At 74.2% G+C, this 113,818-nt stretch carries 103 protein-coding genes and 4 pseudogenes (2 of these 107 running past the window's edge); 73 read left to right on the top strand and 34 right to left on the bottom strand.

Going from position 1 to position 113,818, the window contains the following annotated elements; all coding sequences use genetic code 11:
- On the top strand, positions 1-1,054 hold the 3' portion of the coding sequence (locus ACPXCB_RS02785; RefSeq protein WP_425871867.1) for an amidohydrolase family protein. 26 nt of this gene lie to the left of the window's left edge; the window shows 1,054 of its 1,080 coding nt (coding positions 27-1,080); the start codon falls outside the window, past its left edge; it ends in the stop codon at positions 1,052-1,054.
- Between the two features lie 93 nt (positions 1,055-1,147).
- Here the strand turns inward: ACPXCB_RS02785 and ACPXCB_RS02780 are convergent, their stop codons facing one another.
- Positions 1,148-1,750, bottom strand: coding sequence for a TetR family transcriptional regulator (locus ACPXCB_RS02780; RefSeq protein WP_425871865.1), 603 nt, complete (start codon positions 1,748-1,750; stop codon positions 1,148-1,150).
- A 103-nt stretch (positions 1,751-1,853) separates the two neighbouring features.
- Between ACPXCB_RS02780 and proS the strand changes: the two genes are divergently transcribed.
- From proS to ACPXCB_RS02720, 12 genes and pseudogenes are all read left to right on the top strand, one after another.
- On the top strand, positions 1,854-3,269 hold the full coding sequence (proS, locus tag ACPXCB_RS02775; RefSeq protein WP_425871863.1) for a proline--tRNA ligase: 1,416 nt from the start codon (positions 1,854-1,856) through the stop codon (positions 3,267-3,269).
- Positions 3,270-3,427: 158 nt separating this feature from the next.
- Positions 3,428-4,075 (top strand): DUF402 domain-containing protein, encoded by a 648-nt coding sequence (locus tag ACPXCB_RS02770; RefSeq protein ID WP_425871861.1) that lies wholly within the window; start codon positions 3,428-3,430, stop codon positions 4,073-4,075.
- Between the two features lie 310 nt (positions 4,076-4,385).
- The gene (gene rpsP, locus ACPXCB_RS02765; protein ID WP_425871859.1) at positions 4,386-4,883 is read left to right on the top strand and encodes a 30S ribosomal protein S16; all 498 of its coding nucleotides are present in this window, start codon (positions 4,386-4,388) and stop codon (positions 4,881-4,883) included.
- Positions 4,858-5,118, top strand: a complete 261-nt coding sequence (locus tag ACPXCB_RS02760; RefSeq protein ID WP_172862164.1) for an RNA-binding protein — start codon at positions 4,858-4,860, stop codon at positions 5,116-5,118. The genes rpsP and ACPXCB_RS02760 overlap by 26 nt, the downstream gene beginning before the upstream one ends.
- Positions 5,119-5,120: 2 nt before the next feature.
- Positions 5,121-5,777, top strand: coding sequence for a ribosome maturation factor RimM (gene rimM, locus ACPXCB_RS02755; protein ID WP_425872141.1), 657 nt, complete (start codon positions 5,121-5,123; stop codon positions 5,775-5,777).
- A 20-nt stretch (positions 5,778-5,797) separates the two neighbouring features.
- Positions 5,798-6,571, top strand: a complete 774-nt coding sequence (gene trmD, locus ACPXCB_RS02750) for a tRNA (guanosine(37)-N1)-methyltransferase TrmD (protein WP_425871857.1) — start codon at positions 5,798-5,800, stop codon at positions 6,569-6,571.
- Between the two features lie 142 nt (positions 6,572-6,713).
- Positions 6,714-7,070: a 50S ribosomal protein L19 gene (gene rplS, locus ACPXCB_RS02745; RefSeq protein ID WP_101414582.1), complete on the top strand. Its 357-nt coding sequence runs from the start codon at positions 6,714-6,716 to the stop codon at positions 7,068-7,070.
- A 184-nt stretch (positions 7,071-7,254) separates the two neighbouring features.
- Positions 7,255-8,129, top strand: a pseudogene (gene lepB, locus ACPXCB_RS02740) (signal peptidase I).
- A gap of 9 nt (positions 8,130-8,138) precedes the next feature.
- Entirely contained in the window at positions 8,139-8,759 is a 621-nt protein-coding gene (lepB, locus tag ACPXCB_RS02735; RefSeq protein WP_425871855.1) for a signal peptidase I, read from the top strand.
- A 48-nt stretch (positions 8,760-8,807) separates the two neighbouring features.
- Positions 8,808-9,296, top strand: coding sequence for an NUDIX hydrolase (locus ACPXCB_RS02730; protein ID WP_425871854.1), 489 nt, complete (start codon positions 8,808-8,810; stop codon positions 9,294-9,296).
- On the top strand, positions 9,290-10,102 hold the full coding sequence (locus ACPXCB_RS02725) for a ribonuclease HII (RefSeq protein ID WP_425871853.1): 813 nt from the start codon (positions 9,290-9,292) through the stop codon (positions 10,100-10,102). Before ACPXCB_RS02730 ends, ACPXCB_RS02725 begins: the two co-directional genes overlap by 7 nt.
- Positions 10,099-10,422: a DUF2469 domain-containing protein gene (locus ACPXCB_RS02720; protein WP_007075222.1), complete on the top strand. Its 324-nt coding sequence runs from the start codon at positions 10,099-10,101 to the stop codon at positions 10,420-10,422. The genes ACPXCB_RS02725 and ACPXCB_RS02720 overlap by 4 nt, the downstream gene beginning before the upstream one ends.
- Positions 10,423-10,546: 124 nt before the next feature.
- Here ACPXCB_RS02720 and ACPXCB_RS02715 read toward each other — a convergent pair whose 3' ends face one another.
- On the bottom strand, positions 10,547-11,653 hold the full coding sequence (locus tag ACPXCB_RS02715; RefSeq protein WP_425871852.1) for a sulfite oxidase: 1,107 nt from the start codon (positions 11,651-11,653) through the stop codon (positions 10,547-10,549).
- A gap of 206 nt (positions 11,654-11,859) precedes the next feature.
- Between ACPXCB_RS02715 and ACPXCB_RS02710 the strand changes: the two genes are divergently transcribed.
- The gene (locus ACPXCB_RS02710) at positions 11,860-12,579 is read left to right on the top strand and encodes a murein hydrolase activator EnvC family protein (RefSeq protein WP_425871850.1); all 720 of its coding nucleotides are present in this window, start codon (positions 11,860-11,862) and stop codon (positions 12,577-12,579) included.
- On the opposite strand, the gene ACPXCB_RS02705 is transcribed toward ACPXCB_RS02710, so the two are convergent.
- Positions 12,467-13,648, bottom strand: coding sequence for an aminotransferase class V-fold PLP-dependent enzyme (locus ACPXCB_RS02705; protein WP_425871848.1), 1,182 nt, complete (start codon positions 13,646-13,648; stop codon positions 12,467-12,469). The genes ACPXCB_RS02710 and ACPXCB_RS02705 overlap by 113 nt on opposite strands.
- 132 nt (positions 13,649-13,780) lie before the next feature.
- On the opposite strand from ACPXCB_RS02705, the gene ACPXCB_RS02700 reads away from it, so the two are divergent.
- Entirely contained in the window at positions 13,781-14,365 is a 585-nt protein-coding gene (locus tag ACPXCB_RS02700; RefSeq protein WP_425871846.1) for a GNAT family N-acetyltransferase, read from the top strand.
- 158 nt (positions 14,366-14,523) lie between these two features.
- On the opposite strand, the gene ACPXCB_RS02695 is transcribed toward ACPXCB_RS02700, so the two are convergent.
- Positions 14,524-15,465 (bottom strand): tyrosine-type recombinase/integrase, encoded by a 942-nt coding sequence (locus ACPXCB_RS02695; protein WP_425872139.1) that lies wholly within the window; start codon positions 15,463-15,465, stop codon positions 14,524-14,526.
- Positions 15,454-15,651 (bottom strand): annotated as a pseudogene (locus tag ACPXCB_RS02690) (site-specific integrase); the annotation flags it as partial. The pseudogene ACPXCB_RS02690 and the gene ACPXCB_RS02695, both read right to left, overlap by 12 nt.
- Positions 15,652-16,268: 617 nt before the next feature.
- Between ACPXCB_RS02690 and ACPXCB_RS02685 the strand changes: the two are divergent.
- The gene (locus ACPXCB_RS02685) at positions 16,269-16,604 is read left to right on the top strand and encodes a hypothetical protein (protein ID WP_358117196.1); all 336 of its coding nucleotides are present in this window, start codon (positions 16,269-16,271) and stop codon (positions 16,602-16,604) included.
- 27 nt (positions 16,605-16,631) lie between these two features.
- Here ACPXCB_RS02685 and ACPXCB_RS02680 read toward each other — a convergent pair whose 3' ends face one another.
- The 3 genes from ACPXCB_RS02680 to ACPXCB_RS02670 are packed head-to-tail and all read right to left on the bottom strand — an operon-like array spanning position 16,632 to position 19,769.
- Complete coding sequence (locus ACPXCB_RS02680; protein ID WP_425872137.1) at positions 16,632-17,927, bottom strand: DNA-processing protein DprA; 1,296 nt, start codon at positions 17,925-17,927, stop codon at positions 16,632-16,634.
- Positions 17,837-19,357 carry a YifB family Mg chelatase-like AAA ATPase gene (locus ACPXCB_RS02675; RefSeq protein WP_425871844.1) on the bottom strand — a complete coding sequence of 507 codons (1,521 nt, stop codon included), beginning with the start codon at positions 19,355-19,357 and terminating at the stop codon, positions 17,837-17,839. The genes ACPXCB_RS02680 and ACPXCB_RS02675 overlap by 91 nt, the downstream gene beginning before the upstream one ends.
- Before the next feature lie 52 nt (positions 19,358-19,409).
- On the bottom strand, positions 19,410-19,769 hold the full coding sequence (locus ACPXCB_RS02670; RefSeq protein WP_121396090.1) for a YraN family protein: 360 nt from the start codon (positions 19,767-19,769) through the stop codon (positions 19,410-19,412).
- 295 nt (positions 19,770-20,064) lie between these two features.
- Here ACPXCB_RS02670 and ACPXCB_RS02665 point away from each other — a divergent pair, with 295 nt between their 5' ends.
- From ACPXCB_RS02665 to ACPXCB_RS02630, 8 genes are all read left to right on the top strand, one after another.
- A complete protein-coding gene (locus tag ACPXCB_RS02665; RefSeq protein ID WP_425871842.1) occupies positions 20,065-21,357 on the top strand; it encodes a hypothetical protein in 1,293 nt (430 codons plus the stop codon).
- 306 nt (positions 21,358-21,663) lie between these two features.
- Positions 21,664-22,596: a 30S ribosomal protein S2 gene (rpsB, locus tag ACPXCB_RS02660; protein ID WP_425871840.1), complete on the top strand. Its 933-nt coding sequence runs from the start codon at positions 21,664-21,666 to the stop codon at positions 22,594-22,596.
- A gap of 135 nt (positions 22,597-22,731) precedes the next feature.
- Positions 22,732-23,562 (top strand): translation elongation factor Ts, encoded by an 831-nt coding sequence (tsf, locus tag ACPXCB_RS02655; protein WP_132232732.1) that lies wholly within the window; start codon positions 22,732-22,734, stop codon positions 23,560-23,562.
- A 160-nt stretch (positions 23,563-23,722) separates the two neighbouring features.
- Entirely contained in the window at positions 23,723-24,490 is a 768-nt protein-coding gene (pyrH, locus tag ACPXCB_RS02650) for a UMP kinase (protein WP_089001535.1), read from the top strand.
- A 75-nt stretch (positions 24,491-24,565) separates the two neighbouring features.
- A complete protein-coding gene (frr, locus tag ACPXCB_RS02645; protein WP_151456851.1) occupies positions 24,566-25,123 on the top strand; it encodes a ribosome recycling factor in 558 nt (185 codons plus the stop codon).
- A 294-nt stretch (positions 25,124-25,417) separates the two neighbouring features.
- Complete coding sequence (locus ACPXCB_RS02640) at positions 25,418-26,611, top strand: phosphatidate cytidylyltransferase (RefSeq protein WP_425871837.1); 1,194 nt, start codon at positions 25,418-25,420, stop codon at positions 26,609-26,611.
- Between the two features lie 104 nt (positions 26,612-26,715).
- Positions 26,716-27,867: a 23S rRNA (adenine(2503)-C(2))-methyltransferase RlmN gene (gene rlmN, locus ACPXCB_RS02635; RefSeq protein ID WP_132232738.1), complete on the top strand. Its 1,152-nt coding sequence runs from the start codon at positions 26,716-26,718 to the stop codon at positions 27,865-27,867.
- Positions 27,868-27,898: 31 nt separating this feature from the next.
- A complete protein-coding gene (locus tag ACPXCB_RS02630; protein ID WP_425871835.1) occupies positions 27,899-29,332 on the top strand; it encodes a DivIVA domain-containing protein in 1,434 nt (477 codons plus the stop codon).
- Between the two features lie 99 nt (positions 29,333-29,431).
- On the opposite strand, the gene ACPXCB_RS02625 is transcribed toward ACPXCB_RS02630, so the two are convergent.
- Positions 29,432-29,653, bottom strand: coding sequence for a DUF2631 domain-containing protein (locus ACPXCB_RS02625; protein ID WP_121396083.1), 222 nt, complete (start codon positions 29,651-29,653; stop codon positions 29,432-29,434).
- 318 nt (positions 29,654-29,971) lie between these two features.
- Here ACPXCB_RS02625 and ACPXCB_RS02620 point away from each other — a divergent pair, with 318 nt between their 5' ends.
- Together ACPXCB_RS02620 and ACPXCB_RS02615 are read left to right on the top strand one after the other, a co-directional pair.
- The gene (locus tag ACPXCB_RS02620) at positions 29,972-31,555 is read left to right on the top strand and encodes a Rieske 2Fe-2S domain-containing protein (protein ID WP_425871833.1); all 1,584 of its coding nucleotides are present in this window, start codon (positions 29,972-29,974) and stop codon (positions 31,553-31,555) included.
- 112 nt (positions 31,556-31,667) lie between these two features.
- Entirely contained in the window at positions 31,668-32,315 is a 648-nt protein-coding gene (locus ACPXCB_RS02615) for a TMEM175 family protein (RefSeq protein WP_425872135.1), read from the top strand.
- On the opposite strand, the gene ACPXCB_RS02610 is transcribed toward ACPXCB_RS02615, so the two are convergent.
- Positions 32,296-33,888, bottom strand: coding sequence for a phytoene desaturase family protein (locus ACPXCB_RS02610; protein WP_425871831.1), 1,593 nt, complete (start codon positions 33,886-33,888; stop codon positions 32,296-32,298). The genes ACPXCB_RS02615 and ACPXCB_RS02610 overlap by 20 nt on opposite strands.
- 73 nt (positions 33,889-33,961) lie before the next feature.
- Here ACPXCB_RS02610 and ACPXCB_RS02605 point away from each other — a divergent pair, with 73 nt between their 5' ends.
- Entirely contained in the window at positions 33,962-34,609 is a 648-nt protein-coding gene (locus tag ACPXCB_RS02605) for a hypothetical protein (RefSeq protein WP_425871830.1), read from the top strand.
- Between the two features lie 16 nt (positions 34,610-34,625).
- On the opposite strand, the gene ACPXCB_RS02600 is transcribed toward ACPXCB_RS02605, so the two are convergent.
- A complete protein-coding gene (locus ACPXCB_RS02600; RefSeq protein ID WP_425871828.1) occupies positions 34,626-35,351 on the bottom strand; it encodes a TetR/AcrR family transcriptional regulator in 726 nt (241 codons plus the stop codon).
- 101 nt (positions 35,352-35,452) lie between these two features.
- Here ACPXCB_RS02600 and ACPXCB_RS02595 point away from each other — a divergent pair, with 101 nt between their 5' ends.
- The gene (locus tag ACPXCB_RS02595) at positions 35,453-37,651 is read left to right on the top strand and encodes an MMPL family transporter (protein ID WP_425871826.1); all 2,199 of its coding nucleotides are present in this window, start codon (positions 35,453-35,455) and stop codon (positions 37,649-37,651) included.
- Here the strand turns inward: ACPXCB_RS02595 and ACPXCB_RS02590 are convergent.
- On the bottom strand, positions 37,555-38,430 hold the full coding sequence (locus tag ACPXCB_RS02590) for a YhjD/YihY/BrkB family envelope integrity protein (RefSeq protein WP_425871824.1): 876 nt from the start codon (positions 38,428-38,430) through the stop codon (positions 37,555-37,557). The two genes, ACPXCB_RS02595 and ACPXCB_RS02590, sit on opposite strands and share 97 nt — an antisense overlap.
- Before the next feature lie 51 nt (positions 38,431-38,481).
- Here ACPXCB_RS02590 and ACPXCB_RS02585 point away from each other — a divergent pair, with 51 nt between their 5' ends.
- On the top strand, positions 38,482-39,048 hold the full coding sequence (locus ACPXCB_RS02585) for a GNAT family N-acetyltransferase (RefSeq protein ID WP_425871822.1): 567 nt from the start codon (positions 38,482-38,484) through the stop codon (positions 39,046-39,048).
- A 71-nt stretch (positions 39,049-39,119) separates the two neighbouring features.
- Here the strand turns inward: ACPXCB_RS02585 and ACPXCB_RS02580 are convergent, their stop codons facing one another.
- Positions 39,120-40,436 (bottom strand): family 43 glycosylhydrolase, encoded by a 1,317-nt coding sequence (locus tag ACPXCB_RS02580; protein WP_425871820.1) that lies wholly within the window; start codon positions 40,434-40,436, stop codon positions 39,120-39,122.
- Positions 40,437-40,573: 137 nt separating this feature from the next.
- Between ACPXCB_RS02580 and ACPXCB_RS02575 the strand changes: the two genes are divergently transcribed.
- From ACPXCB_RS02575 to ACPXCB_RS02555, 5 genes are all read left to right on the top strand, one after another.
- Positions 40,574-41,260 carry a Uma2 family endonuclease gene (locus ACPXCB_RS02575; RefSeq protein WP_425871818.1) on the top strand — a complete coding sequence of 229 codons (687 nt, stop codon included), beginning with the start codon at positions 40,574-40,576 and terminating at the stop codon, positions 41,258-41,260.
- A gap of 43 nt (positions 41,261-41,303) precedes the next feature.
- Positions 41,304-42,518 carry a 1-deoxy-D-xylulose-5-phosphate reductoisomerase gene (dxr, locus tag ACPXCB_RS02570; protein ID WP_425871816.1) on the top strand — a complete coding sequence of 405 codons (1,215 nt, stop codon included), beginning with the start codon at positions 41,304-41,306 and terminating at the stop codon, positions 42,516-42,518.
- A complete protein-coding gene (locus ACPXCB_RS02565; protein WP_425871813.1) occupies positions 42,518-43,768 on the top strand; it encodes a M50 family metallopeptidase in 1,251 nt (416 codons plus the stop codon). Before dxr ends, ACPXCB_RS02565 begins: the two co-directional genes overlap by 1 nt.
- A 9-nt stretch (positions 43,769-43,777) precedes the next feature.
- Positions 43,778-44,950 carry a flavodoxin-dependent (E)-4-hydroxy-3-methylbut-2-enyl-diphosphate synthase gene (ispG, locus tag ACPXCB_RS02560; RefSeq protein WP_425871810.1) on the top strand — a complete coding sequence of 391 codons (1,173 nt, stop codon included), beginning with the start codon at positions 43,778-43,780 and terminating at the stop codon, positions 44,948-44,950.
- Positions 44,951-45,029: 79 nt separating this feature from the next.
- Positions 45,030-45,869 (top strand): GNAT family N-acetyltransferase, encoded by an 840-nt coding sequence (locus ACPXCB_RS02555; protein ID WP_311410917.1) that lies wholly within the window; start codon positions 45,030-45,032, stop codon positions 45,867-45,869.
- Positions 45,870-46,102: 233 nt separating this feature from the next.
- On the opposite strand, the gene ACPXCB_RS02550 is transcribed toward ACPXCB_RS02555, so the two are convergent.
- The gene (locus tag ACPXCB_RS02550) at positions 46,103-46,837 is read right to left on the bottom strand and encodes an alpha/beta hydrolase (protein WP_425871806.1); all 735 of its coding nucleotides are present in this window, start codon (positions 46,835-46,837) and stop codon (positions 46,103-46,105) included.
- Between the two features lie 315 nt (positions 46,838-47,152).
- Between ACPXCB_RS02550 and ACPXCB_RS02545 the strand changes: the two genes are divergently transcribed.
- Positions 47,153-50,794 carry an ATP-binding cassette domain-containing protein gene (locus ACPXCB_RS02545; protein WP_425871799.1) on the top strand — a complete coding sequence of 1,214 codons (3,642 nt, stop codon included), beginning with the start codon at positions 47,153-47,155 and terminating at the stop codon, positions 50,792-50,794.
- A 60-nt stretch (positions 50,795-50,854) separates the two neighbouring features.
- Here the strand turns inward: ACPXCB_RS02545 and ACPXCB_RS02540 are convergent, their stop codons facing one another.
- From ACPXCB_RS02540 to ACPXCB_RS02525, 4 genes are all read right to left on the bottom strand, one after another.
- Positions 50,855-51,919, bottom strand: a complete 1,065-nt coding sequence (locus ACPXCB_RS02540; protein WP_425871796.1) for an NADH:flavin oxidoreductase/NADH oxidase — start codon at positions 51,917-51,919, stop codon at positions 50,855-50,857.
- 74 nt (positions 51,920-51,993) lie between these two features.
- A complete protein-coding gene (locus tag ACPXCB_RS02535) occupies positions 51,994-53,298 on the bottom strand; it encodes a dicarboxylate/amino acid:cation symporter (RefSeq protein ID WP_425872133.1) in 1,305 nt (434 codons plus the stop codon).
- A 263-nt stretch (positions 53,299-53,561) separates the two neighbouring features.
- Entirely contained in the window at positions 53,562-54,197 is a 636-nt protein-coding gene (locus ACPXCB_RS02530; protein WP_425871793.1) for a DUF998 domain-containing protein, read from the bottom strand.
- Entirely contained in the window at positions 54,190-55,155 is a 966-nt protein-coding gene (locus ACPXCB_RS02525) for a glutathione S-transferase family protein (RefSeq protein WP_425871790.1), read from the bottom strand. Before ACPXCB_RS02525 ends, ACPXCB_RS02530 begins: the two co-directional genes overlap by 8 nt.
- A gap of 106 nt (positions 55,156-55,261) precedes the next feature.
- Here ACPXCB_RS02525 and pcaF point away from each other — a divergent pair, with 106 nt between their 5' ends.
- The 9 genes from pcaF (at position 55,262) to ACPXCB_RS02480 (ending at position 68,868) form a co-directional block, all read left to right on the top strand.
- The gene (pcaF, locus tag ACPXCB_RS02520; RefSeq protein ID WP_421457793.1) at positions 55,262-56,467 is read left to right on the top strand and encodes a 3-oxoadipyl-CoA thiolase; all 1,206 of its coding nucleotides are present in this window, start codon (positions 55,262-55,264) and stop codon (positions 56,465-56,467) included.
- A gap of 289 nt (positions 56,468-56,756) precedes the next feature.
- Positions 56,757-57,575 carry an SAM-dependent methyltransferase gene (locus tag ACPXCB_RS02515; RefSeq protein ID WP_425871786.1) on the top strand — a complete coding sequence of 273 codons (819 nt, stop codon included), beginning with the start codon at positions 56,757-56,759 and terminating at the stop codon, positions 57,573-57,575.
- A 4-nt stretch (positions 57,576-57,579) separates the two neighbouring features.
- The gene (locus ACPXCB_RS02510) at positions 57,580-59,754 is read left to right on the top strand and encodes a putative bifunctional diguanylate cyclase/phosphodiesterase (protein WP_425871782.1); all 2,175 of its coding nucleotides are present in this window, start codon (positions 57,580-57,582) and stop codon (positions 59,752-59,754) included.
- Positions 59,751-60,251: a DUF456 domain-containing protein gene (locus tag ACPXCB_RS02505; RefSeq protein WP_425871780.1), complete on the top strand. Its 501-nt coding sequence runs from the start codon at positions 59,751-59,753 to the stop codon at positions 60,249-60,251. The genes ACPXCB_RS02510 and ACPXCB_RS02505 overlap by 4 nt, the downstream gene beginning before the upstream one ends.
- Before the next feature lie 411 nt (positions 60,252-60,662).
- Positions 60,663-62,024: a glutamine synthetase family protein gene (locus ACPXCB_RS02500; RefSeq protein WP_425871777.1), complete on the top strand. Its 1,362-nt coding sequence runs from the start codon at positions 60,663-60,665 to the stop codon at positions 62,022-62,024.
- A 19-nt stretch (positions 62,025-62,043) separates the two neighbouring features.
- Entirely contained in the window at positions 62,044-63,399 is a 1,356-nt protein-coding gene (locus ACPXCB_RS02495; protein WP_425871775.1) for an aldehyde dehydrogenase family protein, read from the top strand.
- A 4-nt stretch (positions 63,400-63,403) separates the two neighbouring features.
- Positions 63,404-64,171, top strand: a complete 768-nt coding sequence (locus ACPXCB_RS02490) for a 3-oxoacyl-ACP reductase (RefSeq protein WP_425871772.1) — start codon at positions 63,404-63,406, stop codon at positions 64,169-64,171.
- On the top strand, positions 64,168-64,881 hold the full coding sequence (locus tag ACPXCB_RS02485; protein WP_425871769.1) for a gamma-glutamyl-gamma-aminobutyrate hydrolase family protein: 714 nt from the start codon (positions 64,168-64,170) through the stop codon (positions 64,879-64,881). The genes ACPXCB_RS02490 and ACPXCB_RS02485 overlap by 4 nt, the downstream gene beginning before the upstream one ends.
- A 318-nt stretch (positions 64,882-65,199) precedes the next feature.
- Positions 65,200-68,868, top strand: a complete 3,669-nt coding sequence (locus ACPXCB_RS02480) for a SpoIIE family protein phosphatase (protein ID WP_425871766.1) — start codon at positions 65,200-65,202, stop codon at positions 68,866-68,868.
- A 66-nt stretch (positions 68,869-68,934) separates the two neighbouring features.
- On the opposite strand, the gene ACPXCB_RS02475 is transcribed toward ACPXCB_RS02480, so the two are convergent.
- Positions 68,935-69,252: an STAS domain-containing protein gene (locus ACPXCB_RS02475; RefSeq protein WP_425871763.1), complete on the bottom strand. Its 318-nt coding sequence runs from the start codon at positions 69,250-69,252 to the stop codon at positions 68,935-68,937.
- 95 nt (positions 69,253-69,347) lie between these two features.
- On the opposite strand from ACPXCB_RS02475, the gene map reads away from it, so the two are divergent.
- Positions 69,348-70,205: a type I methionyl aminopeptidase gene (map, locus tag ACPXCB_RS02470; protein ID WP_132232796.1), complete on the top strand. Its 858-nt coding sequence runs from the start codon at positions 69,348-69,350 to the stop codon at positions 70,203-70,205.
- Entirely contained in the window at positions 70,202-70,918 is a 717-nt protein-coding gene (locus ACPXCB_RS02465; protein WP_425871760.1) for a VIT1/CCC1 transporter family protein, read from the top strand. Before map ends, ACPXCB_RS02465 begins: the two co-directional genes overlap by 4 nt.
- 51 nt (positions 70,919-70,969) lie before the next feature.
- Here the strand turns inward: ACPXCB_RS02465 and ACPXCB_RS02460 are convergent, their stop codons facing one another.
- The 7 genes from ACPXCB_RS02460 to ACPXCB_RS02430 all read right to left on the bottom strand — a co-directional run bounded on the left by ACPXCB_RS02460 (position 70,970) and on the right by ACPXCB_RS02430 (position 77,232).
- The gene (locus tag ACPXCB_RS02460) at positions 70,970-71,695 is read right to left on the bottom strand and encodes a nucleotidyltransferase domain-containing protein (RefSeq protein WP_425871758.1); all 726 of its coding nucleotides are present in this window, start codon (positions 71,693-71,695) and stop codon (positions 70,970-70,972) included.
- Positions 71,696-71,704: 9 nt separating this feature from the next.
- Positions 71,705-72,205 (bottom strand): nitroreductase/quinone reductase family protein, encoded by a 501-nt coding sequence (locus tag ACPXCB_RS02455; RefSeq protein ID WP_425871755.1) that lies wholly within the window; start codon positions 72,203-72,205, stop codon positions 71,705-71,707.
- 28 nt (positions 72,206-72,233) lie between these two features.
- Positions 72,234-74,936 (bottom strand): FtsX-like permease family protein, encoded by a 2,703-nt coding sequence (locus tag ACPXCB_RS02450; protein ID WP_425871752.1) that lies wholly within the window; start codon positions 74,934-74,936, stop codon positions 72,234-72,236.
- A complete protein-coding gene (locus ACPXCB_RS02445; protein ID WP_425871749.1) occupies positions 74,933-75,691 on the bottom strand; it encodes an ABC transporter ATP-binding protein in 759 nt (252 codons plus the stop codon). The genes ACPXCB_RS02450 and ACPXCB_RS02445 overlap by 4 nt, the downstream gene beginning before the upstream one ends.
- Positions 75,688-76,275, bottom strand: a complete 588-nt coding sequence (locus ACPXCB_RS02440; RefSeq protein ID WP_425871746.1) for a PadR family transcriptional regulator — start codon at positions 76,273-76,275, stop codon at positions 75,688-75,690. Before ACPXCB_RS02440 ends, ACPXCB_RS02445 begins: the two co-directional genes overlap by 4 nt.
- Positions 76,276-76,339: 64 nt before the next feature.
- Entirely contained in the window at positions 76,340-76,786 is a 447-nt protein-coding gene (locus ACPXCB_RS02435; RefSeq protein WP_425871743.1) for a ferritin-like domain-containing protein, read from the bottom strand.
- Positions 76,783-77,232 carry a hypothetical protein gene (locus tag ACPXCB_RS02430; protein ID WP_425871740.1) on the bottom strand — a complete coding sequence of 150 codons (450 nt, stop codon included), beginning with the start codon at positions 77,230-77,232 and terminating at the stop codon, positions 76,783-76,785. The genes ACPXCB_RS02435 and ACPXCB_RS02430 overlap by 4 nt, the downstream gene beginning before the upstream one ends.
- 229 nt (positions 77,233-77,461) lie before the next feature.
- On the opposite strand from ACPXCB_RS02430, the gene rimP reads away from it, so the two are divergent.
- From rimP to ACPXCB_RS02365, 13 genes and pseudogenes are all read left to right on the top strand, one after another.
- Positions 77,462-78,163 (top strand): ribosome maturation factor RimP, encoded by a 702-nt coding sequence (rimP, locus tag ACPXCB_RS02425; protein WP_425871737.1) that lies wholly within the window; start codon positions 77,462-77,464, stop codon positions 78,161-78,163.
- Positions 78,160-79,203 carry a transcription termination factor NusA gene (nusA, locus tag ACPXCB_RS02420; RefSeq protein ID WP_425871734.1) on the top strand — a complete coding sequence of 348 codons (1,044 nt, stop codon included), beginning with the start codon at positions 78,160-78,162 and terminating at the stop codon, positions 79,201-79,203. The genes rimP and nusA overlap by 4 nt, the downstream gene beginning before the upstream one ends.
- Before the next feature lie 16 nt (positions 79,204-79,219).
- Positions 79,220-79,552, top strand: a complete 333-nt coding sequence (locus tag ACPXCB_RS02415; protein ID WP_132232814.1) for a YlxR family protein — start codon at positions 79,220-79,222, stop codon at positions 79,550-79,552.
- 93 nt (positions 79,553-79,645) lie between these two features.
- Positions 79,646-82,660 carry a translation initiation factor IF-2 gene (gene infB / locus ACPXCB_RS02410; protein ID WP_425871731.1) on the top strand — a complete coding sequence of 1,005 codons (3,015 nt, stop codon included), beginning with the start codon at positions 79,646-79,648 and terminating at the stop codon, positions 82,658-82,660.
- Between the two features lie 87 nt (positions 82,661-82,747).
- Positions 82,748-83,041, top strand: coding sequence for a DUF503 domain-containing protein (locus ACPXCB_RS02405; RefSeq protein WP_425871729.1), 294 nt, complete (start codon positions 82,748-82,750; stop codon positions 83,039-83,041).
- Between the two features lie 158 nt (positions 83,042-83,199).
- Entirely contained in the window at positions 83,200-83,694 is a 495-nt protein-coding gene (rbfA, locus tag ACPXCB_RS02400) for a 30S ribosome-binding factor RbfA (RefSeq protein WP_425871726.1), read from the top strand.
- A gap of 17 nt (positions 83,695-83,711) precedes the next feature.
- Positions 83,712-84,773: a DHH family phosphoesterase gene (locus tag ACPXCB_RS02395; RefSeq protein ID WP_425872130.1), complete on the top strand. Its 1,062-nt coding sequence runs from the start codon at positions 83,712-83,714 to the stop codon at positions 84,771-84,773.
- Between the two features lie 88 nt (positions 84,774-84,861).
- Positions 84,862-85,269: a hypothetical protein gene (locus ACPXCB_RS02390; RefSeq protein WP_132232822.1), complete on the top strand. Its 408-nt coding sequence runs from the start codon at positions 84,862-84,864 to the stop codon at positions 85,267-85,269.
- Entirely contained in the window at positions 85,269-85,478 is a 210-nt protein-coding gene (locus ACPXCB_RS02385; protein WP_425872128.1) for a DUF6186 family protein, read from the top strand. Before ACPXCB_RS02390 ends, ACPXCB_RS02385 begins: the two co-directional genes overlap by 1 nt.
- Before the next feature lie 843 nt (positions 85,479-86,321).
- Positions 86,322-86,375: pseudogene (locus ACPXCB_RS02380) on the top strand (hypothetical protein); the annotation flags it as partial.
- A 51-nt stretch (positions 86,376-86,426) separates the two neighbouring features.
- The gene (locus ACPXCB_RS02375) at positions 86,427-86,561 is read left to right on the top strand and encodes a hypothetical protein (RefSeq protein ID WP_425871723.1); all 135 of its coding nucleotides are present in this window, start codon (positions 86,427-86,429) and stop codon (positions 86,559-86,561) included.
- 233 nt (positions 86,562-86,794) lie between these two features.
- The gene (locus tag ACPXCB_RS02370; protein WP_425871720.1) at positions 86,795-87,745 is read left to right on the top strand and encodes a DMT family transporter; all 951 of its coding nucleotides are present in this window, start codon (positions 86,795-86,797) and stop codon (positions 87,743-87,745) included.
- Positions 87,746-87,791: 46 nt separating this feature from the next.
- Positions 87,792-89,117, top strand: coding sequence for an MATE family efflux transporter (locus ACPXCB_RS02365; RefSeq protein WP_425871717.1), 1,326 nt, complete (start codon positions 87,792-87,794; stop codon positions 89,115-89,117).
- Between the two features lie 3 nt (positions 89,118-89,120).
- Here ACPXCB_RS02365 and ACPXCB_RS02360 read toward each other — a convergent pair whose 3' ends face one another.
- Together ACPXCB_RS02360 and ACPXCB_RS02355 are read right to left on the bottom strand one after the other, a co-directional pair.
- Positions 89,121-90,050 carry a hypothetical protein gene (locus tag ACPXCB_RS02360; protein WP_425871714.1) on the bottom strand — a complete coding sequence of 310 codons (930 nt, stop codon included), beginning with the start codon at positions 90,048-90,050 and terminating at the stop codon, positions 89,121-89,123.
- A 66-nt stretch (positions 90,051-90,116) separates the two neighbouring features.
- Complete coding sequence (locus ACPXCB_RS02355) at positions 90,117-91,121, bottom strand: hypothetical protein (protein ID WP_425871711.1); 1,005 nt, start codon at positions 91,119-91,121, stop codon at positions 90,117-90,119.
- A 228-nt stretch (positions 91,122-91,349) separates the two neighbouring features.
- Here ACPXCB_RS02355 and truB point away from each other — a divergent pair, with 228 nt between their 5' ends.
- The 7 genes from truB (at position 91,350) to ACPXCB_RS02320 (ending at position 99,182) form a co-directional block, all read left to right on the top strand.
- Positions 91,350-92,234: a tRNA pseudouridine(55) synthase TruB gene (truB, locus tag ACPXCB_RS02350; protein WP_425871708.1), complete on the top strand. Its 885-nt coding sequence runs from the start codon at positions 91,350-91,352 to the stop codon at positions 92,232-92,234.
- Positions 92,235-92,290: 56 nt separating this feature from the next.
- Positions 92,291-93,220 (top strand): bifunctional riboflavin kinase/FAD synthetase, encoded by a 930-nt coding sequence (locus ACPXCB_RS02345; protein ID WP_132232840.1) that lies wholly within the window; start codon positions 92,291-92,293, stop codon positions 93,218-93,220.
- 181 nt (positions 93,221-93,401) lie between these two features.
- Positions 93,402-93,671: a 30S ribosomal protein S15 gene (gene rpsO / locus ACPXCB_RS02340; RefSeq protein ID WP_121396038.1), complete on the top strand. Its 270-nt coding sequence runs from the start codon at positions 93,402-93,404 to the stop codon at positions 93,669-93,671.
- Positions 93,672-93,898: 227 nt separating this feature from the next.
- A complete protein-coding gene (locus tag ACPXCB_RS02335; protein WP_425871705.1) occupies positions 93,899-96,286 on the top strand; it encodes a polyribonucleotide nucleotidyltransferase in 2,388 nt (795 codons plus the stop codon).
- A gap of 49 nt (positions 96,287-96,335) precedes the next feature.
- Positions 96,336-97,760 (top strand): M16 family metallopeptidase, encoded by a 1,425-nt coding sequence (locus ACPXCB_RS02330; RefSeq protein WP_425871702.1) that lies wholly within the window; start codon positions 96,336-96,338, stop codon positions 97,758-97,760.
- Between the two features lie 106 nt (positions 97,761-97,866).
- Positions 97,867-98,640, top strand: a complete 774-nt coding sequence (dapB, locus tag ACPXCB_RS02325) for a 4-hydroxy-tetrahydrodipicolinate reductase (protein WP_425871699.1) — start codon at positions 97,867-97,869, stop codon at positions 98,638-98,640.
- Positions 98,641-98,687: 47 nt separating this feature from the next.
- Positions 98,688-99,182, top strand: a complete 495-nt coding sequence (locus ACPXCB_RS02320) for a GNAT family N-acetyltransferase (RefSeq protein WP_425871696.1) — start codon at positions 98,688-98,690, stop codon at positions 99,180-99,182.
- A gap of 6 nt (positions 99,183-99,188) precedes the next feature.
- Here the strand turns inward: ACPXCB_RS02320 and ACPXCB_RS02315 are convergent, their stop codons facing one another.
- Positions 99,189-99,569, bottom strand: a complete 381-nt coding sequence (locus ACPXCB_RS02315) for a VOC family protein (RefSeq protein WP_425871693.1) — start codon at positions 99,567-99,569, stop codon at positions 99,189-99,191.
- A 289-nt stretch (positions 99,570-99,858) separates the two neighbouring features.
- Positions 99,859-100,431, bottom strand: a pseudogene (locus ACPXCB_RS02310) (GNAT family N-acetyltransferase); the annotation flags it as partial.
- A gap of 35 nt (positions 100,432-100,466) precedes the next feature.
- Here ACPXCB_RS02310 and ACPXCB_RS02305 point away from each other — a divergent pair.
- The gene (locus ACPXCB_RS02305; protein ID WP_425872126.1) at positions 100,467-101,774 is read left to right on the top strand and encodes a glycosyltransferase 87 family protein; all 1,308 of its coding nucleotides are present in this window, start codon (positions 100,467-100,469) and stop codon (positions 101,772-101,774) included.
- Here the strand turns inward: ACPXCB_RS02305 and ACPXCB_RS02300 are convergent.
- A complete protein-coding gene (locus ACPXCB_RS02300; protein WP_425871690.1) occupies positions 101,673-102,224 on the bottom strand; it encodes a GNAT family N-acetyltransferase in 552 nt (183 codons plus the stop codon). The genes ACPXCB_RS02305 and ACPXCB_RS02300 overlap by 102 nt on opposite strands.
- Positions 102,225-102,302: 78 nt before the next feature.
- Here ACPXCB_RS02300 and ACPXCB_RS02295 point away from each other — a divergent pair, with 78 nt between their 5' ends.
- The 5 genes from ACPXCB_RS02295 to ACPXCB_RS02275 all read left to right on the top strand — a co-directional run bounded on the left by ACPXCB_RS02295 (position 102,303) and on the right by ACPXCB_RS02275 (position 108,226).
- Positions 102,303-103,532, top strand: a complete 1,230-nt coding sequence (locus ACPXCB_RS02295) for a winged helix-turn-helix domain-containing protein (RefSeq protein ID WP_425871687.1) — start codon at positions 102,303-102,305, stop codon at positions 103,530-103,532.
- On the top strand, positions 103,529-104,170 hold the full coding sequence (locus tag ACPXCB_RS02290; protein WP_425871685.1) for a DUF2752 domain-containing protein: 642 nt from the start codon (positions 103,529-103,531) through the stop codon (positions 104,168-104,170). Before ACPXCB_RS02295 ends, ACPXCB_RS02290 begins: the two co-directional genes overlap by 4 nt.
- Positions 104,171-104,768: 598 nt before the next feature.
- Complete coding sequence (thyX, locus tag ACPXCB_RS02285) at positions 104,769-105,512, top strand: FAD-dependent thymidylate synthase (protein ID WP_151457408.1); 744 nt, start codon at positions 104,769-104,771, stop codon at positions 105,510-105,512.
- 46 nt (positions 105,513-105,558) lie between these two features.
- Positions 105,559-106,485, top strand: coding sequence for a 4-hydroxy-tetrahydrodipicolinate synthase (dapA, locus tag ACPXCB_RS02280; RefSeq protein ID WP_425871682.1), 927 nt, complete (start codon positions 105,559-105,561; stop codon positions 106,483-106,485).
- A gap of 52 nt (positions 106,486-106,537) precedes the next feature.
- Positions 106,538-108,226 (top strand): ribonuclease J, encoded by a 1,689-nt coding sequence (locus ACPXCB_RS02275; RefSeq protein WP_425871679.1) that lies wholly within the window; start codon positions 106,538-106,540, stop codon positions 108,224-108,226.
- A gap of 144 nt (positions 108,227-108,370) precedes the next feature.
- On the opposite strand, the gene ACPXCB_RS02270 is transcribed toward ACPXCB_RS02275, so the two are convergent.
- The 3 genes from ACPXCB_RS02270 to ACPXCB_RS02260 all read right to left on the bottom strand — a co-directional run bounded on the left by ACPXCB_RS02270 (position 108,371) and on the right by ACPXCB_RS02260 (position 111,410).
- Complete coding sequence (locus tag ACPXCB_RS02270; RefSeq protein WP_425871676.1) at positions 108,371-109,204, bottom strand: isocitrate lyase/PEP mutase family protein; 834 nt, start codon at positions 109,202-109,204, stop codon at positions 108,371-108,373.
- An 80-nt stretch (positions 109,205-109,284) separates the two neighbouring features.
- Entirely contained in the window at positions 109,285-110,934 is a 1,650-nt protein-coding gene (locus tag ACPXCB_RS02265) for a YbjN domain-containing protein (protein WP_425871673.1), read from the bottom strand.
- Positions 110,931-111,410, bottom strand: a complete 480-nt coding sequence (locus ACPXCB_RS02260; RefSeq protein ID WP_425871670.1) for a YbjN domain-containing protein — start codon at positions 111,408-111,410, stop codon at positions 110,931-110,933. The genes ACPXCB_RS02265 and ACPXCB_RS02260 overlap by 4 nt, the downstream gene beginning before the upstream one ends.
- A gap of 114 nt (positions 111,411-111,524) precedes the next feature.
- Between ACPXCB_RS02260 and ACPXCB_RS02255 the strand changes: the two genes are divergently transcribed.
- Positions 111,525-113,818 carry the 5' portion of a DNA translocase FtsK 4TM domain-containing protein gene (locus ACPXCB_RS02255; protein ID WP_425871667.1) on the top strand. Its footprint extends 157 nt past the window's final position, so 2,294 of the gene's 2,451 nt are visible here — the first part of the coding sequence; it begins with the start codon at positions 111,525-111,527; its stop codon lies beyond the right edge, outside the window.

Raw genomic sequence — 113,818 nt, 5'->3', positions numbered from 1 at the left:
GCTGCCCGACGACGAGGTCCGTGACCTGTGGCTGGTCGGCGACCGGGTCACCTTCACCCCGGTTGCCGGTGCGGAGACGATCGCCGACGGCGGGTTCGTGCTGCCCGGTCTGATCGACGCGCACTGCCACATCGGCATCGCCCGCGGCGGCGCCCCGATCACCTCGCTCGACCAGGCCCGCGAACTGGCCCGCGTCGACCGGGACGCCGGGGTCCTCGCCATCCGCGACGCCGGGTCGCCCTACCCGTACCCCGAACTCGACGACGAGCCCGACCTGCCGCGGCTGGCCCGCGCCGGTCGGCACGTCGCGCCGCCCAAGCGCTACCTGCGCGACATCGGCGTCGAGGTCGGCGCGGCCGAGGTGGCCGCGACGGTGGCCGCGCAGGCGCGGGCCGGCAACGGCTGGGTGAAGCTGGTCGGCGACTGGATCGACCGGGGGGTCGGCGACCTCGCCCCGGCGTGGGACGCCGACACCATGACGGCCGCCGTCCGGGCCGCGCACGCCGCCGGGGTGCGCGCCGCCGTGCACACCTTCTCCGAGTCGGCCGTCGAGATCATGGTGCGCGCCGGGGTGGACTCGGTGGAGCACGGCACGGGCCTGAGCCTGGACCTGATCGACGAGATGGCCCGCCGGGGCACCGCGCTCATTCCCACGATGATCAACATTCGGACCTTCGGCGGGATCGCCGAGCAGGCCCGGGAGAAGTTCCCCGGCTACGCCGAGCACATGCTCGCGCTGCGCGACCGCTTCCCCGAGGTGGTCCGCTCGGCGCACGAGGCCGGGGTCCCGATCTACGTGGGCACGGACGCGGGCGGCGGCATCGACCACGGCCTCGCCGCGGAGGAGATGCTGCTGCTGCACGAGCAGGCCGGCATGTCCACCACCGACGTGCTCGCCGCCGCGTCCTGGCGGGCCCGCGAGTGGCTCGGCTTCCCCGGACTGGTCGAGGGCGGCCTGGCGGACCTCGTCGTCTACGCCGAGGACCCGCGCGCCGACTTGCGTGCCGTACGCACCCCTGCCCGCATCGTGCTGCGCGGTCGCGTCGTCCGCTGACCCGCCGCGCCCGGGCGGTCGGCGGCGGAGGCGCCCGGTCGGGCCGGTGGCGCTCCCGGCCGGCGGTGCGGCGCTGCCCGGGGCGGCGCCCGGTCAGCCCGTGTGGGCCTGGGTGACCGCGTGCAGGAGCAGGTACACGGCGAGGTCGGCGAGGGCGGCGGCGGTCTGCGTGACGGGGGCGCCGGGCAGGACGATGTGGCTGATCACCAACCGGACGACCGAGTCCGTGGCGAACGCGACGGCGTTGCGGTCGGCACCCGGCAGCACGCCGTCGGCCCACTCCAGCAGCACCTCGGTGGCCTCGGTCAGGACCAGCTCCGACCGGGTGGTGAGGTAGGGCAGCAGGTCGTCCGAGCCGCCCCGGGAGCTGGTCAGGACGGCCTTGATCAGCGGGTCGTTGGCTGCCTGCGTGAGGGTGTGCGAGATGGTGGCGTGCGCGGCGGCCCGTACGTCGTCGCCGTGGGCGCGCAGCAGGGCGCGTACGTCGCCGACGAACCGGTCGACCTCCCACCGGGCGAGCGCCTCGGCCAGCCCCGCCTTGGTGCCGAACTCGTTGTAGACCGTCTGCCGGCTGACCCCCGCCGCCCGCGCGACGGCACCCATCCGGACGCCGTCCCAGCCGGTCGCGATGGTCAACGCCCGGGCGGCCTCGACGATCGCGTCCCGGGAACGGGTGCCGTCCCTCACCTCACCCATGGTCGTCGAATCCTAGCCCGGCCGCACCGACCGGCACGGCGGAGACCGGCGACGTCGCGCCCGATGACGTCGTCCCTTCGGTCGACGCATAGGATGTGCGGTCATGGCACGCGTGCTCACTCCCCGTGCGGAGGACTTTCCCCGCTGGTACCAGGATCTGATCGCCAAGGCGAAGCTGGCCGACAACGGCCCGGTCCGGGGGACCATGGTCATCCGCCCGGCCGGCTACGCCATCTGGGAGCGGATGCAGGCCGAGATGGACGCCCGGATCAAGGCGGCGGGCGCGGAGAACGCGTACTTCCCGCTCTTCATCCCGGAGAGCTACCTCAAGCGTGAGGCCGAGCACGTCGAGGGCTTCTCGCCGGAACTCGCGGTGGTCACCCACGGCGGCGGCAAGCAGCTCGCCGAGCCGGTGGTGGTGCGCCCCACCAGCGAGACCGTCATCGGCGAGTTCATGGCCAAGTGGATCGACTCCTACCGGGACCTGCCGCTGCTGCTCAACCAGTGGGCCAACGTGGTCCGTTGGGAGCTGCGCCCCCGGATCTTCCTGCGCACCAGCGAGTTCCTCTGGCAGGAGGGGCACACCGCGCACGCGACCCGCGACGACGCCCGCGCCTACGCCCGCCGGATCCTGCACGAGGCGTACGAGGACCTGATGGTCAACGTGCTCGGCATCCCGGTGGTCGTCGGCCTGAAGACGGCCCGCGAGCGCTTCGCCGGCGCGACGGCCACCTACACCTGCGAAGGCATGATGGGCGACGGCAAGGCCCTCCAGCTCGGCACCAGCCACGAGCTGGGGCAGAACTTCGCCAAGGCCTTCGACATCAGCTACTCGTCGGCCGAGGGCGGCCGGGAGCACGCCTGGACGACCTCCTGGGGCACCTCCACCCGGATGCTCGGCGGCCTGATCATGTGCCACGGCGACGACAACGGGCTGCGCGTGCCGCCGAAGCTGGCGCCCGTGCAGGCGTACGTCATGGTCGTCAAGGACGGCGAGGGCCCTGGCGGCCCTGCCGAGGTGGCGAAAGAGCTTTGCGACGCGTTGCGCGACGCGGGCGTCCGGGTCGCGCTCGACGACCGCGTCGACACCCCGTTCGGCCGCCGGGCCGTCGACGCCGAGCTGCGCGGCTATCCCGTACGCGTCGAGGTCGGCCCCCGCGATCTGGCCGCCGGCAACGCGGTCGTGGTCCGGCGCACGGACGGCTCGAAGTCCCCGACGCCGGTGGCCGACGTGGTGACCGCCGTGCTGGCCGCCCTCGACGCCGACCAGCGCACCCTGCACGACCAGGCGCTGGCCCACCGGAAGTCCCGCACGGTCGAGGTGTCGACCCTCGCCGAGGCGATCGAGGCGGCGGCCACCGGCTGGGCCACGGTGCCGTGGTCGGCGGTCGGCGTGCAGGGCGAGACGGAGGCGAACGGACAGGGCGTCACCGTGCGCTGCCTGCTGCGCGCCGACGGCTCGGTGCCCGACTCCGAGGACGAGCCCGACCTGGTCGCCATCCTGGCCCGCGCCTACTGAGTCCGTCCATCCCCTCACGCGTCGCGGCGGCTCCCTCGGCGGCTCCCTCAGGCGTCAGGAAGGGCACCTTCCTGACGCCTGAGGCAGCGGAAGGGTCCCTTCCTTGCACCTCGGAGCGGTGGGCGGGAGTGGGCGGCGGGGGCCGGTAGGGTCGGTGCGTGAGATTCGAACCTGGGCGGCTGATCGTGCACCGCAACGTGCGCCGGGGCCGGATCGGCTGGGTACGCACCGCGCGGGTGGTCAGCGACGACGACCGGGGCCTGCTGCTCTGGGTGCCCCGCGACTCCCCGGTCGCGAGCGAGGTCACCGAGGCCGGGCTGGGCATGCGGGCGGTGCCGTTCAGCGAGTGGATCTCCTCGTCGTACCGCCTGGCCACCGGCCGGTGGGACGGCCCCTCCGTGCTCAAGTTCCTGCCCGCCGGGGCGGCCCACTCCGTGTGGTGGTTCCGCGACGCGCACGACCGCTTCGCCACCTGGTACGTCAACCTGGAGGAGCCCGGGGTGCGCTGGGACGACGGCACGCTCGCCGGCGTCGACATGGTGGACCAGGACCTCGACGTGGTCGTCCGCCCCGACCTGGGCTGGGAGTGGAAGGACGAGGGGGAGTTCGCCGAGCGGCTGGCCTTCCCCGACCACTACTGGGTGACCGACGCCGACGCGGTCCGCGCCGAGGGGAAGCGGGTGATCGCGCTGGCCGAGGCGGGGGAGTTCCCGTTCGACGGCACCTGGTGCGACTTCACCCCGCCGCCCGACTGGACCGTCCCCGCCGGGTTACCGCCCGGCTGGGACCGTCCCCCGGTGCGCTGACCCGGCCCGACCCGCCCGCGCGTCCCGGTGGCGCACCGCCCCCGATCGTCGGGGCGGGCCGCCAGCCGGCGACTGTGCTTTCGGTCACTTCTGCCGCCCGGCGGGTGACCGGGGGCGGTCCGGTGCGAGCGATCGGCGTCCGATCTGGCAGAATGGCTGGCTGGTATCCGGCGCGCGTCCGGCGCCCTCTAACCCGGGCACGTCGCCAGTCCACCGAGCAGTCTCCGGCCCAACCCCACTGTGCCGGTCGACACTCACCCGTGCACCGCCCGTACCGGGCAGGTGAGATCGCAACAGGAGCGAAACAACTGTGGCCGTAAAGATCCGGCTCCTGCGGATGGGCAAGATCCGCAACCCGCAGTACCGCATCGTCATCGCCGACTCGCGCACCAAGCGCGACGGCCGGGCGATCGAGTTCGTCGGGATCTACCAGCCGAAGGAAGACCCTTCGGTCATCGAGGTCAAGTCGGAGCGGGTCCAGTACTGGCTGTCCGTCGGCGCCCAGCCGAGCGAGGCGGTGCAGCGGCTGCTGGAGCTCACCGGTGACTGGCAGAAGTTCAAGGGCCTGCCGGCCCCGCCGCCGCTGAAGGTCGCCCCGGAGCGGGTCGACCGCACCGCGGCGTACGAGGCCGAGGCGAAGGCCGCCGCCGGGCTGGCCGAGGCGCCGGCGAAGCCGGCCAAGAAGGCCGCCAAGGCCGAGACGCCGAAGACCGAGGCGCCGAAGACCGAGGCTCCGGCCGAGACGCCGAAGACCGAGGCTCCGGCCGAGGCCCCGGCTGCCGCTGCCGACGCCGGTGAGCAGGCCTGACATGCCTCTGCGTCCGGCGTTGGAGCACCTGGTCAAGGGCATCGTCGACCACCCCGATGACGTACGCGTCCGGATGGTCGACTCCCGTCGGGGCAAGCGGCTGGAAGTCCGCGTGCACCCGGAGGACCTCGGCACGGTGATCGGGCGGTCCGGCCGGACCGCCAAGGCGCTGCGCCAGGTGATCGGCTCCATCGGCGGGCGCGGCGTGCGCGTCGACATCGTCGACTCGTACTGATGTTGCTCGTCGTCGGCAGGGTCGGCAAGCCGCACGGCATCCGCGGTGAGGTCACCGTGGAGGTGCGGACCGACGAGCCCGAAGCGCGGTTCGCCCCCGGCATGGTGCTGCGCACCATGCCGGGGGCGACGCCCCCGGCTGTGCCCAGCGATCGGGTGCTGCGCACCATGCCGGGGGCGACGCCCCCGGCTGTGCCCAGCGATCGGGCGCGCCGCACCGAGCCCGTGGCACCTCAGCCGTCGCCGGCCGCGCCCGAGCAGGGAGTGGCCTTCCGGGTGCCCGCCGAACTGGTCGTGGAGTCCGCCCGCTGGCACCAGGGACGGATGCTGGTCGCGTTCGAGGGCAGCCTGGACCGGGACGTCGCCGAGGCGCTGCGCGGCACCCTGCTCGCGGTCGACAGCGCCGACGTCGCCGCGCCGGAGGACCCGGAGGAGTTCCACGACCACCAGCTCGTCGGGCTGGCCGTGGTCACCCCCGACGGCGACCGGCTGGGCGAGGTGGCCCGGATCGACCACGCCCCCTCCTCAGACCTGCTGGTGCTGCGCCGTCCCGAGGGCGGCACCGCGCTCATCCCGTTCGTCAAGGCGATCGTCCCCGAGGTTGACCTCGCCGGCGGTCGCGTCGTCGTCGACCCGCCGGCCGGTCTGCTCGATCTGTAGAACCGCTGGAGCATCCCCGCATGCGCGTCGACATCGTGTCGATCTTCCCCGAGTACTTCGCCCCGCTGGACCTGTCGTTGATCGGCAGGGCGCGGGCGAACGGCACGCTGCGGCTGGCCGTACACGATCTGCGGATCTGGACCCACGACGTGCACCGCACGGTCGACGACACGCCCTACGGCGGCGGGCCCGGCATGGTGATGCGGCCGGAGCCGTGGGGCGAGGCGCTCGACGCCCTCGCCCCGGCGGAGGTGACCCCGCCCCGGCTGGTGGTGCCGGCCCCGACCGGCGCCCCCTTCACCCAGGCGATGGCGCACGAACTGGCCGCCGAGTCGCATCTGCTCTTCGCCTGCGGCCGGTACGAGGGCATCGACCAGCGGGTGCTCGACCACGCCGCGACCCGGATGCCGGTGACCGAGGTCTCCCTCGGCGACTACGTTCTCTTCGGCGGTGAGGTGGCGGTGCTGGTGATCCTGGAGGCGGTCACCCGGCTGCTGCCCGGCGTGCTCGGCAACGCGGGCTCGCTGGCCGAGGAGTCGCACGCCCACGGGCTGCTGGAGGCCCCCATGTACACGAAGCCGGCGACCTGGCGGGGGCTGGAGGTGCCGGAGGTGCTCCGCTCCGGCGACCACGGCAGGATCGCCCGCTGGCGGCGGGACGAGGCGCTGACCCGCACGGCGACGCGTCGTCCCGACATGCTCGCCGCGCTGGAACCGCAGCGCCTGGACAAACGGGACGTCGCCGCGCTGGACCGGGCCGGATTTCAGGTGCCGCCGGGGGATGTGGCAAAGTAGGGGGGTTGCCGCAACCGGCCGCGCCGCGGCTGGCTGCGAGGATCCTCGACCGGGGTCGGGTCACCGACCGCCACCCGGGGATCAGAATCACCCACCCGCGCACCGATTGACGGTGCGCCGTGAGCCTCACGAGGACGCAGCGATGAACATCCTGGACGCCCTTGACGCCCAGTCGAAGCGTACCGACCTCCCCGACTTCCGTGCCGGTGACACCGTCAAGGTGCACGCCCGCGTCGTCGAGGGCGCCCGGTCCCGTGTCCAGATCTTCCAGGGCGTCGTCATCCGCCGCCAGGGTGACGGTCTGCGCGAGACCTTCTCGGTCCGCAAGATCAGCTTCGGCGTCGGTGTCGAGCGCACCTACCCGATCAACAGCCCGGGTATCGACCGGATCGAGGTCGTGACCCGCGGTGACGTCCGCCGCGCCAAGCTCTACTACCTGCGCGAGCTGCGGGGCAAGAAGGCCAAGATCAAGGAGAAGCGCGAGAAGCAGCCGAGCTGACCTCGCGCTCGCCACGCCGCCCGAGCTGCGCGTATGTCGTACCGACCGGACCGCACTACCCTGGTCGCTACGGGCGCAGCCGGGCGACGTCCCGCCACGACGGCGGAGCGACGACCACTACCGCCCGGGGAGCCCCGACAGGGTTCCCGGGCGGTAGTGTCATTTCTGCTGACCGGAGAGTGGCGTGGTGCAGACGCTTGACGAGGACGGCGCCGTCGACCCCTGGCGACGGCGCGCCCGCCGGCCCCGCCGACAGATGCCCCTCTGGCAGGAGCTGCCGCTGCTGCTGGTCGTCGCGTTCTGCCTCGCGGTGCTGATCCGCACCTTCCTGCTCCAGGCGTTCTTCATCCCCTCCGGCTCGATGGAGGACACCCTCCTCGTCGGGGACCGGGTCCTGGTCAACAAGGTCGTCTACGACGTGCGCGACCCGGTGCGGGGCGAGGTCGTCGTCTTCCGGGGCACCGACCGCTGGGCCCCGCAGGTCGCCGAGGGGCCGGAGCCCGGGTTCGCGGGCAAGCTCAGCCGGACCGTCGGCGACCTGGTCGGCGTCAGCCGCCCCGGCGAGAAGGACTTCATCAAGCGGGTCATCGGCCTGCCTGGCGACCGGGTGAAGTGCTGCGACGCCGAGGGGCGGGTGCTGGTCAACGGCACGCCGCTCGACGAGTCGTCGTACGTCCTGCGCGACTCGCCGCTCGACATCCCGCCCAACCCCCGCGAGTGCCGGTCCCGGCGCTTCGACGAGGTCGTGGTCCCGCCCGGTCAGATCTTCGTCATGGGCGACCACCGGATGGTCTCCCAGGACGCCCGCTGCCAGGGCCCGGTGCCGATCGAGAACGTGGTGGGCCGGGCGTTCACCGTGGTCTGGCCGTCGTCGCGCTGGAGCGCCCTGTCGGTGCCCGCGACCTTCGACGACGTCGCCGACCCGCCAGCGGCCTCCACCGGCGCCCCGCCCCCGGTCCGCCCCACGCCGGACGGCGATCTGGTGCCGTTCGCCCCGACCGCTGTCGCGCTCGCCGTTCTCGCGCGTTCCGGACGGTGGCGCTGGGCCGGGCAACGTAGGCTCGTGCCGTGATTGACGAGCAGACCGACAAGCCGCGCAGTTCCTTCTGGAAGGAGCTGCCCATCCTCCTGGGTGTGGCGATCCTGGTCGCGGTGCTGGTGCGCGCCTTCGTGCTGCAGACCTTCTTCATCCCCTCCCCGTCGATGGAGAACACCCTCCAGATCGACGATCGGGTGCTGGTCAACAAGCTGGTCTACGACTTCCGGTCCCCGCACCGGGGCGAGGTGATCGTCTTCAAGGCCCCCATGGAGTGGAGCGCCAACCCCGACGGCGAGGACTTCATCAAGCGCGTCATCGGCGTCGGCGGCGACCACGTGATCTGCTGCGACGCGCAGGACCGGCTGGTGATCAACGGCAAGTCGCTGGACGAGCCCTACATCTACCCCGGCGACAAGACCGCCGAGGAGTTCGACATCACCGTCCCGAAGGGCCGGCTCTGGGTGATGGGCGACCACCGCGAGGCGTCGGGCGACTCGCTGGAGCACTGGCAGCAGTCCGGTCAGGACATCACCGTCGCCACGATTCCCGAGGGCGAGGTCGTGGGGCGGGCCTTCACCGTCTTCTGGCCGTTCGGCCGGGCCACCTGGCTGAGCGTCCCGAAGCCGTACGAGGCCATCCCCGAACCGTAGGGGCCGCCGGGCGTGTGCGTTGTCGGCGGCGTCTGGCAGGCTGGTGCGGTGACCGTCTACACCCCCCGGCGTGCGGCGCGCGTCCTGCTCGTCGACGCGGCGGGTCGAGTGCTGCTCTTCTGCGGCTCCGACCCGGCCCGCCCCGAGCACGGGCGCTGGTGGTTCACCCCCGGCGGCGGCCTGGACGAGGGGGAGAGCTACCCCGAGTGCGCGGCACGGGAACTGGCCGAGGAGACCGGGCTGCGGCTGCCGGCCCCCGCGTTCGGGGCGCCCGTGCACCGCGACGTGACGGAGTTCCCCTTCGACGGCGTGTGGTACCGGCAGGAGCAGGAGTTCTTCCTGGTGCGGGTGGCGGGCCACGAGGTCGACACCGCCGGCTTCAGCGAGATCGAGCGGGCCACCGTCGCCGCCCACCGGTGGTGGCCGCCGGACGAGCTGACCGCCAGCGGCGAGCGGTACTACCCGCCGGACCTGACGACGGTGCTGGCCCGGGCGCTGGCCGCCGCGCCCACGGCCGGGCAGGACGCGCCGTGCTGACGCCCCCGCGCACGGTGGTGCGCCGCGAGGGTGGGCTCTACGCGCTGGAGCGCGCGTTGCAGCGGCGCGGCTTCCGGCACGTCGCCGGGGCCGACGAGGCGGGTCGCGGCGCCTGCGCCGGGCCGCTGGTCGCCGCCGCCGCGATCCTGCCCGAGGGCCGCCGCGGCGAGATCGACGGGCTGGCCGACTCCAAGCTGCTCACCCCCGCCAACCGGGAGCGGATCCACGACGAGGTCGTGGCCCGCGCGCTGGCGTACGCCGTGGTGGTGATCCCGGCCGAGGAGGTCGACGAGCGGGGCCTGCACGTGAGCAACCTGGCCGCGATGCGTCGCGCGCTGGCGTCGCTGACGACCCGCCCCGACTACGTGCTGACCGACGGCTTCGGCGTGGACGGTCTCGACGTGCCGGGTCTGGCCGTGTGGAAGGGCGACCGGGTGGCAGCCTGCGTCGCGGCGGCGAGCGTACTCGCCAAGGTCACCCGGGACCGGATGATGGTCGAGCTCGACGGGGTGTTCCCGGGCTACGGGTTCGCCGAGCACAAGGGTTACATCACCGCGGAACACACCGCGGCGCTGCGGGACCGGGGGCCGTGCCGGGAGCACCGGTTCTCGTACGTCAACGTGGCGACGGTGTCCGGTCGCGACGGCGCCCCACCCCGGGCGCGTCGGCCGGCGGACGCGAGGCGGGACGAGCCGATGGAGCGCTCCTGCCCGCCAGGGGGTACCGTCGGCGTGGCGTTGGGCGAGCAGCCTCAGCCTCCGGCGTCGGTGGGGGAAGATGTGGTCATGGAAGGCGGAGTGCGATGAGCGCGGAAGACCTCGAGAAGTACGAGACCGAGATGGAGCTCCAGCTCTACCGGGAGTACCGCGACATCGTCCGCCAGTTCTCCTACGTGGTGGAGACGGAGCGCCGGTTCTACCTGGCCAACCAGGTCGACCTGCACGTGCGCAACTCCGACGGCGAGGTCTACTTCGAGGTCGAGATGCACGACGCCTGGGTGTGGGACATGTACCGTCCCGCCCGGTTCGTGAAGAACGTCCGGGTGATGACCTTCAAGGACGTCAACGTCGAGGAGTTGGAGAAGCCCGACATCTCGCTGCCCGCCGACTCCGGCTTCGGCGGCTGACCCGCCGCTCCGCCGCCCGCCCGGCTGACCCACCGCCGGGCGTACGAGCCCGTCGGCGCCCCCACCGCCGCGCGGCCGTCGTCTCTCTCCACCCCCGCCGTCCCCGTCCGCCCGGCTGGCGGGCTCATCCCGACAGCACCACGACCTCGACCCGCTGGACGAGGTTGTTGGCGAAGCCGCCCCGGTTCCACGGCTGCTCGACCGGCTGACTGCGCCCGGAGGCGTCGGTGGCGCGGGCCCCGAGGACGTGCCGCCCCGGCTCCGCCGCCCACTCGTAGCGCCACCGGCGCCAGGCGAACTCCCCGCCGACCTGTTCGTCCAGGATGGCCGGTCGCCAACTGGCCCCGCCGTCGGTGGTCACCTCCACCGAGACGACCGGGGCGTGGCCGGACCAGGCGCGACCGTCCAGCGTGCACGGACCGGGCCGCAGCACGCGGGTGCGGGACATGAAGTCGGGGAAGCCGGGCGGCCGGACCAGCGCCCGCGGCTCGATGCGGGTCACCGGCACCCCGGGGTCGTCCGCGTCCCGCCGCAGCCGGTAGGCGACCGCGTTCTGGTAGCCGTCGAACGCCTCGGTGCGCACGTCGATCGCGCGCAGCCACTTGACGTGCGCCATGCCGTACCAGCCGGGCACGATCAGCCGCAACGGGGCACCGTGCTGCGGTAGCAGCGGAGCGCCGTTCATCTCGTACGCCAGCAGCACCTCCTCGCGCAGCGCGTCGGCGGCCGGCAGCGCGCGCTGGTAGTCCTGCTCGACGCCGCGTTCCACACCGTGGTCGGCGCCCGTGAAGACCACGTCCACGGCGTCGGCGGCGATCCCCGCCTCGCGCAGCAGCGGCGCCAGCGGGGTGCCGGTCCACTCCGCGTTGCCGACCGCCTCGACCAGCCACGGCTGGCTCACCGGCCGGGGGCGCAGCAGGGCGCGCCCGTTGCCGGCGCACTCCAGCATGACCCGGCGCGTGACGCGGGGCCGCTCGCGCAGCGCCGCGAGGTCGAGGGTCAGCGGCCGGTCCACCGCGCCGGCCACCGTCAGCGCGTACGCGTCCGGGTCGAGGTCCGGGATGTCGTAGTGGATGAGCAGGTAGTGCAGGCCGGCCGGGGTCACGTCGTAGCGCAGCGCCTCCAGCGGGATGCCGTGGTTGCGGGCGGCGAGCTGCAGCTCCTCGGCGGTGATGCCCTCGCCGGGTTCCGCCACGCGGGAGGGCCCGCTGGCATCGTGCACAGTGGTCATCGAGGACCTCCCCGGCCGGACGGCGGCGGCTCCACCGTGCGCCCGCCCCAGCCTAGGGCCTCGCCGGCGCTGCCGGGCGCGCCCAGGAACCAGTGCGCCTAGCAGACCGCCCGGCCCTCCGGGGGGCCGTCCACAGGACGACCGTCGTCCACAGGCGAGGGTGCCGGGGGTCGCGGGGACGGGCGGGTGCCGCGCAGGCTGCGCCCATGCGACCTGCCGCCCGTACCGCCGTCGCGCTCTGCGCGGCCCTGCTGTCCCTCGGGCCCGCCGCGCCCGCCGCGCCCGCCGCCCGGCCGGTCCCGGCGGCGGGTCGAGCGTTCGTCGCGGCGGCACCGCCCAGGGGCGCACCGTCCGTGGTCGCACCGCCCGGGGGCGCGCTGCCCGGTGCCGTGCGGTTCCGGTGGCCGCTCGACGGCGTCCCGCGCCCGGTGCGCCGGTTCGACCCGCCGCCCCGGCCGTGGCTGCCCGGGCACCGGGGCGTCGACCTGGCCGCCGCGCCGGGCGCGACCGTGCGGGCCGCCGGCGCCGGCACGGTGCTCTTCGCCGGTCTGGTCGCCGGCCGTCCCGTCGTCACCGTCGGGCACGCCGACGGGCTGCGGACCACCCACGAGCCGGTGTCGCCGGCGGTCCGGCCCGGCGAGACACTCGCGGCCGGGGCGCCGCTGGGCACGCTCCTCGCCGGCCACCCGGGCTGCCCCGCTCCGGCCTGCCTGCACTGGGGGCTGCGGCGCGGCGCCGACTACCTGGATCCGCTGGCGCTGCTCGGCCTGGGCCCCGTGCGACTGCTGCCGCTGGACGGGGACGACCCCGCCCTCAGCGCTGGGCGAGCAGCGGGGGCAGCCGCACCGCGAGCCGCTCGTACTCGTCGGGCGTGTTGTAGACCTGGGCACAGAGCCGCAGCCAGCCGCGTCCGTTCCAGGCCATGACGGCGACCTCGGTGGCGAGCCGTTCGGCGATCCGCCCCCGCAGCGCCCGCGCCGCGTCGAGCGTGGTGCCCAGGCCCGCCGGCAACGGCACGATCCGCATGGCGATCCCCGGTCCGCCGGGGTCCGGCAGGTCGGCGGGGGCCACCCCGAGCGTGTCCCCCAGCAGCCGCTGGCCGTACGCCGCCAGCGCGGCGTTGTGCCCGCGTACCCGGTCCACGCCGAGGCTGCGCAGCGTGAACAGGCCCACCGGCGCGGCCAGCCAGCCCGTGTAGTCCTGCGTCGCCGCCCACTCGACGCGGCGGGGGAACCCGGACTCCTGCTCCCAGGAGACGACCAGCGGCTCGATCCGTTCCCGCCACGGCGGGGCGACCGCCAGCACGGCGGTGCCGCGCGGCGCGTACGCCCACTTGTGCAGGTTGCCCACCCAGAAGTCGGCGCCGACGTCGCCCACCGGTGCCGGAAGCATGCCCGGGGCGTGTGCGGCGTCGACGAGGACCGGTATCCCGTGCTCCCGGGCCACGCCGACGATCGCGGCGACGGGGAAGAGCCGGGCGGTGGCGGAGGTGAGCTGGTCCACGACGAGCAGCCGGGTCCGGCCGGGGCGCAGCCCGGCGCGGACGATCTGGACGATCTCCTCGCCCGAGGCGGCCAACGGGACGGGCAGGGTCCGGTTGACCGCCCCCGTACGCCGGCACTCCCGGGCGATGGAGAGGCCGACCGCGCCGTAGCCGTGATCGGTGGTGAGCACCTCGTCGCCGGGACGCAGGCCGAGGGACTGGAGCACCACCGCCACCCCCGTGGTGGCGTTCGGGACGAGGGCGGTGCCGTCCGGGTCGGCGCCCAGGAAGCCGGCCAGGTGCCGGCGGGTGTGGGCGATCCGGTCGACCAGGCCCTGCGTGAAGAAGCGCAGCGGATTGGCCTCCATCTCGTCGCGCAGCCGCTGCTGGGCCCGCTGCACGGCGATCGGCACCGCGCCGAACGAACCGTGGTTCAGGTGGCTGACCGCCGGGTCGAGCGAGAAGAGCAGGCGGGCTGCCGCGATCGGCTCGGGCGGCTGCGGGAGGCTCACCCGGTGATCGTAGCGACCGGTCGATCCATCGCCGCCGTTCCGCCGGACGCGGTCCGCCGGACGCCCGCCCGGGACGCGGTTCCATCGAGCCCGTGCCGGTCGACCGTCCTCGATCCCGGAGAATCGCTGGTCATGGACGTCGAACTGCGCTGGCCGACCGCCGCCGACCGGCAGCTGCGCGCCGAGGTGCACCGGGTGCTGCACGCCGTGGCCGAGCGGGGCGGCGCGATCGGGTACGCGGTCCCGCCCGGCCGCGCCGAGACCGACGCCTGGCTGGACGCGGTGCTCGGTCTCGTCGACGCCGGCGACGCCGCGCTGGTCCTCGCCGTGCTCGACGACCGGGTGGTGGGCACCGGATCGTGGCGGCGCGGTCCGAAGCCGATCTTCACCCACTACGCCGACCTGGAGAAGGTCACCGCACACCCCGCCGCCCGTGGCCGCGGCATCGGTCGGCTCGTCACCGGCGCGCTGATCGACGACGCCCGCAAAGCCGGCGTCGAGACCCTCGCGCTGGGAGTGCGCGGCAACAACCACGGCGCCATCGAGCTGTACGAGCGCCTCGGCTTCCGCGAGTGGGGTCGACTGCCGAACGTCATCGAGGTGGGCGACGAACGCTACGACGACGTGCGGATGTGCCTGGACCTCGGGCGCGAGCCGCACGTCGTGCTCCGGGGCTCGGCCCCCGACGGGCCGGGCTCGTCGCCGCGCCGGACCTGAGCACCCGCCCCTGCCTGCCCCGGCAGGTCGGGCCCGGTTGCCGCACCCGGGCTGCTCCTGTCGGCTGCCGCTCCCGGACTGCTCAGGTCCAAGCCGCTCGTGCCCGGGCCGCCCGGGTCCCGGCTGCTCGGGTCCGGGGCGGTCTGCGCTGGCGGGACTCAGGCGCGTGGGTGGGCCTGGCGGTAGGCGGCGCGGAGCCGCTCCACGGACACGTGTGTGTAGATCTGGGTGCTCGCCAGGGACGAGTGCCCGAGCAGTTCCTGCACCGCCCGCAGGTCGGCGCCGCCCTCCAGCAGGTGGGTGGCCGCCGAGTGGCGCAGCCCGTGCGGGCTGATCGGGGGTAGGCCGGTGGCCTCCGCGTACCCGCCGACGATCCGTCGTGCCGTCGTCGGGTTGAGCCGTCCGCCGCGGGCGCCGAGCAGCAGCGCGTCGCGGGAGTGCGGTGCGGCAAGCGCCGGCCGGCCGTGGCGCAGCCACTCGTCGAGTGCCCGCTGCGCCGGCACCCCGTACGGCACGGCCCGTTCCCGGCCACCCTTGCCGAACACCCGCACGACCCGTCGCGCGTGGTCGACGTCTGCGACGTCGAGGCCGCACGCCTCGCTGATCCGCACCCCCGTGCCGTAGAGCAGTTCCAGCAGCGCCCGGTCCCGCAGCAGTACCGCCTCAGCGGCCTGGTCCGCCGCAGGGGGAGGACCCGACGACTTCGGCGACGCGGGCCCGGACCCGTCGTCGGCGGGCGACGCCGGTCGGGAGCCCTTCTGGTCGGGCGATGCTGGCCGGAAGCCCTCCCCGTCGGGTGACGGCGGTCTTGAGGCGTCCTCGTCGGGTGACGGCGGTCTTGAGGCGTCCTCGTCGGGTGACGGCGGTCGGGAGTCGCCCCCGGCGGGAGGTGGCGGCACGGCCGGGGCGAACCGGCCCGGCGCTTCGACCAGGGCGGCGGCCTGGTCGGCACGCAGCACGGTCGGCAGGTCCCGGTGGGCGCGCGGGCTGGACAGGGCGCCGGCCACGTCGGCGGGAAGCAGCCCGCAGCGGTGGGCCCACGCGCTGAACGTCCGCGCCGAGGCCGCCCGGCGGGCGAGCGACGTCCGGGCGGCCCCCATCGTCCGCTGCTTCGCCAGCCAGCTGCGGAGCACGGCGAGGTCCAGCTCCGGCAGTTCGGCGCAGCCCATCCGGTGGGCGTGGTCCAGCAGCGACACCACGTCACCGACGTATGCCCGGACGGTGTGGGCGGACCGGTTGCGCACGGCGGCCAGGTACCCGGCGAAGTCGTCCACCGCCTCGCGCATCGCCGGTGGGAGCGCCTCGTGGGTCGCCCGGGTGCCGTTCGTCTCCCGGCTCACCGCGATCCCCTCGCCGCCACCCGCCGGGCGCCCGGTGTGCCTCGCGTGCGCATCCCTGCCACGCCGGGCCGAGCTGCGGACGCCGCCTGGCCGACCCGCGCGGGAGGCCGCACCCCTCGGTGCACCTCGGTGCGGATCGAGGCCGTGGTGGCGATGGGCGGCGGATCCTCGGGCGGCACGGGACCAGCCTACGGTCGCCCGACGCCCCCGGCAGGCCACCGGGCCGGGCCGCGCACCGGGCCGCCAGCCACCGGCAGGGCATCGGGCCGGGCAACGCACCGGGCCGCCGGCCACCGGCAGGCCAACGCCGGGCCGCGCACCGGGCCGGCGGCCATCGGTCCGGGCAGCGCGCACCGAGCCGCCGTCCACCGGCTGGGCACCGGGCTGCCCGGGCGCCCAGGCGGCGGCCGGCCGTGCCGGCTCGCGGGTGCTCCCGGCACGCACGCGCGGCCCGGGTGGTGGATTGCGTCGGCCGGTGCGCGCAGACTTGTCGTACCAACGGGTGTGGGCCCTGGCCGTGGTCGCCGTGCGACGGGACCAGGCTCGACGAAGGGGGACCGGACATGGGGGTGGACGTCGTCCTCTACCGGGCGGTCGGGGTGGGCTCGGACCGGCGTCGCCTCGTGCCGGCCGAGGTGCTGCCCGATCCCGACGACGTACTGCTGAACCTCGTCCGGCGCGTCCGTGGCACCGGGCGTACCCCTCTGCTCGACCGGGTGGATCCGGTCGGCGAGCTGGTGGTCCCTGCCGGCCAGGCGCCGCAGCTCCTCGCCGAGGTGCGCTGCCTCGCCGAGGTGTCCCGGTCGACGCCGGAGCTGACGCACGTGCGCCGGCTGGACCGGTTGGCGCGGCGCTGCCGGCAGGACCGCGCGATGGAGATCCGCTTCGAGGGTGACTGACGGCGGTGCACGGTTCCGTCCGGCGGTTCACGGTCCCTCCGGCGGTGCCGGCCGTCCGGCGGTCGCGTTCCTGGCCGGCGGGGGCGCGAGGGCGTACCCGTCGTCGCGGCGGAGCACCAGGGCCAGTTCCTCGAGCATCGACAGCTTCCGCAGCGCGGTACGGACGGGCACCCCGGCCCGCGCGGCGAGGACGTCCACACCGACCGCGCCCCGGCGGGGCAACGCCTCGACGACGGCCCTCGCGTCGTCGTCGAGCAGGTCGACCGGCTGCTGCGGGCCGCGCGGTACGGGCGCCAGGTCGCCGATCCGCCCGACCTCCTCCAGCACCTGCGCGACGCCGGTGACCAGCCGGGCCCTCGGATACTCCCGCAGCGTCTCGTGTGCGCCGACGGACATCGCCGACGTGACCGGGCCGGGTACCACCATGCTGGGCTTGTCCAGGGCGAGCGCCCGGTGGGTGGTCTGGGTGGCGCCGCTGCGGGCGGCCGCCTCCACCAGCACCGTGCCGAGGGTGCCCGCCGCGATCACCCGGTTGCGGATGAGGAACCGGGGCCGGAGCGGATCGGCCCCCGGCATCCACTCGCTGACCAGCAGCCCGGTGTCGGCGATCCGGTCGAACAACGCCGCGTTGCCCATCGGGTACGGGCGGTCCACGCCGCAGGCGAGCACCGCCACGGTCAGGCCACCGGCGTTGAGCGCGCCCCGGTGGGCCGCGGCGTCGATGCCGAAGGCTCCGCCCGAGACGACCGTCCAGTCCCGGTCGGCCAGCCCGTAGCCGAGTTCCGTGGCGACGTGCGTGCCGTACCCGGTGGCGGCGCGGGCGCCGACGATCGCGACGGAGCGGTCGAACGCCTCTGCGAGTGGCCACGAGCCGCGTACCCAGAAGCAGAGCGGCGGGGCGGTCTCGATGTCCACCCGCCGGTAGGCGCCGGGCAGCCGGAGCCGGCGCAGGTCACCGACCCGGACGGGCCACTCGTCGTCGCCGGGGACGACGATCCGGGCGCCGAGGCGGTCCGTGCGGGCCAGCGCCTCGGCCGCGACGGCCCGGGCGTCGCCGGCCGCGCAACGGGCCGCCACGGTGTTCCGCAGCGTCTCCTCAGGCGCGCCCCCGTCCAGCAGGAGGTCGAGCGCCGCCACCGGGCCGAGCCGGTCGACCAGCCGGTGCACCGACCAGGTGCCCGGTTCGGCGAGCCAGGTGAGCGCCACCCTGGCCAGGGTCTCCTCGTCGGTGCTCACGTCGCGTCCCCCGTCCTCAGTTGGATGGCCTCCCGGACGTCCTCCCGGTCGGGACTGTCCCGACCGTCCAGATCCGCGATCGTCCAGGCCAGGCGGATGATCCGGTCGAAGCCCCGGGCCGACAGCGACCCGGAGTCGAGCCGGGCCCGCAGCTCGGCGGTGTCCGGCGCGGGCAACCGCCAGGGCGGGCGGCGCAAATACGGGCCGGGTATCTCGGCGTTGAGCCGGTGACCGAGCACCGCCCAGCGGGTGGCCGCCGCCTGCCGGGCCACCGCCACCCGCGCGGCGACGGTGGCGGAGGGCTCGCTGTCGATGGTCGCCTGCATCAGTTCGGCCGCGCGGACGGGCGGCAGCTTGACCTGCACGTCGATCCGGTCCAGCAACGGCCCGGAGAGCCGGCTGAGGTAGCGCCGCCGGGCCTGCGGCGGGCACTCGCAGTACGCGTCCCCGGCCGGCTTGGCGCACGGGCACGGGTTGGCCGCCAGCACCACCTGCGTACGGGCCGGGTACTCGGCGCCGCCCCGGCTGCGGGCCAGCCGGACCCGGCCGTTCTCCAGCGGTTGGCGCAGCGCCTCCAGCGCGCCCCGGCTGAACTCGGGGGCCTCGTCGAGGAAGAGCACGCCCCGGTGGGCGAGCGAGATCGCGCCGGGACGGGCCAGCCCGGAACCGCCGCCCACCAGCGACGGCACCGTCGCCGTGTGGTGCGGTGCCTGGAACGGCGGGCGGCGCAGCAACCGGCCGCCCGGTGGCAGCAGCCCGGCGATGGAGTGCAGCGCGGTGACCTCCAGCGCGGCCTCGTCGTCGAGCTCAGGCAGGATCGACGGGAGGCGCTCGGCGAGCATGGTCTTGCCGGCTCCCGGCGGCCCGACCAGCGCCAGGTGGTGCCCGCCCGCCGCGGCCACCTCCAGTGCCCGCCGGCCCAGCCCCTGCCCGGCGACCTCGGCCAGGTCGGGCCCGCCGCCGGCCGGCGACGGGCCGTCCGGCTCCGGCTCGATCAGGGGCGAGCCGTCGCGGATGAAGCTGACCAGCCGGTGCAGCGTGTCGACCGCCCGGACCCGGACCCCGGGGACGACCGCCGCCTCGGCGGCGTTGCCGGCCGGGACGATCACCTTCCCGACGCCGGCCCGGGCGGCCGCGGCGACCATCGGCAGCACACCGCGCACCGGGCGGACCGTGCCGTCGAGGCCCAGCTCGCCCAGGACCACCACGTGTTCCAGGGGCAGCAGCGGCAGCTCGCCGGAGCCGCCCAGCAGGGCCGCCGCGATCGCCAGGTCGAACGCGGAGCCGAACTTCGGCAGGTCGGCCGGCAGCAGGTTGAGGGTGATCCGCCGGTTGGGCCACCGCTGACCGGAGTTGACCACGGCCGCGCGGACCCGGTCCCGGGCCTCGTGCAGGGCGGTGTCCGGCAGCCCCGAGATGACCACCGCCGGCAGGCCGGCGGCCAGGTCGGCCTCGACCTCCACCAGGTGCCCGGTGACGCCCACCAGGCCCACGCAGAGCACCTTCGCGTAGCTCACGACGCCACCCGCCGTCGCTTGACGCCGGATCCGGTCCGGTCGGGTCCGCCCATCAGAACGCCCCCTTGAGATGCTCGACCCGGGCGGCGCCGGCGCCGGTCAGGCGTACGGAGACGACGTCGAAGCGCACCTCGTCGGCGGTGGTGCCGGTGTCGGCGAGCCACCGGGCGGCGAGCCCGCGCAGCCGCCGCGCCTTGGCCGGTACGACCGCCTCCGCCGGCGGCCCGAACTCGTCGGTGCGGCGGGTCTTCACCTCGCAGAAGGCGAGCACCGGCCCGTCCCAGGCGATGATGTCGATCTCCCCGGCCGGGCAGCGCCAGTTCCGGGCCACCGGGCGCAGTCCCGCCCCGATCAGATGCCGGACGGCGCACCGCTCCCCGTACGCGCCGACCGCCTGGTTCCGCTTCGTCATGTCCGGCACGGTGCACCCGGCGGGCGGGCAACCGCCGCCCTGCTAGCCGGAAACTGTGGACGACGGGCGCACTGTGGACGAACGGACGATCATGCCCTCGTCGTGCTATGCGGCCCGCCTCGGTGGACCGCCGCCACGAGCCACACGGTCCGGCGCTGAGCTGGGCCTGCTCACCCGCCGCAGTCCCCGCCCGTCGCCGTTCCCGACCAGCGGCGCGGGTGACCGGTGCTCCCGGTGGCGCGGATGTCCCGGGGGCGAATGGCGTCCGTGGAGCCGGTCGCATACCGTGCCGGACGTGGACGGACGACGGAACTTTGTCGAAGATCAGGAGTCGCGCTGGTATCCGGCCGACCGCGACCGCGACCGCGACCGCGAGAGCGGCTACGGGGAGGCGGACTGGCGCGGTCCGGCCGAGAGCCGGTACCGCGACGACGACCTGAACGCCCCCGAGCAGCGCCGGTCCGCCGAGGACGGCCGCTACGGCGACTCCACGGGGCCCCGACGTGGCGAACCAGGACGCTTCGGCACGTCGACGGAGCCCGACTCCGGGCGCTTCGCGGCCGTCGAGCCCGACTCCGGCCGGTTCGGAGCCGTCGAGCCCGACTCGGGGCGCTTCGCGGCCGTCGACACCGACCGGGGCCGCTTCGGCGGGTCGGAGGACTCGGGCCGGTTCGCGGCCACGGGACGGGAGGACCCGGGCCGGTTCGCCGTGCCGGGACCGGAGGACTCCGGTCGGTTCGCCGTCACCGGTCCCGAGGAATCCGGCCGGTTCGCCGCCACGGGTTCGGAGCCCGGGAGGTTCGGCGAGGCCGATTCGGGGCGCTTCGCGGCGGTGCCGCCGCTCGGGGACGCCCGGTCGGAGACCGAGGGATACCGGGCGAGCCGCTCGCGCCGGGCCGAGGCGGACCCGGACGTTTCCGGGGAACTGCCCGCCGACCGCCCGGGCCGGCGCGCCGCCCGGGAACCGAGGGAGGCCCGCGACCCGCTGTCGACGTCGGGCGTCGACGCGCTGGGCGGGGCGGGACCCGTCGAGCGGACCGTGGAGCCGGCCCGCCCGGCCCCGCTGGGCGGCTACCCGATCGTCGCGCCCGCTCGGGTGGCCGAGGCCGCGAGCCCGGCGGAGACGCCGGTCGACGAGCCCGCCCGGCCGGTCGAGCCCCCGCACCCGCTGGAGATGCCGACCGGGCCGATGCCGCCGATCGCGCCCCGCGGCGACCTCGCGCCGGGGGAGCTGCCGGCGTACCCGCCGGTGGTCGCCCCGCACCCGGGAGCGCCGGCGGGCGACGGGGTCTACCGGACGCGGCGGCCGGCCCTGGCCGCGCTCTTCACCCTGCTGGTCCTGGTGTTCGAGGTGCCCGCGATGCGGGTGCTGCTCAACGGCGTGACCGGCGACCCGGTCTCGACGGCCGACGTCGTGGTGGGGATCTTCCTGGTCTGCGGCCTGCCGATCTTCGCGATCGGTCTGTACGGGCTGCGCACCGGCGGGCTGTCGCTGGCGGAGGGGAGCCGGGGCTGGCTGCGTCCGCCGACGGCGTACCTGACCGTGGGCCTGGTGCTCTTCGTCGCCGCCGCCCTCGCGGTCCGCTGACCCTCGACCGTCAGGACCACCCCGCCTGACGGCGTGGACCGGTCCGGGCGGGCGCCGTGTGCCGGAATGGGCGGTTCGACCCCTTCCCCGCACCCGAGGCATCGGGGGCGGGGAAGGGGCGTACACTGGTCGACTGGCGACCGCCTTGCGCGGTCGACCTCGCGCGCCCTCTCCACGAGCCGTCGTGGGGCGACGGCCTCCCTGGTCCCGATCTTGGTCGGGCCCGCCATGGCCGCCGACCGGGCGCCAGGACGCCCGGCCGCCTGGCCGGGCGGGACAACCAGGGACCACGAGGAGTACCCCACCATGGCCGTCGTGACCATGCGTCAGCTGCTGGAGAGCGGTGTCCACTTCGGGCACCAGACCCGGCGCTGGAACCCGAAGATGAAGCGTTTCATCTTCACCGAGCGCAACGGTATCTACATCATCGACCTGCGCCAGACCCTCGACTACATCGAGAAGGCCTACGCGTTCGTGCGCGGGACCGTCGCCGAGGGTGGCAGCATCCTCTTCGTCGGCACCAAGAAGCAGGCCCAGGAGGCCATCGCCGAGCAGGCGACCCGGGTCGGTCAGCCCTACGTCAACCACCGCTGGCTCGGCGGCATGCTGACCAACTTCCAGACGGTCTACAAGCGGCTCCAGCGGATGAAGGAGCTGGAGGCCCTGGGTGACCTGAGCGGCACCGCCGCCGGTTACACCAAGAAGGAGACCCTGCAGCTCTCCCGCGAGAAGATCAAGCTGACCCGCACGCTCGGCGGTCTGCGGGACATGCAGAAGCTCCCGGCCGCGATCTGGGTGGTCGACACCAAGAAGGAGCACATCGCCGTCGACGAGGCCCGCAAGCTGGGCATCCCGGTCATCGCGGTGCTCGACACCAACTGCGACCCGGACGAGGTCGACTTCCCGATCCCGGGCAACGACGACGCGATCCGCTCGGCCGAGCTGCTGACCAGGGTCGTGGCCGCCGCTGTCGCCGACGGCCTGATCGCCCGTTCCGGTCGTCGTCGTGGCAGCGACGAGAAGCCGGAGCCGGGCGTGGCCTCCGACGAGCCGCTGGCCGAGTGGGAGCGCGAGCTGCTCGAGGAGCCGAAGAAGGCCGACGAGCAGGCCCCGCAGGCTGAGCAGGCCCCCCAGGCCGAGCAGGCCCCGCAGGACGAGCAGGCCCAGCCGGTCGAGCAGGCCCCCCAGGCCGAGCAGGCCCAGCCGGTCGAGCAGCCGGCGACCGCCGCCGCGGAGTGACCGCACCGCCGCCTCCCCGCCGCCCGGTCTCCCGGGCGGCGGGGAGCGGCAGGTACGCCGGGCACGTCGCGCCCGGATCCGGGTAACCGGCACCAGGACCAACCCACCCGCAGTCTCAACACCGAAGAGAGAGCCATGTCCAACTTCACCGCCGCGGACGTCAAGAAGCTCCGCGACCTCACCGGCGCCGGCATGATGGACTGCAAGAAGGCGCTGACCGAGGCCGAGGGCGACTTCGACAAGGCCGTCGAGATCCTGCGCGTCAAGGGCGCCAAGGACGTCGGCAAGCGGGCCGGCCGTACGGCCGCCAACGGTCTGATCGCCCACTCCGGCAAGGCGCTGCTCGAGCTCAACTGCGAGACCGACTTCGTCGCCAAGACCGACGCGTTCATCGAGCTGGCCCAGCAGCTGGTGGAGCACGGCGAGCGCAGCGGCGTCGGCACCGCCGAGGAGCTGCTCGCCACCGAGCTGGACGGCAAGACCGTCGCCGACCTGGTGCAGGAGCAGTCCGCCAAGATCGGCGAGAAGCTCGTCCTGAACCGCTTCGCCAAGCTCGACGGCACCACCGCCGTCTACCTGCACCGCAAGAGCCAGGACCTGCCCCCGGCGGTCGGCGTGCTGGTGCAGTACACCAGCACGGCCGGCGACGAGGCGTCCGACTCGGACGCCCGGGGCGTGGCGATGCAGATCGCCGCCATGCGGCCGAAGTACCTCACCCGGGACGAGGTGCCGGCCGACGTCGTCGAGTCCGAGCGGCGCATCGCCGAGCAGACCGCCCGCGAGGAGAACAAGCCCGAGGCGGCCCTGCCGAAGATCGTCGAGGGTCGGGTGAACGCGTTCTTCAAGGACTACGTCCTGCTCGAGCAGGCGTCGGTCGCCGACAACAAGAAGTCGGTGAAGCAGCTGCTGGCCGATGCCGGCATCGAGGTCACCCGCTTCGTGCGGTTCGAGGTCGGCCAGGCCTGAGCCACCCCGGGCGCTCGGCGCCCCGCGGGCAGGGAAACGTCGACGAGGAGGCCGCCGGTGTACGTGACAGGCACCGCGGCCTCCTCGTCACATAGGGTCGGCTACGGCAGTTTCGCGGTACGCGGCGTACGGGACGTGCGCATGGGGAAGGGCGGGGCGGATGACGCAGGTTGTGAGTGACCGGAGTCTGGCGGCGGACGATCCGACGGCGCCACCCCCCGGTCGGGCCCGCCGGGTGGTGCTGAAGCTCTCCGGTGAGGTGTTCGGCGGGGGCGCGATCGGGGTGGACCCGGACGTCGTGCAGGCCATCGCCCGGCAGATCGCCACCGTGGTCCGCCGCGGCGTGCAGGTCTCGGTGGTGGTCGGCGGCGGCAACTTCTTCCGGGGCGCGGAGTTGCAGAAGCGCGGCATGGACCGGGCCCGGGCCGACTACATGGGCATGCTCGGCACCGTGATGAACTGCCTCGCGTTGCAGGACTTCCTGGAGAAGGAGGGCATCGAGACGCGCGTGCAGAGCGCGATCACGATGGCCCAGGTCGCCGAGCCGTACATCCCGCTGCGCGCCATCCGGCACCTGGAGAAGGGCCGCGTGGTGATCTTCGGCGCGGGCGCCGGCATGCCGTACTTCTCCACCGACACCGTGGCCGCCCAGCGGGCCCTGGAGATCCGCGCCGACGTGGTGCTGATGAGCAAGAACGGCGTGGACGGCGTCTACACCGCCGACCCGCGGATCGACCCGACCGCCAGCAAGTTCGACTCGATCACCTTCTCCGAGGTGCTGCGGCGTAACCTGCGGGTCGCCGACGCCGCCGCGTTCAGCCTGTGCATGGAGAACGGCCTGCCGATGCTGGTCTTCGGTGCGCAGGGCGACGACACCATCATCCGGGCCGTGGGTGGCGACAAGATCGGCACCCTGATCACCGCCTGAGCGGTCCGACCCGACCTCAGCGGTCCCTCCGACACGACAAGCCCACGACGAGCACAGAAGGAGGCGAGGAGACCGGTGATCGACGACACCCTCCTCGAGGCCGAGGAGAAGATGGAGCGTGCGATCGAGCACGCCAAGGAGGAGTTCGGCGCGATCCGCACCGGTCGCGCCAACGCCGCCATGTTCTCCAAGATCATCATCGACTACTATGGCAGCCCCACGCCGCTGCCCCAGATGGCGTCCATCGGGGTTCCCGAGCCGCGCATGGTGATCATCAAGCCGTACGACAACTCGCAGATCAACGCCATGGAGAAGGCGATCCGCGACTCCGACCTCGGCGCCAACCCGAACAACGAGGGCAACCAGCTCCGCATCCTGCTCCCGCAGATGACCGAGGAGCGCCGCCGAGAGATGATCAAGGTCGCCCGGCACAAGGGTGAGGAGGCCAAGGTGGCCATCCGCAACATCCGCCGCAAGGGCAAGGAGGAGCTGGACCGGCTCGTCAAGGACGGCGAGGTCGGCGAGGACGACGGCCGCCGCGCCGAGAAGGAACTCGACGACCTGACCCAGCGCTTCGTCGCCGCCGTCGACGACCTGGTCAAGCACAAGGAGAGCGAGCTTCTCGAGGTGTGAACCGTGCGCCGGCACTCCACCGGCGACGACGACGTCGTGGCACCGGCACTCCACCGCCCGATCCCGGGCGGCGGGCCCGGTGCCACCGTCGTCGGTGGGCCGGCACGGGGCCGGTCCGACGTGAGGGATCGGTGGGTGCAGTAGGCTCGGCAGGATTCCCGCCACCCTGCGGTGAACGGTGGGGATCGGCCAGCCGTCGGGCGGGTCAACCGGACGGAACAGTCGCGCGGGTAGGGGAATGGTTGTGGTTGTGCGTCATCTGGTGGATCTCGTACCGGTCCCGCTCGGTGCGTGATGTCCCACCTCGATCCCCACGGCAGCGCCGAGCCCCGCGGCTGGGACCGCCCCGACGCGCCCGCTCCCGCACCGGCGCCCGCCCTCCCCTGGCCGGAGCCCGAGATCGATCCGGGTCGGTGGGACCGCCGTCCCGCCGTGCTCCCCGACGCGTACGCCGAGGCGCCGGCTCGCTCCCGCCCGCACGCCGACGTGGCGGCGGCCGGTGAACCGGCGGCGATGAACGGACGTCCCGACGACTCCGAGTACCCGACCACCCAGCTCGAACCGGTCCGGGACGTCGAGCCGGAGCCGGAGCCCGTGCCGCCTCCGGGGCGCCGGCAGCGCGGTCGGCGCCGGGCCGGCGCCGAGCGGCCCCCGACCCAGCAGCCCGTTCCGAGCCGGGCCGGGCGCAACCTGCCGGCGGCCATCGCCGTCGGCGTGGGCCTCGGCGCCCTGATCGTGGTGCCGCTGTTCTTCTACCGGACCGCCTTCCTGGTGGTGGTGGCCGCGGCGGTCGCCATCGGCATGTGGGAGATGGCCCGGGCGGTACGCCGCAGCGGCGCGCACCCGCCGCTGGTGCCGCTGATCGCCGGCGGGGTGCTCACCATCGGGCTGGCCTGGTTCTCCGGCCCCGACGCGCTCAGCCTCGGCCTACTGGTGACCGTGCTGGGCACCATGGTCTGGCGGCTCGGCGACGGGCCGGGCGGCTTCCAGCGTGACCTGACCGCCGCCACCCTCATCGCCGTGTACGTGCCGTTCCTCGGCGGCTTCGCCGCACTGCTGGCGGCGGTGCCCGAGGACGGCGACCTGCGGGTGCTGGTGACGCTGGCCGCGGTGGTCCTCTCCGACACCGGCGGGTACGCCGCCGGCGTCAGCTTCGGCAAGCATCCGATGGCCCCCTCGATCAGCCCGAAGAAGTCCTGGGAGGGCTTTGCCGGCTCGGTCACCGCCGCGGCGCTGGGCAGCGCCCTGCTGCTCTGGCTGCTCCTCGACGTGGCCCCGTGGTGGGGCGCGCTCTTCGGATTGGCGGTCTCCGGCGCCGCCGTCCTCGGTGACCTCGCCGAGTCCATGATCAAGCGCGACCTCGGGGTGAAGGACATGAGCAACCTGCTCCCGGGGCACGGCGGCCTGATGGACCGGTTGGACTCGATCCTCTTCGCGCTGCCGACCGCGTACCTGCTCCTGGCGGTCTTCGTCCCGGTGCTGGAGTGAGGCGTGAATCACCCGTCGTCAGTGGTCCCGCCCGGGCGGCGGGGGGCGATTCGGCACCTCCGGACAGGTGTGTCGGCCGTCCGGCGTGACAGACTGGACGCGCCATGACGAGCTTGCCCCTGATCCCCGCAGACCCCGACGCCCCCGGGCGGCGGCCCGCGATGCCTCCCCGTCACCTCGCCGATCTCGACCTCGCCGGTCGCCGCGCCCTGGTCGCTGAGCTGGGGGAGCCGGCGTTCCGCGCCAAGCAGGTCTCCACCCACTACTTCGGTCGGCTGGTGCGCGATCCGGGGCAGATGACCGACCTGCCGGCCGCCACCCGGGAGAAGCTCGCCGACCAGCTCCTGCCCCGGCTGCTCACCCCGGTCCGCGAGCTGGCCTGCGACGACGGCGCGACCCGCAAGGCGCTCTGGCGGCTGCACGACGGCTCGCTGGTGGAGAGCGTGCTGATGGGTTACCCGGACCGCGTCACCGTCTGCATCTCCAGCCAGGCCGGCTGCGGCATGGCCTGCCCGTTCTGCGCCACCGGGCAGGCGGGGCTGACCCGCAACCTCTCCACCGCCGAGATCGTCGACCAGGCGGTCTACCTGGCCGGGGTGGCCGCCTCCGGAGCGGTGGCGGGTTCGCCGCCGCGCCTGTCGCACGTGGTCTTCATGGGGATGGGCGAGCCGCTGGCCAACTACTCCCGGGTGGTCGCGGCGATCCGCCGGCTGGTCGCCCCGGCGCCCGAGGGGCTCGGGCTGTCGCAGCGCCACATCACGGTCTCCACGGTGGGCCTGGTCCCGGCCATCCGCCGACTGGCCAGCGAAGACCTCTCGGTGACCCTTGCGTTGTCGCTGCACGCCCCCGATGATGAGCTGCGCGACGAACTCGTGCCGGTCAACCAGCGCTGGAAGGTGTCCGAGGTGCTGGACGCGGCGTGGGACTACGCGGCCCGCACGGGGCGTCGAGTGTCGATCGAGTACGCCATGATCAGAGACGTGAACGACCAGCCGTGGAGAGCCGATCTGCTCGGGCGGCTGCTGGCCGGGAAGCTGACCCACGTGAACCTCATCCCCCTCAACCCGACTCCGGGCAGCCGTTGGGACGCCAGCCCCAAGCCGGTCGAGCGGGAGTTCGTCCGGCGGCTGCGCGAGGCCGGGGTGTCGACGACCGTGCGGGACACCCGGGGTCGCGAGATCGACGGAGCGTGCGGGCAGCTCGCCGCCGCCGAGGACATTGACACCGACACCGACCGGGCCGGGGAGAAGGCGTGACCGGGCGTAGCGAACGAGACCAGGAGACATAGTGGCGAGTCAGGGTCAGCGTTTCCGGCGTAAGGCGCTCCGCCGGGGATACAAGGTCGACGAGGTCGACGCTTTCCTGGACCGGGTCGAGGCGACGCTCGACGGCCGTCCGGTGGGCGCCCCCGTCGCCTCCCAGGAAGTCCACGACGTCGTCTTCCGGGTCCGCTTCAACGGCTACGACGAGTGGCAGGTCGACCTGCACCTCGACCGGGTCGAGCGGCAGCTGGCCGAGCTGGAGGAGCGCGGTGGCGCCGGCGGCCGCGGCGGTGACCCCCGCGACGCCGACCGCCTCGGCCCCCCCGACCGCCTGGGCCCCCCCGACCGCCTGGGCCCCCCCGACCGCCTGGGTGCCCCCGACCGGATGGGTCCGCCCGACCGGATGGGTCCCCCGGACCGGATGGGCCCGCCCGACCGCATGGGCCCCCCGGTGCGCGACGACCGCGGCATGTCGCCGGTCCCGCAGCCGATGCCGCCCCGGCCGATGCCGGCACAGGCCGGTCCGCCCGGCGACCGCTACGGCCGCTACGACGAGCCCACCGGTGCCTTCGCCGGTGGTTACGACGCCCCACGGGGCGGCTACGAACCGCCGCGTGGCCCCGGTGGCCCCGGTGGCCCGGGCCCGATGGGACCGGGCGCCCCGATGGGCCACGGCGCTCCGCCGCCGCGTGGCCTCCCCGCCGGCCCCAGCGGCTACGGCGACGGTCCCGGCAACTACGGCGACCGCCCTGGCGGTGGCTACGGCGACGGCCCGGGCAAGTACGGCGACGGCCCCGGCGGTGGCTACGGCGACGGCCCGGGCAAGTACGGCGACGGCCCCGGCGGTGGCTACGGCGACGGTCCCGGCGCTGGCTACGGCGACGGTCCGGGCGGCTACGGCGATCGCCCGGGTGGCTACGGCGACGGTCCCGGTGGCTACGGCGAGGAGCCGCGTTTCGACGGGTTCGAGGCCGGCCGACGCGCTCGCGCCGACATGACCGCCGAGATCCGGATGCCCGAGCGGGACCTGCGTGACCTGCGGGGCCGGGGCCCGGCCGGGCCGCCTCCGCAGCCGCAGCCGGGCTTCGGCGGCCCACCGCACGCCGGCCCGCCGGTGGGTGGTCCGCCGGTCGCTGGCCCACCCGTCGCTGGCCCACCCGTCGGTGGCCCGCCGCCGATGGCCGGCCCGCCGATGGCCGGCCCGCCCGGCAGCGACCTCTACCGCGTCGACCAGATCCGTCGCAGCTTCCAGGTGCGCCGGTTCGGCAGCGGGTACGACCCCGACCAGGTCGACCGGTTCTTCGACACGCTGCTGGGCGGCATGCAGGGGCGCAACCCGATGCCGGTGAACCCGAAGGACCTGGACACGCTGCGCTTCGGGCTGGTGCCCGGCGGCTACTTCGAGGCCGAGGTCGACGCCGCGCTCAAGGACGTGCAGGACATCCTGTTCGGCCGCTGATCCGCGTACGGCGAGGGCCCGCTCCCCGGTCGGGGGCGGGCCCTCGTGCGTGTGGCCTCCGGCGCGCGGACCGGTGCGACGCCGGCTGACGCGGTGCGGTCAGGACCGCAGGCCGTTGCGCCGCAGCACGGTGTCGCCGATGACGATGAGCAGCAGCAGCACGGCCAGGCCGATCAGCCAGATGTTCTCGACCCTGCCCTCGTGGTTGCCGCAGAGCATCGCCAGCAGGGCCAGCGCGGAGACCACCGCGCCGATCCGCCCGGACTTGCGGTGCCCGGGCTTGTGCTGGTCTGGCGACGTTACCGGCTCGCTTCCTGCCACTGTCGGTCCTTCCCTCGCGATCGGATCTCCGGTTAGTCTGGCACGCCTCGTGCCGGGCCCGGCGCTGGGTCCGACCGATGGGGCGGACCGCACGATCCGCACGGGCGAGGCGGGCGTCGGCCCGGGGGACGTACGAGGGCCGGCAGGGACTTCGGCACGGTGCCCGGCGTCGGGCAGGTGGCGGTCGCCGGCGTCGGGACCAAGGGCCCGGCTCCACCCGGGCGCATCGGCACTACCGGCGTCGCGGGTAGGTCGCCAGACTCCCTCCGGTAGCGTTTCTGGCGTACACCTTGTTTGTCGTTTTGAGGGGGAACTGCGGTGCGAGTGACCGGTACGGGGCACGCCAGCATGCGGATCGACACGGCCGCGGGCAGCATCCTGTGTGACCCGTGGGTCAATCCGGCCTATTTCGCCTCATGGTTTCCGTTTCCGGACAACTCCCTGCTCGACTGGGAGGCCCTCGGCGACGTCGACTACCTCTACGTGTCCCACCTGCACCGGGACCACTTCGACGCGGCGCACCTGAAGCGCTTCGTGTCGAAGGACGCGACCGTGCTGCTGCCCGCGTTCCCCACCTCCGAGATGGAGGACGAGCTGCGGGAGTTGGGCTTCACCAAGTTCCTGAAGGCGCCGAACGAGCAGGTCGTGGAGCTGGACGGCGGCCTGAAGATCATGATCCAGGCGCTGACCAGCCCGACCGACGGCCCGATCGGCGACTCGTCGCTGTGGGTGGAGTACGACGGGGTCCGGCTGCTCAACCAGAACGACGCCCGCCCCGCCGACCTGAGCGTCTTTGCCGAGCTGGGCCACGTGCACGCGCACATGCTCCAGTTCTCCGGCGCGATCTGGTACCCGATGGTCTACGAGCTGCCGCAGGCGGCGAAGACGGCGTTCGGCAAGCAGAAGCGCGACCGGCAGTTCGACCGCACCTGGCGCTACATCGACGACCTGAAGGCCGACCACGTCTTCCCGATCGCCGGCCCGCCCTGCTTCCTCGACGACGAGCTGTGGCAGTTCAACGACATCCACGGCGACGAGGGCAACATCTTCCCCGACCAGTCGGTCTTCCTGAGCGAGTACGCCAAGGTCGGCGGCACCAACGGCGTCGTGCTGCTCCCGGGCAGCGTCGCGGATATCACCACCTCCGGAGCCAGCACGACGCACCCGGTGCCCGTGGAGGAGTTCTTCGCCAACAAGGTGGCCCACCTGGAGGAGATGCGCGAGCGCAAGCGGCCGGTCATCGAGGCCGAGAAGGCGTCCTGGCGGCACCCCGAGGTGGACGTGCTCAAGGAGATGCAGCGCCGGATCGAGCCCCTGCTGGAGGAGTCGATCTACCTGGCCAAGGGGGTCGGCGGCCCGGTCCGCTTCGACCTGGTCAGCTACGACGGCGAGAGCGTTGAATCCATCGTGGTGGACTTCCCGGGCAAGCAGGTCCGGCCGTACGCCGACGAGAAGGTCCGCTACCGGTTCCGCACCGAGCGGGCGCTGATCGAGCACCTGCTGCACATCGGCGAGGTGGACTGGGTCAACTCCCTCTTCCTCTCCTGCCGCTTCTCGGCGGCCCGGATCGGCCAGTACAACGAGTTCGTCTACGCCTTCTTCAAGTGCCTCTCCACCGAGCGCCTCCAGTACGCGGAGGGCTGGTACGACGAGCACGAGCGCTCCAGCGACGCCGAGGACATCACCCTCGGCGGCTGGGTGGTGCAGCGGCGCTGTCCGCACCTGAAGGCCGACCTGACCCGGTTCGGCATCGTCGAGGGCGACCAGCTCACCTGCCAGCTGCACGGCTGGAAGTTCGACCTGGCCAGCGGCCGGTGCCTGACCAGCGTCGGGCACAAGGTCCGGGCACACCGGGCCGGCGAGCAGCAGACCCCCGCCCCGGCGGGCGAGGCGGCCAGCTAACGGCGATTTCCCCGCGCCCGCCGCCCCCGCCGGGTGACCATCAGGTCGACGAGGGGGTCACTTGGCCGAGGGAGTGCGCAAGAGCGGTTACCGGTACCGACGTGACCGGGAGATGGTCCGGGACGCCTCCCGGGTGGAGACGTTCAGCGACGGCGTCTTCGCGGTCGTGCTGACGGTGATGGCCGTCGAACTGCTCCAGAACGGCCCGGCGAGGGCCGGTGGGAGGGAGCTTCCCGACGCCCTCGCCCACGCCTGGCCGTCCTACCTGGCGTATGTGATCACCTTCGGCATCGCCGGCCAGATCTGGCTCGGCCACCACAACATGTGGCGGTACGTGGTCCGGGTAGATCAGCTGCTGCTGGTGTTCAACCTGCTCGTGCTGCTCTTCGTGGCCGCGATCCCGTTCACCGCCGACCTGCTGTCGGACAACCTGCGCGGCGGGTCGACCGAGCAGCGGTTGACCGCCGCACTCTACTTCGGCACCGTGCTCGGCGAGTCGATCTTCTTCAACCTGAGCTGGTGGTGGGCACGGCGGCGAAGGCTGCTCCACCCCGATCTGGATCCCCGGCTGGCCCGTGCGGTGGCGCGGCGCCTGCTGCTGCGCCCACTGCTCTACCTGATCGCCTTCGCCTTCGTCTTCGTCAACGCGATCCTCAGCCTTCTGCTCTACCTGCTGCTCCTTGGTCTCTCCCTCATTCACCGTCCCGGCGACCTGCCCCCCGCCGAGGCCGGCGGCGAGGTCAGCGGCCGAGGTCGGTGAGGATGCGGCGGGCGGCGTTGTGGCCGGCCGCGCCGATGACGCTGCCGGCCGGGTGACAGCCGGCGCTGCCCGCGTAGACGCCGTCGACGCCGGTGGCGTACGGCATCCGGTCGGTGAACGAGACGGTGTTGTCGACGTGGTGGATGTGCCCGCCGGTGATGCCGAAGTGCGCCTCGATGCCGGGCGGCGGCAGCGGCACCGCGTCGGCGATCAGGTCGGCGGTGCCGGGGGCGTACCGCTCGCAGATGCCGATCAGGCGGTCGACGTAGCCGTGCAGCGCCTCGTCCCAGGTGGTGCCGGCCAGCTCGTACGGCACCGACTGCACGAAGAGCGCCGACGAGTGGTGCCGGCCGTCGGAAAGTGAGGGGTCGACGGTGGTGTGCAGGTACCACTCGATGGTCGGCTCATCTGGCAGCCGCCCCGCCTGCACGTCGGCCCACATGGCGCGCAGCGCCGCCATCGGCGACTCGCCGCCGCCACCGATCAGGGACTCCGAGCCGGGCAGCAGGTGGATGGTCGAGCCGAACGGGCTCGGGGAGCCCTGGGGCAGGCAGGAGAAGCGGGGCAGCCCGGTCAGCGCCAGGTTGAGCTTGAGCGTGGTGCCGGGGCGGCGGACCGCCGCCATCCGCTCGGCCAGCGGCGCCGGGAGCGCGCCGTCGGGCAGCAGGTCCATCAGGCGGTACGGGTCGCACGCGCCGAGCACCACCCGCGCGCCGATCTCCCGCCCGTCGGCGAGCACGACCCCGCTGGCCGCGCCGCCGTCCAGGGTGATCGCATGCACTGGCGTGCCGGTGCGGATCGTCGCGCCGGCGGCCCGGGCGGCGTCGGCGAACGTACGCGACACGGTGCCCATCCCGCCCTCGGCGATCATCCACGTGCCGTCGGAGCCGGGCAGCCGGCACATGTTGTGCACGAGGAAGTTGTGCCCGGTGCCCGGGTCGTCGGGGCCGGCGTTGAGCCCGGAGAGGCCGTCGGTGACCGCGTACATGCTCATCAGGAGCTCGGAGCGGAAGTCGAAGCGGGCCAGGTGGTCGGCGACGGAGCCGCGGACGAGGTCGACGAAGACCTGCCGCAGCGCCGGCCGGACGTACCGCTCGGCGGTCTCCTCGACGGACAGCGGCTCGGCCAGCCAGGCCGGGGCGAGGTCGTCGCGCAGCGCGGCCAGCTCGGCCTGGAGGGCGTCGTCGGCGGCCACGTCGGCGGGGGAGAAGAACTCGGCGAGCTGCGCGCGGGTGGCCGCCGTGTCGCTGCCGAAGAGCAGGTACGGCGAGCCGGGGCCGCCGGGGGTGGGCAGGAAGTAGTGCGGGTCGCGGCGCAGCACGGGGATGCGCACGTCCAGCGTGGCGAGCAGCTCCGGCGGCATCAGCCCGAGCAGGTACGACCCGGTGGAGTGGCGCAGCCCCGGCACCTTCGGGAACGGCGCCTCGGTGCGGGTGGCCCCGCCGATGACGTCCGCCGCCTCCAGCACCAGCACGTCGAGCCCGGCGCGGGCGAGCAGGATCGCGGACACCAGACCGTTGTGCCCGGCGCCGACGATCACCACGTCGGCCCGGGGCGGCAGCTCGTCACCCATGCCGGGGGAGCCTACTGCCCGCAGGCCTCGCCGGTCAGCCCTTCCGCCGCCGGTCGGCCTAGGCTTGCCTGCCATGGCAGCACCCTTCAGCGCGCCCACCCCCGCCCCGGACGCCACGGTGCTACCCACCGGACGGCGCCGTGCCCGGGTCGGCCTGCCGCTCTCCCTGTTCCTCGTCCTGGCCGGGGTCGGCGGCCTCGTCGCGGCTGTCGCGGTCGTCGGCGGGAGCCATCAGCCACGGTCACCTATGGCGGGGCTCGTCGCGGCGGGCACCCTGGCGACGCTCGGTGTGCCGGGTGTCCTGCTCTTCGTGGTGTCCTGGCGGCAACGGCGGACGAGGATCCTCGTCGACCACATTGGCCTGTGGTTCGACAAGGGGGACCGGCGGAACGTCATCCCGTGGCACAGTCTCGCCGGCGTCGGCCTGTTCACGAGCCACGGGCACAAGGCCAGTTTCCACTCCCTGGAGCTGTACCCGACGGGCCACATCGACCGCGACGACCCGGTGCTGTGGACACTGGTGCGCGAGGAGGCGCCGTTCCGCCCCGGGCTGCCCCACCTGCGCCACCGTCTCCAGGCTGCCGACGTGCCCCTGGCGGTGTCGGCGGTCCGCCACCACGCGCCGCACCTCTGGCTCGGTGAGTCCCGACGCGAGGGCAGCCACATTGGGCGCCCCGACCGAACCGGGCACCGGGAGCGGACCCGGGCGCGGGGGCGGTAGCCGGACGCCAGCGAGGTCAGGACGGCGGGCTGTCGTCCGGGGGCGGGCCGGCCAGCAATTGGGCGGCGAACGTCGCCAGTTCCAGCTCGAACAGCGCCTCGGCCTCGGTGACCGCCCAGTCGAACTGGTGGAAGACCTCCATGGCGACCAGCCCGTAGAGGCGGGTCCAGCCCGAGAGGAAGGCGTACGCGACCTCGATCGGCACCTCGCCGTGGCTGAGCCGCAGCGGCTCCAGCCGCCCGTCCAGGTGCCGCCGGAGCAGTTCGCCGGGCGGGGTGCGGAAGGGGGAGCGGCGCCACAGGTCGAGGATCGGCCGGATGAAGACCGCGCCGAGGCGGGCGCCGGGATGGTCCGGGGTGGCGTGGCCGCCGACGAAGGCGGTCCGTCCCGGGACGGGGGCGCCGAAGATCAGCCCGAACTCGGCGGGGTGCGCCAGCGACCAGGCGCGGAACGCCCGGGACATGGCCAGCAACCGCGCGACCGGCTCGCCCCCGGCGTCGTCCCCAGCCGCCTCCAGCCGCAGCCGCAGCTCGTTGTAGAAGTCGGCGGCGAGGTCCGCGACCAGCGCCTCCAGGCTCGGGAAGTAGCGGTAGATGGCCGGCGCCGTCATGCCCATGTCGCGGGCGATGGCCCGCAGCGAGATCGCGTCGACCCCGCCCGTCACCAGCAGGCGGCGTGCCCCGTCCTTGATCTCGGCGACGGTCGCCGTGCGCAGGCGTTCCCGCCGAGTGGGTGCGGCCATCGACAACCACCTTGACCAGAGGAAACACCGTTGCGATAGTTAACGGCGTTCACTGAAATTAGCGATGGTAGCAGCTTAGCCATCTGTGGAGGGAGAGGCGAATGTTCGCCTGGTGGGGACACATGGTGGTGCGGCTGCGCTGGGCGGTGCTGGCCGCCGCCCTGGTGCTGGTCGCTGTCGGATCGACCTGGGGGGCGGGTGTCTTCGGGCAGCTGACCGGGGGTGGCTTCGACGACCCGGCCAGCGAGTCCAGCCGGGCCGCCGAACGGATCGACCGCGAGCTGGGGCCGCAGGGCGCAGACCTGGTGGTGCTTTGGTCCAGCGACACGGCGTCCGTCGACCAGCCGGCCTTCCGCGACCCGGTCACGGCCACCGTCGCGGGGCTGCGCGCGCGTCCCGAGATCACCAGCGTCACCACCTGGTACGACACGCAGGCCCCCGCGCTGCTCTCCACAGACCGCCGGGCCACCTACGCGCTGATCCAGCTCCGGGCCGCCGACAAGGACGACAAGACCGCCGCGTACGAGGAGCTGCGGCCGGCCCTCGACGCGCCCGGCGTACGGACCGAGGTCGGCGGCGCGACGGCTGCCCTGCACGAGTCGAACACCCAGACGACCAAGGACATCACCCGCGCGGAACTGCTCTCCATGCCGGTGCTGCTGGTGCTGCTCGTGCTGATCTTCGGCGGGCTGGTGGCCGCGTCGACGCCCCTGCTGATCGGCGGGCTGGCCATCCTCGGCGCGTTCGTCACCGTCCGGCTGGTCACCCTGGTCACCGACGTGTCGGTCTTCGCCATCAACGTCATCACCCTGATCGGCCTGGGAATGGCGGTCGACTACTCCCTCTTCGTGGTCAGCCGGTTCCGCGAGGAACTGGCCGCCGGCCACGACACCCCCGCCGCGATCCGGCGCACCATGCTCACGGCGGGGCGTACGGTGCTGGTCTCCGGGCTCACCATCGCGCTCGCCATGGCCAGCCTGCTGATCTTCCCCCAGGCGTTCCTGCGCTCGATGGGCCTCGGCGGGATCGCCGCCGTGCTGGTCGCCATGCTGGCGGCGCTGACCGTGCTGCCGGCCCTGCTCGCGGTGCTCGGCCGTCGGATCGACGCGCTGCGCGTACCGCTGCCGTGGCGGCGTGGGGCGCGCGGCGGGCGGCCGACGGCGGGGGAGACGGGCGGCGCCTGGGCCCGCATCGCGCACAGCGTGATGCGCCGCCCGGTGCGCTACCTGGTCGGGGTGACCGTGCTGCTCGCGGTGCTGGCCGCGCCGTTCCTGGGGGTCTCCTTCGGCGGGTTCGACGACCGGGTGCTGCCCCCGGACGCCGAGCCCCGGGTCGTCTCCGAGCGGGTCGCCGCGGAGTTCGCCGGCGGCACGATCTCGCCGATCGACGTGCTGGTCTCCGGGGCGTCTCCGGAACAGGCGCAGCCCTTCGCCGATCGGGTGGCCGCCGTGCCCGGCGTGACCGGTGTGCAGGTGGCGGTCAACCGGGGCACGTCGACGCTGCTGACCGTGACCTACCCGGGCGAGCCGGCCGGCGACACCGCGCAGGACGTGGTCCGGGCGCTGCGCGACCTGCCCGCGCCGGACGGCGCCCAGGTGCTCGTCGGCGGCCGGCCCGCCGTCGACCTCGACCTGATCGACGGCCTCGGCGACCGGCTGCCCTTGATGGCCCTGCTGATGGCCGCCGCGACCCTGGTGCTGCTGTTCCTCGCCTTCGGCTCGCTGGTCCTGCCGGTCAAGGCGGTGCTGATGAACCTGGTGTCGATCGGCGCGTCGTTCGGGGTGGTGGTCTGGATCTTCCAGGACGGTCACTTCGCCGACCTGCTCGGTTTCACCCCGACCGGGTTCATCGAGCCCAGCAACCCGATCCTCATGCTCGCCGTGCTCTTCGGGCTGGCCACCGACTACGAGGTGTTCCTGCTCTCCCGGGTACGCGAGGAGTGGGACCGCACGGGCGACAACACCGCCTCGGTGGCGGCCGGGCTCCAGCACACCGGGCGGATCATCACCGCCGCCGCGCTCCTGCTGATCATCGTGGTGGCCGGCTTCGCCACCGGCGAGATGGCGTACATCAAGCTCATCGGGATCGGCATGATCGTGGCGATCGTGGTGGACGCAACGCTGGTCCGGGCGCTGCTGGTGCCGGCCACGATGCGGCTGCTCGGCCACTGGAACTGGTGGGCCCCCGGCCCGCTGGCCCGCGTCTACCGCCGCTTCGGCATCAAGGAGTCCGACGAGCCCGGGTCGGCGGCCCCGGAGCGGGTGCTGCGCCAGCGGGACAGCGCGAGGGTGGCGGAGTAGCCGGCCAGCACGATCACGTGGAAGAGGTAGAGCCAGAGCAGGACCGCCACCCCCGCGCCGATCTCGTCGAAGCCCCCGAACGGCACCCCCAGGTCGATCGGGAGCGAGGCGAAGAGCACGAAGCCGTGCAGGAAGCCGGAGAGGTTCGCCGCGGTGAACGAGCCGACGCCCAGCGCGGAGAGCCAGTCCGGCGACGCCGGGCCGACCACCCGGAACAGCCAGAGCAGCACCGGGGTGAGCACCAGCCAGACCGCCAGGAACGACAGCACCACCCCCAGCGCGCCGGTCCAGCCGCCCTGCCGGACCAGGCCGGTGGTCGTGGGCAGCGCGAGCAGGATCGACAGCAGCAGGGCCGGGGCCGGCGCCAGCAGCGGCAGCAGCAGCAGCCGGCCCCGCCAGCCGACCAGCGACTCCTCGCTGCGCGGCACGGCGACCGAGACGAAGGCGCGGCGCAGCCCCTCGCCGTAGAGCGACGCCGGCAGCAGCGACGCCAGCGCCAGCAGCGGGGTCAGGCCCACGCCGGCCTCGACGAGCGCCTGCACCGCGTGGGGCGCGCCGATCGCGTCCGGCAGCGTGTCCACGGCGTGCGAGGTGAGCCGGCGTACGCGCTCGGCGCCCGCCAGCAGCGAGGTCAGCCAGATCGCCAGCAGGGCCACCGGCACCACGGCGATCGCCCCGTAGAAGGTGATGGCGGCGGCGTGCAGGGACAGGTCCCGGCCCCGCAGCGGGCGGAACGCCGCACTGGTGATCCGCTTCGCCCGTTGCCATCCGCTGCCCATCGCGGCTTCTTTCCCCGTACCGCCCCGCGTCACTCATTAGGATCACGGGCCATGACCGTTCTCACCACCCGGCGCCTGGTGCTGCGGGAGTGGACCGTCGACCCGGCCGACCTGGCCCGGATCTTCGACATCTACTCCCGGCCCGAGGTCACCCGCTGGCTGGGTGCGCCCGGCCTGCCGCTGACCGACCCGGCGCAGGCCGTCGAGCGGCTCGCGACGTGGCGGGAGCGGCACGCGGGGCACGGCGGCCGGTACGGCACCTGGGCGATCGAGGTCCGCGACACCGGCGTGGTGGCCGGCACGGTGCTGCTCAAGCCGCTGCCCGGGCGGGACGAGGGCACGCTGACCGAGGACATCGAGGTGGGCTGGCACCTGCACCCCGACTCGTGGGGCCACGGGTACGCCACCGAGGCGGCCCGGGCGGCGGTGGAACGGGAGATGGCCGCCGGCACCCGGGAGGTCCACGCCGTCGTGGCCCCCGGCAACGAGGCGTCGATGGCGGTGGCCCGCCGGCTCGGCATGACCCACGTGGGCCGCCGCTCGGACTGGTACGGCGGCGAGTCCCTGGAGACCTTCGTGCTGACCGCCCGGTCCCGCTCCGCGTGGAGATCCCGGTAGGGAGCGACCCCTGAAGGGGCACCTGCTGACCAGGATCTCCACGCGCCTTCGGCGGGGAGCCGGGCGGGCGGCTACGCCACCTCGACGAAGTCGAGTTCCGCCCAGCGGCTCAGGTGGGTGAACCGGAGCGTGTTGAAGCCCGCGTTGAGCGTGACGTCGACGCCCACCTGCCGCCAGACGTCCCAGCCGGTGCTGGGGTAGGTGACGACCTTCGGGTTCGCGCCGTTGACCGTCAGGGTGTGCTGGGCGTCGCCGTAGCCGGCCGCGTAGGCCACGTGGGCTCGGTAGCCGCCGGCCCGGGGCGCGAAGACGGTCACCTCGACCCAGCTGTCCGCGTAGTCGATGTACGCCACCACCTGGCCCTGCGACGTGTTCGGGGCGGCGCGCACCCCGCAGTGGTTGAGCCCGCCGCGCTCGGCCTCGTAGCGCACCCGGCTGCCCCGCACCACGGGGTTGCCGCCGGCCCAGCCCAGCGCCGCCACGTACATGCCCCGGGCGGAGTAGTTGTTGATCCAGCCGTGGAAGACGATGTGGTCGCCGCCGGCCTCGCGGACCACGTCCGCGCCGCCCGGCCCCCGCACGGCCGAGTCCAGCGACGCCGTGGTCATCAGTGAGCGGTACGCCTTCGTGTACGGGCCGGTCAGCGAGGTCGAGGTGGCGTAGCTGGTCTGGTAGCCGTCGCCGCCGTAACCGCCGAGGGAGTAGAACAGCACGTACTGCGCGCCGACCTTGGTCAGCACCGGCGCCTCGATGATGCCCGCCTCCTCGGCGCGCCCGCTGCGCAGCAGCTCCACCCGGGCGCCCTGGAGGGTCACCCCGTCGGCCGCCACCCGTTGCAGCCAGAGGCTCGTCGGCTGGCCGATGGCGTTGCCGTCGTCCTTGTAGAGCAGGTAGCGCAGGCCGGTGCTGTCGGTGAAGCTCGCCGCGTCGATGTCGCCGCCCTCGCCGGCGTTGCAGACCAGCGGTCCGGTGCCGACGGAGGTGAACGGTCCGAGCGGCGAGGTGGCCAGCGCGGCGCCGAGGCACTGCCGGCCGGTGGCCCGGCTGCGGGCGGTGTAGTAGAGCAGGTAGCGCCCGTCGGCCCGCTGCGACACGTCGGGCGCCCAGGTCAGACCCCCGTTGGCCCAGGCGCCGAGGGTCGGCATCGCGTCGGCCCGCCTGGTCCACGCTCCGGTCAGCGAGCTGGCCGTGGCGACCGGGACGTTGCCGTGACCGTTGTTTGTCGAGTACGCGTAGTAGGTGCTGCCGAACTTGACGACGTCGGGATCGGGGAAGTCGCTGGCGATGACCAGCGAGGGGGTGGTGGTGGCAGCCTGGGCCACGCCCGGGCTGACGAGCAGGGGAGCGGCGACCAGCAGGGCCGCCAGCCAGACGAGACCTCTTCGCATGTCGAAATTCAACCATGGCGATCGATGCAATGAAAGAAAGCTGCGCGCGCGCCGGACCCGGTGTGCGATCTCGTGCGGCGGGGGCTGCGGCGGCTAGGCTGACCTGAGCAGAATGTCCGCTGAGGGGGTGAGCCCGGATGGCCCAGGCAGCTTTCGCGCCCGAGCCGGCGCCGCAGCAACCCGAACCCGCGCCCCAGCCCACCGAGCCGTCGTTCGACGTGCTGCGGTGGCGTGACGAGCCGTGGACCGCTCGGCTCGCCCTCGACCTGTTGCCGGAGACCAACGGCCCCAAGGTTGAGGTCCTGAGCGGAAGCGTGATCGTGACACCACACGCCGGATACGACCACCAGGACGCGGAGTTGGATCTCGCGTACCTTCTCAAGCAGGCGGCCCGCCGCGCCAAGTTGTGGCTCTACCTCGAGGCGAACGTCGTCTCGGGCGACGACCTCTTCATCCCGGACATCGTCATTCTCGACGTGCCGGGTGGCGGGCGGACGACGATGGACATCGGGCACGCCGTGCTGCTCGGTGAGATCGTGTCACCTGGCAACCGTCGCAAGGACGTCATCGACCGGCCGCGGGAGTACGCCGTCGCTGGCGTGCCGTTCTTCCTCCGCGTCGATCTGCGGAACCGGGTGCCCACCATCGCGTTGTTCGAGCTTGTCGAGGGGGAGTACCGGCCGGTGGCGGCCGCCGCCGCAGGTACCCGATTCGTCATGCGGGAGCCGTTCGAGTTCTCCATCGACCCGGGCGACCTGCTCGGCGAGGAGGCACCCGAGGGAGGCGAGGAAGACCCGGCGGGGCAGGTCGACGCCGAGGGTTGAGGCTCCCAGCGGGGGCACAGCGACGGTGGGGAAGAATGACCCGGTGACTTCGCCCCGGGAACTCGTCCTGCTCGGCTCCACCGGTTCGATCGGCACACAGGCCATCGACATCGTGCGGCGTAACCCGGACCGGTTCCGGGTGGTGGCGCTCGGCGCCGGCGGCGGCAACGTCGAGCTGCTCGCCGCCCAGGCCCTCGAACTGCGCGTCGACGCGGTCGGCGTGGCGAAGGCGTCCGCCGCGCAGGACCTCCAGCTCGCCTTCTACGCCGAGGCGAGCCGGCGCGGCTGGGCCACCGGCGACTTCAAGCTGCCCAAGATCGTGGCCGGCCCGGACGCGATGACCGAGCTGGCGCAGTGGCCCTGCGACGTCGTGCTCAACGGGGTGGTCGGGTCGCTCGGGCTCGCGCCGACGCTGGCCGCGCTGCGCGCCGGGCGTACGCTGGCGCTCGCCAACAAGGAGTCGCTCGTGGCCGGCGGCTCGCTGGTCAAGGCGGCGATGACGCGGCCGGAGCAGCTCGTCCCCGTCGACTCCGAGCACACCGCGCTCGCCCAGTGCCTGCGCTCCGGCGCCCGGGGTGAGGTGCGGCGGCTGATCGTCACCGCCAGCGGCGGCCCGTTCCGGGGCCGGCGCCGCGACGAGTTGACGCAGGTCACGCCCGAGCAGGCGCTCGCCCACCCGACCTGGAACATGGGCCAGGTCATCACGATCAACTCCGCCACGATGGTCAACAAGGCGCTGGAGGTGATCGAGGCGCACGAGCTGTTCGACGTGCCGTACGCCGACATCACGGTGACCGTGCACCCGACCTCGGTGATCCACTCGATGGTCGAGTTCGTCGACGGCTCCACCATCGCCCAGGCCAGCCCGCCCGACATGCGGCTGCCGATCGCGGTCGCCCTCGGCTGGCCCGACCGGGTGCCCGACGCCGCCGCCGCCGTCGACTGGACGAAGGCCCACACCTGGGAGTTCGCGCCGCTGGACGACGAGGCGTTCCCGGCCGTCGCGCTGGCCAAGGCCGCCGGCGAGGCCGGTCGCTGCCGGCCGGCGATCTACAACGCGGCGAACGAGGAGTGCGTGGCCGCCTTCGTGGCCGGCCGGCTGCCCTTCCTCGGCATCGTCGACACCCTCCGGCGGGTGCTGGACGACGCTCCCGACTTCGACGAACCAGGTACCGTCGAGGACGTGCTCGCGGCGGAGTCGTGGGCGCGCGCGCACGCGCAGGAGATCATCATCGCGGGTTCGGTGGAAGGAGCTTGATGGCGTACCTGCTCGGGGTGGTGCTCTTCGCCCTCGCGATCCTCATCTCGGTGAGCCTGCACGAGGCGGGGCACCTGATCACCGCCAAGGCGTTCGGGATGAAGGTCACCAAGTACTTCGTCGGATTCGGCCCCACCCTCTGGTCCTTCAAGCGGGGCGAGACCGAGTACGGCGTCAAGGGCATCCCGCTCGGCGGCTTCTGCAAGATCGTCGGGATGACCCCCCAGGACGACGACGTCGACCCGGCCGACGAGCCGCGCGCGATGTGGCGGTTCCCGGTGTGGAAGCGGACGATCGTGATGTCCGCCGGCTCGATCACCCACTTCGCCCTCGCCCTGATCGCCCTCTGGATCATCGCGGTCAGCGCCGGGCTGCCCAACCCGCAGTTCCCCAGCACCGAGGCCGAGATCCGCAAGGAGCCGGCGGTCATCCAGCTGTCGAAGTGCGTGGTCCCGGAGAACACCCTGCGCGAGTGCACCACCGCCGATCCCGCCAGCCCCGCCGCCCAGGCGCAGCTGCGCGACGGCGACCGGATCACCGGGATCAACGGCACGCCGATCAACGACTACGGGCAGCTGCTCACCACCCTGCGCGCCCTCAAGCCGGGCGACACGGCGCAGATCGCGTACGTCCGCGACGGCCAGCCGGCCACGACGAGCACGGTGCTCGCGCAGACCCAGCGGCCCCCGCTCGACGACCCGAAGGGCCAGGTCGCCGCAGTCGCCGCGCTCGGCGTCGGCCTCGTGCCCAGCACCCCGACCCGGGTGACGTACGGGCCGGTCGGGGCGTTCGGCGCGACCGCCGACTTCACCGGCGACATGGCGGTGAACACCTTCGAGGCGATGAAGCGCATCCCGCAGAAGGTCCCCGCGCTGTGGGCGGCGATCACCGGCGAAGAGCGGGACATCGACACCCCGATCAGCGTGGTCGGCGCCAGCCGGCTCGGCGGCGAGGCCGTCGAGAACGACGCCTGGCTGCTGTTCTTCATGCTCTTCGTCTCGCTGAACTTCTTCATCGGCGTGTTCAACCTGCTGCCGCTGCTGCCACTCGACGGCGGGCACATCGCCATCGCCTGGTTCGAGCGGGCCCGCTCCTGGCTCTACGCCCGCATCGGCCGCGCCGACCCCGGGCGCGTCGACTACCTCAAGCTCATGCCCCTCACGTACGCGGTGATCCTGATCGGTGGCGTGTTCACGCTGCTGACCATCACCGCGGACGTCGTCAACCCGATCACGCTCTTCTCAAGGTGAGTGCCTGAAGTGACCGCTGTCAGTCTCGGTATCCCCGCCGTGCCGCCCCCGCCGCTCGCCCCGCGCCGGGCCAGCCGCCAGATCATGGTCGGTCCGGTCCCGGTCGGTGGGGGCGCGCCGGTGTCGGTGCAGTCGATGACCACCACCCTCACCTCCGACGTCAACGCCACGCTCCAGCAGATCGCCGAGCTGACCGCGTCCGGCTGCCAGATCGTCCGGGTCGCCGTGCCCAGCCAGGACGACGTGGAGGCGCTGCCCGCGATCGCGAAGAAGTCGCAGATCCCGGTGATCGCCGACATCCACTTCCAGCCGAGGTACGTCTTCGCCGCGATCGACGCCGGCTGCGCGGCGGTCCGGGTCAACCCGGGCAACATCCGCCAGTTCGACGACAAGGTCAAGGAGATCGCCAAGGCGGCCGGCGACGCGGGCGTGCCGATCCGGATCGGCGTCAACGCCGGCTCGCTGGACAAGCGGCTGCTCGCCAAGTACGGCAAGGCCACCGCCGAGGCGCTTGTCGAGTCGGCGCTGTGGGAGTGCTCGCTGTTCGAGGAGCACGGCTTCCGCGACATCAAGATCTCGGTCAAGCACAACGACCCGGTGGTGATGATCCGGGCGTACCGCCAGCTCGCTGAGAAGTGCGACTACCCGCTGCACCTCGGCGTCACCGAGGCCGGCCCGGCCTTCCAGGGCACCATCAAGTCGGCGGTCGCCTTCGGCGCGCTGCTGGCCGAGGGGATCGGCGACACGATCCGGGTCTCGCTGTCGGCGCCGCCGGTGGAGGAGATCAAGGTCGGCAACCAGATCCTGGAGTCGCTCGGGCTGCGCGAGCGGGGCCTGGAGATCGTCTCCTGCCCGTCCTGCGGCCGGGCCCAGGTCGACGTCTACAAGCTGGCCGAGGAGGTCACCGCCGGCCTGGAGGGGCTGCCGGTGCCGCTGCGGGTCGCCGTGATGGGCTGCGTCGTGAACGGCCCGGGCGAGGCCCGCGAGGCCGACCTCGGGGTGGCCTCCGGCAACGGCAAGGGCCAGATCTTCGTCAAGGGCAAGGTCGTCAAGACCGTGCCCGAGGCGCAGATCGTGGAGACCCTGATCGAGGAGGCGCTGCGCATCGCCGACGAGATGGGCGCCGAGCTGCCCGAGGAGCTGCGCGGCCTGCTTCCCGGCGCCACCGTCAGCGTGCACTGATCCGTCGCGCCGTCGGTGTCGTAGTCCCACTCGTCACTCGACCCGCGCGGCACGGGGCGGATCTGGCAGGCTGGTATCCGTGCTGACGGTGCCGGTACGCCAACTGGGGGAGTCGGAGCGCCGCGCGGTCGAGCGGCTGCTCGACCTCGACCCGTTCGCGGGCGCGCAGGTCGCCGAGCGGATCACGGCGCGTGGCCTGGCCTGGTGGCGGGCCGAGGGGCGGGTGCTGGGCTACGGCAGCCGCCGCAACCTGGAGTCGATCTGCTGGCTCGGCGGCAACCTGACCCCCGTGCTCGCCACCGAGCCGGCCGTCGCCGCCTACGCCGACCTGCTCGCCGGTGAGGAGCGGCTCTGCTCGTCGATCGTGGGCCGGGCCGACGCGGTGCTCGGCCTCTGGGACCGCCTCTCCGCCGTCTGGGGGCCGGCCCGGGACGTACGCCCCAACCAGCCGTTGCTGGCGACCGACGCGCTGCCGGCGCTGCGGGCGGATCCGGAGGTGCGGCGGGTGCGCGCCAGCGAGGTCGACCGGCTCTTCCCGGCGGCGGTGGCGATGTACACCGAGGAGGTCGGCGTCTCGCCGCTCGCCGACGACGGCGGGCGCGGCTACCGGCGGCGGGTCACCGACCTGGTCCGGACCGGGCGGGCGTACGCCCGGTTCGTCGACGGCCGGGTGGTGTTCAAGGCGGAGCTGGCGGTGGTGACCCGTCGGACCGCCCAGGTGCAGGGCGTCTGGGTGGCCCCCGAGTGGCGGGGCCGGGGCATCGCGTCGGCGGCCATGGCGGCGGTGGTGCGCGACGCGCTGCTGCGGGTCGCCCCGACCGTCAGCCTCTACGTCAACGACTTCAACCTGCCGGCCCGCCGGGTCTACGAGCGCTGCGGGTTCCGCCCCGTCGGCACGCTCGCCACCGTGCTCTTCTGAGCCGTCGTCGCTCTCGGGCCACCGTCGCGACGTCCGCTCGGCGCGGCCCCTGCCCGGCTCAGCCCTGCCCGGCTCAACCCTGCGCGGCTCAATCCCTCCCGGCTCAGCCCTCGGCCGGCGCGGACCGGGGTGTTCTGCCCGTCCGGCAGAACACCCGGGTCCGTCTCGAACCGGCGGGCCATGGGCTCCGTCTGCGCCTGCCGCTGGCCAGGCGGCAGGCCGCCCTGGTGCGGCTAGCGCAGATGCCGGGCGAAGAACCTGGCCGCGTTATCCCCTGCGAACGAGGGGACCCCGGTGTGTCCGCCCATGTTGGCCTGCAGTGTCTTCTCCTTGGAGCCGAAGGCGTCGAACAGGTCCAGGGCCGCCTGCCGATCGTTCCCTTCGTCATCCCACTGCAGTAGGACATACAGCGGAATGGTGACCTGTCGGGCCTCCTCGAACATGGTGCGAGGCACGAAACTTCCGGCGAAGAGGCCGGCGGCGACGATGCGCGGCTCGACCACCGCAAGCCGGATGCCGACGGAGATCACTCCTCCCGAGTACCCGACCGGGCCGCCGATCTCGGGCAGCGACAGGAGGGCATCCAGGGCGGCCTGCCATTCCGGGACCGCCTTGTCGACGAGCGGGAGGACGAGGGCGTCGATGATCTCGTCGCTGACCGGCTCGCCGGCCTCCACAGCCCGGCGCAGGTCGGCGCGGGCCTGGTCGACGGCGGGCCAGCGGGGCCGGTCACCGCTGCCGGGGAGCTCGATGGTGGCGGCGGCGAAGCCATCCGCCGCGGCGTGCCGGGCCCGGGCCACCAGGCGGGGGTGCATCTTCCGCAGTCCGAGCGGGGGGTGGCCGAGCAGGATCAGCGGGACCGGTGCGGATGCGGATGCGGGCGTCCACAGGATGCCGGGGATCTCGCCGAGGGTGAATTCGCGTTCGAGGACGCCGTCGTCGAGGAGCTGTTCAGTGGCGAATCGCATGGTGGTGCCTTTCGGGAGTGCTCGTGAACGGCGCTCCCGGACGACCTATCGCCCGGCCGTGACCCCAGAGGGGAGCACCCATGTCGAAACGTTCACGGGTACCACCTCCTCGGTCTCTCGCACGGCCTCGGGAAAGCTAGCAGCGGTCGCCGTGACCCGCCAACGTGTTTTTGTGGCCGGCTCTGGGCCGGATGGCACGGCGCGGCCCTCGTGCCGGCCTCCGGCCAGGTGAACGGCCGGTAAATGCGTTGAGCCGGCCGGCTCCACCGACCAGGCTGGATACTCCGCCCCGGTCTGCGGAGAAGGGACTCCGTCATGCGTCTGCTCCGGGACATGTGGGCCACCTCGCCCCGCCGAATGACGATCGTGACCTGCCTGATCGTGCTCGGCGCCGGGGGCCAGGCCGCCGCCGCCGCGCTGGCCGGCCCCGTCCTGGTGCACCGCGCCGCCGGGTTCTTCGCGCTGCTCGCCGTGGCGCTGGTCGCCGCCGTCCTCACCGACCTCGCGGTGAGCCTGCTGATGGCCGGGCTGACCGCCGACTGGTCCGCCGACGTGCGGCGCCGGCTGTGCCGGGTCGCGCTCGGGCAGGACCTGCCGACCCTGGAGACCACCCCGGTCGGCGAACTGCTCGACCGCATCGACGGCGACGTCTACCAGGTCGCCGCCGCGGTGCGAAACCAGGGCGTACGGATCGCGCAGGGCCTCGCCGCGGGCGTGCTGTCGACCGTCGTCGCCCTCGCGGTGTGGTGGCCGGCCGGCCTCGGGATGCTGCTGCTGACCGTGCTGCTGGCCGTCGGGCTGCGCAAGCCCACCGCGCGGATCGGCCCGGCCCGGATGGCCGAGGAGGAGGCCTGGTCCGACCTCGCCGCGGTGATGGAGGAGGCCATCCACGGCCAGGACGACGTACGCACCAGCCTGGCCCGGCCGTACGTGCTGCGCCTCTACGCCCGGCGGGCCGCCGAGGTGCTCAGTCGCGGGGTGCGCGTGTGGCGGATGTCCGCCCAGGTCACCACCGTGGCCGCCGGCGTCATCCGGGCCGGGATCGCGGCCGTGGTGCTCGGCGGCGCGTGGGCGCTGGTCACCGGCCGGGTCGACGGCGCCCGGCTCACCGCGATCTGGCTGCTGGCCATCGGCTTCGGCATGACCGTCGAGCACGTCAGCCGGATGGTCCCCGAACTCCAGTACGCCCTCGGCGCCTGGGGACGGGTGCAGCTGCTGGCGGCCTCCCGGCAGGAGCCCGTGGGCGGGGGCGCCCCGGCCGAGGGCGACCTGGTGGTGCGGGGCCTCACCTTCCGCTACGGAGGTGCCGACGACGGGCGCGGCCCCGCGCTGCACGACGTCGACCTGACCTTCACCCGGGGCCGCTCGTACGCGCTGGTCGGCCGGACCGGCTCCGGCAAGTCCACCCTGGCGAAGGTGCTCACCCGGGCCGTCGACGTGCCGCCCGGCACGGTCTTCCTGGCCGGCGACGACGTGTGCGACCTCGACGTCGAGGCGCTGCGCCGGTGGATCGCCGTGGTGCCCCAGCGCACCGAGATCCTCGCCGGGACCCTCGCCGAGAACGTCGCGCTGTTCGATCCGGACCTGCTCGACGCCGCCGCCCGGGCGCTGCGCGAGCTGGGGCTCGACGGCTGGATCGCCGAGCTGCCCGCCGGGCTGCGGACCCGGCTGGGCGACGGCGGGCACGTGCTCTCGGCCGGGCAGGAGCAGCTGGTCGCCTTCGCCCGGATCCTGGTGCGCGACCCGCACGTGGTGATCCTCGACGAGGCCACCGCCCGCCTCGACCCGGTGACCGAGGCGCGGGTGCAGCAGGCCACCGAGCGGTTGCTGCGGGACCGGATCGGCATCGTCATCGCCCACCGCCTCTCCTCCGTACGCCGCTGCGACGAGGTGGTGGTGATGGCCGACGGCGCGGTCGTGGAGGCCGGGCCGCTGGACTCCTCGGAACGCTTCGCCGAACTGCTCGCCACCAGCCACGCCACCGCGTACGCCCACGCGGCGCCGGGCGGTCGTTCCGGCGGGGTCGACCTGCTGACCGGCCCGTCGGACCCGTGGCCGACCACCGGCCCGGACGAGGCCCTCCCGCCGGCGACGCCCCCGGTCGGCCCGCCGGCCGTCCCGTCGGCCACGCCCCCGGCCGCGCCGCCGGTCGGGGTGTCGGCCGCGCCGCCGGTCGGGGCGGTCCCCGCGACCCCGACGGAGTCGGTCGGGTCGGCCGACGGCCGGGCGGGTGAGGGCGGGTCCGCAGCCCCCGGGGAGCCGGAGACGACGTCCCCGAGAGGGCTGCGCGGACTGCGGGAGATCCTGCGGCTGTGCCTCAACGACGCGCGGTACGGGCTGGCCTCGCTGGCGTTGTTCCTGCTGGTCGTGCTCCTCGGGCTGGACGGGCCGGTGCTGCCGTGGCTCTGGGCCGACCTGGTCGACGGCACCGGCGACCCGTGGAAGCCGGCGCTGGGGATCGTCGCCGGCCTGCTGGTGACCCTGCCGGTGCCGTACCTCACCGGCGTGCGGTTTCCGCAGTGGTGGGTCCGGCAGATGCTGCGGATCAGTCTGCGCCTGGTGCACGGCCAGACCGGGCCCCGCCGGGTCAGCGGGCACACGCCGGCCGAGGTGGTGGCCCAGGGCGGCGACACCGAGCGGGTGGTGCAGCTCGCCGACAACGTGATGGACCAGGGGATCTCGCTGCTGCTTCTGGTGACCATGACCGCCGTCACCGGCAGCGTGGTGCCGGGGCTCTTCTTCGCGGGCACGATGCTGGTCTCCGGGCTGGCCGCGACGCTGTTCGGCCCCCACCTGGAACGGTCCGCGGGGGCCACCGTCGCGGCGCGGGCCGCGTTCGCCACCGCGCTGGTCTCCTCGCTGTCGGCCGCCCGTACGGTCAAACTCGCCGGGGCCACCCGCCCGGTGCTGGCCCACCTGGCCGACCTCGACGTGGTGCGCAGCGACCGGCAACGCCGGGAGATCTCCGTGCAGGTCTGGTCCCGCTCGACCCCGTCGCTGGTCAGCGGCCTGCTGCCGATCGGCGCGTGGGCGCTCTTCCTGGCCGGGCAGCTCTCGGCCGGCGCCACCCTGGTCGCGGTCGCCACCCTGGCCGCCGCCCGCTGGTTCGCGTGGACGACGGCCTCGCTGATCTCGCAGATCCCGTCGGCGCGGGTGTGGACCCGGCGGACGGTGGCGATGACCGGCGTGGAGACGTACTCGGCGGCGGTGCCGGGGGTGGACCTCGGCGAGGGGACCGCCCCGGCGCCCGTCGTGCCGCCCCGGCACCCGCTGCGCAGGCTGGAGCTGACCGGCTTCGGCGTCCGGCACACCGACGGGACGGTGGCCGTACGCGACGTCGACCTGACGGTGGAACGCGGCCAGTTGGTGCTGGTCGTCGGCCCGGTCGGCTCGGGCAAGTCGTCGCTGCTGCGGGCGCTGGCCGGCATCGCGCCGCACACCGGGCGGCTGACCTGGAACGGTGACCCCGTCACCGAGCCGGAGCTGTTCCTGCGCCCCCACCAGGTGGGCTACGTCGGCCAGCTGCCCCGGGTGCTCTCCGGCACGGTGGCCGACAACATCACCCTCGGCCACCAGGTGGACGCCGCGGCGGCGGTGTCGACCGCCCAGCTCGACCACGACCTGGCGGCGGCCGGCGGCGGGCTCGGGCTGCTGATCGGGCACAAGGGCACCCGGCTCTCGGGCGGGCAGTTGCAGCGCCTCGCGCTGGCCCGGGCGCTCGCCCCCCGTACCGAGCTGCTGGTGGCCGACGACGTGTCCTCGGCGCTGGACGTCACCACCGAGTTGGCGCTGTGGCAGGCGCTACGCGAGCACGGCGTGACCGTGGTGGGTTCGACCTCGAAGCGCGCCGCCCTGGTCCGGGCCGACCACGTCGTGGTCCTCCGCCGCTCCGGCACTGTCGCCGCCCAGGGCCCCTGGCGAGACCTGGAACCCCACTGGTCCCACCTGGCCGGCTGACCCACCCGCCCCACCCCCACCCCACGGACCGGGGCGGGGCGGGGGTGAGAGAGGGGCAGGTCAGGCGCGGGCGTACTGGGCGGGCCAGGTGGGGGTGGCGCCGAGCTTGGCGGCGGCCCGGTGCGGCCAGTACGGGTCCCGCAGGAGTTCCCGCCCGAGCAGGACCAGGTCGGCGTCGCCGGACGCGACGATCTCCTCGGCCTGCTCCGGCTCGACGATGAGGCCGACCGCGCCGGTGGCCACCCCCGCCTCCCGGCGTACCCGGGCGGCCAGCGGCACCTGGTAGCCCGGGCCGACCGGGATGGTCGCGGTGGCCGACGCGCCGCCCGAGGAGCAGTCGACCAGGTCCACCCCGGCGGCGGCCAGTTCGCCGGCGAGCACCACGCTGTCCTCGGCCGTCCAGCCCGCCGGCTCCCAGTCGGTGGCCGAGATGCGGGTCAGTACGGGCACGTCCTCGCCGACCGCCGCACGGACCGCCCGCGCCACCTCCAGGGTGAGCCGCATCCGGCCGGAGCGGTCCCCGCCCCAACCGTCGTCGCGGTGGTTCGTCAGCGGGGAGAGGAACTCGTGCAGCAGGTAGCCGTGCGCGGCGTGGATCTCCACGGCCGCGAACCCGGCGTCGACCGCCCGACCGGCGGCCGCCGCGAACGCCTCGACGACGCCGGCGATGCCCGCCTCGTCCAGCGCGGTCGGCACCCGGTAGTCGGGCACGAACGGCGCGGACCCCGGGCCGACCGGGGTCCAGCCGCCCTCGGCGTCGGGCACCCCGCCCCGCCGGGGCGCCCACGGGCGGTACGTCGAGGCCTTGAACCCGGCGTGCGCGAGCTGCACGACCGGCACCGCGCCGTGCGCGGCGACGAAGGCGGTCACCGGCCGCCAGGCGTCGACGTGCGCCCCGGACCAGAGCCCGGTGTCCTGGGGGCTGATCCGCCCCTCGGGCAGCACGGCGGTGGCCTCGGTCATCACCAGACCCGCGCCGCCGACCGCGCGGGCGCCCAGGTGCACCAGGTGCCAGTCGGTGGGCAGGCCGTCCGGGCCGGCGGTGTACTGGCACATCGGCGCCAGGGCGATCCGGTTGGGCAGGGTCACGCTGCGCAGGGTCAGCGGGGTGAACAGGACACTCATGCGGTCATCCTCTCGGATGCGGGGAGGACCCCGGGGCGGGGTCCGCCCCGACTCGTCGGGTCGCGCCAGGCAGCTCAGGCCGGGACGGGGCTCAGCTCCTCAGCGCGGCGCGGGCCGTCGCCGTCGGCGTCCGCCGGGGCGAGCGGCGACCGCCGGCCCGCCGAGTCGTACGCGGCCCGGTCCAGGGTGCCCTCGCGGGCGGCGACGATCGTCGGCACCAGCGCCTGGCCGGCGACGTTGGTGGCGGTGCGGATCATGTCCAGGATCGGGTCGATCGCCAGCAGCAGACCGGCGCCCGCCAGCGGCAGGCCCAGCGTGCTCAGCGTCAGGGTGAGCATCACGATCGCACCGGTCAGGCCGGCGGTGGCGGCCGAGCCGACCACCGAGACGAAGGCGATCAGCAGGTAGTCGGTGACGCCGAGGTCCACCCCGAAGACCTGGGCGACGAAGATCGCGGCCAGCGCCGGGTAGATCGCCGCGCAGCCGTCCATCTTCGTGGTGGCGCCGAACGGCACCGCGAAGGAGGCGTACTCGCGGGGGACGCCGAGGCGCTCGACCGAGCGCTGGGTCACGGGCATCGTGCCCACCGAGGAGCGGGAGACGAAGGCCAGCTCGATCGCGGGCCAGGCACCGGCGAAGAAGCGCAGCGGGTTGAGTCGGCCGGCGCCCACCAGCAGCAGCGGGTAGACCACGAACAGCACGATCGCGCAGCCGACGTAGACGGCGGTGGTGAACTTGGCGAGCGGGGCCACCAGGTCCCAGCCGTACGAGGCGACGGCGTTGCCGATCAGGCCGAGGGTGCCGATCGGGGCGAGCCGGATGACCCACCACAGGGCCTTCTGGACGATCTCCAGCAGCGCCCGGTTGAGCGCCACGAACGGCTCCGCGGGCTCGCCGACCAGCAGTGCCGCCGCGCCGACGACGAGGGCCAGGAAGACGATCTGGAGCACGTTGCCGTCGACGAACGCGCCGACCGGGTTGGTCGGCACGATGCCGGTGAGGAAGTCGGTCCACGAGCCGGTCCTCGTGGGCGCGGTGGCGCCGGCGGTGTCGAGGGTGACGCCGCGGCCCGGGTCGGTGAGCAGGCCGAGGCCGATGCCGACGCCCACCGCGATCAGCGCGGTGACGCCGAACCAGAGCAGGGTCTTCAGGGCCAGCCGGGCGGCGTTGGCCACCCCGCGCAGGCTGACCACGCTGACCACGATGGCGGTGAAGACCAGCGGCGGTACGGCCAGCTTGAGCAGCTGGACGAAGAGGCCGCCGACGGTGTCGAGGGTGCTGGTGAGCCAGCTCAGGTCGTTGGCGCGGGCGAGGAAGCCGAGCGCCACGCCGAGGACGAGGCCGAGCAGGATCTGCACGGAGAAGGGGATCTTGCGCAGGGCGGAAGCCATGAGGGTGTGTCCCAGGGTCTGGAGGTCGGAACGGGGCAGCGTCAGGAGAGCGGCTGCGCCGGACAGACGCCGCTGGCCTGCAGTCGGAGGTCGACATACAGGCGCACGGTCAGGTGCCAGACGTTGGTCATCGCCCGCCGAGGATAACGCCGGCCGTCGATGCTGCGGAAGGAGTCCCCGCGGTGACGCTCCTTACAGCAGGTGCACGAAGGGACCGATGCCCCATCTCAGGCGCTGCGACGTGCCCCGGCTCACCGGCGGAGGGCGACGGCGGTCGCGGCGGCCGTGCCCCACAGGACCGCCACCAGCAGCAGCAGCCGCTCCAGGACGGCGATCAGGCCGCCGCGCCCCACGAAGAGCATGGCCACGGCGGTCGCGCCCGCCAGCGGCAGGGCCGCCGCCAGGGCCACCGCGGCCAGCCGGCGCAGCGCCGACGGCGCGGCCCGGGTGAGCATGATCGCCAGCATCGCGAAGACCACCGCGGCCACCGCGAGGATGCTGGCCGCGCCGTGCACCAGGTCCGCCGTGGTCGCCCGCTCGAACGGCGGCAGCGGGCAGCCGGCGCTGCACGTCACCGCCCCGGAGACCAGCGCGAAGACGCTCCCGGCCGCGAGCAGCCCGGCCGCCGCCCGCAGCACCGGGGGCAGCGCCGCCGCGAGCAGCAGCAACCCGGCCGCCAGGGCGAAGACCCCGATCCGGTACGCCGGGGCGTACGCGCTGTCGGTGACGCCCGCCTCGCTGACGTACCCGGTCAGGCCCGGCCCCGGACCGGCGACCACGGCGACGGTCACCGCGACCGCGCCCGCGACGACGCAGGCGGCGGAGGCCGACGCGGCGGCGGCCCGGGGCGGGGCGGTACGCGGGTCGGTCCGGCGCGGCTCAGCCACGCCCGTGCGGCGTGGTCCAGCCGGAGGTGTCGGGGCCGAGCGGGACGATCCCCGTCGGGTTGATCGCCGCGTGGGTGCCGTAGTAGTGCCGCTTGATGTGGTCGAAGTCGACCGTCTCGCCGAAGCCCGGCGTCTGGAACAGGTCCCGCGCGTACGCCCAGAGCACCGGCATCTCGGTGAGCTTCTGCCGGTTGCACTTGAAGTGCCCGTGGTACGCCACGTCGAAGCGGACCAGGGTGGTGAAGAGCCGCACGTCGGCCTCGGTGATCGCGTCGCCCATCAGGTAGCGCCGGCCCGCCAGCCGCTCGGAGAGCGCGTCGAGCCGGGCGAACAGCGCCGTGAACGCCTCGTCGTACGCGGCCTGCGAGGTGGCGAAGCCGCACCGGTAGACCCCGTTGTTGACGTCCCGGTGGATCTCCGCCATCAGCGCGTCGATCTCCGGGCGGAGCTCGACCGGGTAGAGGTCCGGCGCTCCCGGCCCGTGCAGGCCGCGCCACTCGGTGGACAGGTCCAGGGTGAGCTGCGGATAGTCGTTCGTGACCACCCGGCCGGTGCGCGTGTCGACCAGCGCCGGCACGGTGACCCGCCCGGTGTAGTCGGGGTCGGTGGCCAGGTACGCCTCGGAGAGGAAGCCGATGCCGAGCACCGGGTCGAACCCGTCCGGGTCGAGGGCGAACCGCCAGCCCCGCTCGTCGCGGATCGGGTCGACCGTGCCGAGGGAGATCGCGTCATCCAGGCCGAGCAGGCCGCGCACGATCCGGGCCCGGTGCGCCCACGGGCAGGCCCGGCACCAGATCAGCCGGTAGCGGCCCGCCTCCAGCGGCCACCGGCCCTGCGCGTCCGGCCCGCCGCCGGGCGGGGAGTCGGAGTCCGGGGTGACCCGACCGGTGAACCGGTTGGGCTGGCGGACGAACTCGCCGCCGCCACTGGTCTCTGCGCTGAACTGGGCCCGGGCCATGCCGCCAACCTATCCGCTGCGCGCGCGGATATCCTGGCGGCCGGGCGTCCCCGCGACCCGGAACCGCCCGCCCCCGCCCCTTCCCACCCCCCGAAGGATCGCGCTGATGACCGTGGCATACCTGGTGGCCGGTGTCCGCACCCCGATCGGCCGCTACGCCGGCGCCCTCGCCGGCGTCCGCCCCGACGACCTGGCCGCGCACGTGATCCGCGAACTGGTCGCCCGACACCCGTCGGTGGACTGGGCGCGGGTGGACGACGTGATCCTGGGCTGCGCCAACCAGGCCGGCGAGGACAACCGCAACGTGGCCCGGATGGCGGCGCTGCTCGGCGGGCTGCCCGAGGAGGTGCCCGGCAGCACGGTCAACCGGCTCTGCGGCTCCGGCCTGGACGCCCTCGCCACCGCGGCCCGCTCCGTCGTGGCCGGCGAGGCGGACCTCGTGGTGGCCGGCGGGGTGGAGAGCATGAGCCGCGCCCCGTTCGTGATGCCGAAGGCGACCACCCCGTTCTCCCGCACCGCCGAGGTCTACGACACCACCATCGGCTGGCGGCTGGTCAACCCGTTGATGAAGAAGCACTGGGGCATCGACTCCATGCCGGAGACGGCGGAGAACGTCGCCGCCGCGTACGGCGTCGGCCGCGCCGAGCAGGACGAGTTCGCGTACCGGTCGCAGCAGCGGGCCGCGAAGGCGCAGGCCGACGGCCGCTTCGCCGAGGAGATCGTGGGAGTGACCGTGCCGGCGGGGCGGCGCGAGACCAAGCTCGTCGAGGTCGACGAGCACCCCCGGGAGACCTCGCTGGAGAAGCTCGCCGCGCTGCCCACCCCGTTCCGCGAGGGCGGCACGGTGACCGCCGGCAACTCGTCGGGCGTCAACGACGGCGCGGTGGCGCTGCTGGTCGCCTCCGAGGCCGCCGTGGCCCGCTACGGCCTCACCCCGCTGGCCCGGGTCGCCGGCGCCGCCGCGGCCGGCGTACCGCCGCGGGTGATGGGCGTCGGGCCGGTGCCGGCCACCCGGAAGCTGCTCGACCGCCTCGGCCTCGGCCTCGACGCGGTCGACGTGATCGAGCTGAACGAGGCGTTCGCCGCGCAGTCCGTCGCGGTGCTGCGCGAGCTGGGCCTGCCGACCGACGCCGAGCACGTCAACCCGAACGGCGGGGCGATCGCACTCGGGCACCCGCTCGGCGCCAGCGGCGCCCGGCTGGCGCTGACGGCCGCGCTGGAGCTGCGCCGTCGGGGCGGCCGGCGGGCGCTGGCCACCATGTGCGTCGGCGTGGGGCAGGGCATCTCGCTGCTGCTGGAGTCCGCCGGCTGACCCGGGGTCGGCCAGGGCTGCCGCCGCTGTCCGCCCGGCCCGGGGGCTCCGACGCCGTGGGCGACGAAGGCTTGTCACCGGCGAGGGCGGAGCCGTGCCGGCGAGCGGCTCCGTGACGGACATCCGACGGGCCGACGAAGTGGGTCATGGGACCTCCCGGAGCCGGCAGTACGCGGCCTAGAGTGGTGAGCACCACACGACCCGCGGGTCGGCCGGTGCCTCGCGTACCCCCACGTGACCGCGGCACCGGACCCCTCCCGCACCGCGGCGACGACCATGAGGTGCAGCAGTGCAGATGCCGGACGGACTTCCCGCCGAGATCGACCTCTCCCGGCCGAGCGCGGCCCGGGTGTACGACTACTTCCTCGGCGGGGCGCACAACTTCGAGATCGACCGGCAGCTCGCCGAGCAGATCGCCGGCATGACCCCGAACCTGGCGGCGACCATGCGCGCCGGCCGGGAGTTCCTGCGTCGCGCCGTACGCACGCTGCTCGACGCCGGCATCGACCAGTTCCTCGACATCGGCTCCGGCATCCCCACCGTCGGCAACGTGCACGAGGTCGCCCAGACGGCCAATCCGAAGGCCCGGGTGGTCTACGTCGACATCGACCCGGTCGCGGTGGCGCACAGCCGGGAGCTGCTCGCCGGCGACGAACTGACCGGGGTGATCCACGGCGACCTGCGTGAGCCGGAGCGGATCCTGGCCGCCGCCCGTGACCTCGGGCTGCTCGACTTCAACCGGCCGCTGGGCATCCTGCTCGCCGGGGTGGTGCACTTCGTCCGGGACGCCGACCGTCCCGGCGAGATCCTGGCCACCCTCCGGGCCGCCGCGGCCCCCGGCAGCCACCTGGTCGTCTCACACTCCACGTTCGAGGACCAGCCGCAGGAGATGCTCGACGCGCAGCGCCTCTCGGCGCGTACCGACACCGAGATCACGCTGCGCTCCCGGGCCGAGGTGACGAGCTTCTTCGGCGACTGGACGCTCCTGGAGCCGGGTGTGGTGCACATGCCGCTGTGGCGTCCCGACTCGCCCTCCGACGTCGACGAGCACCCGGAGCGGTTCGGTGCCTTCGGCGGCGTCGCCCGGTACGACCAGCCCACCGCCTGAGCCCATGGCCGCCGTCCCGGAGCCCGGCGGCGACGACCTCAGCCGGTCGGGCGCGCAGTGGTACGCGGCCGGGTGGGCCAGGGCGGTGCGCCGGCTCGGTTTCGTGCCGCTCAGCGCGGTGGAGACCGAGCGCCTGCTGCACGTGCACACGGTCCGGCTGGCCCAGGCCCTGCTCGCCGAGCCCTTCTCGCCCCTGCCGGCCGAGGAGGTGGGGCGCGCGCTGGTCGAGGAGCACCTGACCGAGCCCCGGGTGCTCGACTGGTCGGTGCGGGCCCTCGGCGACCGGTTCGCGGCCCGGGTGGTGCCGGGCCGGGCCGACCGGGACGGGACGGCGCAACGGGTCGCGGCGTTGCAGGGCGGACTCGCGGCCGGCTTCGCCCGCGCCCTGCGCGACCGCACCTTCGCGCAGCAGGAGCGGATCGCCCGCTCGGCCTGGCAGGCCCGCGACGACGTGGAGCAGGCCCTGCGCGACAGCGAGGCCCGGTTCCGGGCCGTCTTCGTGGGGGCGGCCACGGGGATCGGCATCGCCGGTGTCGACGGCCAGATCATCGACGTCAACCAGGCGTTCGCGGCCATGCTCGGCTACTCCATGGAGGAGCTGCGCCAGACGAACGTGGCCGCACTGTTCCATCCCGACGACGCGGCCGGGATGTGGGAGCTCTACCAGGAGCTGATCGAGGGCAAGCAGGACCGGGCCCGGGTGGAGAAGCGCTACTACCGCAAGGACGGCAGCGTGGTCTGGACGGACCTGTCCGTCTCGCTGATCCGCCACGACGACGGCCGGCCCCGGTTCACCGTCGCGATGATCGAGGACATCACCGAGCGGCACGAACTCCAGCAGCGGCTGCGCTTCCAGGCGCTGCACGACCCGCTCACCGGCCTGCCCAACCGGACGCTGTTCTTCGAGACGCTGGGCCGGGTCTTCGACGTCGCCGACGCGGCCCGCCGGGTCGGGGTCTGCTTCCTCGACCTGGACGGCTTCAAGGCGGTCAACGACAGCCTCGGCCACGACCTCGGCGACCGGCTGCTCGTGGTGATCGCCAAGCGGCTGGCCGACTGCGTCGCGGGCCGCGGCCACCTCGTCGCCCGGATGGGCGGGGACGAGTTCGTCATCCTGGTCGACGACGGCGCCGGGATCGACGACGCGGTGGGTGTCGCCGAGCTGGCCCTGGCGGCGGTCTCCGCCCCGGTCCGCATCGGCGAGCAGCAGCTCGCGGTGTCGGCGAGCGTCGGGATCGTCGAGTGCCCGGTCGGCGGGACGAGCGCCTCGGAGCTGATGAAGGCCGCCGACACCACGCTCTACTGGGCGAAGGCGGAGGGCCGGGGCCGGTGGGCGGTCTACGACCCGGAGCGCGGCGCCCGGGACATCGCCCGTTCCGCCCTGGCCGCCGGGCTGCCGGCGGCGCTGGACCGGGGCGAGTTCGTCGTGCACTACCAGCCGATCGTGTCCCTGGTCGAGGGCTCGATGCTGGCCGTGGAGGCGCTGGTCCGGTGGCAGCACCCGGAGCTGGGGCTGATCGGGCCGGACCGGTTCATCGGGCTCGCCGAGGAGACCGGCCTGATCGTCCGGCTCGGCGAGTGGGTGCTGCGGCAGGCCTGCCGGGACGCGGAGGCGTGGCGGCGCGAGTTCCCCCGGGCGCAGCTGGTGGTCAGCGTCAACCTGGCCGCCCGGCAGGCCGACGACCCGGGGATCGTGGACACGGTGGCCGACGCGCTGGCCTCCACCGGGCTGCCGGCGGATCTGCTGCAACTGGAGCTGACGGAGAGCGCGGTGATGGGCACCGCAGGGGAGCCGCTGCGGTCGCTGCACCGGCTGGCCGCCCTCGGCGTACGGATGGCGATCGACGACTTCGGCACCGGCTACTCCAACCTGGCGTACCTGCGCCGGCTGCCGATCCACTGCCTCAAGCTGGCCGGGCCGTTCGTCGAGGGCATCCGGGGCGAGGACGCCGAGGCGGTGCCCGACCACCGGGACGAACGGATCGTGGACGCGCTGGTGCGGCTGGCGCACGCGCTGGAGCTGTGGGTGACCGCCGAGGCGGTGGAGACCGGGGTGCAGGCCGAGCGGCTGCGCGCGCTGCGCTGCGACACCGGGCAGGGCCGGTTCTTCGGCCCGCCCGCACCGGCGGCGGAGATCACCGCCCGGCTACGCGACGACGACCGGGGAGCGACGGCATGAGCCTGACGGACAGCGAGGCGGCGGTCGCCGTACTCGCCGGGTTGGCGATCCTCGCCGGGCTCGCCGGGGTGGTGGTGCCGGGCCTGCCGGCGCTGCCGCTGTGCTGGGGCGGGGTGCTGGTCTGGGCGATCTTCGGCGGCGCCGGGCCCGGCCGCTGGGCGGTGTTCGCCGCCGCGACCGTGGTCGCCGCGGGCGGCACCGTCGTCAAGTACGCCTGGCCGGGGCGGAACCTGAAACGCACCGGGGTGCCCACCTCGTCGCTGCTCGCCGGCGGCCTGCTGGGCCTGGTCGGCTTCTTCGTCATCCCGGTGATCGGGCTGGTGCTCGGCTTCGTCGGCGGGGTGTGGGCGGCGGAGCGGCTGCGGCTGGGCGACTCCCGGCTGGCCTGGCCGGCGACGAAGCAGGCGGTCGCGGCGGCCGGCCTGTCCATGCTTGTCGAGTTCCTCGCCGGCCTGCTCGTCGCCGTGCTCTGGGTGACCGGGCTGCTGCTCACCTGAGCCGGTGCGGGCGGTGCCGGGGTGCTGTGGTGCGGGCGGCGCGGGGCGGGCGTCGGGTACGGCGCAGCGCCGTACGAGTGAGAGAGAGGTGACGTGCCCCGCGCCGCCGCGTGCCGGGCGGTCCGAGCGCCCGGCGGTGGCCCGTCGCGATCGGGCCTGGTCACGGGCTCAAGCATGCGGTCCACGAGCCGGCGCGGCAAGGTAATTTGCCCGGCTCGGCCGGCCTGCCCACCCGCGGGCGCCGGGCGTGCCGGCCGGGCGGGCGGCAAGGGCGGGCGGACGGAGGCAGGGCGCGAGGGCGGACGCTGCGAGGCGGGCCCGGGTGCGTGCCGGGGCGGTTGCCGGGATGCCCGGCGGGGCATTGACGGTCGACCGGTTCAGCCAGTAGACCTTGGTGATGGAGGCCCGCCGATGAGGAAAGCTCCGCTCACGTTGGAACAGCTGCGGGTCGCCGTCGCAGAGGGTGAGATCGACACCGTGGTGCTGGCCCTGATCGACATGCAGGGCCGGTTGCAGGGCAAGCGGTTCCACGCGCCCTACTTCCTCGACCAGGTGGCCGCGCACGGCAGCGAGGGCTGCAACTACCTGTTGGCCGTCGACGTCGACATGAACACGGTCGACGGGTACGCGATGTCGAGCTGGGAACGCGGCTACGGCGACTTCGCCATGGTGCCGGACTTCGACACCCTGCGCCGGGTGCCCTGGCAGCCGGGCAGCGCGCTGCTCCTGGCCGACCTGGCCTGGCTGGACGGGTCCCCGGTGGTCGCCTCGCCCCGGCAGATCCTGCGCCGGCAGCTCGACCGGCTGGCCGCGCACGGGCTGACCGCGTACGCCGGCACCGAGCTGGAGTTCGTGCTGTTCCGCGACTCGTACGAGGACGCCTGGCAGCGCGGCTACCGGGACCTGACCCCGGCCAACCAGTACAACGTGGACTACTCCCTGCTCGGCACCGCCCGGGTGGAGCCGCTGCTCCGCCGCATCCGGCGGGAGATGGCCGGGGCGGGGCTCACCCCGGAGAGCGCGAAGGGGGAGTGCAACCTCGGCCAGCACGAGATCGCCTTCCGCTACGACGAGGCGGTGGCCTGCGCCGACCACCACGTGATCTACAAGAACGGGGCGAAGGAGATCGCCGCCCAGGAGGGCATGTCGATCACCTTCATGGCCAAGCCGAACGCGCGCGAGGGCAACTCCTGCCACATCCACTTCTCGCTGCGCGACGCCGACGGCCGCTCGGCGATGCTCGGCGACGGGCCGGCGCACCTGTCGACGACCGGGCAGCGGGTGCTGGCCGGGCTGCTGGCCACGATGCGCGAGTTCAGCCTCCTGTTCGCCCCGAACATCAACTCGTACAAGCGCTACCAGCCCGGGTCGTTCGCCCCCACCGCGCTGCGCTGGGGCACGGACAACCGCACCTGCGCGCTGCGGCTGGTCGGGCACGGCCAGGGCATGCGGGTGGAGAACCGGGTGCCGGGGGCGGACGTCAACCCGTACCTGGCGATCGCGGCCCTCGTCGCCGGCGCGGTGCACGGCATCGAGCGCGAGCTGGAACTGGGCGAGGAGTGCACCGGCAACGCGTACGACGATCCGGCCGCCGACCGGGTCCCCGGCACGCTCCGCGACGCCCTGGCCCTCTGGGAGGGCTCGACGGTGGCCGCCGAGGCGTTCGGCGACGAGGTGACGGCCCACTACGCCAACCAGGCACGGATCGAGCTGACGGCCTTCGACGCCGCCGTGACGGACTGGGAACTGATCCGTGGCTTCGAACGCCTCTGACGAAGGAGAGGGGTCGGGCTTGAGCGAGGTGCTGGATCCGGCCACCGGGGAGGTCGTGGGGTTCGTGCCCGCCACGTCGGTCGAGGAGGCCGACGCGGCGATCGCGCGGGCGGACGCGGCCTTCGCGCGGTGGCGCGCGGTGGCACCGGGGGAGCGGGCGCGGGTGTTACGGCGGTTCGCGGCGGTGGTCGACGCGCACCTGGAGGAGCTGGCGCGGCTGGAGGTGCGCAACTCTGGGCACACCATCGGCAACGCGCGGTGGGAGGCGGGCAACGTCCGCGACGTCCTCGACTACTACGCGGGCGCGCCCGAGCGGCTGACCGGGCGGCAGATCCCGGTGCCGGGCGGGCTGGACGTGACGTTCCACGAGCCGCTCGGCGTGGTCGGGGTGATCGTGCCGTGGAACTTCCCGATGCCCATCGCCGCCTGGGGCTTCGCGCCGGCGCTCGCGGCCGGCAACACCGTGGTGCTCAAGCCCGCCGAGCTGACCCCGCTGACGGCGCTGCGCCTGGCCGAGCTGGCGCGCGAGGCGGGCGTGCCCGACGACGTGTTCACCGTGCTGCCGGGCGCCGGGTCCGTGGTGGGGGAGCGGTTCGTCACCCATCCCGCCGTCCGCAAGGTCTGCTTCACGGGCTCCACGGAGGTGGGCACCCGGATCATGGCCGGCTGCGCCACGCAGGTGAAGCGGCTGACCCTGGAGCTGGGCGGCAAGAGCGCCAACCTCGTCTTCGCCGACGCCGACCTGGAGCGGGCGGCGGCCACCGCCCCGTACGCCGTCTTCGACAACGCCGGCCAGGACTGCTGCGCCCGGTCGCGGATCCTGGTCCAGCGGCCGGTGTACGACCGGTTCCTGGAGCTGCTCGAACCGGCGGTGCGCGCGCTGCGGGTGGAGGACCCGTCCCGGGACACGGCCGAGATGGGCCCGTTGATCTCCGCCGCCCAGCGGGACCGGGTGGCCGGGTACGTCGACGGGGCGAAGATCGCCTTCACCGGCTCCCGCCCCGACGGCCCCGGCTTCTGGTACGCCCCGACGGTGCTGCTCGCCGGATCGACGGCGGACCGGCACTGGCGCGAGGAGATCTTCGGCCCGGTCGTCTCGGTGCTCCCGTTCGACGACGAGGCCGACGCGATCCGCCTCGCCAACGACACCGAGTACGGCCTCTCCGGCTCGGTCTGGACGCGGGACGTGGGCCGGGCGCTACGCGTGGCGCGGGCCGTGGAGGCGGGCAACCTCAGCGTCAACTCGCACTCCTCGGTGCGCTACTGGACGCCGTTCGGCGGGATGAAGCGTTCCGGGCTGGGCCGCGAGCTGGGCCCCGACGCGCTGCACGCCTTCACCGACGTCAAGAACGTGTTCATCGCAACGGAGGAGTGATCAGGTGCGGGGTCGTCTTGAGGACCGGGTGGCCGTGGTCACCGGAGCGGGCAGCGGGATCGGGCTGGCCACCGTGCGGCGGTTCGCCGCCGAGGGGGCCCGGGTGGTCTGCGTGGACGTCGACGCGGAGGCGGGTGGGCGGGCCGCCGAGGAGGTCGGCGGCGAGTTCGTCGCCACCGACGTCGCCGACGAGGCGGCCGTACGGGACCTCTACGACGGCGTGGCCGAGCGGCACGGACGCATCGACGTGGCGTTCAACAACGCCGGCATCTCCCCGCCGGAGGACGACTCCATCCTGACCACCGGGCTGGACGCCTGGGAACGCGTGCTGCGGGTCAACACCACGAGCGTCTACCTCTGCTGCAAGCACGTCATCCCGCACATGCGCCGGCAGGGCAAGGGCTCGATCATCAACACCGCGTCGTTCGTGGCCCTGATGGGGGCGGCCACCTCGCAGATCGCGTACACGGCGAGCAAGGGCGGGGTGCTGGCGATGACCAGGGAGCTGGGCGTGCAGTTCGCCCGGGAGGGCATCCGGGTCAACGCGCTCTGCCCCGGCCCGGTCGCCACCCCGCTGCTGCTGGAGCTCTTCGCCGCCGACCCGGAGCGGGCCGCCCGCCGGCTGGTGCACGTGCCGATGGGGCGGTTCGGCCAGCCGGAGGAGATCGCCGCCGCGGTGGCGTTCCTGGCCAGCGACGACTCGTCCTTCATGACCGCCGCGCAATTCGTCGTGGACGGCGGCATCACCGGCGCGTACGTCACCCCGCTGTGAGCCGGCCACTGATCGGGATCACCGCGTACGTCGAGCCGGTCGGCTGGGCCGTGTGGCGGGACGTGCCGGCGGTGCTGCTGCCCGAGGCGTACGTCCGGGCGGTCACCGCGGCCGGGGGCCGGGCGGTGGTGCTGCCCCCGGACGACCGCGACGCGGACGTGCTGCGGGTGCTCGACGGGCTGGTCCTGGCCGGCGGCGCGGACGTCGACCCGGCCCGGTACGGCCAGCCGCCGGCGCCGCGCACCGAGAGCCGCCCCGGGCGCGACGCGGGCGAGCTGGCCCTGCTCACCGCGGCGCTCGACACCGACCTGCCGGTGCTCGGGGTCTGCCGGGGGATGCAACTGCTCGCCGTCGCCGCCGGTGGGGCGCTGCACCAGCACCTGCCGGACCTGGTGGGGCACGACCTGCACCGCCCCGCCCCCGGCGTCTACGGCGGGCACGGCGTGCGGTTCGCCCCGGCCAGCCTGGCCGCGACGGTGATGGCCGGGGTGGACCGGGTCAACTCCTACCACCACCAGGCGGTGGCCGACCCGGGCCGGCTGGCGGTGACCGGCTGGTCCGACGACGGGGTGGTCGAGGCGGTCGAGGATCCGCACCGGCCCTTCCTGCTCGGCGTGCAGTGGCACCCGGAGAACGAGCCCGATCCGCGACCGATCGCCGCCCTGGTCCGGGCCGCCCGGGAAGGCCGGGTCGGCCCGGCGCGCCGGTGACACACTCCCCTCCACCGTGGCGGCGGGCGGTTGGGGTGTCGCACATCACAGTCGCCTCCCGGGGTGGCGCCCATCCGAGGCCGTATCGTCCCGTGCACGGGACTGAAATGCTGCGCTGGTCCAGATTCGGGTGACCGGCCGTCCTGTGTGGACCCGGCCCCGCGACGCCGCAGCCGGGGGATGGCGGCCCGGTGCGGCGGACGTGAACAGCGCACGCCGGGCGGTATGCGTTACGTTGCTCGTCCGTCGGGGTACCAAGCGGGGCACGGCCGGTCGGATCACCGGGCCGAGGCGGTGACGGCCGGAGCGGGAGGAACTATGAGCTCGGCCCAGGGGGGCGTGGACGAGGGTTGCCCGTCCGAGGTGGGCCAGGATGTCGATCTTCCCCCGTTGCTGGCTGCCGCCTTCGCCGGCGGGGGCGAGATGGGCGAAATGATGGGCCGCCTCGACTGGTCCGCCCATCCGCTCGGCACCCCGGACCGCTGGCCGCCGGCGCTCTGCTCGGCGGTCGGCCTGATGCTCGCCTCCAGCGCGCAGATCGTCATGTTCTGGGGCGAGGACGAGCTCGCCTTCTACAACGACGCCTACCGCCCCACGATCGGTGGCAAGCACCCGGACGTGCTGGGCCAGCCGGCCCGCGAGCACTGGGCGGAGACCTGGAGCGTGCTCGGGCCGCTGCTGGAGGGCGTCCGGCGGGACAGCCGGTCGTACCGCGCGCAGGACCACCCCTTCCCGCTCGACCGGCGCGGCTTCCTGGAGGAGACGTACTTCGACGTCTCCTACGACCCGATCCTGGCCGCCGACGGCACCGTCGCCGGTGTCTTCTGCATCGTCAGCGAGACCACGGGCCGGGTGGTCGGGGAGCGCCGGCTGCGGCTGCTGGCCGAGCTGGGCACCGACCTGGCCGAGGTGGACAGCAGGCCCGAGCTGGGCCGGGTCGCGGCGGCGGTGCTCGAACGGCACCGGCCGGACGTGCCGTTCTCGCTGGTGTACCTGCCCGACGAGGCCGGGAACCTGGTCCTGACCGGGTGCGGCGGTGTCGACCCACGGGCGGTCGCCACGCCCCCGCCGGCGCGGCTCGCCGAGGTCACCGCCGCCGGCACCGCCGCCACCGTCGCCGTCACGGACCTGCTCACCGAGGCTCCGGCCGACGCGACCGGTGAGGTGCTGGTGCTGCCGGTCACCGCCGGGAACGAGACCGTGGGCGCGCTGGCCGTCGGCGTCGCCCGCCGACAGCCGCTCACCGGCGAGTACCGGGACTTCTTCGACCTGGTCGCCGCGCAGCTCTCCCGGGCCGTCGGGCGGCAGCAGGCGTACGAGCAGGAACGCTCCCGCGCCGCCGAGCTGGCCGCCCTGGACCGGGCCAAGACCCACTTCTTCGCCAACGTCAGCCACGAGTTCCGCACCCCGCTGACCCTGGTGCTCGGCCCGCTGGAGGACCTGCTGGCCGACCCGGCGCTGCCGGAGGCGTACACCGAGCGGCTCGCCACCATGCACCGCAACGCGCTGCGGCTGCTCAAACTGGTCAACACGGTGCTCGACTTCTCCCGGCTGGAGTCCGGGCGGCTGGCCGCCCGCTACCAGCCCACCGACCTCGCCGACTACACCGCCCGCCTGGCCAGCACGTTCCGGTCGGCCACCCAGCGGACCGGGCTGCGCCTGGTCGTGGACTGCCCGCCGCTGCCGGCGCCGGTCTTCGTGGACCGGGACATGTGGGAGAAGGTCGTCCTCAACCTGGTCTCGAACGCGGTGAAGTTCACCTTCGCCGGCGAGATCCGGGTGCGGATCCGCGCCGTCGACGGGGCCGCCCGGCTGGAGGTCACCGACACCGGCGTCGGCATCGTGCCGGAGGAACTGCCGCAGATCTTCGAGCGCTTCCACCGGGTGCCCGGGGTGCGTTCGCGCAGCCACGAGGGCACCGGGATCGGCCTGGCACTGGTCCGCGAGCTGGTCGAGATGCACGGCGGCGAGGTGGCCGTGCGCAGTCGCGTCGACGAGGGCAGCACGTTCACCGTGACCGTGCCGTTCGGCGCCGGGCACCTGCCGGCCGAGCGGGTCGTCGACGCCGGCCCGCCGGCGCAGGTCGAACTGGCGCAGGCCGACCTCTACGTCGCGGAGACGGCGCTCTGGACCGGCGCCGCCGGGCCGGCCGACGGTGCCGGTTCGGCCCGGGGGACCGGCGCCGCCGGCCGGATCCTGGTCGCCGACGACAACGCCGACCTGCGCGAGCACGTCACCCGGCTGCTCTCCCCGTCCTGGGAGGTGGTTGCGGTCACCGACGGCGTGGAGGCGCTGCGGCACGCCGTCGACGGCTCGTTCGACCTGGTGCTGACCGACGTGATGATGCCCCGGCTCGACGGGTTCGGGCTGGTCGCCGCGTTGCGCGCGGATCCGCGTACCCGGCACCTGCCGATCGTGCTGCTCTCCGCCCGGGCCGGCTCCGCCGAGGAGGTCGCCGGGCTCGCGGTCGGCGCCGACGACTACCTCACCAAGCCCTTCTCCGGCCAGGAGCTGACCGCCCGGGTACGGGCCAACGTCGAGCTGGGCCAGCTCCGCGGTCAGATCATCCGGGGGCTGCGGGCCCTGGCCGACGCGGCGGTCGCGGTCAACACCGCCCGCTCCACGGCCGACGTGCTCCAGGTCGCCGCGCGGCACGCCCTGAGCCTCGCCGAGGCCGCCCGGGTGGTGGTCTCGGCCACCGGGATGCGCTTCGAGGCCGACGGCGGCAGGCTGGCCTCGATCGAGCCGTCCTTCGTGCTGCCGCTGACCGGCACCGCCGGCGAGCGGCTCGGCGAGCTGCGGGTCTGGCGTCCGGACGGCGACGGGACCCGCACCGACGAGGCCGCGCTCACCCAGCTCGCCCGGCTGGTCGGCGTGCGGCTGGAGAACGCCCAGCTCTACGAGGCCGAGCACCGCATCGCCACCACGCTCCAGCACAGCCTGCTGCCCCGGTCGCTGCCGCAGCTGCCGGGCGCCCTGGTGGCCAGCCGCTACCTGCCGGGCAGCGCCGACGTGGAGGTCGGCGGGGACTGGTACGACGTCGTCGCGCTCGGCGACGACGAGCTGGTACTGGCGATCGGCGACGTGGTCGGCAAGGGCGTACGGGCAGCCGCCGCGATGGGCCAGCTCCGCAACGCGCTGCGGGCGTACGTCCTGGAGGGCTTCGATCCCGGCGAGTCGCTGACCCGGCTCAACCGGCTCGTCGGCACCAACGAGGGCCGCTCCTTCGCGACGGTGTTCTGCCTGTGGTTCAGCCCTCGTACCGGCCGGATGCGGTACGCCAGCGCCGGTCACCCGTCCCCGCTGCTGATCCATGGAGACGATGTGGCGTTCCTGCACGACCGGGCGCTCGGGCCGCCGGTCGGGGCGATCCCCGACACGGCCTACCGGACGGTCGAGGGGGAGCTGGCCGCCGGGAGCCGGCTGCTGCTCTACACCGACGGGCTGATCGAGGACCGGCAGCTCGGCATCGACGCCGCGCTGGCCACCCTGCGGGAGGACGCGGCCACCCCCGGCGAGCACGTGACCGACCTGATCGACGCCGTGGTGGAGCGGATCGCCGGGCGGCCGTTGCGCGACGACGTCGCGGTGCTCGCCCTGGAGGCGGCGGAACTCAACCGGTTCGCGCTGCGGCTGCCGGCCGATCCCACCCGGCTCAGCGTGTTGCGCAAGCGGCTGGAGGACTTCCTCGTCGCGCACAAGGTCGGCGAGACGGACCTGTTCGACCTGACCGTCGCCGTCTCCGAGGCGGCCGCCAACGCCATCGAGCACCCGGTCGAGCCGGCCGAGCCGACGATCGGCGTCGAGGTGACCATCTCCGACCGGACGGTGGTCGCCACGGTGCGCGACAGCGGCCGGTGGCGGGAGTCGACCGGATCGGGCTTCCGGGGGCGGGGACTGTCCCTCATCGAGGCGCTGGGGGAGCTGTCGGTGCACCGTAGCGCCGAGGGGACCGAGGTGACGCTGCGCCGGCGGCTGGCGGACTGAGCGCGCCCGGCGGTGCTCCGGCGCGCGGCCGGTCGTGCGGCGCGGGGCGGGGCGGGTGCGGGGGATTCAGGCCGGGCGGAGCCAGGCCTGGTCGCTCAGGCCGGAGATGTCCAGCACCCGGTGGACCTGCCGCGACGGCAGCACGGTGAGCACGCCGGGAAGGTGCTGGGCCAGCCGGACCACGGCGTGGATGGCCGCCGAGTCGAAGAAGGTCACCGCCCGCAGGTCGAGCGTCACCCGCTCGGCGGGCTCCCGCAGCGCGGTCTGGAACATGACGTCGGCGGTGGCCATGTCGACCTCGCCGGTGACCAGGACGTGGAGGTGGTCGCCGTCGACCTCCGCGCTGGCGGAGAAGACGGGAGACGCACCGCCCCCTTGATCCACGGAGCCACAATCGCACAGCGGACCGGGCGCGGCAACAACCGCTCCGGGCGGGCGGTGGCGGGGGTCACCACCGGGCGCGGCGATAAACTCGCGTCATGACCGTCCGTGCGCCGCTGACCCCCGGCACGCTCACCCCGTTGCGGCCCGTGCCCGCCCACATCGTCCGCCCGGAGTACGTGGGCAAGAAGCGTCCCCAGGAGTGGCGCGGCTCGCACGTGCAGACCCCGGAGACCATCGAGAAGATGCGGGTCGCCGGTCGGCTCGCGGCGCAGGCCACCCAGCTCGCCGGCGAGCACTGCAAGCCCGGCGTGAGCACCGACGAGATCGACCGGGTCGTGCACGAGTTCCTCTGCGACCACGGCGCCTACCCGTCGACGCTGGGCTACCGGGGCTTCCCGAAGTCCTGCTGCACCAGCCTCAACGAGGTGATCTGCCACGGCATCCCCGACTCCACCGTGCTCGCCGACGGCGACATCATCAACGTCGACGTGACCGCGTACCTCGACGGGGTGCACGGCGACACGGACGCCACCTTCTGCGTGGGCGAGGTCGACGAGGAGGCCCGGCTGCTGGTCGAGCGGACCCACGAGGCGATGATGCGCGGCATCCGCGCGGTCGCCCCGGGCCGCCAGATCAACGTGATCGGCCGGGTCATCGAGTCGTACGCGAAGCGCTTCGGCTACGGCGTCGTGCGCGACTTCACCGGCCACGGGATCGGCGAGGCGTTCCACAGCGGGCTCTACGTGCCGCACTACGACAGCCCCCGCCCCACGGACGTGATGGAGCCGGGGATGACCTTCACCATCGAGCCGATGATCACCCTCGGCACCCACGAGTACGACATGTGGGACGACGGCTGGACCGTGGTGACGAAGGACCGCAGGTGGACGGCCCAGTTCGAGCACACCATCGTGGTGACCGAGGACGGCCACGAGATTCTCACGCTGCCGTGACGGAGACCCCGGCGGCGCTGCGTGAGGCGCACCACGCGGACGTCTCCGGCGGTTGGCTGCGTCCCGCCGTCTTCGGGGCGATGGACGGGCTGGTCACCAACATCGCCCTGATCGCCGGGGTGGCGGGCGGCGGGGTGTCGCCGCGCAGCGTCGTGCTCACCGGCGTGGCCGGCCTGGTGGCCGGCGCCATCTCGATGGGGCTGGGGGAGTACACCAGCGTCCGCTCGGCGAACGAACAGGTCGCGGCCGAGGTCGCCAAGGAGCGTCGCGAGCTGGAGCGGCACCCCGAGGCGGAGGCGCGCGAGCTGGCCGAGGCGTGGATCGCCCGGGGACTGCCGCCCGACCTGGCCATGGAGGTCGCCCAGGCCGTCCGGCGTAACCCGGAGGAGGCGCTGCGGGTGCACGTCCGGGAGGAGCTCGGCGTCGACCCGGACGAGCAGCCCAGCCCCTGGGCCGCCGCGATCTCGTCGTTCCTGTTCTTCTCGGTCGGGGCGCTGGTGCCGCTGCTGACGTACCTGTTCGGCGCGACGAGCCTGTGGCTGGCGCTCGCGGTCGGCGGGCTCGGGCTCTTCGTGGCCGGGGCGGTGGTCGCCCGGTTCACCGCCCGACCCTGGTGGTCCGGCGGTCTGCGTCAGCTCCTGCTCGGCGCGGCGGCGGCCGGCGCCACGTATCTCGTCGGCACCCTCATCGGCGTGCAGGGCGGGCTCGGCTGAGCTTCCCGCGCCGGCCCGCCCGGCGCCCGGCGGGCGCCGTCCGGCGCGGTGTCAGCCGTCGAGAAGGTCGTCGACCGTGCCGTCGACGGGGCGGCCCCGGGCCGCCAGCTCGGCCGCCTGGCGGGCCAGGACGACGCCCACCTCGGTCATGTCCGCGCCCGCCAGTCCCGTCCGACGCACCGCGTCGCCCGGGTCGCGGAAGTAGGTGCGGCTGAGCAGGCCGGCGACCGTGGCCGCCGCCAGCCGCGCCTCGCCGAGCATCAGCAGCGCCTGGTCGGTCTCGTACCACTCGGCCAGCCGGGCGGCCCGGGCGTGCGCCGCGCCGCCCCGGTACCAGGCCCGCCGGGCCGCCGTGCTGAACTCGGCCGGCCGGGCCCGGGCCAGCCGGCCCAGGTGCTCGTCGCGCAGCGTGCGCAGCCAGCCGGTGGGGTCGTGCAGCGCCCGGGTGCTGACGTAGCGGTCGGCGGTCAACGGCCAGAGCGGGGAGATCACCCGGGCCTGGCGCAGGTAGTCGTCGGCGCCGGCCACGGTCAGGTCGACCAGCACGCCGTCGACCCGCCGGGTCGCCGGGGACGGCCCGCCGCCGGGCCGGTACGTCACCACCAGCAGCCCGACCTCGCCGTCCCCGCCGCCGTCGTCGTCGCCGTGGGCGAGCGGGCCGTGCACCGCGACCGCCAGCACGTCGGCCGGGAACCGCCGGCGCACGGCGTCGGCGACCCGCTCGGCCACCGCCCACCGTGGATCGTCGGAGTGGGGTTCGCCGTCGGCGCCGGTCACCGCACCAGCCTATTCGCGGGCGGTCGGCCCGCCCGGCACGCCGCGCCCGGTGGGCACCAGCCGGAAGACGAGGATCTCCCGGCCGCCGGCCCGCTGGGCGTACGCCCGGTAGGCGGGCCACTCGGTGACCAGCAGCGTCCAGAGGCGGTCCCGTTCGGCGCCGGTGGCGACCTCGGCGCGCACCGGGACGCGACGGCCCTTGACGGCCACCTCGGCGGCCGGATCGGCGCGCAGGTTCATCGCCCAGCCGGGCTGGTGGAGCTGGCCGAAGTTGGAGCCGACCACCACGTACGCGTCGCCGTCGGGCACGTAGAGCAGCGGATTGCTGCGCGGCTTGCCGGAGCGGCGGCCGGTGGTCGTGATGACCAGCGACGGGATGAGCCCGAGTGCGACCACCCGCCCCCGGGTGAGCCGCCCCACCATCCGGTCGGCGGGGACGAGCAGGCGGACGGCGGCGCCGAACCAGCGGTGGTGACCGACACGGCGGGTCAGGGCTCCCAGTACGGGCACGGCGACCAGTGTGCCCGCTCCCGGCCCGTCAGTCGAGACGTCGCTCGACCGGCAGTCGGGACCGGGTGAAGAAGCCCGCGCCGAGCATCGCGACCAGCGGCACCACCACCAGGACGCCGAGCGTGGTCCAGGGGACCACCACCGGGTACGGCTCCGCGACCGGCCACAGGCCGGCGTACCGGCGGTTGAGGGCGGTCAGGATGATCGACGCGGAGCCGAGGCCGGCGACGATGCCGAGCGCGGAGCCCAGCACGGCGATGACCCCGGACTGGCAGAGCGAGAGCAGCCGGCGCAGCCCCGGGCCGGCGCCGACCGCCGCGAGGGTGGACAGGTCGGCCCGCCCCTCGGCCGCCGCCAGCCCGGTGGCGATGGCGGCGGCGCCCAGGGTGATCACCCCGGCGGCGGCGGCCAGCAGGAGCAGCAGCGGCCGTCCCGTGCCCTCCTGCGTACCCCGCTCGATCTCCACCTGGGCGCCGAGCGGGCGCACGGCGGCGACGAACCGGCCCTGCCGGTCCTCGTCGGGTACGCCGTCGGCGGTGATCGCCCAGCCGAGCGGGCGGACGGTCAGCCCGAGCCGCTCGGCGGCCGGCCGGGAGAGCAGCAGCCGCTGCGCGCCCAGCCCGGTGGGCAGTGGGTACGCGGCGACGGTGGTGCTGGTCGGGGTGTCGGGCCGGGCCTGCCCGGGGCGGGTCACCCTGACGTCGACCCGCCCGTCGCGCACGTAGCGCGGATCGGTGACCACCGCGCCGCCGGCCCGCAGCACGGCGGTGGCGGCGGCGACGTCGGCGGGGGCGGCGCCGGTCAGCACCGGCAGCGCCGTGCCGTCGTCCACCACCACGTGGAAGTAACCGCCGAGGTGGTCCTCCGGCCCCGTGCAGCGGTCGTCCGCGCGGGCCCGGCGCTGCTGTGCGGGGCTCAGCCCGTCGCCGGGCGTCCACGGGCAGGCGCGCTCGGCCGGCAGCACCGGCGAGACCACGCAGGACTCGGGGTCGGGGCCGCATCCGGGCGCCGCGAGCGGCGCCACGGCCCGCACCCCCAGGTGGGCGCGGGCCGCCTCGGCGACCCGGGGCAGGGCGGGCGGCTCGTTCGGGCCGTGGCTGGTCACCAGCACGGTGCCGGCCGGCAGGGCGGGCCGGTACATCGTGGCCGACCGGGCGTCGTCGCTGGCCAGGTACACGCCGATGGCGACGCTCCCGGCGACGGCCGCCATCACGGCGGAGATCGCCGGGGCGGTGGACGACCGGTTGCGGCTGGCGTCGCGCAGGGCGATCCGGGGCGCCAGCGGCAGCGACCGCCCGAGGCGGGCGAGCAGGCCGACCAGCGTCGGGGTGGCGAAGACCAGCCCCAGCTCGCCGAGGACCAGGCCGGCGAGGATCACCGCCGGCGCCGTCCGGGCCGCCCCGAACGCGGCCACCGCCGCCCCGCCGACGGCCAGCGACACTCCCGCGGTCAGCCAGCGCCGCCGGTGCGCCGGCGGGGTGCGCCGGCCGGCCAGCCCCGCCACCACGTCCTGCCGGGCGGCCGTCCAGGCCGGGGCCAGCGCGGCGAGCACCCCGGCCAGCACCGCGACGGCGGCGATCGCCGCGAGGGCCTCCGGCCAGCAGCGGTACGCGCCGAAGCGCACGCCGAAGAGGTGCTGCTCCACCAGTGGGCGGCCGGCGAACGCGGCGGCGACGCCCAGCGCGACCCCGGCGGCGGCGCCGACGGCACCCAGCACCACGCCGTCGGCCAGCACGATGCGGCGCAGGTGGGCGTCGTCCCCGCCCGCCACGGCGACCAGCGCGAGGTCCCGGCGCCGCCGCCGTACGCCGACCGCGAACGCCGGCCCGACGAGCAGCACCACCTCCAGCAGCCCCAGCCCGCCGACGAGCACCGAGATGCTCATCCCCTCCACGTCCATCGCGGAGCGGCCGTACGGCGCGAACGTGACGGTGTCCGACGCCGGTGCAGGGACCCGGGCGTGCACCAGGACGCCGTGGGCGTTGAGCCGGCGGAACAGCTCCTCGTCGGGGTCGCCGGGCAGGTCGACCAGCCAGCTCGTGCCCGGTTCGGCCTCCATCCGCCCTTCCGACGGGTGCAGCGTCACCACCGGGCCCAGGTCGTCGGGGTACTCGGCCACCCCGACCACCCGCCAGGAGCGGGCGCCGTCGCCGGAGGTGACGGTGCCGCCGATGCGGGTGTCGAGGCGGCGCAGGGCCGCCGGGCTGACCGCGATCTCGTCCGGCCCGGCCGGCGCCCGTCCCGAGTGGAACCGGACCAGCCCCCGCCCGAGCGGGTCGGTGAGGTCCACGGCGCGGCCCGTGAGCGTGTCGTCGATCCGCTCGCCGACCCGGGCGTCGAACGACACCCAGCGGCGCAGCGGGACCACCCGGCTCCCGGCCGGCAGCAGGGCGGCCACCTGCCCGGCGGTGACGGGCCCGGCCGAGGGACCGTCGTCCGGGTCGGTACGCCAGGTCTCGGCCCAGGTGCTCTGCGCGAGGGGGGTCCGCGTCACCCAGTTCAGCTCCGCGTCGGCCGCGCCGAGCTGGCGGTCGGCCCGCTCCACCGGGGTCAGCTCGGACATCCGCCAGCTCACCGCGGTGAAACTCAGCACCAGCACCGGCAGCGTGATCATCGCCAGCACCAGCGCCGTACGCCCACGGGCCCGCCGGGCCTCGCGCCGGGCGATGCGCAGCGCGGCCCACCAGGAGCCGGCCGCCCGGGCGAGTCGGCCGCCCCGGCCGGGGCTCACCGACCGCTGCCGCTCAGCAGCTGCTCCACGCTGCCCAGCGGGGCCGTCGTGTCGACCAGCACCCCGTCGCGCAGGAAGACCACCCGGTCGGCCCAGGCGGCGTGCCGCGCCTCGTGGGTGACCAGCACGGCGGCGGCCCCGGCGTCGACGCGCCGGCGCAGCAGGTGCAGCACCGCCTCGCCGGTCTGCGAGTCCAGCGCGCCGGTCGGCTCGTCGGCGAGCACCAGCCGGCGCTCGCCGACGAGGGCGCGGGCGATGGCCACCCGCTGCTGCTGCCCGCCGGAGAGCTGGTCGGGGAAGCGGTCGCCCAGCTCGGGCAGTCCCACCTCGACCAGCGCGTCCAGCGCGAGGCGGCGGGCCCGGCGTACGCCCGTGCCGTCGAGTTCGAGGGGGAGGGCGACGTTCTCCACGGCGCTGAGGCTGCCGAGCAGGTTGAGGTCCTGGAAGACGTAGCCGATGCGGCGGCGCCGCACCTGGGCCAGCCGCCGCCGGTCCAGGGCGCCGAGCGGCTCGCCCTCCACGTACACCTCGCCCGCGGTCGGGCCGTCCAGCCCGCCGGCCAGGGCGAGCAGGGTCGACTTCCCGGAGCCGGACGGTCCCATCACGGCGACGAGTTCCCCCGCGCGCACGGTGAGGCTCACCCCGCGCAGCGCGTGCACGGCCGCCGCGCCGGCGCCGTGGGTGCGGTGCACGTCACGCACGTCCAGCACCGGTGTGGTCGGGCTCCCGTCCGCGGGCCGGTTCCCCGTGCTCACCGTCGCGCCTCCTCGTCCGCCCGGTCCACCGCCTCGGCAGGCGTCGTCGGGATGCGGCCGGGCTCCGCCGGACGGTAGCGCACCAGGCTGCTCTCGCAGTGGTCCAGCCAGCGCACCTCGGCCTCGGCCTGGAAGACCATGGCGTCCAGCACCAGCCGCCACGGCAGGTCCTCGGGGCGGTCGCTGGCGTACTTCAACCGGGTCAACTCCTGCAACGTCCGCATGGTCGCGCTGCGCTGGGTCTGCACCACCGACCGGACGTCCACCCCGGGGGTGGTCAGCGCGAGGGCGAGCTTGATCGCCAGCTCGTCCCGGGGCCGGTCGGTCCGGCTGATCGGAGTGGCGAACCACAGGGCCAGGTCCGTCCGCCCGGCGTCGGTGATCTCGTACGGGCGCTGCCCCGTCTCGCTCTCGGGCAGCGACCGGACCAGCCCGTCCCGCTCCAGCCGGGACAGGGTGGTGTAGACCTGCCCGATGTTCAGCGGCCAGGTCGAACCGGTCGACTCCTCGAACGCGGCGCGCAGCTGGTAGCCGTACATCTGGCCGCGTTCGAGCAGGGCGAGCAGCCCGTGACGGATGGACATGGCAACGGAGTATGCATACCTGGTATGCGACCCGCAACCGGAGTGGGCGTCGAGGGCCGTCCGGTCAGGCGGGTCGGCCCGGGAACGGCACCGTCAGCGGGGTGATCCCGGCCGTCCGTCGCCAGCGGGTGGCCCGTACGGCGTACTCGACCAGGGCGGCCAGGGCTTTGTCCCGGTCGGCGCCGCTGGTGGCCGGCACCACCGCCCGCCAGAACGCGGCCGTGCGCTCCTCCACCTCGGCGGCCAGCCGCAGCGCGCTCGGCCGGTCGGTGACCGGGAACGGCAGCGTGTAGCCGGCCCGGTCCGGCGGCACGTTCCCGCCGCCGGTGCTCAACTGCACGATCAGGTCGTCGCGGCGGCGCCGGTGCGCGGCCTCCGCCTCCCTCGCGGCGGTCCGGGCGGCGCCGGTGAGGCGTACCCCGATGGGCCCGTACGCCCAGATCGCGGCGTACTCGGCGGAGAGCGCCGCGCCCAGCGCCCCGGCCGGCCCCGGCGGTGTCGGCGCGGTCACCTCAGCGCCTCCACGTGCGTGGCCCGGGCGGCGGCGATCGAGGCGAGCAGCGCGGCCCGCTCCGCCGGCGCCGCCGCGCAGGCCCGGGTCGCCGCCTCCCGGGCGGCGCGTTCGTCCTCGCGCAGCGCGGCCCGTGCCGCCGTCTGGTCGCCCGGCGCGGCGGGCGACCCGGCGGCGGACGCCGAGGGCAGCGGTACGCCGATGAGCCGGGCCAGTTCGGCCGCGTGCGCGCGGTGCGCCTCGGCGATCGGCGTGAGCAGGCCGGCGAGCGCGGGGTACGCGGCGGCGGCGTCCCGGTGCCCGGCGGCGAGCCGGAGCGACTCGTCGAGCAGGGGCGTGAGCGGATCCGGCCCGGGGGCGGGGTCGTCGTCGCGGTCGAGGAGGCCGCAGCCGGTCAGCGGCGCCGCCGCTCCGCCGAGCGCCAGGAGTGCCCCGGCGCGTAGCACCTTTCGCCGGGAATGCCCGGTTGTCTCGCCGCGTCGTGTCGTTCTGCCCGTCCCCACCGGACAAGTCAACACCATCACCGGCCGTACGTGGGCGACCGGCGTCGGTGCGCCGCCCGGCCCGCCGCGCGGCAGGCGCGTTACGCTCTGCGCAGCCGCCGGCGCGTCAGCTCCGGTGGCGTACCGGCATGGCGGCCGACCGGGTGCCGTCGATCAGCAGGAGGGTGCGGAGATGACGCAGCGTGGCCGTGCCACGAGGCCGACGGGTCCGGCGGGGAGACCCCGACGCGCCGACGCCCCACGGGGCGGGGAGCGTGCCGGCGGCCCGCGCGGCGACCTCGCCGCCCGGCGGGCCCGACTGCGTGAGGTGATCGAGCCGGTGGTTGCCGGCGCCGGTTACGACCTGGAGGAACTCTCCGTGTCCCGGGCCGGCCGGCGGCACGTCGTGCAGGTGATCGTGGACGCCGACGGCGGGATCAACCTGGATGCCGTCGCCGAGGTCTCCCGGGCCGTCTCCGCGGCCCTCGACGCGGCCGAGGAGGCCTCCGGCGACCTCGTCGCCGGGGAGTACCAGCTGGAGGTCAGCTCCCCCGGCGTGGACCGGCCGCTCACCCTGCCCCGGCACTGGCGGCGCAACGTCGGCCGGCTGGTGAAGGTGACCGCCCGCGGCGCGGGCGCCCCCTCCGGCCAGCGGGCCGAGCAGCCCACCGGCGACCGGCAGGTCACCGGCCGGGTGGTCGAGGCCGACGACGAGCGCGTGGTGCTGGAGACCGACGCCGGCCGCGCCGCGTGGACGTACGCAGAGCTCGGCCCCGGCCGGGTGCAGGTCGAGTTCCACCGCCTCGACGAGATCGAGGAGACGGACGAACCCGACGACATGGACGACACCGACGACTTCGACGACGAAGATGATGTGGAGGACGAGGAGAGGTGAACATCGACCTCGCGGCGCTGCGCGCACTCGAGCGCGAGCGGGAGATCCCGTTCGACACGATCCTCGCGGCGATCGAGACCGCGCTGCTGACCGCCTACCGGCACACCGAGGGGGCGGAGTCGCACGCCCGGGTGGAGATCGACCGCAAGTCCGGCGCGGCCCTGGTCTACGCGCAGGAGCTGGACGACGACGGCACCGTCGTACGGGAGTGGGACGACACCCCGCACGACTTCGGGCGGATCGCCGCCATGACGGCCAAGCAGGTGATCCTCCAGCGACTGCGGGAGGCCACCGACGAGGTGCACTTCGGCGAGTACGTGGGCCGCGAGGGTGACCTGGTCACCGGCGTGGTGCAGGCGCACGAGACGCGCACCGAGAAGGGCATCGTCAGCGTCGACCTCGGCAAGCTGGAGGGCGTCCTGCCGCAGTCCGAGCAGGTGCCCGGCGAGCGCTACGCGCACGGCGAGCGGATCCGCTGCGTGGTGGTGCACGTGGCCAAGGGGATGCGCGGCCCGCAGATCACCCTCTCCCGGTCGCACCCGGCGCTGGTCAAGAAGCTCTTCGCGCTCGAGGTGCCGGAGATCGCCGACGGCACGGTCGAGATCGGCGCGATCGCACGTGAGGCGGGTCACCGTACGAAGATCGCGGTTCGCTCCACCACCCAGGGGGTCAACCCCAAGGGCGCCTGCATCGGCCCGATGGGGCAGCGGGTACGGGCCGTCATGAGCGAACTGCACGGCGAGAAGATCGACATCATCGACTGGTCGGACGACCCGGCGACATTCGTCGGCAACGCCCTGTCGCCGGCCAAGGCCCTGCGGGTCGAGGTGGTCGACCTGGCCACCCGCACCGCCCGGGTCACCGTCCCGGACTTCCAGCTCTCCCTCGCCATCGGCAGGGAGGGGCAGAACGCCCGACTTGCTGCCCGGTTGACCGGTTGGCGGATCGACATCCGGTCCGACGCCGAGCAGTCCGGGACCGCCGGCCGGGGCGGAGCTGATCACGTCCCGGAGCCGGGCGGCGCGATCTCGGGCTCCTAGGGGTAGACTTTCTCCAGTGGTACGACGCGCGCTGCCGGAACGAACCTGTGTGGGTTGCCGGCGACGTGCGCCGGCCAGCGAATTGCTGCGGATCGTCGCGGTCGGCGACGAGGCTGGTCACAGCCTTCGGCCCGATCCGGCCCGCAGGCTGCCGGGTCGGGGAGCGAACATGCACCCGGATCCGGCCTGCTTCGCGCAAGCGGTGCGGCGACGCGCTTTCGGGCGTGCGCTGCGCCTCACCGGGGTCCCCGACCACGGTGAGCTTGCGGAGCACGTCGATGCGCCAACCACTACGTCCGGTCAGCCCGACCGGGCGAGGGTCGCTAGCAGGGTAGGACGACCGACATGAGCACACGATGAAGTCCCTGAAATGACCAGGCTTCAAGTGCACGAGTGAGGTTGCTGCGGGTGCTGCCCGCACGACCTCGGAGTGAGGAGTGCAGTGGCAGGTAAGGCCCGCGTACACGAGCTTGCAAAAGAGCTCGGGGTCGAAAGCAAGACCGTTCTCGCCAAGCTCAAGGAGATGGGCGAGTTCGTGAAGTCCGCGTCCAGCACCGTCGAGGCGCCTGTCGCCCGACGGCTGCGTAGCGCATTCGTCGCCTCCGCCGGATCTCCGGCACCGGCCGCCCCACCGGCGGCCGCCCCGGCGCCGACCCCGACCCCGACCTCGACGCCCTTCCCGGCCCCCGGTGGGCCCCGGGTCTCGGCCAGGCCGATGCCGCCCCGGCGGCCGGCCGCGCCGGCGCCCGGTCCCAAGCCCAAGGGCCCGGTGCCCGGTCCGCCGCAGCCCGCGGCCCCGGTCGCCAAGCCGGCGAGTGCCCACGACATCGAGGTGGCGGCCGCCGAGGCGCGTGCCGCCGCGCTGAAGGCCGAGCAGGAGGCGGCGGTCAAGGCCGCCCAGGCCGCTCGGCAGCAGCAGCGTGAGAACGTCCGTCGGGAGCCCCCGGCGGACGGTGGCAACCGTCCCGGTCCCCGACCGGGTCCGGGTGCCATGCCGCCCCGCCCGGGTTCCCCGGCCGCCGGTCGTCCCGGCACGCCGGCGCCGGGCCCGGGTGGTCGTCCGGGTGGGCGTCCGCCGGCGCGCGGCGCCGGTAACAACCCGTTCGGCATCCAGGGCAGCCAGCAGCAGCAGCGGCCTCCGGCCGCCGGTCCGGGTGGCCCCCGGCCCAGCCCGGCCGGCATGCCGCCGCGTCCGAGCCCGGCCTCCATGCCGCCGCGTCCGAGCCCGGCCTCCATGCCGAGCCAGCGTCCCGCTACCGGTCGCCCCGGCCCCGGTGGCGCCGGTCGCGGTCCCGGTGGCGGCGCGGGTCGTCCCGGTGGCGGCGGCGCTGGCGGTGGCTTCCGCGGCGGTCCCGGTGGCGGCGGCGGTGGCGGTGGCTTCCGCGGCGGTCCCGGTGGCGGCGGCGGTGGCGGTGGCTACCGTGGCGGTCCCGGTGGCGGCGGCGGTGCGCCGGGCGGCGGTTTCCGTCCGGGTGCTCCGGCCGGCGGCGGCGGTCGTCCGGGTGGTGGCGGTCGTGGCCGTGGCGGCGGCGCCGCGGGTGCCTTCGGGCGTCCGGGTGGCCGGCCGACGCGCGGTCGCAAGTCCAAGAAGCAGCGCAGACAGGAGTTCGACAACCTGTCGGCCCCGACCATGAGCTCGGGTGCTCCCCGGGGTCAGGGTCAGGTCGTCCGGCTCTCCCGTGGCGCCTCGCTGTCGGACTTCGCCGACAAGATCAACGCCAACCCGGGTTCGCTGGTCCAGGAGATGTTCAACCTGGGCGAGATGGTCACGGCGACCCAGTCGTGCTCCGACGACACCCTGCTCCTGCTGGGTGAGCACCTCGGCTTCAACGTGCAGATCGTCAGCCCGGAGGACGAGGACCGCGAGCTGCTCGCGCAGTTCAACATCGACCTCGACGCCGAGGTCGCGGAGGACCGCCTGGTCGACCGTGCGCCGGTCGTGACCGTCATGGGTCACGTCGACCACGGTAAGACCAAGCTGCTCGACGCGATCCGCAAGGCGAACGTCGTGGCCGGCGAGGCGGGTGGCATCACCCAGCACATCGGTGCCTACCAGGTCCACGTGCCGCACGAGGGCGAGGACCGCGCGGTGACCTTCATCGACACCCCGGGTCACGAGGCGTTCACCGCCATGCGTGCCCGTGGTGCCCAGGTCACCGACATCGTGGTGCTCGTCGTCGCGGCCGACGACGGTGTCATGCCGCAGACGATCGAGGCGTTGAACCACGCCAAGGCGGCCGACGTGCCGATCGTGGTGGCGGTCAACAAGGTCGACAAGCCGGAGGCGAACCCGGACAAGGTCCGCCAGCAGCTGACCGAGTACGGCCTGGTCGCCGAGGAGTACGGCGGCGACACCATGTTCGTCAACGTGGCGGCGAAGCCGGGCATCGGCATCGACGAGCTGCTCGAGGCGGTCCTGCTGACCGCCGACGCGTCGCTGGAGCTGACCGCTCCGATCGACGGGCCGGCGCAGGGTGTGGCCATCGAGGCGCACCTGGACAAGGGCCGCGGTGCGGTGGCGACGGTGCTGGTGCAGAAGGGCACCCTGCGGGCGGGCGACTCCATCGTCGCCGGTGGGGCGCACGGCCGGGTCCGGGCGATGCTCGACGAGAACGGCAACCAGGTCGCCGAGGCAGGTCCGGCCCGTCCGGTCCTGGTGCTCGGTCTGACCGCGGTGCCCGGTGCCGGCGACACGTTCCTGGCGGCCGAGGACGACCGCACGGTGCGCCAGATCGCCGAGCAGCGGCAGGCACGGCGGCGGGCGGCGTCGTTCGCCAACTCCCGCGGCCGGGCCACCCTCGAGACGCTCATGGAGCAGCTCAAGGAGGGCGAGAAGACCTCGCTCAACCTGGTGCTCAAGGGCGACGTCTCCGGTTCCGTGGAGGCCCTCGAGGACGCGCTGTTCAACCTCGACATCCCGGAGGAGGTCCAGCTCAGGATCATCCACCGGGGCGTGGGCGCGATCACCGAGAGCGACGTCATGCTCGCGAGCGCGTCGTCCGAGCCGGTCACGATCATCGGTTTCAACGTGCGGGCCGCCAACAAGGTCCGCGAGATCGCCGACCGCGAGGCTGTGGAGATCCGGTACTACACCGTGATCTACCAGGCCATCGAGGAGATCGAGGCCGCGCTCAAGGGCCTGCTCAAGCCGGAGTACGAGGAGGTCGAGCTGGGCACCGCGGAGATCCGCGACGTCTTCCGCTCGTCCAAGATCGGCAACATCTCCGGTTGCATCGTCCGGTCGGGCATCATCCGGCGCAACGCCAAGGCACGCCTGCTGCGGGACGGGTCGGTGGTGGCGGACAACCTCACCGTCAGCTCGCTCAAGCGGTTCAAGGACGACGCCACGGAGGTGCGCGAGGGCTTCGAGTGTGGTCTGACCCTGGGTGGTTACAACAACGTCCAGGTCGGCGACGTCATCGAGACCTTCGAGATGCGGGAGAAGGTTCGCGCCTGATCCGCTGAACCACTGATCGAGGGGTTTGCGCCGAAAGGCGTAAACCCCTTGATCATGTGGGGGGTCGTGCGGGTATCGTCCGGGGCGATGTTCACCGGAACCGCGGTCTTCGACCTGCTGCTGCCGGGCGACTCCCGGTCGCTCAAGGCCAAGAGATCATACGTACGGCCGATCGTGGCGGCGCTGCGCCGTTTCGAGGTCTCGGCCGCCGAAGTGGGAGCGCTCGACCTGCACGGTCGGGCCGAGATCTCCGTGGCCGTGGTGGCCGCCGAGGCGTCGCACGTCCGCGAGGTGCTGGACTCCTGCGAGCGCCTGGTGGCCGGCCGGCCGGAGACCGAGTTGCTCTCGGTGCGCCGGCGGCTGTACGGCGAAGAGGACTGACCCGGCGGCGCCTGTCCGCCGGGTGGCCGGGACGGTGCCGGCGGCGCGCGGTGCGGGTGGCCGCGCGGGTAGTGTTTCGAGTTGTTGGGCCGTCGGCTCCGGGGCGCTCCGCGTCGCCGGGCGGCGGCCGGGAGCGGGACGCCGTGGAGGTGGCGAAGATGTCGGATCCGGCCAAGGTACGCCGGCACGCGGAGCGGGTGCGTGAACTGGTGGCGTCGGTGGTGCGTAGCCAGATCAAGGATCCCCGGCTCGGCATGATCACCATTACCGACGCCCGGATCACCGCCGACCTGCGCGACGCGACCGTCTTCTACACGGTGCTCGGCGACGCGGCGGCCCAGGCGGGCACGGCGGCGGCGCTGGAGAGCGCCAAGGGCATGTTGCGCAGCACCGTCGGCAAGGCGCTCGGGCTGCGGCACTCGCCGACGCTGACCTTCGTCCTGGACGACGTGCAGGATCAGGTCAAGCACATCGACGACCTGCTCGCCCAGGCCCGCAACGCCGACGCCGAGGTGCAGCGCATCGCCGCCCGGGCCGAGTACGCGGGCGAGCCCCAGCCGTACCGGCTGGACGAGGACGAGGACGCCGACGAGGCGCGCGACGCCGACGAGGACGCCGACGAGACCCCGCCCCCGGGCGGGGATCCGCGGTGACGGAGCCCTCCAGCGGCATGACCGGTGGCGCCCTCGCCGAGGCGCCGCCACCGGTCGACTCCGGCCCGACCGAGGCGGACTGGGCCGCCGCCGTCGCGGCCGTGCGGGACCTGCCGCCGGACGGGCGGGTGCTGCTCATCTGCCACGTCAACCCGGACGGGGACGCGCTGGGCAGCATGCTCGGTTTCGGGCTCGGGCTGCGTCGGCTGGGTGTACGGCGGATGCAGGCGACCTTCCCCGGCCCGCCGGAGGTGCCGGAGCCGTTCCGGGGGCTGCCCGGGCTCGACCTGCTGGTGCCGGCGACCGAGGCGTACCCGGACCCGGATCTGGTGATCTGCTTCGACGCGGCCAGCGAGTCACGCCTCGGTGACCTGGTCGACCGGCTGGAGACCGCCGGCGCCGCGCTGGTGCTCGACCATCACGCGTCGAACACCCGCTTCGGCCGGATCAACCTGGTGGACCCGCACGCGGCGGCCACCTCGGTGGTCGCCGACGGCCTGCTGGCCCGGCTCGGCGTCCCGCTGGACGCCGGGATCGCGGAGTGTCTCTACGTCGCCCTGAGCACCGACACCGGCTCGTTCCGGTACGAGGCGACCACCCCGGCGGTGCACCAGCTGGCGGCCCGCCTGGTGGCGACCGGCATCCGGCCCGGTGACATCTCCCGCCGGATCTTCGACACCCGGCCGTTCGGCGCCGTCCGCCTCTTCGGCGAGGTGCTCGGCCGGGCCCGTCTGGAACCCGCCGGGGCCGCCGGGCACGGTCTGGTGTGGACGTACGCGACCCAGGACGACCTGGCCCGGCACGACCAGCGCCCGTACGTGCTGGAGGCGCTGATCGACTCGGTCCGGTGCACTGCCGAGGCCGACGTGAGCTGCGTGGTCAAGCAGACGCCGACCGGCGACTGGGCGGTGTCGATGCGCAGCAAGGGCGCGGTCGACGTCAGCCGGGTGGCGGTCGCGCTGGGCGGCGGTGGGCACCGCTTCGCCGCCGGCTTCACCGGTTCGGGGACGGTCGACGAGGTCGTCGACCGGATCCGCGCGGAGCTCGACGGCGCGCTGACCGGCGCCGGCCGGCTCTGATCCGGAAGGGCCCGGCACTCCGAAGATCAGGGAGAGCTCGGGGAGTGTCCGTCTTCCCGGTTGCGGCGAGTACGGGGAGAATCGCGGGATGGAACAGCCCCACGACCTCACCGTCGAGGCGCCCCGCGCCTGGGACCGTCCCGCCGTCACCGTGCCGGTGCTCGTCTGCCTCTCGCTGGTCGGCGGCCGGTTCCCGTCCTTCTCGACCGAGGCCAATCTCTGGACCCTCGGCACCGGCGGGGTGCTGATCTGGTTGGGCCTGAGCAACCGGGTGCCCCGGCGGCCCGCGCCACGCCGGCTGGGCACCCCGGCCGCCTGGTGGGCCCTGCCTGTGGTGGTCTTCGGGGTCTTCGAGGGGACCACGTTCGTGCTGGCGGCGGGGGACGACTTTCCCACCTTCTCAAGGCTGGCCGATCCGCTGCTGGAGGACCAGTTGGTCCGCTCGGCGGTCTGGCTGGGCTGGCTGTCGGCGTTCTGGGGGCTGGTGCGGCGATGATGCGGACGCTGGCCATCGGGGGCTTCCTGGCATCCCTGGTGCTCTTCGCCGCCGTGGAGTGGGTGGCCCGCCGCGAGGGCTCGCGGATCCCCACGATCGGCGAGGTCTGCGCCTACGTGATGCGCTACGAGGTGGGCCCGGTGCCGGTCGGCCGGATCGGCCTGTTCGGCTTCTGGTGGTGGCTGGGCTGGCACTTCCTGGCCCGCTGACCGCGCGTACCGCATCCCGTCGGGGACCCGTGACGCGCCGGCTCCGCACGGACATGAGTCCAAATCGCGGGAACACCGGGCAGCATGTGGAACTGAACGATAGCTTGGGAATCGGCCGGCGTCGTGTGGCGGCGCTGGCCGTGGGCGGTGTCGCCACACCCGGTGGCGCCTCCCTCCAGGGTCGGACCGACCCGGGCTCTCGCTGCCCACAGCCGCTCCGGTGACCCCGGACCGCTGCCGGGCGCGCAGCACGACCGCCCGTGAGGGCTGCCGCCGGTCGGCGGCCCACGCCCTGGAAGGGGACCACCATGCCGAGCAAGCCCAAGCCGCAGACCACCGACGAGGCCCGCGAGCAGATGCGCCGCGCGCTGCAGACGTCCATGGACACCCGTCAGTGACCGACGCCGATCGGCGGTGACGCCGCCGGCGTCCCGCGCCGACAGCGTCACCGCCCATCCGGCCCCGGGCTCCGGTCGTGGCCGTCCGCCGGCCCCGGCCGTGAGTGACTCTCCGCCCGGACCACGATCGACGCCGAGTTCCTCCGGTACGTGTGGCGCTGTCCCCGCCGGTCCCGTCCTCGGCCGCTCACCGAGATCGCCACGCACGCGCCAGCGCTCCCGGCGGCCCGGCTCCGCAGCCGCGCCCAGTCGCGCCGCTGGCGCGACTCCCCGCCCCCGGCCTGAGCATCCGCGTCTCCCGGCACGGGCATCTGCGTCTCCCGGCCTGAGCATCCAAGTCTCCCGGCCTGAGCATCCAAGTCTCCCGGCCTGAGCGTCCGCGTCTCCGGCATGGGCGTCCAGTCTCCCGGCCTGGCGCCGACCGTGGTCCGCGACGCCCAACCGGATCGGCTGCACCGTCTGCGAAGTCGTCTCGGCAGGCGGCCGAAAGCTGCGGGTACGGGGACTGGACGCGGTCGACGGCACACCGGTCCTCGACGTCAAGCCGGTGATGCGGCAGTTCCTCCCGGGAGGTGCCCGGCAACCGGAGTGGATCGACCGCCTGATGGCGGAGTACTTCGGCGGCCAGCCCGAGCCGCCGACGGGCACCGAAACCCCGGGGCAGGCCGGGACGGTGCTGCGCTAGGGTGCGGGCATGAGGCCGTTCCAGGGCGTTCTGCCCCCGCCGCGCTCCTGACCGGAGCGCCCCACCACCGGTCGCGTCCCCGCGTGCGGCGACTGCGGCCGGTCCTCCGCACGGCGGCCCGCCTGACCGGGGCCGCAGAACCCAGGTGGTAACGCCCGCCTCTTCTTCGTCGTGCGTGCGCTCCGACAGACGTCGTCCCCTGTCAGCGTCTCGATCCGCCCTGGAGCGCACCCGTGTCCCGAAGGTCTCTGCCCGGCCCCTCCGCGTCCCCGTCCATTCCGCACCCGCGCCGCGGCCCGGCCGGCGTACGCCGAGGGCTGCTGTACGTCACCGGCGCCGCCGTGCTCTGGGGCACCACCGGCGTCGCCGTGCAGCTCGTCCGCGAGTCCACCACGCTCACCCCGACGGCCATCGGGTTCCACCGTCTCGCCATCGGCGCGCTGGTGCTGGTCGCCCTGCTCGCGCGCCGCCTCGGGCCGGTGCTCGCGGCGCTGCGGTCGGAACCGGTCGCCCTCGTCGGCGTCGGGATCGGGCTCGGGGGCTACCAGGCGTTGTACTTCCTCGCCGTCGCGTCGGGCGGCGTCGGGGTGGCCACCGTGGTCAGCCTGGGGCTCGCCCCGGTCCTCATCTTCGGCTGGGAGTCGCTGCGCGCGCGGCGGCTGCCCGGGCGGACGATGCTGGGTGCCCTGGTGGCGGGCGTCCTCGGCCTCGTGCTGATCACGGTGTCGGTCGGGGAGCCGGGCACGACCGCGCCGCGCCCGCTGCTCGGGCTGCTCGCGGCGTTCGGCTCGGGGGTGGGCTACGCCGCCAGCACGGTGCTGAGCCGGCACGCCGCACAGCGCGTCGCGCCGATGACGCTCACCACCGTGTCGGCGGCGGTCGGCGCGTTGGCGCTGGCCCCGATCGCGCTGGCCGAGGGGGTCGGCGTCCCGGCCCGGCTCGCGCCGATCGGCCTGCTGCTCCACCTCGGGGTGGTCACCACGGCGGCGGCGTACGCCCTGTTCTACGCCGGGTTGCGCAGCATCACCGGCAGCGCCGCCGCGCTGGCCACCCTGGCGGAGCCGCTCACCGCCGTGCTGCTCGCGGGCTGGATCGTGGGTGAGTCGCTGCCCGTGCCGGTGCTCGTCGGGGGAGTGCTCCTGCTCGGTGCGGTGACCGTCGTCCACCTCTCTCCCGGTAAGTAACCATGCTGCTTGCGATCCTTACCTGGCCGTGCCAGGATCGGCGGCGATGAGTCCTACCGTCGTCGCCGATCCCCTGGCCGCCGCGCCGCGCCGGATCGCCGCGCTGGCCCTGCCGGCGCTGGTGGTGCTGGCCGCCGAACCGATCTACGTGCTCGTGGACACGGCGGTGGTGGGGCACCTCGGCCGGGTGCCGCTGGCCGCCCTCGCCGTCGGCGGCACGGTGCTGACGCTCATCGCCTGGCTCGGCACCGTGGTCGCGTACGGCACCACGGGGCGGTCGGCCCGACGGTTCGGGGCGGGCGACCGGGCGTCCGCCGTCGCCGAGGGCGTGCAGGCGTCCTGGTTGGCCCTCGGGGTGGGGGTGCTGGTCGCGCTCGGCATGCAGGTCGGCGGCGGGGCGTTGGCGCGTACCCTCGCCGGAGGCCCCGGCGAGGTGGCCGACGCCGCCGCGCAGTGGCTGCGGGTCGCGGCGCTCGGCGCGCCCGGGCTGCTGCTCGCCGCCGCCGGCAACGGCTGGCTGCGCGGCGTGCAGGACATGCGCCGCCCGCTGATGTTCGTGCTCGGCCCGAACGTGCTCTCCGCCGTGCTCTGCCCGTTGCTGGTCTACCCGGCCGGGCTCGGACTGGTCGGCTCCGCCGTGGCCAACGTGATCGCGCAGAGCATCGGCGGGGTGCTCTTCGCCGGGGCGCTGGTCGCCGAACGGGTCTCCCTGCGCCCCCGCCCGCGGCTGATCGGGCAGCAGTTGGCGCTCAGCCGGGACCTGCTGATCCGGGGCGTCGCGTTCCAGGCCAGCTTCCTCTCCGCCACCGCCGTCGCCGCCCGCTTCGGGGCCGCCGCCGTCGGCGCGCACCAGATCGCCCTGCAACTGTGGTTCTTCACCGCCCTGGTGCTCGACGCGCTCGCCATCGCCGCCCAGTCCCTGGTCGGCGCCGCCCTCGGGGCCGGCGAGGACGCCGCGGCCCGGGCCCTGGCCCACCGGATCGGGCTGCTCGGCGGCGTCTGCGGCGTGGCGTTCGCCGTGCTCGTCGCCGCCGGCGCCGGCGTGGTCCCCGGCTGGTTCAGCTCCGATCCGCAGGTACGCGAGCAGGCCATGCTCGCCTGGCCGTGGTTCGTGGCGATGCTGCCGCTGGCCGGTGTCGTGTTCGCCCTCGACGGCGTGCTGATCGGCGCGGGGGACGTCCGCTACCTGCGCAACCTCACCCTCCTGGCCGCGCTCGGCGGCTTCCTGCCCGCCATCTGGCTGGCGTACGGGCTCGACCTCGGCCTCGGCGGCATCTGGGCGGGCCTCACGCTCTTCGTGGTGCTCCGGCTGGTGGCCCTGCTGCTGCGGCTGCGCTCCGGAGCCTGGGCCGTGGTCGGCGCGGTGCGCTGAGCCTCAGCACCTCGAGGTGGACGCCATCGGGACGGCCAGGTCGAAGAAGTCGCCCGGATCACCGCCCGGCACGCGAGGGCCGTGCAGGTCCGGCAGCCACTGCATCACGTTCACCCAGCCGTCGCGCAGCCAGGCACAGTCGGCGTTCCAGGTGACGGCTTTCGCGGACGCCAACCAGAGCCCTCGGGACGACGCCGGAACGTCCTTCGGGTGCGGCACCTGCCAGACCACCCGGTCCCGGACCGCCACCAGGCCGGCGCCGGCCGGCGCCCGGCGCATCACGTCGAACGGGTACGCCCAGACGAACTCGGTGGTCACCTCCAGCAGGCGGACTCCGGCCACCGTCCTGGCGCGGTAGCTGATCCGTCCCTGCGCGCGGATGTCGTACTCCCAGTCCGCCTGGGATCCGATCCTCGTGGCGACGTGCAGGAAACGGGCGTTGTCGAAGTGCGGCCGCATCTCCGCGCGGGAGTCTGGCGCCAGCACGCCGAGGAAGGGTTCGGTGTCGCCGACCAGCATCGCGGTCTCCAGCCGGCTCTCGATGAGCGCCTTCCGTACCGAGTCGAGCGCGGCGCGTACCTGGACCTTGTCGAACGGGCCCTGGGCGGTGGCCGCCGGCAGGACGATCGCCTTCTCCCGGAGGGCGAAGGACGCCGCCGGAGTGCCGGCGAAGAGATCGCGTGGGGTGCCGACGGCGCTGATCGGCTCGGGCGTCGCGCTCGCGCCCGCGCTCGGTGCGACGGCCGCCGTGCGACGCCAGTCGGCCACCTGGACGACCATCCACCCGGCCACGACGATCGTCAGCAGCGCCAGTGCGAACGCGAAGCCGACCGCCAGCGGGCCGTTGTGCCGCGCCTGGAAGAAGCGCACCCGGTCCAGCCCGGTCGGCTGGTGTTCCGGGCCCCTCGACCGCATCCAGTCGGGCAGCCGCACCGTCGACCCGGGCGTGGTGGTCGTGCGCGCGTCGTGTGTCGGGTGTCATGAGTGCTCCGGTCCAGGTCAGCAGGTGTCTGCGACGTCCAGCGAACGATCGGGGTCGAACACCGCGTCCGGGTCCTCCGTGTCGACCGGAAGGCCGTAGCTCGGGGCGCCGAGATCCAGCAGACCCTTGTCGAACGACGCGCAGTCCATGTTGGAGGCGTACGAGTCCGCCTGCATCAGCCAGAGCCCGACGCCTGCCTTCGCGACGTCGTCGGGATGCGGCACGTGCCAGACGACGGTGTCGTGAACGACCACCACACCGGCACCCGGAGTGGGGTCGAGGGTGCGGAACGCGTACGCCCAGACGAAGTTGGTGGTGATCTCCAGCACCCGGATGCCGTCGCTGTCCCGGGTCGCCCGGTAGGTGACCCGTCCCTTGACCCGGGGTTGGTCGGCGGTCAGCCGGGCACCCGGGGCCAGCCGGGTCGCGTACGTGGCGAAGGAGTCGTCGCGGAAGTCGGCTCGCAAATTCGACCGGGTCGCGGGGGCGAACATCCGCACGAACCGGTCCAGCTCGCCGCCGGCCAGGAACTTCCGGTCCAGCCGGGCGAGCAGCATCGCCGCGCGGACGTCCGCGAGGGCCGCCGCAACCTCGGTGGCGCTGAACACACCCGTCCGCCGGGCGGGCGGCAGCGTGATCCCGGCCGCCCCCTTGGCGAAGGCCGCCGCCGGGGTGCCCGCGAAGTTGTCGGCGCGCGATGCGGGCTTCGTGTCGCTCGTCGCGGAGACGCCCGGCGGCGGGCTGGTCGTCGGGTGGCTGCGCGGCGGCTCCCCGGCCCGTCGCCACAGGTCGAACCATCCCACGCCGAGCAGGAGTACGAGGACCAGTCCGCCCCCGACCACGGCGGTGACCGCCCGGGTGTGCTCCTCCCAGAACAGGCGGAGCCGCTCCAGGGCGCCGACCGGATGCACCTCGCCCGGCTGGCGCAGCCACTCCGGAACCTGCCCCGGCTCGGCGTCGGACGCCAGGGGAGCCGGCCGGCTCGGCGGGGATGGCTCGCCCACCGGTGGGGGACTGGTCATCGGCATGTCCTTGGTGAACGGTCCGTCGAGGGCGCATGATCTTCGCACCCGGCCCGCCCGGGACGTGATCCCGTACGCCCCCGCCGCCGTGATCCCGCCCGAGTGGCTGACGGCACATCGCCCGACCATCGGAGGCGGCCTCCACCGCCACGCGGGCGGCGAGCGGCTCCGGCGGCGGACGTACGGCGGCGGCGGGGCCTCCGGCCCGGTCTGGCAGGCTTGGGTGTCGTGAGCACAGACGGTCTGATCGTGGTCGACAAGCCCGGCGGCATGACGTCGCACGACGTGGTGGCGCGCATCCGCCGGTTGGCGCGCACCCGCCGGGTGGGGCACGGCGGCACCCTCGACCCGATGGCCACCGGCGTCCTGGTGATCGGGGTCGGCCGGGCCACCCGCCTGCTCACCTACGTGATCGGCGCGCACAAGAGCTACACGGCCACCGTCCGGCTCGGCCAGGCCACCGTCACCGACGACGCCGAGGGCGACGTGATCGCCACCACCCAGGCCGGCCAGGTCACCGACGAGGCGATCCGGGCGGCCCTGGCCGCGCAGGCCGGGGAGATCGACCAGGTGCCGAGCGCGGTCAGCGCCATCAAGGTCGACGGGCAGCGGGCGTACAAGCGGGTGCGCGAGGGGGAGAGCGTCGAGCTGCCCGCCCGCCGGGTCACCGTGTCCCGGCTGGAGCTGCTGGCGGTACGCCGCGACGCGCCCGACGTGGTCGACGTGGACATCGACGTGACCTGCTCCTCCGGCACGTACATCCGGGCGATCGCCCGCGACGCGGGCCTGGCGCTCGGGGTGGGCGGGCACCTGACGGCGCTGCGCCGTACCGCCGTCGGGAACTTCGCCCTCGCGGAGGCCGCCACCCTCGACCAGCTGGAGCAGCGCGCCCCCGAGGTGGTGAACCTGCCGCTGGCGGCGGCGGCCGACCGGTTCTTCCCGCGCCGCGACGCCGGCGCCGACGAGGCGAAGGTGCTCTCCCACGGCGGTCCGCTCGACCCGGTGGGAATCCCCGGCCCCTACGCGGTCTTCGGCCCCGACGGCGGGCTGATCGCTATCGTCAGCGAGCGGGACGGCCGGGCCCGCGCGGAGATCGTGCTCGCCCCCGCCTGACGGGAGCGAGGGACGGCGGCCGGTGCGGGCCGCCGCGGAGGCAGGGGAGGAGCGGCATGCAGCGGTGGCGGGGGTACGACGCGGCGCCCGGCGGCTGGGGGCGGTCGGTCGTCACCATCGGCGTCTTCGACGGTGTGCACAAGGGACACCAGGCGACCATCGGGCACGCCGTGTCCCGGGCCCGCGAGCTGGGCGTGCAGTCGGTGGTGGTCACCTTCGACCCGCACCCGGCCGAGGTGGTGCGCCCCGGTTCGCACCCGGCGGTGCTCACCGAGACCGCCCGCAAGGCCGAGCTGATCGAGGCGCTCGGCGTGGACGTGCTCTGCGTGGTGCCGTTCACCCCGGAGTTCTCCCGACTGCCCGCCGAGGCGTTCGTGCACGACATCCTGGTCGAGCACCTGCACGCCGCGCTGGTCGTGGTGGGCGACAACTTCCGCTTCGGGCACAAGGCCGCCGGCGACGTGGCGCTGCTGGAGCGGCTCGGGCGCACCTTCGGCTTCGCCGTGGAGGGCGCCCCGCTGGTCGCCGAGGCGGGCACGGTCTACTCCTCCACGTACATCCGCTCCTGCGTCGACGCGGGGGACGTGACGGCGGCGGCCGCCGCGCTCGGCCGCCCGCACCGGGTGGAGGGCGTGGTGGTACGCGGCGACCAGCGCGGCCGCGAGCTGGGCTTCCCCACCGCCAACCTGCTCTGCCACCGGTACGCGGCGGTGCCCGCCGACGGCGTCTACGCCGCCCGGCTGGTGCGCCGGGGCCACGCCGAGCCCCTGGCGGCGGCGGTGTCGGTGGGCACCAACCCGACCTTCTCCGGCCGGGAGCGGCGGGTGGAGGCGTACGTGCTCGACTTCACCGGCGACCTCTACGGGGAGCGGCTGGCGCTGGACTTCGTGGCGCACCTGCGCGGGCAGATCCGCTACGACGCGATCGAGCCGTTGATCGCCCAGATGAACCAGGACGTCGAGCGGACCCGGCGCGTGCTCGGCTGACCGCGTCGCGGCCCTTGACAGGCCGCCGCCCGGCAGGGCTGGTAGTCTGGCGGGGACGTCGGCTGACCGACGTGGGGCCTCGCGTGCCTGCACGACGCCGCGGGTGCGAGGTACCGGTCCGTTTCCGGTCCACTGACCGAGCCGACGGACATCATCGAACAACCCACGAAACAGGGAGAACATGGCGCTCGACCAGGAAGCCAAGGCCAAGATCCGCGCGGAGTACGCGACCGCCGACGGCGACACCGGTTCGCCGGAGGTGCAGGTCGCGGTCCTCACCAAGCGGATCGCCGAGCTGACGGAGCACCTGAAGGTGCACAAGCACGACCACCACAGCCGCCGTGGGCTGCTGCTGCTGGTCGGCCGCCGCCGTCGGCTGCTCAACTACGTCCAGAAGAAGGACATCAACCGCTACCGGTCGCTCATCGAGCGGCTCGGTCTGCGCCGGTGACGTGACGGGGGAGTGGCCCGACCGGGCCGCTCCCCCGCTTCGCCGCCACACGAAAACCGGGCCGCGCGACCACCTGAAAAGGGAGCCGGTCAGCGTACCGGTCTCCGGTAGTGGCCCCCGGGCACCCCGGCATTCCGCCGGCCACCCCGGGCGCTTCGATCGAAGACCGGCCGTCTGAGCAGCTCCCCGCGTCGTGGGCCCCTGATGCGAAGGAGCACGACAGCACCATGACCGAGACCAACCTCGGCACCGAATCCCGCACCGCCGTGATCGACAACGGGTCCTTCGGCACCCGTGAGATCACCTTCTCCACCGGCCGGCTGGCCCGTCAGGCCGCCGGCTCCGTCGTCGCCCAGCTCGGCGAGACGGTCGTCCTCTCCGCCACCACCGCCGGCAAGCAGCCGAAGGAGCAGTTCGACTTCTTCCCGCTGACCGTCGACGTCGAGGAGCGGATGTACGCCGCGGGCCGCATCCCCGGCTCGTTCTTCCGCCGCGAGGGCCGCCCCAGCGAGGACGCGATCCTCACCTGCCGGCTGATCGACCGGCCGCTGCGCCCGTCCTTCGTCAAGGGCCTGCGCAACGAGGTCCAGGTCGTCGAGACCATCCTCGCGCTCGACCCGCAGCACCCGTACGACGTGGTGGCGATCAACGCCGCCTCGATGTCGACCAAGCTCTCCGGCCTGCCGTTCTCCGGCCCGATCGGGGCGACCCGGGTCGCGCACATCGACGGCCAGTGGGTCGCCTTCCCGACCCTGGAGGAGCTGGCCCGGGCCACCTTCGACATGGTCGTGGCCGGCCGCTCGCTGCCGGACGGCGACGTCGCGATCATGATGGTCGAGGCCGAGGCGACGCCGAACGCCGTGGCCCTGATCGCGGGCGGCGCGACCGCGCCGACCGAGGAGATCGTGGCCAGCGGCCTGGAGGCCGCGAAGCCGGCGATCCGCGAGCTGTGCCGCGCGCAGGCCGAGCTGGCCGAGGTGGCCGCCAAGCCCGTCGCCGAGTTCCCGGTCTTCCTCGACTACCAGGACGACGTCTACGAGGCGGTGGCCGACCTGGCCCGCGCCGAGGTCGCCGAGGCTCTCCAGATCGCCGGCAAGGCCGACCGCGAGGAGGCCCTCGACCGGATCAAGGCCAAGGTCGCCGAGGAGCTCGGCGGTCGCTTCGAGGGCCGCGAGAAGGAGCTCAGTGCCGCCTTCCGGTCGCTCACCAAGTCCGAGGTGCGCAACCGGGTGCTGCGCGAGCAGGTCCGCATCGACGGCCGCGGCCCGCGCGACATCCGCCCGCTGACCGCCGAGGTCGGCGTGCTGCCCCGGGTGCACGGCTCGGCGCTGTTCGAGCGTGGCGAGACCCAGATCCTGGGCGTCACCACGCTGAACATGCTGCGCATGGAGCAGATGGTGGACACCCTGTCCCCGGAGAACCGCAAGCGCTACATGCACAACTACAACTTCCCGCCGTACTCGACCGGTGAGACCGGCCGGGTCGGCTCGCCGAAGCGGCGCGAGATCGGCCACGGCGCGCTCGCCGAGCGGGCGCTGATCCCGGTGCTGCCGTCGCGCGAGGAGTTCCCGTACGCCATCCGGCAGGTCTCCGAGGCGCTCAGCTCCAACGGCTCCACCTCGATGGGTTCGGTCTGCGCCTCGACGCTGGCCCTGCTCTCCGCCGGTGTGCCGCTGAAGGCGCCGGTGGCCGGCATCGCCATGGGGCTCATCTCGGACGAGGTGGACGGCAAGACCCAGTACGTGACGCTGACGGACATCCTCGGCGCCGAGGACGCGTTCGGTGACATGGACTTCAAGGTCGCCGGCACGCCGGAGTTCGTCACCGCGCTCCAGCTCGACACCAAGCTCAACGGCATCCCGTCGGACGTGCTGGCCGCCGCGCTGCAGCAGGCGTACGAGGCCCGGCAGACCATCCTCGGCGTGATGCAGGCGGCGATCGAGGCCCCGGCCGAGATGTCGGAGTACGCCCCGCGGGTCACCACCGTCAAGATCCCGGTCGACAAGATCGGCATGGTGATCGGCCCGAAGGGGCAGACCATCAACGCGATCCAGGACGAGACCGGCGCCGAGATCTCCATCGAGGACGACGGCACGATCTACGTCGGCGCCACCAACGGCCCGTCGGCCCAGGCTGCGGTGGACCGGATCAACGGCATCGCCAACCCGACGCTGCCGAAGGCCGGGGAGCGCTTCCTCGGCACGGTGGTCAAGACCGCCGCGTTCGGCGCGTTCATCTCGCTGCTGCCGGGCCGCGACGGCCTGCTGCACATCTCCAAGGTGGGCGACGGCAAGCGGGTCGAGAAGGTCGAGGACTTCCTCAACGTCGGCGACCGGGTCGAGGTCGAGATCGCGGACATCGACGCCCGCGGCAAGATCTACCTGGACAAGGTCCGCCCGGAGGGCGCCGAGGCGCCGGCCGCCGGCGAGGCCGCTGGCGGCGAGCGTCCGGCCGGCCGGGACCGGGACGACCGGGCTCCGCGCGACCGGGGCGACCGTGAGCGCGGCGGCGACCGGGGCGGTCGTGGCCCGGGCGGCGGCGAGGGCGGCGGCGAGCGCGCCGAGGGCGGCGGCGAGGGCGGCGAGCGTCCGCGCCGCCGTACCCGGCGCAGCTGACGCACCGCACCATCGCATCACCCACCCCTCGTCGATCTGGGAGCAACACGTGAGTCGGGCCGTCAGCGCGCCGTTTCCGCCGGATCGACGGGGGGTGGCGTCCCTCCCGGGCCCCGCAGGGGCCTCGCACCGGGGCACCGGGACGGCCCGCTCCGGCGGCGCCTCCCGGGCGGTGACCCGCACCATCAGCGACGACCCGCTGGGCGGCACGGTACGGCGTACCGTGCTGCCCAGCGGGCTGCGCGTGCTCACCGAGGCGATCCCGGCGATGCGCAGCGTCTCGTTCGGCGTCTGGGTCGCGGTCGGCTCGCGCGACGAGACCGGCCCGCAGGCCGGCGCGGCGCACTTCCTGGAGCACCTGCTCTTCAAAGGCACCAACAAGCGCAGCGCGCTGGAGATCTCCGCGGAGATCGAGGCGGTGGGCGGCGAGACCAACGCCTTCACCACCAAGGAATACACCTGCTACTACGCCCGCGTGCTGGACGAGGACCTGCCGCTGGCCATCGACGTCATGTGCGACGCGGTCGCCGACTCGCTGCTCCAGCCGGCCGACGTGGAGACCGAGCGGGGCGTGATCCTCGAAGAGATCGCCATGCACGACGACGAGCCCGGCGACGAGGTGCACGACCTCATCGCCCGGGCCGCCTACGGCGACCACCCGCTGGGTCGGCTGATCTCCGGCACCGAGGAGACCGTCACGCCGATGACCCGGCGGCAGATCCAGGGCTTCTACCGCCGCCACTACACCCCGCCGCGGATCGTCGTCGCCGCCGCCGGCAACCTCGACCACGCCACGGTGGTCAAGCTGGTCCGCCAGGCGCTGCGTGGCACCCCGCTGGACACCGACCCGGCGACGCCCGCGCCGCACCGGTCGGCCACCCCGGCCGTGCGCACGAAGCCCGCCACCACCCTGGTGGAGCCGAAGGAGACCGAGCAGGCGCACGTCATCCTCGGCTGCCCCGGCATCGACCGGCTCGACGAACGGCGCTTCGCGCTCGGCGTGCTCAACAACATCCTCGGCGGCGGCATGTCGAGCCGGCTGTTCCAGGAGATCCGTGAGCGGCGTGGCCTCGCCTACTCGGTCTACTCCTACGCCAGCCAGTACGCCGACAGCGGCCTCTTCGCCGTCTACGCCGGCTGCGCCCCGGGCAAGGTCGACGAGGTGCTGGCGCTGACCCGGGCCGAACTGGCCCGGGTGGCCGCCGACGGCCTGACCGAGGCCGAGGTGGCCCGCGGCAAGGGGATGAGCAAGGGCTCGTTCGTGCTGGGGCTGGAGGACACGGGCTCGCGGATGAGCAGGCTGGCCAAGGGTGAGCTGCTCTACGGCCACCTGATGCCGGTCGACGAGTTGCTCGGCCGGGTCGACGCGGTCACCGTGGCCGACGTCAACACCCTGGCCGCCGAGCTGCTGAGCCGGCCGATGTCGCTGGCCGTGGTCGGCCCGTTCGGCGCGAACGACTTCGCCTCCCGCTGACCCGTCCCGCACTCCTGCCCGGTGCCCGGCCCGCCCGGATGCCCACGTCCCGGCCGCTGACGGTCCGCCCGGATGTGCGCGTCCCGATTGGGATAGGTTGTGCCCCGTGACTGACGAGCAGGAGAAGAGCCCGGACGAGCTGATCCGGGTCGGCGTGCTGGGCGCCCGGGGCCGGATGGGCGTCGAGGTGTGCCGGGCCGTGGACGCCGCCGCCGACATGGAGCTGGTGGCCATGGTCGACCAGGGCGACGGCCTGTTCGCCGCGTCCGACGCCGGGGCCGAGGTGGTCGTCGACTTCACCACCCCCGACGTCGTCATGGACCACCTGCACTGGTGCATCGACCAGGGCATCAACGCGGTGGTCGGCACCACCGGCTTCACCGAGCAGCGGCTGGAGCGGGTGCGCGGCTGGCTGGCCCACAAGCCCGGGGTGGGCGTGGTGATCGCCCCCAACTTCGGCATCGGCGCGGTGCTGATGATGCAGTTCGCCGCCCGCGCCGCCCGGCACTTCGAGTCGGTCGAGATCGTCGAGCAGCACCATCCCCGCAAGCTGGACGCCCCCAGCGGCACCGCCACGCACACCGCGCGCCTGGTCGCGGCCGCCCGCGCCGAGGCCGGGCTCGGCCCAATGCCGGACGCCACCTCCGACGAGGTCGCGGGCGCCCGGGGCGCCGACATCGACGGGGTACGCGTGCACGCCGTGCGCGCCACCGGCCTCGTCGCCCACCAGGAGGTGCTCTTCGGCACCGTGGGGGAGACGCTGACCATCCGGCACGACTCGTACGACCGGGTCTCGTTCATGCCCGGCGTGCTGCTGGCCGTCCGCGCGGTCCGGACCCGGCCCGGGCTGACCGTCGGCCTGGACGCCCTGCTCGACTGACGGGCAAACCCTTTGCGGCGCATCCGGGCGGTCCCTAGGATGCCCGGATGATCAATTCTGGGCTCTCCGACCGGGCCGGGCGTCAGGTGACCCTGCGCCCGGTGGACGACGACAACTGGCGGGCGGTGGCCGACGTCGCCCCGCGCGACGACCAGCGCGGGTGGGTGGCGGCGCTGGCCGCCCGCTACCTGCTGCTGACCATGCGCTCCGACGTGTGGACCTCACTGGCGGTGTACGCGGACGAGACCGTCGTCGGGCACGTCATGTGGGGCGTCGACGACGACGGGTCCCGCTGGATCGGCGGCATGGTGGTCGACGCTGCCGAACAGGAGCGGGGCGTCGGTCGGGCGGCCGTGCGCACCCTGGCCGCGTGGCTGGGCGGCCAGGACGGCGGTCACCCCGTCCGGCTCTCCTACCACCCCGACAACGCCCAGGCCGCCCGCCTCTACACGAGCCTCGGCTTCGTGCCCACCGGGGCGATGGAGGACGACGAACTGGTCGTCGAGCTCCTGCCGCCCGCCCAGGACTCGCCGGGCGCCTGACCGGGGTCAGCCTTCCTCGATCACCGACATGATGTTGCCGGCCGGGTCGGTGAACCACGCGATCGTCGGCCCGTTGCCGCGCATGACGCCCTTGTCGTCCTGGGGCATCCCGGGGTAGTGCGCGAACCGCACCCCACGCGCGGTCAGCTCGTCGACGGCCCGGTCGACGTCGTCGACGGGGAAGTTGAGCACCGTGTGGGCCGCGGGGGTGTGGTCCGCCTTCGGGTAGACCATCACGTCCCGGCCCCCGGCGAGGTGCAGCGTCAGCAGGCCGCCCATCGCGTCGTCCCGCGACACCCGCAGGCCGAGCGTGTCGGCGTAGAACCCTTCGGCCCGGCCGGGGTCGTCCACCGAGAAACTGCTCCACGCCATCGTGTCCGCGAACATGCCCGATGCCTCGCTCTCGTGGACGCCGCCACCGCGACCATGGGGTCACGGTAGGCGACACCCCCGACAGTGTCCGGCGGATCGCCGGCACCGGCGGGCCGGGGAGCGCGAATCGGTGCGATCCGGGCGCGGGAACGTCCGCCAATGCGGTCCGGTCCGGGGACGCCCGGCCCGGTGCGGTCCGGGCCCGGGACGCCCGGCGCGGTCAGTCCCCGGGCGTCGCCGGTGTCGGCGACGACGCACCCGGCGTCAGGTCCGGGAGCGTCGCCTCGGTGGGCGTCGCGTCCGCCGGATCCGCCTCCCCCGGCACCGCCACGTGCAGGCGCACCTGCGGGACGAGCATGTCCTCCACGTCCAGCGCGCGGGCCGCGCCGTCGGGCTCCCAGCCGGTGCTGGTGAGGAACTTCCGGGTCGCCGCGTCGCCGTCGAAGGCCCAGGCCAGCGCGCGGGTGAACCCGTCGGCACGCCACAGGTCGACGGTCGCGGCGAGCAGCCGGCTGCCGTGCCCCCGCCGGCCCCAGCGCGGCTCCACCAGCAGGTCCGTCACCGCGGCGACGTCCGGCCCGAGGACCTCCGCCGGCTCACCCGGGGCGAGCGCCTCGGCGTCGGCCGGACCGGAGGCGGCGAACCCCACCAGATAGGATTGCTCGGCCTGTTCGACGGCGACCAGCACCCGGTGGGCGCCGGAGGGCGGCTCCTGCACGGCCGCGCTCCACCGCCTGGCGAGCCACGCCTCGTCCAGGTTGTCGAGCACGTGCCGGGGCAGGATCCGACGATAGGCGACCCGCCAGGTCGCGAGTTGGATGCGTGCGATCTCGCCGGCGTCTTCCGGACGCGCCGGGCGGACGTACCCGAGAGCCATGGGACGGAAGCCTACGCAGGGCGATGGAGGCGATGGTGGCGCAGGGTCCCCGACGGACGATCCAGCAGGTCGTCGGCGTCGTCGCGCTCGCCGTCGCGGTGACCGCCTTCCTGTCCGTGGCGGCCGTCCGGCACGGCTTCTTCGACCTCAAGGTCTACTACGGCGCGCTGACCTGGTGGGTGCACGACGGCGGGGAGATCTACGACTTCCTCAAGCCCGGCACCCAGTACGGCTTCACGTACCCGCCCTTCGCCGCCCTGGTCATGCTGCCGATGGCGTACCTGCCGTGGTGGGCGGCGATCGCGGTGAGCGTGGCCGCCAGCGTGGTGGTCACCGCCGTGCTGTTCTGGTGGCTGATCGACCCGGTCTCCCGCCGCTCCGGCTGGACCCGCTGGTTCGCCCTCGCCGTGGCGCTCTGCCTGGCCGCCGCGTACGAGCCGATGCGCGAGACGGTCAACTTCGGCCAGGTCAACATGCTGCTGCTCTTCCTGGTCGCGATCGACCTGCTCCGGCTGCTGCCGGCCGGCAACCGCTGGGCGGGCGTGGGCATCGGGCTGGCCACCGCGATCAAGCTGACCCCGGGCATCTTCATCGTCTACCTGCTGGTCACCCGCCGCTGGCGGGCCGCGGTCACCTCGATGGCCACCGCGGCCAGTGTGACCCTGCTGGCCGCCGCGCTCTTCCCCGACGCCTCGCGGGAGTTCTGGACGGAGGCGCTGTGGAACACCGGCCGGGTCGGTGAGCTGGCGTTCGTCTCCAACCAGTCGCTGCGCGGCGTGGTCGCCCGGCTCAACCCGGAACACCCGAGCACCCTGGCCTGGCTGGCGCTGGTGCTCGCCACGCTGGCGCTGTGGGCCTGGCGCTCCCGCGCCGCCGTGGCCGCCGGTGACGAGGCCACCGGCCTGGCGCTGACGGGCGCGGTGATGTGCCTGGTCAGCCCGGTCACCTGGGTGCACCACCTGGTCTGGCTGCTGCCCGCGCTCATCCTGCTCGTGGACAACGGGATGGCCGCGCCCGCCGGCAGCCGTCGGCGCCGTGTCCTGCTGGGCGCCGCGATCGTCGGGTACGGCTTCCTGATCAGCCGGATCGTCTGGGCCTGGGAGAAGGACTTCACCGGGCTCGACGGCTTCCTCGGCAGCAACACCTACGTCTGGATCAGCCTGGCGCTGCTGGCGTTCCTGCCCATCCGCCACTGGGGCGACCCGGGCCGGAACAACCGCCGTCGGGCGACGCCGGCCGGGTCAGCCGCCGAGGCGGCCGGCGTACCGCAGCTCGACCAGCCCGACCGGCGGTCGCCCGCCGGCCAGCGGCACCGGATAGGTCGACCGCTCACCGTCCGGTGACAGCCCGGCCCGCTCGTAGAACCGGCGGGCCCGGTGGTTGGCCTCCAGGACCCAGAGCCGGTAGTCCGACCAGCCCCGGGCGACCAGCCCGTCGCGCGCCGCGGCCAGCAGCGCCCGCGCCGTGCCGTCGCCCCAGCGGGTCGGCTCGACGTACATCGCCACCACCTCGCCGTGCGCGGCGTCGAGGTCGCCACGGTCCTGGTTGTTGCGGTACGGGCCGAACGTGGTGAACCCGGCCAGCGTCCCGTCGACCTCGGCGAGCAGGGTGGTGAACGGGTGCTCCGGGTCGGCGGTGCCGAGGTCCCGGCGGCGCTGCGCCCAGGCCGTGACGTTGAGCCGCCGCAGCACCTCCTCGGGCATGATCCCGGCGTAGCCGGCCTGCCAGCCATGGATGTGCACCCGGGCGACCGCCTCGGCGTCGTCGGGCTCCTCGCGGCGGATCGTGAGCATGCGTCCGTTCTATGCCCCGGCGGGTGACGGGTCCAGCGTCCGCACCGGTGTCGTACCTGTGGATTAGGGTGCCCGACGATGGCCGCACCGGAATCGCTCTCGCTCGCCCAGGCACGTCGGGTGGCGCTCGCCGCCCAGGGCTTCGCCGACCCCGCGCCCACGGGCGTGCCCACCCGCCGGCACCTGCGCCGGGTGCTCGACCGGGTCGGGCTGATCCAGATGGACTCGGTCAACGTGCTGCAACGGGCGCACTACCTGCCGCTCTACAGCCGGCTCGGGCCCTACCCGACCGCGTTGCTCGACGACGCGGCCTACCGCCGTCCACGCGAGCTGTTCGAATACTGGGGCCACGAGGCGTCGCTGGTGCCCGTCGGGCTGCATCCGGCGCTGCGCTGGCGGATGGCCCGGGCCCGCTCGGAGTCCTGGGGCGGGATGCGGCGGATCGCCCAGGAGCAGCCCGACCTGGTCGCCTGGGTCCGCGACGAGGTGGCCGCCCGGGGGCCGCTCACGGCCGCCGAGATCGAGCACGACGCGCCCCGGGAGACCGGCAACTGGGGGTGGAACTGGTCGGCGGTCAAGCGGGCGCTGGAGTTCCTGTTCTGGGCCGGGGAGGTGACGGCCGCCGACCGCACCACGTCGTTCGCCCGCCGCTACGACCTGCCGGAGCGGGTGCTGCCGGCCGCCGTGCTCGACGCGCCGACGCCGACCGACGCGGAGGCCCACCGCGCGCTGGTGGGCATCGCCGCGCGGGCGCTCGGGGTGGCCGCGGAGCCGGAGCTGCGCGACTACTTCCGGCTGCCGGTGGCCGGCGCCCGGCAGGCCATCGCCGAGTTGGTCGAGGCGGGCGAGTTGCTGCCGGTCGCCGTGCAGGGCTGGCGGCGGCCCGCCTGGCTGCACGCCGGGGCGCGGCTGCCCCGCTGGGTGCGCGGCAACACCCTGGTCAGCCCGTTCGACCCGGTGGTCTGGGAGCGGGCCCGCACCGAACGGCTCTTCGACTTCAGCTACCGCATCGAGATCTACGTGCCGGCGCCGCAACGGGTGCACGGCTACTACGTGCTGCCGTTCCTGCAGGGGGAGCGGTTCACCGCCCGGGTCGACCTGAAGGCCGACCGGAAGGCCCGCGTGCTGCTGGTGCCGGCCGCCTGGGGCGAGCCGGGCGTCGACCGGGGCGAGACCGCGCTGGCGCTGGCCGCCGAGCTGCACCGCCTCGCCGGCTGGCTGGGCCTGGACGCGGTGGCCCCGCCCGCCGCCGGCGACCTGGCCGCCCCGCTGGCCGCGGCGCTGGCGGGCGTGGCCGGTGTACGGTGAGCGACGTGACGAGCGTTGACGGACCGGCCTCCTCGCCGCCGCATCCGCAGACGGGTGGGCTCGACGCCCCGCCCCAGGCCGACCCGGCCGCACCAGCCGACGGACGGCCCACGGACCAGGCGCCGCCACACCCGGGTTCGCCCTATCCGGGTTCGCCCTATCCGGGGGCGGCGGCCTACCCCGTCGCCGAGCCGGACCGGCTCACCCGCTTCGTCGTCCGCCTCTACGAGCGCTCCCCGCGCTGGGCGGTGCCGCTGGCCGCGCTCGGCTGCGTCGCCGCCGGCATCGGCTACGCGCTGATCAGCGACCCCACCCGCTCAGCGCCCGACGCCGCGCCGAGCTGCCTGCTCAAGCTCACCACGGGGCTGGACTGCCCGGGCTGCGGCGGCACCCGCGCGCTCTGGTACGTGCTGCACGCCGACCTGCCGGCCGCCGCCCGGCACCACTTCCTCTTCGTCTTCGCGCTGCCCTTCCTGGCCTACCTCTTCGTCGCGTGGGCGGGCCGGCAGGCGTTCGGCTGGCGCCTGCCCGAGCTGCGGATCAGCTCCCGGGCGATCGGCGTCTTCCTGGCCGCCTGGCTGGCCTTCACGATCCTGCGCAACCTGCCCTGGGCGCCCTTCACCTCCCTCTACGTCTGACGAGTACGCCACTAAGAGTGCGCCCACCGGCGTGCGCGCCGTCCGGGCTGCGGTCGTGTCGGACGGGGCCGTCCGGGTCGCGCGGGGCCGGAATGTCACGAGCTTCCTGGATCTCGTCTCGACCGGGCCGGTCACCCTGCCCGGACCAAGGGCCGGCCCTGACGGTGCGGGTGCCCGTGCCCTGTCGAGCTGAATCGTTTGCGACATCGCGCTCCCGATGCTTGTTCGCCCCGACGCACGCCCCGACGGGCCGTCCGGCGCGCCGGCGGACGCGGGGACCCGGCTGAGCTGAGAGCACGGTGGCGGGCCGCCCGAGCCGAGGACCCCGCCGCTCGCTGATGTCGTAGACGATTCAGTTCGACAGCGTGCGAAAGCCGATGCGTCGGGCCGACCCCCGACCCCCGGTCCCCGGCGTGACGTCCGATGGGCCTCGTGCTGATGCTGGCCACATTCCTGCCAGGTCATGACTCCCGACGCGGCGCATGGAACGCGGCCGGCCCGCGGGCGACCGCGTCGTTTCGGTGACCGACGTTGCACTCGGGCGAGGCTGGCTTGGGTGGGCGGGGGCCACGGCACTACAGTCCCAGGAATGCCGGAGATGGTGCAGCCCCAGGTCAAGCTCGTCGCGTGGACGCACTTCGAGGCCCCCGACGACGTGCCGTGGTCGACCGACGCCGAGGGCGGCCAGGCCCTCGCGGAGTTCGCCGGCCGGGCCTGCTACCAGAGCTGGAAGAAGCCGAACCCGGCCACCGCCACCAACGCCGGCTACCTCGCGCACATCCTGGAGGTCGGCCACCTGAGCGTGCTGGAGCACGGCTCGGTCAGCTTCTACTTCAGCGGGGTCTCCCGCTCGTTCACCCACGAGCTGATCCGGCACCGGCACTTCTCGTACTCCCAGCTCTCCCAGCGGTACGTGCCGGAGCGCGACGCCGCCATGGTCGAGCCCTCGGTGATCGCCGACGACCCGGAGCTGCACAAGAAGTTCGTGGAGGCGGCCGAGGCGAGCGTGCGCGCGTACAACGAGCTGCTGGAGGGGCTGGAACGGCGCTTCGCCGACGTGGAGAACGCCACACTGCGGCGCAAGCAGGCCCGCCAGGCGGCCCGCGCGGTGCTGCCCAACGCCACCGAGACGCGCATCGTGGTCACCGGCAACTACCGGGCCTGGCGGCACTTCATCGCCATGCGCGCGACGGAGCACGCCGACGTGGAGATCCGTGAGCTGGCGGTGGAGTGCCTGCGGCAGCTCCAGGGCGTCGCCCCGAACGTCTTCGCCGACTTCGTCATCTCGGCCCTGCCCGACGGCACCGAGGTCGCGGCGAGCCCGCACGCCGAGCTGTCCTGAGGGCTTCCCCGGCGGGGCGCCGGTGGTCGTCCGCTAGGTTGGTGGCATGACGCACGACCACCCTGACACGCCCGCCCGGGCGGTGTCCCGCCCCTTCGGGCGAGTCCTCACGGCCATGGTGACCCCGTTCACCGCCGACGGCTCGCTCGACCTCGACGGCGCCGCGCGGCTCGCCAGCTACCTGGTCGACGAGCAGGGCAACGACGCGCTGGTGGTCAACGGCACCACCGGCGAGTCGCCGACCACCACCGAGGCCGAGAAGGAACAGCTGATCCGGGCCGTGGTGGAGGCGGTCGGTGACCGCGCCAAGGTCGTGGCCGGGGTCGGCACCAACGACACCCGGCACACCATCGAGCTCTCCACGGCCGCCGAGAAGGCGGGCGCGCACGGCCTGCTCGTGGTCACGCCCTACTACAACAAGCCGCCGCAGAGCGGCCTGCTGCGGCACTTCACCGCCGTCGCGGACGCCACCGGGCTGCCGGTGATGCTCTACGACATCCCGCACCGGGCGGGCGTGCCGATCGACACCGAGACGATGGTGCGCCTGGCCGAACACGCCCGGATCGTCGCGGTGAAGGACGCCAAGGGCGACCTGACCGCCACGAGCTGGGTCACCAGCCGGACGAACCTCGCCTTCTACAGCGGCGAGGACTCGCTCACCCTGCCCTCGCTGGCCGTGGGCGGCGTGGGCGTGGTCGGCACCTCGTCCCACTTCACGGGCGCGCTCACCAAGCAGATGATCGAGGCGTACGACGCGGGGGACACCGCCACCGCGTTGAGCCTGCATCGGCGGCTGCTGCCGCTGTTCACCGGTATCTTCCGTACCCAGGGCGTGATCCTGGTGAAGGCGGGCCTGGCGGCCGCCGGGAAGCCCGCCGGGCCGGTGCGCGCGCCGATGGTCGACGCGACCGACGACGAGATCGCCCAACTCCGCGCGGACTGCGCGGCGGCGGGCCTGGAACTGCCCGAATGATCGAACGACACGACGGACGCCGAGTGACGGCGTCGCAGAATGAGGTGGACGCGTGACCGAGGCGCACATCGATGCGGAACTTCCCCCGCCGCTGCCGGAGGGTGGGCTGCGGATCATCCCGCTCGGCGGGCTCGGTGCCATCGGTCGCAACATGACCGTCTTCGAGTACGACGGCAAGCTGCTGGTGGTCGACTGCGGGGTGCTCTTCCCCGACGTGGAGCAGCCCGGGGTCGACCTGATCCTGCCCGACTTCGGTCCGATCCTGGACCGGCTCGACGACGTCCAGGCGATCGTGCTGACCCACGGCCACGAGGACCACATCGGCGCGGTTCCCTACCTGCTCGCGCACAAGCCCGACATCCCGCTGGTCGGCTCCCAGTTCACCCTCGCCCTGGTCGAGGCGAAGCTCGCCGAGCGGCGGATCCAGCCCTACACGCTGACCGTGCGGGAGGGCGGCCGGGAGCGGCTCGGCCCGTTCGAGTGCGAGTTCTTCGCGGTCAACCACTCGATCCCCGACGCGCTCGCGGTGGCCATCCGCACCCCGGCCGGCCTGGTGCTGCACACCGGCGACTTCAAGATGGACCAGCTCCCGCTGGACGGTCGGATCACCGACCTGGCCGGGTTCGCCCGGCTCGGCGCCGAGGGCGTGGACCTGCTGCTCTCGGACTCCACCAACGCGGAGATCCCCGGCTTCGTCACCCCCGAGCGGGAGATCGGGCCGGTGCTCGACTCGATCTTCGCGAAGGCCAAGGGGCGGATCATCGTCGCGTCCTTCGCCTCGCACGTGCACCGGGTGCAGCAGGTGTTCGACTCCGCGGGCGAGCACGGCCGCAAGGTCGCCCTGATCGGCCGCTCCATGGTCCGCAACATGGGCATCGCCCGCGACCTGGGGCTGCTCAACATCCCGGCCGGGCTGGTCGTCGGGCTGGAAGAGGCGACGACCCTGCCGCCCGAGCAGATCGTGCTGATGTCCACCGGTTCGCAGGGCGAGCCGATGAGCGCCCTGGGCCGGATGGCCAGCGGCGACCACCGGCACATCACCATCGCCCCCGGCGACACGGTGGTGCTCGCCTCGTCGCTGGTGCCCGGCAACGAGACCTCGGTCTACCGGGTGATCAACCGGCTGGCCAGGGCCGGGGCCGTGGTGGTGCACAAGGACGTGGCCAAGGTGCACGTGTCCGGTCACGCGCCCGCCGGCGAGCTGCTCTACCTGCTCAACGTGGTCCGCCCGAGCAACCTGATGCCGGTGCACGGCGAGTGGCGGCACCTGCGCGCGCACGCCCGGCTCGGCATCGAGTCCGGCGTCGCCCCCGACCGGGTGGTGCTCTGCGAGGACGGCGACGTCGTCGACCTCGTCGAGGGCCGGGCCAGCCTCGTCGGGCACGTGAAGAGCCGCTACGTCTACGTCGACGGCCTCGCCGTCGGCGACGTCAGCGAGTCGCTGCTCACGGAGCGCCGGATCCTCGGCGACGGCGGGTTCATCGCCACCACCGTGGTGGTCGACTCGGTGACCGGCAAGGTGGTGGGCGGCCCGACCCTGTCGGCGAAGGGCTTCTCCGAGGACCCGGAGGCGTTCAACCCGGTGATCCCGCTGGTCACCGAGGCCCTGAACCGGGCGGCCTCCGACGGCATCACCGACCCGCACCAGCTCCAGCAGATCGTCCGGCGCACCGTGGGACGGTGGGTGAACGACGCGTACCGCCGTCGGCCCATGATCGTTCCCACCGTCGTCGAGGTCTGACCCCGCACCGCCGCGACGCCCGCCCGCACCCCGTGTGCCGGCGGGCGTCGCCGTGCGGCGGGCCGCCCCGGCGGCTCACCCCGGGGTCGCCGCCGGCGGCCGTGGTCGTGTCGAGCAGGCCGGCGAGTCGCCGGCCGGCCCGCGTCAGGCCAGCAGCGCGTTCAACTCGCCGTAGCCCATCGCGTCGGCCAGCGAGTCGTACGACCCGGAGTGCAGCGCCTCCGTGGCGGCCCGGCGGACCAGCCCGTACGCGGCCTCGGCGAGCGCCGAGCCGAGGCTGACCCGGGCCACCCCCAGCCCCGCCAGCATGGCGACGGGGAGCCCACCCGGCCCGGTGAGCACGTTGACCGGCCCCTCGATGCCGGCGACCAGCGCGCCGATGGTCTCGGCGTCGGCCACGCCCGGCACGAAGATCCCGTCCGCGCCCGCCGCCCGGTACGCGACCGCGCGGCGCAGCGTCTCCGCCAGCCGGTCCGCCGGGTCGCCCACCGCCCGCAGGAACACATCGGTGCGGGCGTTGACGAAGAGCCGCACCCCCGCCGCGTCCGCCGCCTCCCGGGCGGCCCGGATCCGGGCGCACTGGTCGTCGACCGGGCGCAGCGGGGACGCCCCCGCCGGCGCGGCGTCCTCGATGTTCACGCCGACCGCGCCGGCGGCCAGCACCCCGGTCACGGTGTGGGCGACCCCGGCCGGGTCGGCGGCGTACCCGCTCTCGATGTCCGCGGTGACCGGGACGGTGACGGCGGCGGCGACGCGGGCGACCACCGCCAGGGCGCGCTCGCGGTCCAGTTCGTCCCCGTCCGGGGCGCCCAGGCTCCACGAGACGCCGGCGCTGGTGGTGGCGACCGCCGCCGCGCCGCAGTCGGCCACGATCCGGGCGCTCGCCACGTCCCAGGCGTTGGGCAGGACGAGCGGGGAGCCGGGGCGGTGCAGGGAGTGCAGGAGCAGGGCGGTGCGCTGGTGGTGCGTCGTCGTCATGGGTGCCAGTCCAGCAGGGCGAGAGGAGATCGTCCGGCGGGTTTCGGACCTCACCGGTGGGCCGCCGCCCGGCCCGACGGTCAGGGCAGGGCGGCGACCGCCTCGGCGTACGCGACACCGGTGTCCACGGCCGCGTTCAGCAGGACCGTGAGCTGGGCCGGGGCCACCCCGTGCGCCAGGTCGGTGGCGACGTGGCCGGCCAGCAGCAGCTCGCCCTCCCGCTCGTGCACGTACGCCTTCGGCAGCAGCCGGTCGTGGTTCCAGGCGTTGCAGAAGGCGTACGCCTCCGCGAGCCGGTCGGCCGGCAGCCGGCGGTTCGCCACGGACCGGGCCTGGAGGATCTCGCCCCGTTCGCCGGCGCGCCGGAACTGGATCAGCGCCTCGCCCCACCGGCCCGTGACGGCGCCACGGTCGTCCACCGCGTACTGGTCCCCACGCCGGTCCAGCTCGGCGGTGATCATCGCCAGGCTCAGCGGGCGGGGCTCCCCGTCCGGCAGGCCGTCGTCGGGCGGGTCGTCGGCGTCGTCGTCCGCGTCGTCGTCGGGCGGCAGGGGCACCGGTGCGGCGGCCGGCCGTTCGGCCAGCCAGGACGCGATCCGGCCGGACTGGTGGCCGGTGCCGTTGCGGGCGTCGAAGCTGCCGGCCAGCGCGGTGGCCACCCCGAGCAGGGTGGCGCCCAGCGTGGCCACGTCGAGCTCGGCGGCCGGCCGCACCCCGTACGCCGGGCGGTGCACCGTCCGCCCGCCGAGCCCCGCCTCCACGGCGAGGGCGCAGACCAGCGCCCCGGCGGCGGCGAACTCCATGGCGGACAGGTCGTCGTGCGGCCGGTCCAGCCGGGGCAGTTGCTCGGCGAGGACGTCGACGCCCCGAGCGGGGTGTCCGGCCAGCGCACACCACCGCAGGTGCGCGGCGAGCAGCGGGAAGGCGGCCCGCTCCCGCCGGTGCCGCCGGTACGCCCGCACGTGTGCCTCGGCCGCCCGCTCGGGCTCCCCGGTCCGCAGCCAGGACAGCAGCCCGGCGACCAGCGTCCGCTCCGGCTGCTCGGTGCAGTCGACGCCGCCGTGCGCGGAGTCCGGCAGGGCGGCCAGCGCGGCCCGGTGGTCGCCCCAGCCGGCGAGCAGTTCCGCCCGTCGGGCCGCCGCGCAGTCCGGGCAGCCGCCGACCGGCCCCGGATCGGCCGTCGACCATTGGTCGTACCACCGCCGGGCGGTGGGCTCGTCGCCGAGGTGGTCGGCGATGCGGCAGCGCAGCTCGGCGACCACCGCCGGGTCGTCGGCGGCGCGCGCGGCGAGGTCGTCCAGCATGGACCGGGCCTGGTCCAGCCCGACCCGGGGCGAGCCGAGCAGGGCCTCGACCGCGTACCGCCGGTAGCGCCGCAGCGGCTCGGCCTGGTCTGCCGCCAGCAGGTCGGGGCGGCGCTCCACCGTGGCGAGGCAGCGGCGCACCGGCTCGATCAGCCGCCACCGCTGCCCGTGCAGGAGGTACGCCTCGATGAGCGCGAACCGGGCCGCCAGGGCCGTCCGGTCGTCGCCGGTGGCGTCGGCGTGCGCGGCGATGCGTTCCAGCTCGGTGCTGCGGGCCTCGCCGTCGGGGCTGTCGCGGGCGTCGGCGAGCGCTCCGGCCAGCGCGGGGTCGGGCGCCCGGCCCCCGCGCCGCAGCCCGCTCCACCAGCCGGGCAGCCCGAACGGGTCGAGGCCGCGACCGGCCAGGTCCCCGCCGCGGCCCGTCACGCCACCACCCCGCCGGGCAGCCGGGCCACCTCGGTGGCGAGCTGGCAGCCGGTGGCGATGCCGCAGTCGAGCAGCTGGTCGAGCTGGTGCGCGGTGACGCCGCGTTCCAGGTCGGTGATGACCTCGCCGCAGATCCGGGCCCGCCCGTCGTCCTCGACGTGCACGAAGGCCTTCGGCCAGAGCCGGTCGTGGTTCCACGCGTTGCAGAAGGCGTGCAGCGCCGGCACGTACTCGATGGGGAACGCCGGCGCGGTCAGGGTGCGGACCTGGAGCAGCTCGCCGTTGGCGCCGGGGCGCAGGAACCAGATCAGGCTGTCGTCCCAGCGGCCGACCAGGTCGCCGTCGGCGTCGGCCTGGACACGGTATCCCCGGCTGTGCAGCACGGCGGCCATCAGCTCGCCGGTCAGCGGTTCCAGCGCCCCCGGGTGCCCGGCCAGGTGGCCGTCCCGACCGTCCTCGGTTCCCGGCGACGACATGGGGGCAACCCTTCTGAGGCAGATATCACGTGACGCGGCGGGGCCCGCGCTGCGACACGCGGACACGACCCGGAAAGGCGGCGATCTGCCGGGTCACGCCATTAGGTTGATGCTATGGCGGGCCGTACCTCTCAGGCGAGCCGGCGGCGCGGCGCGTCGCCGCGTGGCACCACGAACAGTCGTGCCCGTCAGCCGGCGAAGAAGACCGCCCGCGCGGCGGCCCGGCGGCGGCCGGCGGCCCGGTCCGGCCCGGGTCCGATGGTCGGGCAGGCGCTCCGCGCACTGTGGATGGGGATGGCGCACGGCCTCGGCTGGGCGTTCCGGCAGGCCGGCTCCGCCCGGGGGCTCGACCCGGAGCAGCGCCGCGACGGCGCGGGCCTGCTGGTCTTCGGCCTCGCCCTGCTCAGCGCGGTGGCCCTCTGGTTCTCCGGCGCCGGCCCGGTGGGCGCGCGGCTGGCCGACACCTTCCGGCTCTTCCTCGGGGCGATCTCGGTCGTGGTGCCGGTGCTGCTGATGATCGGCGCCTGGCGGTTGATGCGCGAGCCCGTCGATCCCGAGCACCGCGGCCGGGGCCTGGTCGGCTGGACCTCGATGCTGGTCGCCACCGCCGCGATGCTGCACATCGGACAGGACCCGGCCGACGCGGGCCAGCGCGACTTCGCCGGCGGTCTGGTCGGCGCCGGCGTCGGCAGCCTGATGGAGCGGGCGGTCACCGCCTGGGTGGCGGTGCCGCTGCTGATCCTGCTGCTGGTCTTCGGCCTGCTGGTGGTCACCGCGACCCCGATCAACAAGGTCCCGGAGCGGCTCGGCCTGCTGTTCGGCACCCGGATCGCCCCGCCGGGGGTGGAGGAGGAGACGGACGAGGAGCCCGCCCGGCCGGCGCCCCGTAAGCGCCGGGCGAAGCGGGCGGCCCCGCCGCCGCCCGACCCGGCGGAGTTCGACGACGACCTCGACGGGGTGGACCTCCAGGAGACCCTGGTGCTGCCCCGCAAGCCCCCGGGCCGGGTTCCGGCCACCCGCAGGCCGGCGGAGCCGCCGGAGCACTCGCCCGCCCCGACGCGGGCCGAGCAGCTCGCGTTGACCGGGCTGGCGGGCGACTACACGCTGCCGCCGGCGAACATCCTCGGCAGTGGCGCGGCCCCGAAGTCCCGGAGCAAGGCCAACGACGAGGTGATCGTCGCGCTCACCGGCGTCTTCGAGCAGTTCGGTGTGGACGCGGCCGTCACCGGGTTCACCCGCGGGCCCACCGTCACCCGCTACGAGGTGGAGCTGGGCCCGGGCGTCAAGGTCGAGCGGATCACCCAGCTCTCCCGCAACATCGCGTACGCCGTCAAGTCGCCGGACGTGCGGATCCTCAGCCCGATCCCGGGCAAGAGCGCGGTCGGGGTGGAGATCCCGAACACCGACCCGGAGAACGTGGCGCTCGGCGACGTGCTGCGGTCGCGGGCCGCCACCAGCGACCACCACCCGATGGTGGTGGCGCTGGGCAAGGACATCGAGGGCGGCTACGTGGTGGCCAACCTCGCCAAGATGCCGCACATCCTGATCGCTGGCGCGACGGGCGCGGGCAAGTCGTCCTGCCTGAACTCGCTGCTGGTGTCCATCCTCACCCGGGCCACGCCGGACGAGGTGCGGCTGCTGCTGATCGACCCGAAGCGGGTCGAGATGACGGGCTACGAGGGCATCCCGCACCTGGTCACCCCGATCGTGACCAACGCGAAGAAGGCGGCCGACTCGCTGGAGTGGGTCGTCCGCGAGATGGACATGCGCTACGACGACCTCGCCGCCAACGGGGTCCGGCACATCGACGACTTCAACCGCAAGGTGCGCAGCGGCGAGATCAAGGCGCCGCCGGGCAGCGAGCGGGAGATGCGCCCGTACCCGTACCTGCTGGTGATCGTGGACGAGTTGGCCGACCTGATGATGGTCGCCCCGCGCGACGTGGAGGACTCGGTCGTCCGGATCACCCAGCTCGCCCGCGCGGCCGGCATCCACCTGGTGCTGGCCACCCAACGCCCGTCGGTCGACGTGGTCACCGGCCTGATCAAGGCCAACGTGCCGTCCCGCCTGGCGTTCGCCACCTCCTCGCTGGCCGACTCGCGGGTCATCCTCGACCAGCCGGGCGCGGAGAAGCTGCTGGGCCGCGGCGACGGCCTGTTCCTGCCGATGGGCGCCTCGAAGCCGATCCGGATCCAGGGCGCCTGGGTGACCGAGCGCGAGATCGCCGACGTGGTGAAGTTCTGCAAGGACCAGCGCGAGCCGGAGTTCCGCCCGGACGTGCTCGTCGCGCCGGACGCCGGCAAGAAGAAGATCGACGAGGAGATCGGCGACGACCTCGACCTGCTGGTGCAGGCGGTCGAGCTGGTGGTCACCTCGCAGTTCGGCTCGACCTCGATGCTCCAGCGCAA

It is taken from the genome of Micromonospora sp. DT62 (genome assembly GCF_049847285.1).
GTDB lineage: Bacteria > Actinomycetota > Actinomycetes > Mycobacteriales > Micromonosporaceae > Micromonospora > Micromonospora reichwaldensis.
This window is presented reverse-complemented; position numbering and strand designations above follow the sequence as displayed.

Bases quoted from the DNA above. Each gene is read 5' to 3' on its own strand.
- ACPXCB_RS02780 (WP_425871865.1), bottom strand. From the start codon at position 1,750: ATGGGTGAGGTGAGGGACGGCACCCGTTCCCGGGACGCGATCGTCGAG.
- proS (WP_425871863.1), top strand. From the start codon at position 1,854: ATGGCACGCGTGCTCACTCCCCGTGCGGAGGACTTTCCCCGCTGGTAC.
- trmD (WP_425871857.1), top strand. From the start codon at position 5,798: ATGCGCGTCGACATCGTGTCGATCTTCCCCGAGTACTTCGCCCCGCTG.
- rplS (WP_101414582.1), top strand. From the start codon at position 6,714: ATGAACATCCTGGACGCCCTTGACGCCCAGTCGAAGCGTACCGACCTC.
- ACPXCB_RS02720 (WP_007075222.1), top strand. From the start codon at position 10,099: ATGAGCGCGGAAGACCTCGAGAAGTACGAGACCGAGATGGAGCTCCAG.
- ACPXCB_RS02715 (WP_425871852.1), bottom strand. From the start codon at position 11,653: ATGACCACTGTGCACGATGCCAGCGGGCCCTCCCGCGTGGCGGAACCC.
- ACPXCB_RS02710 (WP_425871850.1), top strand. From the start codon at position 11,860: ATGCGACCTGCCGCCCGTACCGCCGTCGCGCTCTGCGCGGCCCTGCTG.
- ACPXCB_RS02700 (WP_425871846.1), top strand. From the start codon at position 13,781: ATGGACGTCGAACTGCGCTGGCCGACCGCCGCCGACCGGCAGCTGCGC.
- ACPXCB_RS02695 (WP_425872139.1), bottom strand. From the start codon at position 15,465: ATGGGGGCCGCCCGGACGTCGCTCGCCCGCCGGGCGGCCTCGGCGCGG.
- ACPXCB_RS02685 (WP_358117196.1), top strand. From the start codon at position 16,269: ATGGGGGTGGACGTCGTCCTCTACCGGGCGGTCGGGGTGGGCTCGGAC.
- ACPXCB_RS02670 (WP_121396090.1), bottom strand. From the start codon at position 19,769: ATGACGAAGCGGAACCAGGCGGTCGGCGCGTACGGGGAGCGGTGCGCC.
- rpsB (WP_425871840.1), top strand. From the start codon at position 21,664: ATGGCCGTCGTGACCATGCGTCAGCTGCTGGAGAGCGGTGTCCACTTC.
- tsf (WP_132232732.1), top strand. From the start codon at position 22,732: ATGTCCAACTTCACCGCCGCGGACGTCAAGAAGCTCCGCGACCTCACC.
- pyrH (WP_089001535.1), top strand. From the start codon at position 23,723: ATGACGCAGGTTGTGAGTGACCGGAGTCTGGCGGCGGACGATCCGACG.
- ACPXCB_RS02640 (WP_425871837.1), top strand. From the start codon at position 25,418: ATGTCCCACCTCGATCCCCACGGCAGCGCCGAGCCCCGCGGCTGGGAC.
- rlmN (WP_132232738.1), top strand. From the start codon at position 26,716: ATGACGAGCTTGCCCCTGATCCCCGCAGACCCCGACGCCCCCGGGCGG.
- ACPXCB_RS02615 (WP_425872135.1), top strand. From the start codon at position 31,668: ATGGTCCGGGACGCCTCCCGGGTGGAGACGTTCAGCGACGGCGTCTTC.
- ACPXCB_RS02610 (WP_425871831.1), bottom strand. From the start codon at position 33,888: ATGGGTGACGAGCTGCCGCCCCGGGCCGACGTGGTGATCGTCGGCGCC.
- ACPXCB_RS02605 (WP_425871830.1), top strand. From the start codon at position 33,962: ATGGCAGCACCCTTCAGCGCGCCCACCCCCGCCCCGGACGCCACGGTG.
- ACPXCB_RS02600 (WP_425871828.1), bottom strand. From the start codon at position 35,351: ATGGCCGCACCCACTCGGCGGGAACGCCTGCGCACGGCGACCGTCGCC.
- ACPXCB_RS02595 (WP_425871826.1), top strand. From the start codon at position 35,453: ATGTTCGCCTGGTGGGGACACATGGTGGTGCGGCTGCGCTGGGCGGTG.
- ACPXCB_RS02590 (WP_425871824.1), bottom strand. From the start codon at position 38,430: ATGGGCAGCGGATGGCAACGGGCGAAGCGGATCACCAGTGCGGCGTTC.
- ACPXCB_RS02585 (WP_425871822.1), top strand. From the start codon at position 38,482: ATGACCGTTCTCACCACCCGGCGCCTGGTGCTGCGGGAGTGGACCGTC.
- ACPXCB_RS02580 (WP_425871820.1), bottom strand. From the start codon at position 40,436: ATGCGAAGAGGTCTCGTCTGGCTGGCGGCCCTGCTGGTCGCCGCTCCC.
- ACPXCB_RS02575 (WP_425871818.1), top strand. From the start codon at position 40,574: ATGGCCCAGGCAGCTTTCGCGCCCGAGCCGGCGCCGCAGCAACCCGAA.
- ACPXCB_RS02565 (WP_425871813.1), top strand. From the start codon at position 42,518: ATGGCGTACCTGCTCGGGGTGGTGCTCTTCGCCCTCGCGATCCTCATC.
- ACPXCB_RS02550 (WP_425871806.1), bottom strand. From the start codon at position 46,837: ATGCGATTCGCCACTGAACAGCTCCTCGACGACGGCGTCCTCGAACGC.
- ACPXCB_RS02545 (WP_425871799.1), top strand. From the start codon at position 47,153: ATGCGTCTGCTCCGGGACATGTGGGCCACCTCGCCCCGCCGAATGACG.
- ACPXCB_RS02540 (WP_425871796.1), bottom strand. From the start codon at position 51,919: ATGAGTGTCCTGTTCACCCCGCTGACCCTGCGCAGCGTGACCCTGCCC.
- ACPXCB_RS02525 (WP_425871790.1), bottom strand. From the start codon at position 55,155: ATGGCCCGGGCCCAGTTCAGCGCAGAGACCAGTGGCGGCGGCGAGTTC.
- pcaF (WP_421457793.1), top strand. From the start codon at position 55,262: ATGACCGTGGCATACCTGGTGGCCGGTGTCCGCACCCCGATCGGCCGC.
- ACPXCB_RS02510 (WP_425871782.1), top strand. From the start codon at position 57,580: ATGGCCGCCGTCCCGGAGCCCGGCGGCGACGACCTCAGCCGGTCGGGC.
- ACPXCB_RS02505 (WP_425871780.1), top strand. From the start codon at position 59,751: ATGAGCCTGACGGACAGCGAGGCGGCGGTCGCCGTACTCGCCGGGTTG.
- ACPXCB_RS02500 (WP_425871777.1), top strand. From the start codon at position 60,663: ATGAGGAAAGCTCCGCTCACGTTGGAACAGCTGCGGGTCGCCGTCGCA.
- ACPXCB_RS02480 (WP_425871766.1), top strand. From the start codon at position 65,200: ATGAGCTCGGCCCAGGGGGGCGTGGACGAGGGTTGCCCGTCCGAGGTG.
- map (WP_132232796.1), top strand. From the start codon at position 69,348: ATGACCGTCCGTGCGCCGCTGACCCCCGGCACGCTCACCCCGTTGCGG.
- ACPXCB_RS02440 (WP_425871746.1), bottom strand. From the start codon at position 76,275: ATGTCCATCCGTCACGGGCTGCTCGCCCTGCTCGAACGCGGCCAGATG.
- rimP (WP_425871737.1), top strand. From the start codon at position 77,462: ATGACGCAGCGTGGCCGTGCCACGAGGCCGACGGGTCCGGCGGGGAGA.
- ACPXCB_RS02405 (WP_425871729.1), top strand. From the start codon at position 82,748: ATGTTCACCGGAACCGCGGTCTTCGACCTGCTGCTGCCGGGCGACTCC.
- rbfA (WP_425871726.1), top strand. From the start codon at position 83,200: ATGTCGGATCCGGCCAAGGTACGCCGGCACGCGGAGCGGGTGCGTGAA.
- ACPXCB_RS02395 (WP_425872130.1), top strand. From the start codon at position 83,712: ATGACCGGTGGCGCCCTCGCCGAGGCGCCGCCACCGGTCGACTCCGGC.
- ACPXCB_RS02390 (WP_132232822.1), top strand. From the start codon at position 84,862: ATGGAACAGCCCCACGACCTCACCGTCGAGGCGCCCCGCGCCTGGGAC.
- ACPXCB_RS02385 (WP_425872128.1), top strand. From the start codon at position 85,269: ATGCGGACGCTGGCCATCGGGGGCTTCCTGGCATCCCTGGTGCTCTTC.
- ACPXCB_RS02375 (WP_425871723.1), top strand. From the start codon at position 86,427: ATGCGGCAGTTCCTCCCGGGAGGTGCCCGGCAACCGGAGTGGATCGAC.
- ACPXCB_RS02365 (WP_425871717.1), top strand. From the start codon at position 87,792: ATGAGTCCTACCGTCGTCGCCGATCCCCTGGCCGCCGCGCCGCGCCGG.
- ACPXCB_RS02355 (WP_425871711.1), bottom strand. From the start codon at position 91,121: ATGACCAGTCCCCCACCGGTGGGCGAGCCATCCCCGCCGAGCCGGCCG.
- ACPXCB_RS02345 (WP_132232840.1), top strand. From the start codon at position 92,291: ATGCAGCGGTGGCGGGGGTACGACGCGGCGCCCGGCGGCTGGGGGCGG.
- rpsO (WP_121396038.1), top strand. From the start codon at position 93,402: ATGGCGCTCGACCAGGAAGCCAAGGCCAAGATCCGCGCGGAGTACGCG.
- ACPXCB_RS02335 (WP_425871705.1), top strand. From the start codon at position 93,899: ATGACCGAGACCAACCTCGGCACCGAATCCCGCACCGCCGTGATCGAC.
- ACPXCB_RS02320 (WP_425871696.1), top strand. From the start codon at position 98,688: ATGATCAATTCTGGGCTCTCCGACCGGGCCGGGCGTCAGGTGACCCTG.
- ACPXCB_RS02315 (WP_425871693.1), bottom strand. From the start codon at position 99,569: ATGTTCGCGGACACGATGGCGTGGAGCAGTTTCTCGGTGGACGACCCC.
- ACPXCB_RS02300 (WP_425871690.1), bottom strand. From the start codon at position 102,224: ATGCTCACGATCCGCCGCGAGGAGCCCGACGACGCCGAGGCGGTCGCC.
- ACPXCB_RS02295 (WP_425871687.1), top strand. From the start codon at position 102,303: ATGGCCGCACCGGAATCGCTCTCGCTCGCCCAGGCACGTCGGGTGGCG.
- thyX (WP_151457408.1), top strand. From the start codon at position 104,769: ATGGTGCAGCCCCAGGTCAAGCTCGTCGCGTGGACGCACTTCGAGGCC.
- dapA (WP_425871682.1), top strand. From the start codon at position 105,559: ATGACGCACGACCACCCTGACACGCCCGCCCGGGCGGTGTCCCGCCCC.
- ACPXCB_RS02270 (WP_425871676.1), bottom strand. From the start codon at position 109,204: ATGACGACGACGCACCACCAGCGCACCGCCCTGCTCCTGCACTCCCTG.
- ACPXCB_RS02260 (WP_425871670.1), bottom strand. From the start codon at position 111,410: ATGTCGTCGCCGGGAACCGAGGACGGTCGGGACGGCCACCTGGCCGGG.